Source organism: Novosphingobium pentaromativorans US6-1 (assembly GCF_000767465.1).
Classification (GTDB): Bacteria; Pseudomonadota; Alphaproteobacteria; order Sphingomonadales; family Sphingomonadaceae; genus Novosphingobium; species Novosphingobium pentaromativorans.
On the sequence record NZ_CP009291.1, the window covers coordinates 745,975 to 859,399 of the forward strand.

The window sequence follows — 113,425 nt, forward strand, 5'->3', positions numbered from 1 at the left end:
GATAGATCGGCTGATCGGTGTCGCAGGTGGATGCATCCGCAGTCAACTGGCTGGAGAGGTTGCAGCGAAACCGCTGCTGCAGGGTCACCTCGTTGTCGGCGAGACCGAGCGAGTCCCTGATGACGCTCTTCATCGTGTCCGAGGATGTGCCAGAACCGGCTGCGGCGGCCAGCACGATGCCTTCGGCCTCGCTCGCTGCGCTCTGCAATTCCTGCTGGCGCGAGACGATCCGGCCGACTTCGAAGGTACCGAGCGCCATCAGCACGATAACCGGTGCGACGATGGCGGTTTCAACGGCCATCACGCCTTTCAGGTCGCTAACCATGCGGCGCAGGCCATGACCGATCATGCCACGAGCCTCACGATGGGAGTGGAGGTGCCGAGCAACGAGCTGTCGTCGTAGTCGCACAAGGTGCGAAGGTAGGCGCTGCCGCGAATGTCGAGCGTATAGGCCGAGATCTGGAAGCACAGCTTGCTGGTGGTGCCGGAGTCGCCGTTGATCTGGACGTCACCGTTGGGAAGGTAGAGCACGCCCTCGATGTTCAGGTTGGTGTTGCCGTTGATCTGGTGCGAGGCAGGCTCGGTTTCATCGGTCTTGTCCTCCATGAACAGCATCTGCGAAAGGCGATCCGCATCGGCCGCATAAGGCGTGCTCTGGAAGTCGGCAGCCTGCATCGGCGTCAGCGTTATCGAGCCCGTCGCCCCTTCGCCGCCCAGCTTGATTTGCGCGCCTTTGCGCAGCACGAACAGAACGTTCTTTCCCACGACCGTTGCGTTGGTGGACAGGTCCAAGGTGCCGCCATCGATGAAATAGATGCCCGAGTTGAAAGTCGTGGCGCACTTGGCGGTATAGCCGCCGACATATTTGCCGGGAAAAAGATTGGCGATCGCCTTGTTGCCATTGCCATCGCAGTACTTGGCCTTTGTCTGGTCCGCAGTGCTGGAATCCGGCTCCGGGATGGGAATGTCGGAATAGACGTCGGTGAGGCCAGAAGCATTTTCTGTGACCGTTCCTTGGAGGCTCTCGGGTACGTCCACTGTACCGCATGCTGCAATCGAGGTGGTCTCGACCGTCGCACTGCCGTCGATAGTGATGGCATCGTCGCTGCATGAAAGGGCGCCCAGGCCGCAATTGGCAATGACGTGTGCGTTACCGCCGATCTGGAATGTGGTGCCGTCCTGCTTCAGGGTGATCAGGCAGGCATGGAACTTGTTGCCTTCCTTGAAGCGGGCCTGCGCGCGCGCCATCACGGTTGCCGACTGGTTGAGCAGCAAGCCGGTGAAAGGCAGCTTCTTCGTCGCCGTAGCCGTTACCAGAACGCTGTTCGCCGTGCCGCCATCGAAGTTCGCCAGGCTGATCGTGGGAGCGCTCGCGAAAGAGGCGGTGATCTTCTGATTGGCGTTGAATTCCTGCTTGGCGCGCGTTTCGTAGTCGGCATCGTCGCTGTAGGCCAGCGCCCATGCGCCGCCGATTGCGGCCTGGTCGACCGAGTGTTGCAACTCGCGCTGCCACATGTACCATTGGGCTGTGTCGACGCCATAGCCCATGGCTCCGATGAGGGCGGGCATGCCGAGCGCCACCATCATCATGGCGTTGCCGCTCCTTGCGGAGAGCAGGCTTTTCATCAGGCAGCGGATCCGTCGGAACATCGGAAATATCCTCAAGGCGCCTCAATCGAATATTCACTATCTCGGGCAACGAGATTTGCATTGAATGAAACATTTTAGTTAACCCTTGTTAAATGGTGTTGCATTTGGGCGTACTTGCACAACCGGCCTCGCAGGTTAGAGAGGCGCTGTGTCACAAGATTCCCCCCCGCGACCGATGTCCGCAAACGCCATCGAAGAGAGCTTGCTTGCCAGTTTGCCGCTGAGCCAAAGACTGGCGCTGGCCTATGCCCCAGGCTCGGCGCGCCTGCCCACGCTGGCCCTGTTCGCGCTCGATACGCGTCTGGCCGGGCTGCTGCGCCATTCCAAGGAGCCGATGCTGGCGCAGCTGCGCCTTGCCTGGTGGCGCGAGAACCTCGATCGCGATGCATCCGAATGGCCTGCGGGCGAACCCTTGCTGGCCGCGCTGCGCAGTTGGGACGGCCAGCACAAGGCGCTCTCGGCGCTCGTCGATGGCTGGGAAGCCTTGACCGGGCATGCGCCCTTGCCGCCCGAAGCCTTGGGTCAGATGGTAGAGGGGCGCGGGGCCGCATTCGCGGCGTTGGCCTCCGCGCTCGGCAGGCCGGGCGAAGCGCAGGCTTGCGCCACGATCGGCCGGAAATGGGCGATGGCCGACCTCGCCACGCGCCTGCGCGACAAGAGCGAGACCGAGGCCATACGTGCCATGATCGCAGAGGACGCGACGCGCAGCCCGCGCGTTTCAAGACCGCTGCGGCCGCTACTCGTGCTGCACGGTCTTGCGCAAACTCGGCAGGCCAGGGGCGATGAGAAAGCCGCGCAGTCCCCCGCGGCGCTGCTCAAGGCCATGCGGCTCGGTATTCTGGGCTTTTGACCTGCTGACCAGATTGTAATTTCAAAGGCGGAGACCATCGCACTAGGCATCGCGGGGTGATGCAGAGGCGTTCGTGAACAGACTGGTCCTGGGCGCGCTGGCTGCGCTACTGCTTGTCTCGCTCGGCCTGTTCTGGATGCAGGGCCGCGCCGAAGTGGAGGAGGGCGCCCCGCCGCCTGAGGAAGCTACGGCGCAACCCGACGAATTTCCAAGCGCGGCGATAGAGGATCTGGTCGGCCCGGAACCGCCCGAAGCGACCGAACTCAGCCGCGAGCAACGGCGCTTTGCCCGTTATGACCATGACAGCGACGGACGCATCACCCGCAACGAAATGCTGTCGACCAGGACCGCGGGATTCCGCAGGCTCGACAAGGACGGCAACAACCTGCTCACGTTTGAGGAATGGGCCGTCACGACCGTCGACAAGTTCGACCATGCCGACGTCAACGGCAACGACTGGCTGACGCCGGAGGAGTTCCGCCGCACGGCGCCGCCGCGCCGGTCCGGTCCCAAACCGCGTTGTTCGTGCTGAAGCGCTTCAGGCCGCCGGGGCCAGCGTTTGCAACCAGGCGCCGATGTCTTGCTTGGCCCGCTCGGTATACGCTTCCTTGCGCTGCTTCTTCTTGACCTCGTGAAGCGGCGGAAACAGGCCGAAGTTCACATTCATCGGCTGATAGCTTTCGGCCTCAGCGTCGCCGGTAATGTGCGAGAGCAACGCGCCCATCGCCGTCGTCGGCGGCGGTCCCTGCCACTCGAGCCCACCCAGTTCGGCAGCGGTCATCAGGCCGGCCATCAGACCGACCGCGGCGCTTTCGACATAGCCCTCGCATCCGGTGATCTGCCCGGCAAAGCGAACGTGCGGCGCGCTCTTGAGCCGCAGCTGCCGGTCGAGCAGGACCGGCGAATTGAGGAAGGTGTTGCGGTGCAGGCCGCCCAGGCGAGCGAATTCGGCCTTTTCGAGCCCGGGAATGGTGCGGAACAGGCGGACCTGCTCGGCATGCTTGAGCTTGGTCTGGAAGCCCACCATGTTCCACAGCGTACCCAGCTTGTTGTCCTGGCGCAGTTGGACGACGGCATAGGCCCAGCGCCCGTTGGGATGTTCCTCGGTCGCCCAGTGCGGGTTGTCGAGCCCCACCGGCTTCATCGGCCCGAAGCGCAGGGTGTCGACACCGCGTTCGGCCATGACCTCGATCGGCATGCAACCGTCGAAGTAGGGGGTGTTGGCTTCCCACTCCTTGAACGCGGTCTTTTCGCCATCGAGCAGGGCCTGGTGGAAGGCCAGATACTGGTCCTTGTCCATTGGACAGTTGATGTAGTCCTTGGCTTCCCCGCCGAACTTGGAGGGCTTGTCCCAGCGCGAGGCCTTCCAGCAGATGTCCATGTCGATGGTGTCGTGGTAGACGATCGGAGCGATGGCATCGAAGAAGGCGAGGCTATCCGAGCCGGTCGCCTTGCCGATGCTGCCGGCCAGTGCTTCGGCCGTAAGCGGCCCGGTGGCAACGATGGTCAGGCCGCTATCGGGCAGGGTGTCGATGCGCTCGCGCACGATGTCGAGCGTCGGCAGCGACTGGAGGCGGGCTTCGACTTCGGCGGAGAATACCTCGCGGTCGACTGCCAGCGCCGAACCTGCGGGCACCTGCGCCTTGGCAGCCGCAGCCATGATCACCGAATCGCAGCGGCGCATCTCGTGATGGAGCAGGCCAACCGCGTTCTTCTCGTCGTCGTCCGAACGGAAGGAATTGGAGCAGACCATCTCGGCCAGGCCGTCGGTCTGGTGCGCCGGGCTGCGTTCTCCCGTGCCGCGCATTTCTGACAGGCGCACGCGAAGGCCGCGCCGCGCGAGTTGCCAGGCCGCCTCGCTGCCTGCGAGGCCGCCGCCGATAATGTGAACGTCGTATTCGGGTTGTGCTGTCATGGGCCAAGGCCCCTAGCCGCTCTTTGCGCGCAGCGAAAGGGAATGCAAGTTGGGCGTGCCGGGACGAGGGGGATTGCATGGCAGGCCAAAACCGTGACAAGCGCAGTCGACGAATTCGGCCCCGGACAGGAAGACCCAGCGAATGCCAAGGCGCGCACTCATCGAAAGAAGGCCCTGGCTGCTGGGCAGTGTGCTTGCCGCGCTGGCTTTCATCTGGCTCGAAAACAGCCGGTTTCCGGGCCTTTACCTGCTTGGCCTGAAAGCCGCGCCTCTGCTATTGCTCGCGGTCTATGCCGTCCTGCGCCATCGCGGCAACGACACCCGTATGCTGGCGGGAATGCTGGCATGCGAAGGGGTCGGAACGGCCCTTTACGACTATCTCCCTTACGCCTCGATCGTCCTGATCATCATCGGCTTCGGCCTGGGGATCGGGCTTTTCACCTCGCATCGCCGTGCGCAGTTGACCGGGTCGCAGAAAGCCGCCGTCACCGCGATCCTGCTGATCACGCCGGTGATCGGTTTTCTCCTGGCATCGCCCGAAATGCGGATGACTGCGCTCGTCTTCATGGTTGCCGTTGGCGGCATGGCCGCAAGCGCCTGGGCGAGCACCTTTCCGCGCTACCGGGTGGGGGCAGGGGCTGTGGTCATCATGGCCGCGAACCTGCTTGCCATCGCAGCGGGGGGCCTCATGCAGCGTGAGCTGTGGATGGCGCATTTCGCCTGGCCGCTGTTCTACTTCGGCAACCTGATGCTTTCCACCGGCGTGACCGTGGAACTGCGCTCACGCCGATAAAGGTCAGTCGAGCCCCGGCAGGATGACGCATCCCGAAGTATCGCGCCAAACCGGGCCGTGCGCGGTAACGGCGCTGAGCGGCAATGGTGCGTAAAGGTGCGGGAACAGCGCGCCTCCGCGCGAGACTTCCCACTTGAGCGCGTTGGCGACCGCCGCAAGGTCGACGCAGGCGATATGCAGGTCCTCTTGTCCGGCGAAGTGTTTGTCCAGTGTTCCCTGGACTTGTCCCGCGGCGGACAAATGCACGAAACCATCGGCAAGATCGACCGGCGCCCCTGCAAAACTGCCGTTTTCGAGCAGCTGTGCCATCTGGGCCCCGGTCAGGATCTTGTAGGCCAATGTCTCGGTGGACACCGGCCTTTCGTCCGTCATTCTCCGGCTTCCGGAGCCTCGGGGGCTTCCGGTGCCTCCGGCGCTGCGCCGTCTGCCACGTCAACTGCCTCGCCGAGTACTTCGTCTTCTTCGCTGGCCTCGTCGAGGCGCACGGCACTGACGACGTGCTCGTTGGCCGAGACATTGAACAACCTGACACCGGCGGAATTGCGGCCGATTACACGCATGGTTTCCAGCGGCAGGCGGATCAGCTTGGCCTGATCGGTCACCAGCATGAGCTGCTCGGCCTGGCTGGCCGGGAAGCTTGCCACGACCGGCCCGTTGCGGGCGATATTGTCGATATTGGTGATGCCCTGGCCGCCGCGTCCCGTGCGGCGATATTCGTAGGCCGAGGACATCTTGCCGTAGCCGTTGGCGCAGACAGTCAGGATGAACTGCTCGCGTTCCTGCAATTCGGCGAAGCGCTCGGCCGAGAGATCCGGTTCGCCTTCCTTCTCGCCCTTCCACGGAGCGTACCTGAGGTATTCCTCGCGCTCTTCGGATTCGGTGCCGACGCGGTGGAGGATCGACAGCGAAATGACGCGGTCGTCTCCCTTGAGCGTCATGCCGCGCACGCCGGTGGATGTGCGGCTCGTGAATTCGCGGACCTGATCGCCGGCGAAGCGGATCGCCTTGCCCTGGCGAGTGGCGAGCAGGACATCGTCGGTCGCCTCGAGGAGGGCCACGCCGATCAGGTGATCGTCGGCATCCTCGTCGAACTTCATCGCGAACTTGCCGTTGGTCGGAATGTTCGAGAAGGAGTCCATCGAATTGCGGCGGACATTGCCCTTCGAGGTGGCGAAGACGACGGAGAGCTTGCCCCAATCGGCCTCGTCCTCGGGCAGGGCAAGGACGGTCTGGATCGTCTCGTCCTTGTCGAGTGCCGGAAGCAGGTTGACGATCGGACGGCCGCGCGTGGTCGGACCACCCTCCGGAAGTTTCCAGACCTTCAGGCGGTAGACCTTGCCCGCGGTCGAGAAGAACAGGACCGGGTTGTGGGTCGAGGTGACGAACATGGTCGTCACCGCGTCCTCGTCCTTGGTCGCCATGCCGGCGCGGCCCTTGCCGCCGCGGTTCTGGGCGCGGAACGTCGAGAGCGGCGTGCGCTTGATGTACCCGTCCATGGTGACAGTCACCACCATGTCCTCGCGCTCGATCAGATCTTCGTCCTCGATCCCGTCGAAGGCGGCGGTGATCTCGGAGACACGTGGGGTCGCGTAGGCATCGCGTACTGCCTGAAGTTCCTCACGCATCACGTTGTAAAGCTTGATTCTATCGGCGAGGATCGAGAGGTATTCCTCGATCGCAATGGCAAGCTCCTTGAGCTCGTCGCCGATTTCGTCGCGGCCCAGCGCAGTCAGGCGGTGCAGGCGAAGTTCAAGTATCGCCTTAACTTGCGTCTCGGACAGGCGATAGGACCCGCCATCCTCTTCAGCGCTCGGTTCGATTGCCTCGACGAGACGAATGTAGGGCGCGATATCGCCGATCGGCCATTCCTTGGCCAGCAGCTTCGCGCGGGCATCGGCCGGGTTCGACGAACCGCGGATCATTGCGACGACTTCGTCGAGGTTCGAAACCGCGACGACGAGGCCGAGCAAGATGTGCGCGCGGTCGCGGGCCTTGTTCAGTTCGTACTTGGTGCGGCGGGTGATGACCTGCTCGCGGAACTGGATGAAGGCCTGCAGAATATCGCGCAGCGAGAGGATTTCCGGGCGTCCGCCACGGATCGCCAGCATGTTGGCGGCAAAGTTCGACTGGGCAGGAGTGTTGCGCCAGATCTGGTTGAGCACGACTTCGGGCGAGGCGTCGCGCTTGAGATCGACGACGACGCGCATGCCTTCGCGGCTCGATTCGTCGCGAATGTCGGAAACACCCTCGATCCGCTTGTCCTTGGCAGCCTCGGCGATTTTCTCGACGAGGTTGGACTTGCCGACCTGGTAGGGAATCGAGGTCAGCACGATCGAGCGACGGTCGCCGCGGGCTTCCTCAATCTGGTGGCGGCAACGCATCATGATCGAGCCGCGACCGGTCATCGCAGCGTTGCGCGCGCCGCCCTGGCCGAGGATCAGCGGAGCGGTCGGGAAATCCGGCCCCGGAATGATCTGGAACAGTTCTTCCGAGGTGATGCCCGGATTGTCCATCATCGCGAAGCAGCCGTCGATCACTTCGCCCAGATTGTGCGGAGGGATATTCGTGGCCATGCCGACCGCGATGCCGCCGGCGCCGTTGACCAGCAGGTTCGGATAGCGTGCGGGCAGGACCTGCGGCTCGTTCTCCGCCCCGTCGTAGTTGGGCTGGAAGTCGACCGTATCCTTGTCGATGTCCGCCAGCAGCGCATCGGCCACCTTGGCAAGGCGCGCCTCGGTATAACGCATCGATGCCGGCGGATCGGGGTCCATCGAGCCGAAGTTGCCCTGGCCGTCGATCAACGGCAGGCGCATCGACCAGTCCTGCGTCATGCGCGCCAGCGCGTCGTAGATCGCGGCGTCACCATGGGGGTGATACTTACCCATGGTGTCACCGACGATACGCGCCGACTTGCGGTAGGCCTTGCCGGAAACGAACCCGTTTTCGTGGCTGGTCCACAGGATGCGACGATGCACCGGCTTGAGGCCGTCCCGCACGTCGGGAAGCGCGCGGCTCACGATCACGCTCATCGCGTAATCGAGATAGCTCGTCTTCATTTCATCGACGATGTCGATGCGGGTGTACTCACCCTCGGGGCCGGTATGTTCTAGAGTGTCGATGTCGTCGCTCACGCGCTGTGTCGTTCGTTGCTTCGATGAGAAAGGTGATGTTCGGCACTAGGACATGCGCCAGGCGAATGCCACTGAAACAGCCCGTGCGAAGGCGCTGAGTGCATCTTTTTCCACACTTATGGGTTGAAACGCCCTGAGGACGGTGCGGGCGCGTGGCGGGCCTGCCTTAACGCTTGCGGCGAAACGCATTCAAACAGCGTTCAGCGGCGGCTCTCTAGGTGGAAAGCGAGGTTGCCAAAGGCGCATTTCCCCGTCAGTACCTGCGCCGTGCATTTTCGAGACCCCGCTTGAGGGTGTGGGTCACTGTGTCTGATGACTTGAGAGGAGTTGGCCTTTATGGCTCGCAAGTTCCTGATTTCCCGAGTTGCCCTCGCGATGGCGCTCGCCGGTGGCATGGCTGTCGCTGCTGCCCCGACCACGGTTGCCGCAAAAGAAAAGAAGGCAGCCAAGGCTTCTTTCTCGAAGGAATATGCAGCCGTTGCGGCCGAAATCGACAAGACGGTCACCGAAGCGCAGAACGATCCTGCGGTGAAGGCCGCTTCGGACAAGGCGCGTGCCGCCAAGACCGACGCCGAGATGGCCGCCGCCCGTGCCGAGGTGGACGCCGCGATGGGTGGCATCCTGGCCAAGCTCAAAGCCGCCGATGCAGCCGCGACCGAGCCGCTCGACAAGCTCAAGCAGGGTGAACTCACCCGCAACGTCGGCATCTTCATGAGTGATGTCGGCATGCAGCACCGGGGCCTGGTGATGATGGCCGAAAGCGGCGCGATGAGCCCAGAGAGCGCTGGCCAGGTCCAGTATCTCGCCGGTGTCACGGCCTATCAGGGCCAGCAGTACGCCGAAGCGGCGCGCTGGCTTCAGGCTGCGTACGATGGCGGTTACCGCGATCCGCAGGGCATGCTCCAGGCCGTTCTCGCCGACTCGTACAAGCGTTCCAACAACCCGCAGGCGGCCCTGGCCATCGTGCACAAGGAACTGGAAGCGGCCAAGGCGAGCGGTGCCAAGCCGAACGAGACTTCGATCCGCACCGCGCTGCAGGCTGCCTACGACGCCAAGCAGCTCGCGCCGTCGGCTGACTACGCCGCGATGCTCGGCCAGTACTATCCGCAGCCCGATAGCTGGAACGCCGCGATCTCGGTTGTTCGCCAGCTAGCCTCGCTGCCCGGCAAGGAAAACCTCGACCTGATGCGCCTGATGTATGTGACGGGCGCAATGAAGGACAAGCGCGACTATCTCGAGTACATCGAGAACGTCGATCCGCGCGCCTATCCGGGCGAAGCGCTCAAGATCATGAATGACGGCATTTCTAAGGGCAAGCTCAGCACGGCCGATCTTGCCGGCGAAAAGGCCAACACCGAATCGCGCGTGTCGGCCGACAAGGCCTCGCTCGCCGCTCAGGAGCGCGACGCGATGAAGCCGGGTGCCACCGGGGCCACGCTGGCCGGGACCGGCGACGTCTTCCTCAGCTACGACCAGCCCGCCAAGGCAGAGACTTTCTACACCATGGCGATGGGCAAGCCGGGCGTCGACGCCAATGCAGTCGCGATGCACCTCGGTATGGCGCAGGCGCTGCAGGGCAAGTACGCCGAGGCGCAGGCCAACTTCGCCAAGGTGAGCGGTTCGCGTGCTCCCGTCGCCAAGCTGTGGACGGCCTATGCTGCGAGCAAGACGACCCCGGCGGCCGCTCCGGCGGCTGCAGCGGCACCGCAGTCCTGATCGGATCCGGGCCGCTTCCGGGCGGCCCCTCCATCACGCAAAAAAAGGGGCGCCGGATCGATCGATCCGGCGCCCTTTTTCAGTGGCCCTGTCCGTCTCCTGTCCCCGAGTGGACAACGAATGTCCACCGGGGGCAATGGCGCAATTCTCAGGAAACCGCTTCGAACTTGCCGGTTTCGCCATCCATCAGGTGCAGGATACCGTCGGATATCGCAAAGTAGGCCCCGCGCAGGGTCAATTCGCCGCTCTTCACCTTGCGGCGCACGCACGGGAAGGTCATCAGGTTGTCGAGGCTGACCTTGACGGCAGCTTGTTCCATCTGGCGCTCGGCAGGCCGCCCCTCGGTACCGAACTCGTCGGCGACTGGGCCGCGTGCTTCGTCGAGCAGCGAGATCCAGTTGGCGACGAAACCGCCTTCGCCCGGCTCGTTGCCGTGCAGTTCCTGGGTCAACGCGGCCTTGCAGCCGCCGCACATGCCGTGGCCCATGACCACGACTTCCTTGACCTTGAGCACCTGCACCGCGAATTCGAGTGCTGCCGAAACGCCGTGATGTCCGGGAGTAGTTTCGAACGGAGGCACGAGAGCGGCGACGTTGCGTACGACGAAGATCTCGCCGGGATCGACATCGAAGATCTGCGAGGGATCGACGCGGCTGTCCGAGCAGGCGATGATCATGACTTCCGGCTGCTGGCCTTCGCGCAGGCGTTCCCAGCGTTCGCGATTGGGGGTCCAGCCGGTCTGGCGAAAGCGGCGATAGCCGTCGAGAAGGTGGTCGAGGACATGATCACTGGTTTCGGTCATGGGGAGCTCCTTGTTTACGCCCGCATCCCATAAACGGGATATTCGGGCTGGCAAGGGCGCAAACTTGAGACTATCTGGGCCCCATGAACGATCTTTCTTCTGTTCCGCAGTCCGAACCGAAACCCGAGCGGCAGCGCAAGCCGGATTGGATCCGGGTCAAGGCGCCGACGAGCAAGGGCTACGGCGAAACCCGCCAGCTCATGCGGGATCTCAAGCTCAACACCGTGTGCGAAGAAGCGGCTTGCCCCAATATCGGCGAGTGCTGGACCAAGAAGCATGCGACGGTCATGATCCTGGGCGACACCTGTACGCGCGCCTGCGCGTTCTGCAACGTCAAGACCGGGATGCCCGGCCGGGTCGATGTGGATGAGCCGGCGCACGTCGCCGAGGCGGCTGCCAAGCTGGGTCTGGAACACATCGTCATTACCTCGGTGGACCGCGACGACTTGCCCGACGGCGGTGCCAGCCAGTTCGTCAAGGTGATCGAGGAACTGCGCAAGAACACGCCTTCGACCACCATCGAGATCCTGACCCCGGATTTCCGCGGCAAGATGCGTCCGGCGGTGGAAGCGATCGTGACTGCGCGTCCCGACGTCTACAACCACAACCTCGAAACGGTGCCTAGGCTCTACCCGACGATCCGTCCGGGAGCGCGCTACTACGCCTCGCTTCGCCTGCTCGAGGAAGTGAAGAACCACGACCCCTCGATCTTCACCAAGTCGGGCGTGATGCTCGGCCTGGGTGAGGAGCGCCTCGAAGTGCACCAGGTCATGGACGACATGCGCAGCGCCGACATCGACTTCCTCACCATGGGGCAGTATCTGCGGCCGACGCCCAAGCATGCCGAGGTGAAGGAATTCGTCACGCCGCAGGCCTTTAACGCCTATGGCGCCATCGCGCGGGCAAAGGGCTTCCTGCAGGTAGCCGCGTCGCCGCTGACCCGGTCGAGCTATCACGCTGGTGAGGACTTCGCCGAAATGCGGGCGGCACGCGAAGCAAGGCTGGCCAAGGGCCGCAAGTAATGTCCCGCGCAGACAATGCCATGACGGGCGAGGCCTGAACGTGCCCGGAATCCACGAAGTCCACCGGTTACCTTACAGCGCCGAGCAGATGTTCGATCTGGTCGCCGATGTCGGGCGCTACCAGGAATTCCTGCCCTGGGTGGTCGCCACCCGGGTCAAGTCGGACAACGGCAGCGAAATGGTCGCCGACATGCTGGTCGGCTTCAAGGCCCTGCGCGAGAAGTTCACGTCGCGGGTCGAGAAGCGGCGGGCAGAGGAGATCAAGGTCCACTACGTCGATGGACCGATGCGCGATCTCGACAATGTCTGGCGTTTCCATCCGGTCGATGCGAACAGCTGCGATATCGAGTTCGACGTGCGCTTCTCGTTCCGCAATGCGCTGTTCGAGAAGCTCGCCGGACAGTACTTCGACAAGGCTTTTCGCAAGATGGTCGCGGCTTTCGAGACCCGGGCCCACGAGCTTTACGGCGAGCCCCAGGCATCCTGAGGTTACGAAAAGTAACTTAAGTTACAAAAGGTGATCAATTTGCGTTACCTAAAGTGACTCACTGGCTCCACTGAATAACTTTAGGTAACCGAAATGTCTGCAGGCCGCAGGCATCCGCGGCTTCAGTCGACCTTCGGGAGCAAGAGTTCGAGAGCGACGATGGCCGCCTGATGCCGGATCTCGGCGCGGGTCTTGCCTTCGATCAGCTTCTGTTCGGCGTTGACTTCCTCCTCGCCGCGAATGGCGCAGGCGAAGACGACGGTTCCGACCGGCTTCATGTCAGAGCCACCTTCCGGACCCGCAACGCCGCTGATGGCGACTGCTATATCGGCCCGGCTCTCGCGGATCGCACCTTGTGCCATGGCCCAGGCGGTTGCGGGCGAAACGGCGCCGAAGGTTTCGAGAATGTCGTCCTGGACGCCGAGCAGCTCCTGCTTGGATTCGTTCGAATAGGTCACGAACCCGCGGTCGAGCACTGCGGACGAACCGGGGACTTCGGTCAATGCCGCGCAGACAAGTCCGCCCGTGCAGCTCTCGGCAAGGGCGACCATACGCCCGATCGCCTTGTTCTCGGTTATGACGCGCTCTGCGAGATCGTAGAGGTCTTGCGGAAAAAGTACGTTCTTGCCCATGTCAGCTCTCACAGATGGCAAAGCCGCCAAGGCTTGCCGGCTTGTCGGCGGCCTGCGCGGCGCTTCGGCCCGCTTGCGCGCCGATTTCGACGAACAGCGCTATCAGGCCAGCGGTATTCTCGGGCGGAAGCGGGGACAGCAGGTCCAGCGCAAGATCGATCTTGTCGCACGATTTGAGTTTGATGTTCTGCTCAACCATCCCTTCGACGGCGATATCGACCATCGGCCGCAGCGACTCATCGGGAAGCTTGCGGGTGAGTTCACCGAACTGCGCGTCTTTTGCACTGCTCAGTTTCAGGAAGGCAGCACGCGCATCGGGCCAGTACCGGCTCTTCTGCACGGCGTACCGCGCCTGCAGTTCCGCGCCGTGGGTCCGCAGATAGGAACTGGCGGGCAACTGCGATTGACACCGCTTACCTGTCCCGCTGATGACCTGCGGCAGGGCGTAAGTCAGCAGCGAGCGGGCCTCGGTCTTGCTCAGGCAGACGGGCTGCGCGGCTGCGGCCATGCCCGGAGCAAGGGCCAGCATCGTTGCCATCACGCTCACCGCAGCTTTCGTACCTTTTCTCATGATCGTCCCTTCACATGCGGCACAGGCAGACGGCGGCCTGCGCGGCAATGCCCTCGGAGCGCCCGGTGAACCCGAGCTTCTCCGTCGTAGTGGCCTTGACGGCGATCACGGCGGGATCGACGTTCAGTATGTCGGCGAGGCGGGACCGCATGGCATCGCGGTGCGGTCCGAGCCTCGGTGATTCACATATGATGGTGATGTCAGCATTTCCAAGGCAATAGCCCGCATTGGCTACGAGTTTGCCCGCATGGGTGAGAAATCGGTCCGACGACACCCCGCGCCACTGCGGATCGCTGGGCGGGAAGTGCTGGCCGATGTCGCCCGCACCGATCGCGCCGAGCAGGGCGTCGACGAGGGCGTGGATCGCCACGTCGGCGTCGCTATGACCGGACAGGCCGTGGCTGTGCTCGATCCGGATGCCACAGAGCCAGAGTTCCTCGCCTTCGACGAGGCGGTGGACATCATAGCCCGTCCCGACCCGGACCGGAGGCGCCGAAGGCTGGAAATCGGAGGCGAATGTCAGTTTGTGCAAGGCTTCGTCTCCTTCGACGAGCGCGATCTCGACGCCGTGGGCCCGTGCGACCTGGGCGTCGTCACCGGCATTGGAGGCGGCTGTCCAGTTGCGATGGGCTTCCAGTATCTCGGGAAAATGGAAAGCCTGCGGCGTCTGGACCCGGCGCAGCGCTTCGCGGCGGGCGGGGGCGCCCATCACCGGTCCGGAGGCCCCGTCCTCGCAATGGGCGATGCTGTCCACCACGGACAGCACCGGAATAACGGCCTTCGAAACGTCGAGAGCCTCAAGGATTCTGCCAATGACACCAGGGGACAGTGCGGGGCGCGCTGCATCGTGGATGAGGACCCGGTCAGGCTTGTCGGCAACCAGGACTTCGAGGCCGAGCCGAACCGATTCCTGCCGTGTTTTGCCGCCGACGGCGAGTTGCACGCCTGCGATGCCGGACAGTGCCTGCCGCGCCAGTTCCTCGCCACCGTGCGGGACCATGACGAGGATCGGGGCAAGGCCAGCTTGCGCCAGGGCTTCGACGGAATGGCGCACGACTGGCTTGCCGCGCCAGTTCGCAAACTGCTTGGGAAGGGACTGGCCAGCCCTGATTCCCTGGCCGGCAGCAACGACAATGGCCGCGGCGCGAGGGCCTTGCCCGATGTTAGCGGGAGTGGATGAAGTGTCCTGTGACATCGCGATTGCCGGTAATCGCTTGCCGTGATGAGGGCAATCCACTATGCGCTGCCTGTTTTTTAGGCAGTAGTGCACGTTTTATGACCCAATTGCCCCAGCCCCCGGCGCTCAAGCCCATCAAGGTCGGTCCCGTCACGATCGACTGCCCGGTCGTGCTCGCTCCGATGACGGGCGTTTCCGACCTGCCTTTCAGAAGGATGGTGCGCGGGTTCGGTTCGGGACTCAACGTCACCGAGATGATCGCCAGCCCGGCAGCGATCCGCGAAACGCGGGTCTCGATCCAGAAGGCGATGTGGGACAAGATCGAGGATCCGGTCTCGATGCAGCTCGTCGGCTGCGAACCTGAACAGATGGCCGAAGCGGCGAAGCTGGTCGAAGACCGGGGCGCTGCGATCATCGACATCAACATGGGCTGCCCGGTGCGCAAAGTCGTGAATGGCGATGCCGGCTCGGCGCTGATGCGCGACGTCCCGCTGGCAACCCGGTTGATCGAGGCGACGGTGAAGGCGGTGAGAGTGCCTGTCACCGTCAAGATGCGCATGGGCTGGTGCCATGACAGCCTCAACGCGCCGGAACTGGCCCGGATCGCCGAGGATCTCGGCGCGCAGATGATCACGGTCCACGGCCGCACCCGCAACCAGATGTACAAGGGCGAGGCCGACTGGGCCTTTGTCCGCAGCGTCAAGGACGCGGTTTCGATCCCGGTGATCGTCAACGGCGATATCTGCACCATCGACGATGCCGCGGTGGCCCTTGAGCAGTCCGGCGCCGACGGCCTGATGATCGGGCGCGGATCCTACGGTCGGCCATGGTTTCTCGGACAGGTCATGCAGTGGTGGCGCGGACAGCCTGTCTCGGCCGATCCCAATGTCGCCGGACAATACGAGATCATCCGCAGCCACTACGAGCAGATGCTCGAGCATTACGGCGCTGATACCGGTGTCAAGATGGCCCGCAAGCATCTGGGCTGGTACATCAAGGGCGTGCGCGGATCGGCGGAATTCCGCAACAAGGTGAACTTCATCGCCGATCCGGACGAAGTTCTGCGCGAACTGGCTGAATTCTACGCCCCTTACCGGGAGCGGCAGGCCGCATGAGCCTGCTTTCCCGGACGGTCCTGCCTGAGGCCAACCGGCTGCTGGCTAGCCTTCCTCATGCCGTGATCCTGCTGGAGCCGGGTTTGCGGATCGCCTCGGTCAACCCGGCGGCGGAACAGTTCTTCGGCCAGTCTCTGCGCCGCCTGGTCGGCAGTACTCTTGCTCAAGTCATGTCGTTTTCCGACCCGCGGCTGCTCGAACGGCTCAACGATTTCGAGACGCCGGTTTCCGCGCGCGAAGTCGTTGTGGCGCTGAAAGGGCGCGGCGCCCGCCGGATCGACATCAATGTCGCGCCCGTGGCCGATACGCTCGGGTGGCAGGTGCTGACGATCCACGACAACAGCGCCACCGATGCGCTTGGGGACGATTCCGGCGGGATCGACAATGCCGTCCTGCGCGGGCCGGAAATCATGGCCCACGAAATCAAGAACCCGCTTGCCGGGATTCGCGGCGCCGCGCAGTTGCTTGCCCGCAAGGTCGATGAACGCGACCGGGCCCTGACCGACCTGATCACCTCGGAAGTCGACCGCATCGCCAATCTCATCGACCAGATGCAGAAACTTAGCCGCCGCACGACATCGCCGGTCGAACCCTGCAACCTGCACGAGGCCGCGCGCCGCGCCATCGACGTGATCGATGCAGCCTCTGCAACCCAGCCAAGCCCGGTCCGGCTCATCGAGGAATTCGACCCGTCGCTCCCGGCGGTACTCGGCAGTCCGGACGGGCTTGTCCAGGTCATCATCAATCTCGTTTCCAATGCCATGGAGGCGTGCCGGGAGGTCGATGACCCGAGGGTCACGATCCGAACGCGCTTCGCAAGCGGCCTGCAGTTGCATACGACGGATTCCGGCAAACCGGTGCGTCTGCCGGTAGAACTGCGCATTTCGGACAATGGCCCGGGCATCGACCCTTCAATGCGCGACCACATCTTCGAACCTTTCGTGACGACCAAGAAGTCGGGGCAGGGGCTCGGTCTGCCACTGGTTCGCAAGCTGGTGCGAGACATGAATGGGCGCATCACCCATGAGCGCGACGAAGAGGCGGGGCTGACGCATTTCCGGCTTCACTTGCCGCTCGCCCGCGAGACCCGCAAGAAACTCATGAAGTGGAGGTCCGGCACATGAGCGTGTTGCTCGTCGAAGACGACATGTCGATCGCCATCGTCATCACCGCGGCGCTCGAGGCCGAGGGCTTCGACGTGAAGCACTGCCAGACCATCGAGGAACGCGATCGCCTGCTCTCGCAGCACACGTTTTCCGCCATGGTAACCGATGTCATGCTGCCCGATGGCGATGGCATCGAGACGATCGGCCGGGTGCGTTCGCTGCGGCCCGACATGCCGGTGCTCATTCTCTCCGCGCAAAACACGCTCGATACCGCCGTGCGCGCAACCGATACCGGCGCCTTCGAGTATTTCCCCAAGCCTTTCGACATCGATGAACTCGCCCGCACGGTCAGGCAGGCGGCGGGCAATGGGCAGGGCAGTGTCCACGATGGGGACGAGCCGCTGGGCGACGGCCTCCCCCTGGTGGGGCGCAGCCCGGCCATGCAGTCGGTGTTCCGGATGATCACGCGCGTCCTGCGCAACGATCTTACGGTGCTGATCCTCGGCGAATCCGGCACCGGCAAGGAGCTTGTTGCAGAGGCGATCCATCAGCTGGGTAACCGGCGGACAGGGCCGTTTATCGCGGTCAATACCGCGGCCATTCCGGCGGAGCTGATCGAAAGCGAACTGTTCGGCCACGAAAAGGGAGCCTTCACCGGCGCCGTCGCCCGGCATGAAGGCAAGTTCGAGCAGGCCGCCGGCGGCACTCTGTTCCTCGATGAGATCGGCGACATGCCGATGCAGGCGCAGACCCGTCTGCTTCGCGCGCTGCAATCCGGCACCGTGCGCCGCGTCGGCGGCCGCGAGGAGATCAAGCTCGATGCGCGTATCATAGCCGCGACGAACAAGGACCTGGAGCCGGAAATCGCCGCCGGCCGCTTCCGCGAAGACCTGTACTACCGTCTCAATGTCGTGCCGATCAGCATGCCGCCGCTGCGCGACAGACCCGAGGACATCGAAGTTCTCGCCCGCCACTTCCTCCAGCATGCCGCGAACGAGGGGCTTCCGAAGCGCCAGCTGACGCAGGAGGCGGCAGAACTGCTGCGCAAGCAGTCCTGGCGCGGCAATGTCCGCGAACTCAAGAACTTCATCTATCGCCTCGCCCTGCTGGCGCGAGAAGACGCGATCGACGTCGAGAGCATCGTTCCGCTGCTCGCCGCCGATGGCCAGGGCCCCCAGACAGGCGCGACCGCCGTTGCGGGAGGCGAAGTCGATATCGACACTGCCGTTTCGCAGTGGCTTGCCGCCGAACGGCCTGCCGACGGCTCGATCTATGCATCCGCCATGGCCGCATTCGAGCGTCCGCTCTTCGCGGAAATCCTGAAGGAAACCGGTGGCAATCAATTGCGCGCTGCTCATGCCCTGGGGATCAATCGCAACACCTTGCGCAAGCGCCTGAGCGAACTGGAAATCGATCCGGAGGCGTTTACCCGTCGGCTATAAGTCGAAATCGGTGGAAAGGCTCTTGCGACGCCGCAACAGTAGTGTTGTAACGGCGCAACGATGATCGAGGAATCCGCAAAGAAGCGCGCATGGCCTCGCTGGTGGCGTCGGATGCAAGTCGGGGCGCGCCGGGCGAACTTCTTCGCGATGATGGAGGTGCTCTCCGTCGTTGCGTTCCTGATCATGACCGCCACCACGTGGTTTGCGCTGAACAATGGGGCGGACAAGGGACAGCTCCTGCCTTCGAACATCACCGCATCGCTGCTGATCGGCACACTGGTGCCGGCCATGGCCATATTGGTGCTGCTGGGTCGGCGCATGGCGCTGCGGCGAGCGGCAGACCACATCGGCGGCACGGGCCGCATGCATGTGCGTCTCGTGTTCATTTTCTCGCTGATTTCGGCGATTCCGACGCTTCTGGTCGTGGTCTTCGCGTCCTGGCTGTTCCAGTCAGGCGTCGAGTTCTGGTTTTCCGACAGCTCGCGCGGGCTGCTGGAGAACGCGAACAAGCTGGCTCGCGGCTACTACGAGCAGACCCAGCGCGACGTCGGCTACGAATCCGTGGCGATGGCCGAAGACGCCCGCACGATGCTCAGCGAATACCCCATCGCGAGTCCGGCGTTCCAGGCGTTCTATGCCGATCAGGTCTATCGCCGGAACCTGAGCCTTTCGGCGATCATCCAGGTCGGTGCGGACGGCCGCCAACGCACGCCGATCATCGTCGATCCGGAAGGCAATTCGGAAGACAAGCGGATCGGCGAGGACGTTCTGGAACGGCTTGAGCAGGGCGAGCCGATGGTGGTGACGTCCAATGCCAACAAGATCGTTGCCGTCGTGCCGATTGAGCGCGATTCCGGGGTGTACCTCTACGCAGCGCGAAGCAACGACCTTGTTTCGCTCAGTCAGGGGCAGCACGCAGAGAACATCGTGCAGGCCTACGAGGTCCTCTCCAATCGCGCCCGCGTCCTGCAACTGCGCTTCAACGTGGCGCTTTTCGTTGCCTCGCTTGCGCTTGTCGGACTGGCTGTTTGGTTCGCGCTCAGGTTCGCTGATCGCCAGGTCAAACCGCTTTACGAGCTGGTTGACGCTGCGCGAAGCGTCGGCAGCGGTAATTTCTCGCTGCGAATTGAAGGACGAACGGGCGCTGACGAGATCGGGCTCTTGAACCGCGCGTTCAATCGCATGACCGCCCAGATCGAGAAGCAGACCCAGGCGCTGCTGGGCGTCAATCGACAGCTTCACGAACGACGCGTCTTTATCGAGGCGGTTCTCGAATCCGTTACTTCGGGCATCATATCGCTCGATGAGCAGGATCGGATCCTGCTGATGAACAGCATGGCCCTCAAGCTGCTCACTGATCGCGACAAGGAAGTGCCGGAAGGCATGGCACTGGCGGAACTGGCGCCAAGCCTTGCCGATCTGGTGGAGAAGGGCGGGGCAGCCGGCATCGTGCAATACAATCGCAATGGCGAACTGCTCACCCTTGCCGTGAAGACAAGCCGCGATGCCACCGGCCATGTCATCACTTTCGAGGACATCACGCGCCAGTTGCTCGACCAGCGAACTGCAGCCTGGTCCGATGTCGCCCGCCGGATTGCGCATGAAATCAAGAATCCGCTAACCCCTATACAGTTGGCTACTGAAAGGCTTAGCCGCAGATATCGCAAGCAGATCGTTGATAATCCTGAACTTTTTGAAGACTTGACGCGTACCATAATCCGCCAGGTGGGCGATCTGCGCAAGATGGTGGACGAGTTCTCTTCCTTCGCGCGCCTGCCCAAGCCCGTCTTCCGCGTCGAGGATCCTGTCGCCCTTACGCGCCAGGCGCTCTTCCTGCAGGAAGTCGCGCGTCCCGACATCAGGTTCTCGTTCTCTAGCGACGCAGGGATCGGAACCATCGATTGCGATCGCCACCAATTCGGCCAGGCAATGACCAATGTCCTGAAAAATGCGGTTGAAGCCATTGAATCAAAGTCAAAAGATGCGCCCGAAGATTGGCAGGGCAAAGTCACCGTGGCGGTGACCGCTGACGAGGATTCCATCGTCGTGCGCGTGGCCGACAACGGCATCGGCCTGTCGCAGGATCGCGAACGGATCATCGAGCCCTACGTCACGACCCGCGAGAAAGGCACCGGCCTTGGCCTCGCCATCGTCAACAAGATCATCGAGGAGCACGGCGGGGATATGCAGTTCACGCCGACCGATGGGGGCGGAACCACTGTCACGATGCGGTTCGCTTCCGATCCTCTGGCGCAGAGCCGCAAGCCGGAGGCGGCTGAGTGACACTCGCAATTCATCCATTCAAGTTCATGCAAACAAAGAAGAAAAGATCATGGCTCTCGAAATCCTGATCGTCGACGATGAACGCGACATCCGCGAACTGGTCGCAGGCGTGCTCAGCGACGAAGGGTATGAATGCCGCACGGCCGGCGACAGCGAGTCGGCATTGGCCGCGATCGACGATCGCCGGCCGTCATTGGTGCTGCTCGATGTCTGGCTGCATGGCAGCCCGATGGACGGGCTTGAAGTGCTCGATGCGATCAAGGTCCGCGAACCGGAACTGCCCGTCATCATCTTCTCCGGACACGGCAATATCGATACGGCGGTTGCCGCTATCAGTCGCGGCGCCGTCGATTTCATCGAGAAGCCCTTCGAGGCGGAGAAGCTGCTTCATCTCGTTGGACGCGCTACCGAGACCGAACGACTGCGCCGGGAGAATGCCCAGCTCAAGCAGGACTTCCCGACGGGTGAGGAATTCACCGGTTCGAGCAGCGCGATCAATCAGGTGAGGGCGACCCTCAAGCGCGTGGCCAATACCGGCAGCCGTCTGCTGATCACTGGGCCAGCGGGTTCCGGCAAGGAAGTCGCCGCGCGCCTGCTTCATGCCTGGAGCCCGCGCGCCAGCAACGCCTTTGTCAGCGTCAACTCGGCCCGCATCACGCCCGAGCGGTTCGAACAGGAACTCTTCGGCGAAGAAGCGGAAGGGGCCTTGATCCGCCCTGGCCTTCTCGAAACGGCGGACGGAGGGACGCTCTATCTCGATGAAGTCTCCGACATGCCCCTGTCGACCCAGGCGCGCATCCTTCGCGTCCTGACCGACCAGGCCTTCGTTCGTGTCGGCGGCTCACGTCAGATCCGCGTCGATGTGCGCGTTGTCTCGTCGACGTCGCGCGATCTGGAGAAGGAGATTGCCGAACGCCGTTTCCGCGAGGATCTGTTCTATCGCCTGAACGTCGTGCCGGTCACGATCCCGGCCTTGCGCGAGCGCCGCGACGACGTACCTGCGCTAGTCGATCACTTCTTTGCCCGTTACGCGAACGAACAGGGCGTGGCGCCTCCCAAGGTGAGCGGCGAGGCGATGACGGCGCTGCAGGCTTACGAGTGGCCCGGCAACGTGCGGCAACTGCGTAATGTCGTCGAACGCACCGTCATCATGGCCCCGCGCGAGAAGCTGGAGACGATCGAGGTCGACATGCTGCCGCCGGAAATATTCAATAACCGCTCACAAGGCGATGCCGGCACTTCGGTCATGATGAGCGCGCCCCTGCGCGAGGCGCGCGAGAGCTTCGAAAGGGAGTACCTGAAAGTCCAGATCCGGCGCTTTTCCGGAAACATTTCGAAGACGGCTTCGTTCATCGGCATGGAGCGTTCCGCACTGCACCGTAAGCTCAAATTGCTCGGCATGTCCGAACGGCGAGAGGGCGATACAGATGACGAAATGTAATAGCCTCGACATATTTTTTCGCATTTACTGCACTGCAGCAACTGGGTAGATTTTGATTCGGTAACGGTCGAGGGGGTCCCCCGGCCAGATCGCGGACCGCAGCAGCGGCCGCCAAAAAGATGGAGCAAATACATGGCTGGACGTACGCTTTCTGCGCGACCCAAACCTGCATCGGCAGCAGCTGCCGAACCTGCGAAGCCCCCGGTGAGCGCCGGAAATTCGGCTGGCAAGGGGCAGAATCTTCAGGATCAGTTCCTCAATCTCCTGCGCAAGAACAAGACTCCGGTCACCATGTTCCTGGTCAAGGGCGTCAAGCTCCAGGGCATCGTCACCTGGTTCGACAATTTTTCGATCCTGTTGCGCCGCGATGGTCAATCGCAGCTCGTTTACAAGCATGCGATTTCCACGATCATGCCATCGACTCCGGTCGATGCAGGCCAGTTCGCCAGCGGCAACGAATCGGCAAAGAAGACCCGCGTCCTGCAAGACGTATTCCTTTCCAGCATTCGCACTGCCGGCGTGCAGGTCACGATGTTCCTGATCAATGGCGTCATGCTTCAGGGTCGTGTCGCTGCATATGACCTGTTCTGCATGCTGCTTGAACGCGAAGGTTACGTTCAGTTGGCCTACAAGCATGCCGTTTCGACGATTCAGCCCGTGACTCCGGTTGATCTTCAGGCGCATGAAGAAGAAGCCGAAGATTGAGCGCGAAGCTGAACTGAATTGAACGACGAACTCAAGGGCGAGGTCACGCGCGGGGCGCGTGCCCTCGTCGTCTATCCGCAGATGCGAGGGAAGGGGGATCTCGACCCCGAAGCGCGTCTTGAAGAAGCCAAGGGGCTCGCACTCGCGATTGGCCTCGTCATTGCCGACGCCATCGCCATTCCAATCCGTGAGCCGCGCCCCGGCACGTTGTTTGGTGAAGGCCAGATCCAGAACATCGCTACGGCCTGTGAGTTGAACGAGGCCGAACTGATCATTGTCGACGGCTCGCTGTCGGCGATACAGCAACGAAATCTGGAAGAGAAATTCAAGCGCAAGGTCATCGACCGCACCGGTCTGATCCTGGAAATCTTTGGCGAGCGCGCCGCGACAGCCGAAGGCCGCCTGCAGGTCGAACTCGCACACCTCGATTACCAGGCCGGCCGCCTCGTGCGCAGCTGGACTCACCTCGAGCGCCAGCGCGGCGGCTTCGGCTTCCTTGGCGGCCCCGGCGAAACGCAGATCGAGGCCGACCGCCGCATGATCCGCGACCGGATGGCAAAGATCCGGCGCGAACTAGAGCAAGTGCGCCGCACGCGCGGCCTCCATCGCGACCGGCGCGAGAAGGCTCCTTGGCCGATCGTTGCGCTTGTCGGCTATACTAATGCGGGCAAATCGACGCTGTTCAATCGCCTGACAGGCGCCGAAGTCATGGCGCAGAATCTGCTTTTCGCAACGCTCGACCCGACGATGCGCGCCATCCGCCTGCCGGGTGTTGAAAAGGCGATCCTGTCCGACACGGTGGGATTCATATCCGATCTTCCAACCCAATTGGTTGCGGCATTTCGTGCCACGTTGGAGGAAGTCACGGCGGCGGACCTGATCCTGCACGTGCGCGACATCGCCAATCCGGATACGGACGCCCAGAAGCGGCAGGTCCTCGATGTCCTGGGCGATCTTGGAGTGCTCGGCAGCGAGGTGGACGACGAAGCGGAGGAGGGCGCCGAGCCCGGGATTCCGATCATCGAGCTTTGGAACAAGTGGGACCTCCTCGGTCCCGAACATGCCGAAAAGCTGCGAGAAGCCATTGCGCACCGCGAGGATGAGGCGATTGTGCCCATTTCCGCGGTCATGGGAGAGGGCTGCGAACACCTGATGGAGGTAGTCGGCCACGCCTTGACCGCGGACTCCAAGGTCTATTCCTTCCTGCTTCCCGCTGCCGATGGACAGCGGATTGCCTTCCTTCACGCGCGCGGTGAAGTCATTTCGGAAGAAGACGCGGGCGAGGGGGCAGATGGTCCCCTTTTGCGCCTTCAGGTCCGTCTTGCGGCACGGGAACTAGGTCGATTTCAGGCGCTCTGACGCCTTGACCTTCTGCCAATAGGATTCCTGAGCATCGAGGCCAAGGTCCCTGAAATTTCTACCTTCTTCTGCTGACATTCGTTCCATTGCGCGAAACCGGCGCTCGAACTTGGCGTTGGCGGCGCGCAGGGCTTCCTCGGGCGCAATGCCGCTCAGCCGAACTAGGTTTACGGCAGCGAACAGGAGATCTCCAGCTTCCTCCAGCTTGTGATCGCCGGAAGCCTCCGCCAGTTCTTCCATTTCTTCGCGGACCTTGTCGGCGGCGCCGCTTGGATCGGGCCAATCGAAACCCACGCGGGCCGCGCGCTTCTGGAGCTTTTCTGCGCGCATCAATGCTGGAAGTGACATGGCAACGCCATCGATGGCGCTGTCCGCTCCCTTGGCGGCCCGTTCCTGTGCCTTGAGCTTCTCCCAACGATCGGTCTGGCTTTCACCGGAGGTATCGTCTCCGAAGATGTGCGGGTGGCGTGCTTCGAGCTTGTCGGCAATCGAGGCGGCAACGTCGGGGAAAGCGAAATGGCCATCTTCCTCCGCCATGCGCGAATGGAACACGACCTGGAGCAGCAAGTCGCCAAGTTCGTCACGCAAGGCATCCAGATCCTCGCGATCGATGGCATCGGCGACTTCGTAGGCTTCCTCGATGGTGTACGGCGCGATCGTTGCGAAATTCTGCGCGCGATCCCATTCGCAACCGGTTTGCGGATCGCGCAGGCGGGCCATGATCGAAAGCAGTCGATTGAGGTGGGCGTGTCTGGTCTCGGTCATAATCGGCGCTTCCGGCTGTAGCGATCCATGAAGTTGATAATACATCTTATGTAAAATGTCGTGCGGCTGAATGGACGTCGGCTGCGGTTCACTGCTGGATCCGCAAGCCCGTCACATCAATGATGAGCATCAGTCCAACGATGATCGCGACCCAGATCAGTCCGAGGCGGATCATGCGCCGCGCGCCGAGTTCGCGGAACCGTGCATTGCTCGTCACGAGAATCAAGGCGCCGAGCACGGAAATGATCGAGACGATCATGGCCGTCGTGTTCATGCCGCGATTACCATGCCATCGTATCCCACCTGGACGCCCTCGGGAACTTCGCGCGAAAGTGTCGCATAATCCATGCTCTTGTCGAGATGCGTGAGCACCGTCGAACCGGCGCGGCATGCCTCGGCGAGTTCAAGTGACATCGCAAGATGCGCATGCGTCGGGTGTGGTTCGCGGCGCAGACAGTCCACGATGAGCACATCCGAGCGATAGAAGAGATCGACCATGCCCTTCGTTATCTCACTCAGGTCTGTTGCATAACTAACTGATTTACCATCACATTCAAACCTGAATCCAGTTGATTGCGCTGGACCGTGCGGCATCTGCACGTGATCGATACGAAAACCTTCGCACAGGCGGATGTTGTCGAGATTGTCGAGACTGACAAGCGTCGGGTAACCGTGTTGACCGGCAAAGACATAGCCGAAGCGCTGGCGCATGCGGCGGACGGTTTCTGATGCAGCGAAACCCGGGATTGGACCGGCGCGGCCATATCTTAGCGGCCTGAGATCATCGATGCCGTGGCAGTGATCGGCGTGATCGTGAGTCCAGAATACCGCATCGATACGATGGATGTCGTTGGCAAGGAGCTGGGCGCGCAAGTCGGTCGGCGTATCGATAAGAATGCGTCCGCCGGCATCGCTTTCCAGAAGTACCGAAACCCGCGTGCGCCGATTCTTCGGCTCATCTGGATCGCAAAGGCCCCAGTCCGCACCGTGTTCGCCCCCGAGCCGGGGAACTCCTGTCGACGTTCCGCTGCCGAGGATAATGGCCTTCACGCCGCCGCTTTCTTGAACAGCGTGAAGAAGTTACGGGTGGTTTCTGCGGCAAGCTCATCGAGCGGCGTTTCCCGCAGCTGAGCCACGAAGCGCGCCGTATCTGCAGTGTAGGCAGGTTCGCATTTCCTGCCGCGGTGGGGCACGGGGGCTAGGAAAGGCGAATCCGTTTCAACCAGCAATCGGTCTTGCGGAATGACCTTTGCAAACTCCTGCAAATCCTTGGCATTCTTGAAAGTTACGATTCCCGAAAGCGAGATCGTCAGGCCCAGGTCGAGAACCTTGCGTCCGAAATCGGCCGAGGCAGTGAAACAGTGGATGAGAGCGGGAAAGCCCCCCTTCCCCATTTCCTCGTCGAGGATGCGCACGGTGTCTTCTTCCGCATCTCGCGTATGGATGATGAGCGGCAGGCCGGTCTGCCGCGAAACGGCGATATGGGTGCGAAACAGGGCCTGCTGCACATCGCGGTCGGACTTGTCGTAGTAGTAGTCCAAACCGGTCTCACCGATGGCGACGACCTTGGGATGCGCAGTCGCCTCCAGCAGAGCTCCCTCGCCCAAGTCCGCATGCTGATCGGCTTCATGCGGATGAATGCCGACCGACGCCCAGACGTCATCCTCGCGTGCGGCCGTGGCGACCACCCGATCCCATTCGCGCTGACGGGTCGAGATATTCAGAAAGCCACGAATGCCCGCTTGCCTGGCACGGTCGAGAACGGCCTGCTGATCTTCGACCAGACCTTCGTATTCCAGGTGACAGTGGGAATCGATCAGCATCAGGCGGCGGCTTCCTCAGGCAGTTCGAGCCGCGGGAATACGCCCTGCGGCTTGTCCACCTTGTAACCCGAAGCAGCCAGTGCGGTGAACCAGTCGGCCGCCTCCAGCGCGGCATAGTCGCGCGCATCTGCACCCTGCCCCATCTGGTCGAGCAACTTGTCGATCGCTGTCGGCACCACCGGACGCACGGCGATGGCGAGATCGCGCACGACCTGGAACAGAACCATGAGAACCGCTTCCATCCGTTCGGGATCGGTCTTGCGCAGCGCCCATGGGGCCTGTTCGTCAACGTACTGGTTGCAGGCGAAGACGGCGCGCATCCAGCTTTCGAGACCGTCACTGAAGGCGAGGTCGGTGAAGCTCTTGCGCAGTCCCGCGATGCCTTCCCGGACCGATGCAAAGAGCGCCGCATCGGCTTCGGTTTGCGGTAATCCGGCCTTAACTATGCCATCCATGTTCTTGAAAATCATGGATAGACTGCGTTGGGCAAGGTTGCCGAAGCTGTTCGCGAGCTCAGCATTGCAGCGCGTGACGATAGCCTCGGGCGAGTAGGAACCGTCCTGTCCGAATGCCACCTCACGCATGAGGAAATAGCGCAGCGCATCGACACCGAAGGTTTCGGCAAGGCCGATCGGATCAGTCACATTGCCGAGCGACTTCGATTCCTTCTGTCCGCGGTTTAGCAGGAAGCCGTGCCCGAAGACCTGGCGCGGCAGCGGGACGCCAGCGCTCATCAGGAAGGCGGGCCAGTAAATCGCATGGAAACGAACGATGTCCTTCCCGATCACATGCAGGTTTGCTGGCCAATACTTTGAATAGTCGCCGTTTTCATCGGGAAATCCGAGGCCGGTCAGGTAGTTGGTCAGAGCATCGACCCAGACGTACATGACGTGGTTCTCGCTACCCGGAACCTTGATGCCCCAGTCGAAGCTCGTCCGCGAAACCGAAAGGTCACGCAGGCCACCTTCGACGAAGCGCGTCACTTCGTTGCGGCGGCTTTCCGGCTTGATGAAATCACCGGAGCTGTAGAGTTCGAGCAACTTGTCCTGGTACTTCGACAGGCGGAAGAACCACGATTCCTCGACAGTCCATTCAACCGGCGTGCCTTGCGGGGATAGCTTTTCGCCGCCCTCGCCTGCGACGAGTTCGCTCTCGTCGTAATAGGCTTCGTCGCGGATCGAGTACCAGCCTTCATAGCGGTCGAGGTAAAGGTCGCCGTTGGCTTCCATGCGGCGCCACAATTCCTGTGTCGCCTCGTGGTGACGCGGCTCTGTAGTGCGGATGAAGACATCGTATCCGATGTTCAATGCATCGCACATGTCCCTGAAGTACCGAGACATTTCGTCGCAGAGCGCAGCCGGCGTCACGCCGAGGTCGCGCGCCTTCTGCATCATCTTCAGGCCATGTTCGTCCGTTCCGGTCTGGAATCGGACGTCGAAGCCTTCAGCCTTGCGGTTGCGGGCTATGACATCGGTAGCGATCGCCTCGTAGGCATGGCCGATATGCGGCTTGCCGTTGGGATAGCTGATGGCGGTGGTGACGTAATAGGGCTCGCCCATGCGGCGTCGCACTTTCTCTTCAGGTGTTGCTAGCGAGCCGCTTCTCTAGGCATCGCAGCGGAAGCCAGCAACCCGCCAATTTCCATAATCAGGAGGCCGGCGTCGAAATTGTAGGTGGGAGCCTGCGTCGAGAGCCTGGTCAGCGTCCCGTGTGCGTCGATAATCCGCAACTGGCGATCACGGGGACCGGTGGACAATTCGTTGGCCAGAACGGCGCGAGCCAGCTCGAGGGCGGCCAGCTGTCGTTCGCGCAAGGGGCGTGCGCCCATTTCTTCGGCAAGCGCGCCGCGCAAGTGAAAGTCGGCATCGCCTTCGCGCAGGATGCGCATCATGAGCTGGTGGATGTTGCCAAGGTCCTGCTCGACGAAGTTCAGCGCGACGCCGGGCGACCCGTGCGATGCAAGGATCGCGGCCTGACGCTCCTCGGCATTGGCCTGCGGGACATCGCGGCGAATGACCGCATCGAGTTCCTCCGGTGTCAATGGCGCAAATCTGAGAATTCTGCAGCGCGAGCGGACTGTCGGCAGGAGCCGCCCGGGCTGGTGCGCGACCAGCAGGAAATAGGTGCCGACAGGCGGCTCCTCCAGGCTCTTGAGCAAGGCGTTGACCGCGCTCTTTTCCAGATCGTCCGCCGGATTGATGATGATCGCCCGGCGTTCACCCAAGGTCGGGCGCGTGGTCAGGCGCTGCTGCATCTGCCGGATCTGGTCGATCGTGATGTTGCGCTTGGTCTGGTAAGGCTTGCCCTCGGCCTTCTTCTTGGCCTCGTCGTCGTTCGAGGGCAGGTGCTCGAGAATATGGATGTCCGGATGGGCATCGGCATCGGGCAGCTTCCCGCCCGGTTCACGGACGAGTTCCCCGGCGGCGGCACGAGCAAAGGCACGTTTGCCCAGACCCTTCGCGCCAGTCAGCAGCCAGGCATGGTGCATGCGCTCGGACGAAATTGCCGCGAGCCATTCCTCCCAGGCGGAGTCCTGACCGATAAAGGGCTTGCCCGCCTTCATGTCCGCATGTCCAGCAGCGGGACAATGGCATTCAGGACCATCTGATGCGTATCCTGCGGGCTACCGTCGCCATCGATGCGGGTGAAGCGGGCGGTTTCAGCCTCGGCAAAGGCTGCGAAAGCGGCGGCGACCCGCGCATGGTAAGCGGTGTCACGGCTGCCTATCCGGTCGGTTCCCTCGGTATCACGCAAGGAAAGCCGGGCACTCGCCACACTGGGCGACACTTCGATGAGCACGGTAAGATCGGGAAGGAGGCCGCCGCTGCCGATGCGATGCAATTCGCGAATGTCCGCATCGGACAATCCGCCGCCGCCGCCCTGGTACGCCCTGCTGGAGTCCAGGAACCGGTCGCATACGACCCAGGCGCCGCGCTCCACGGCAGGTCGGATCAGCTTCTCTACGTGATCGGAGCGCGCCGCCGCAAAGAGCAGTGCTTCGGCGCGCGGGTTCCACCCGTCGCCGTCACCGTGGAGGAGCAGTTCGCGGATCGCCTCTGCACCGGGCGTCCCACCCGGCTCACGCGTGGTGACGACTTCAAGCCCGCGTTCGCGCAAGGCCTCAGCCAGCAGGCGGGCCTGCGTGGACTTGCCGGCCCCTTCTCCGCCCTCGAGTGCAATGAAACGTCCAGCTGTCATGAGAAGATGTTGATAATCCCGTTCACCAGCCTGTCCAGCGCCCCGGCCTTTCCGACGTCGCGTCCTGCATAGAGCGGGATCCTGCCGGGAGCGAGATCGCCCACCTTGATTTCCAGTTCGCCGACCTGCTCTCCCTTGCGCAAGGGCGCCTGCAACGGCCCGCGATAGTGGACTGACAGCGATATCGGCTGGTTGCCCTCGCCATTGGGCAGCGTTGCATGGACTTCGCGGTTGGCGACGAGGGGCACTTCGCGGGCATCGCCGTCCTGAACCTTGGCCTCGATGACCGTCTGGCCCTGTTCGAACAGATGCCGCGCGTGCCATTGGGAAAAGCCCCATTCGAGCAGGTCGCGCGCGGCCTTGTCCCTGACCGTGTGAGTTGGCGAACCGGCCAGTACCATGACAAGGCGGCGTCCGTCGCGCTGGGCGGTCCCGAGGAAATTGTAGCCGGCCTCGCGGGTATAGCCGGTCTTGATGCCGTCCGCGCCCGGCACGACGCCAACCGTCGGATCGTGGCTGCGCATCGAGACATCGCGCCAGAAGTAGTGCTTGCGCCCTGAGAACTCCCGATAGAGCTGCGGGTGGCGCGTGATCATCGCATCGGCCAGCTTCACCAGGTCGCTGGCGGTGACGTAAGTGTGGCCTTCGTCCATCCAGCCGTTGGGCGTATTGTAGTGGCTGCGGCTCATGCCCAGGCTCTTCGCCGCCGCGTTCATCCGGGCAGTCCACTTGGCAACGCTGCCCGCATAGCCCTGTGCAAGTACGATCGAGGCATCATTGGCCGAAGCGGTCATGATCCCGTGGAGGAGATCCTTGGTTGTCGGATGATCGTCTGGTGTCAGGTACATGGTCGTACCTTTTGCGAACCATTCCCGGCTCGTTTCGGGCTGGACCTGGAACTTTCGGTTCAGGGCAAGACGCCCGGCATCGATCTCTTCGAAAGCCACGAAAGCGGTCATGACCTTGGTTACGGAAGCCGGAAGAAATGGAACATCGGGTCGGCGCTGGACGAGCACTTGGCCCGAACCGATGTCGACCAGCAGACTAACGGGGATCGAGTTAAGCTCGGCCGGCGGAGCGGGCGCGCGGGCCGCCGCCGGGGCGGTAAGAAGAGATGCGCCGACAAGAGATGAGACGGCAAACTTCAGAAACGACTTCAAGACCAGTATTCTCCCGCGCGGCCATCGGGGCACTCGGCGCGCGAAGCTGGTTCATTCGGTCAGTCCGCGCGCTGGATTCGTGCGTCGCTATAGCCTGCCGTCCGGGCCTTCTCCAGCGCTGCGGCAGCTTGTGCACGGTTTGCGAAAGGGCCCATGCGCACGCAGGAAAACTTGCCGCAGGCGGCCACGTGGCCTTTGAGCTTGCTGGCAACCGCCCTCGCACTTGCCGCCACGGAGAATGCGGCAACCTGCACCACATGATCTCCCTTTGCGACTTGGCCTGACTTGAGTTCTGCCTTCGGTTCGGGAACGGGCTGGGTCCGCGCAATCGGCTCGGACGGTGGAACCGAAACCGCCATGACGGAGGGGACCTGGCTTCCCGACTTCGCAGTGTCCGGTGCGGCACCGGGAGGCATCGGCGGCGGCGTAAGCAGCGGCGATTGATCCGCAAGCTTGCGGCGAAGTACCTTGAGCAGCGCTTCGGGCGTTGCCATCCGCTCCGGTACCTGCTCGCCCTGACGCAGCAGAGCCCGGTCGGATTCCGGCGGATTTGTCCGGCGCAAGCGCACGGCAACGCGTTGCCCCGCCGTCATGCCCAGTTCGGAGGCTGCATCGCGGGACAGTTCGACGAGGGTATCGTTCACCATAGGGCCGCGGCGTTCGACCCGCACGAGGATTGTCTTGCCGGTTTCGAGCGAGGTGACTTCCGCATAGCTGGGAAGCGGCAATGTCTTGTGGGCGGCGGTGACACCGACGACGCCTTCGCCCGCAACGCCGGCATAGCCCACCGCGTCGTAATTCATCTGGTCCGTCGGGGTCCAGGTCGTATCGCCTATGGTGAACGGCTCCCCGACGACGACCGGATAGTCGGCGGCGGGGCCATTCGCGGGTGTCGCGGAAACCGGTATCGGCCTGTCGCCGCCAGCCGTCATGCAACCGCCAAGCAGGATCAGCGCCGCAAGCGGCAGGGCATGGTTAACGGGCAATCTCATCTGCAAGCAACCCCACGGACAATGCGTAGTAGTTCGAGCAGTTGTACTGGAGGATGACCCGATAATTCCCGGTTAACAGATAGGCAGGAGTTCCGGGACCATCGGGCTGGAACAGCGATGCCAGGACGTCGCTGCCGATCGGCGATAGCGGGGCGACGCCTAGCGCACGCCACTCCGACACTGTCTTCCACTGAGAGTGGCGCTCATGCACGCGCTCGCATGTCGGGGCGGCAAGCTTGCTGGCGTAGGCGCCGACATTGAAGCCGCTGGGTACCGAAGCGCGCACGCCCCAGGGCTGCCCTTTCCGCCATCCGGCATCGCGGAAATAATTGGCGATCGAGGCGATGGTGTCGGCCGGGCTGGAGAAAATGTCGCGGTCGCCATCGCCATCGCCATCGACGGCGAGTCGCAGGTACACGCTCGGCAGGAACTGCGGATAGCCGAAGGCGCCGGCCCAACTGCCCTTCAGTTTGTAGCTGGGTACGCCCTGGTCGATCATCTTGAGCAATGCGATCAGTTCGCCCTCGAACAGGTCACGCCTGCGGCCTTCCCAGGCGAGCGTTGCCAGCGAGCGCGCAAGGTCGAAATCCCCGACGTAGCTGCCATAGTTGGTTTCGTGGCCCCAGATGGCGAACAGTACCGGAGCAGGAACGCCGTAACGCGCCTCGATCGCGGGGAGGATGCCGGAGAGCTGCGCATAGCGAGAGCGCCCGCGCGAAACGATGCTCGAGCCTACGTGCCGCGCAATATAGGGGGCCATGGGCGGCGGGCTCGACTGACGGCCGGGCTGCGCAGTATCCAGCTCGATGACCCGCTGGTTGGGTGTAAGCCCACTCAGCGTTCGCGTGATCGTCGCCTCGCTTACCCCCTGCTTCCGGGCGTGGGCGGCAACCGTCTGAAGGTATGCCGAAAAACTCTCGCCCTGCACCTGTGCGTGCAGCGGCGCCGGTGCCATGACAGGCAGCGCGGCGATTGCGCCGGCAAGGCATTTGGACAGGAACGATTTTGTAAGCGATGGGCGTTTCATCTTCTTGAAACTCGCACAAACATGGCCGGTTGCAAATGGCGTCCGTCACGATCCGGTGGACAGTAACCGCAAGCCAAATTCCATTCGGCGCCATGCAAGGTCTTGCAAGCCCCGGACATTGCTCTATGCGCGTTTGCCGACGGACAGGTGGCCGAGTGGTTTAAGGCAGCGGTCTTGAAAACCGCCGTGGGTGCAAGCTCACCGTGGGTTCGAATCCCACCCTGTCCGCCACTTTCTCCCAGCTGGCGGCGTGCATGGCGCAAGTTGCACCTGACAAGGGTGGATCGACCGGCTAGGACTTCTGCAGGGAGTTGGGTCCGGAGGTCCGGTTGGGTCGCGTGGCAATTGCTGAAGCTGCACTCGCTGAAGCCTCAGGGGCGCAGGGCCTGCGCGCATGAGCCTGGCTTCATCGGCCTTTGCCGCCCTTGCTCTCATCCTCGTCCTGTTTGCCGTGGCCGCCCTGGTCGAGGCGCGCGGCGCCCTGTTCTCACGCCGTCCCGCCTTGCGCCACCACGCCTATACGCTGGCACTGGGCGTCTATTGTTCGAGCTGGACTTTCTATGGCGCGGTCGGCAGCGCGGTTCGCAGCGGGTGGGCCTATGTGCCGATCTACCTCGGCCCAGCGCTCCTGCTGCTGCTTGCCCCCGGCTTCCTCTCGCGCCTTTCGGCGGCGGTCAGGGAAGAACGCGCTGCGACAGTGTCGGACTTCATCGCTGCGCGCTTCGGTCACGATGCAGGCGTCGCGCGGATGGTCACGCTCATCGCCTTGCTGGGAAGCATTCCCTATCTGGCACTGCAACTGCGATCCATCGGTAGTGCCCTTTCCATCGTTTCCGGACGCGACATCATGGTGCCAACGATGATCGTGGCCTCGGGCCTGCTCACCTTGTTCGCACTACTCTTCGGCACCCGCCGGTTCGAGCTTGCAGGCCGCAGCGAGGGCCTGCTCTACGCGATCGGGCTGGATTCGATCATCAAGATCGTCGCCCTGTTTGCGGTGGCCGCGCTTGCACTGGTGCTGCTCTCCGGCGCCGAAGCGGCATCGTTCACCCATGCAGTCGAGACGCTGGGAGAGCGCTTTGCCCCCACCCACCTCACCTTCGAGATCGCGCTGATCGCGCTGGTTTCCACTTTCGCGATCATCGCCCTGCCGCGCCAGTTCTACATGGGGCTGGTGGAGGCGCGCGATGAGCGCGATCTCGTGCGGGCACGCTTCGGTCTCGCGGCATACCTATTGGGCATGGCCGTCCTGATCGTGCCGATTGCGCTGGCAGGGATTGCACTGCTCCCGCAGGATATCGACGCCGACCTCTACGTTTTGCAATTGCCCGCTTCGGCGGGATCGGAACTGATTCTCGCCGCGGCGCTGCTGGGCGGGATCGGCGCTGCCAGTTCGATGGCGATCGTCGATACGACTGCTCTGGCAACGATGGTCTCGAACGACCTGTTCGCAGGCGCCGTGATCGGTTCGGGCAAGGATCGTCCGGCCGGGGCCATCGGCGCGCGAATGCTGGGGATGCGCCGCATCTCCGTTGCAGGGATCATGCTTCTCGCAATGGCATTCGCGCTGCTGATTTCGCGCGGCCAGTCGCTGGCGTCGATGGGCCTGACGGCCTTTGCCGCAATGGCGCTGTTCTCGCCGCATCTGATCCTCGGTACGCTGGGCAAGGGGCGCGATCCTGTCGCCGCCCGGGCAAGCCTCGGGATCGGCCTGGTGCTGTGGGCCTACACCCTGGCCCTGCCCCCGATCATGCCGCAGCCCTGGCTCGACGCCCTTTCCGGGACCGTCATCGACCCGCATCGGCTTTTCGGAATTGGCCGGGCGAGTGCTTTCGTCCACGGGGTAGTCTGGAGCCTTGGCGTCGACGTCGCCGTCTATGCCCTGATCGCCGCGCGCAAGATCCCGGCACCAGGTCTGCCCCGCATTTTCGCCACGCCGGGCCGTGTCTCCAACGTCGGCGAACTGGCGCGGTTCGTGGCCAGTTTCGTGGGCGAAGAGCGGGCGGAGCGGGAGTTTTCCGGCTCCGATCCGCAAGATCAGGTGACGCCAAGGAATGCCCGCAAGGCCCAGGACCTGATTGCCCGCGTGGTCGGCGCGTCTTCGGCGCGGGCACTGGTTGCATCGGCGCTGGCCAGCGGACGCATGGATCTGTCCGACGTCACCCGCCTGCTCGATGAAGGCGGGCAATCCTTGCGTTTCTCGCGCCAATTGCTGGCTGCCACTTTCGAGAACGTCGACGCCGGTATCAGCGTGGTCGACGGCGAACTCAACCTGATTGCGTGGAATTCGGGTTACGAGGAGATCTTCGACTATCCTGCGGGCATGGTCCGCGTCGGCGCACCTATCGAGGAACTGATCCGGCACAATGCCATGCGCGGCCATTTCGGCGAGGGCGATATCGACACCTTGGTCGAACGCCGGCTAGAGCCGCTTCGACAAGGCCGGGCGCACAGCTTCGAGCGGCGGGGCAGCGATGGCAGGGTCATCAAGACGGTGGGCGGCCCGATGCCGGGCGGGGGATACGTCATGTCCTTCACCGACGTCACCGAGGAAGCTCGCATCCGCGACGAACTGGAGCAGACCCTCGAACAGCTCGAAGAGCGGGTCGAAGCGCGCACGCGCGAATTGAGCGAGGCGAATCGCCTGCTTGCCCGGGCCACCCGAGACAAGACGCGGTTTCTCGCCGCCGCCAGTCACGACCTGCTGCAACCGCTCCATGCTGCCCGCCTGTTTACAGCCGCGCTTGGCAGGTCGGTGCCCGACAAGGAAAAGCCGCTCGTCGGTCGAGTCGATGGCGCGATCGTCGCTGCCGAAGAACTGCTGCGCGCGCTGCTCGACATCTCCCGCCTCGATGCCGGTGGGGTCACGCCCGAGACCGAGCCGGTCGCCCTTGGCCCGTTCCTCGATGATCTGGTTGCGAGTTTTCAGCCTTCGGCCGAAGCCAAGGGCCTCACGCTCAGGACGGGGCCCCTATTCGGGCATGTCGAGACCGATCCGGGCCTGCTGCGCTCGGTGATGCAGAACTTCCTGTCCAACGCCCTGCGCTACACCCAGCGCGGCGGCGTGCTCGTCGGGGTGCGCAGGCGGGGCGACATGCTGCGCATCGATGTGATTGACAGCGGCGTGGGCTTCGAGCCGGAGCAGTCGGACGTGATATTCCGTGAGTTCACCCGCCTGGGCACGACGGATGTCGAAGGGTTGGGATTGGGGCTCGCGCTCGTCGAACGCATCGTCAGGGTCCTGGGGGGGCGCATCGAAGTGGATGCCCGGCCCGGGCATGGCAGCCGCTTCAGCCTTCTGCTTACAGCACGCGAGGCTGGCGATCCCCCGCTCCAGGAACCGAAGGATACCGCCCCTGCAACCGCGCCCGGTCATGGACTGACGGTTCTTGTCGTCGACAACGACAGCCGCATTGTCGAGGCATCCGTGGAACTGGTCGAGAGCCTTGGGCACCGCGCAATCGGAGTGCGGGACATCGCCGGGGCATTGGCCCATGTCGACGAGGTCGACGCGGTTCTGGCCGACTATCGGCTGGACAACGGCGAGGACGGCCTGAGCCTGATCATGCAACTGCGCTCCTTGCGCAAGGGCCTGCCTGCCGCGATCTTCACGGCTGAAGCGGGCAGTTCGATCCGGGCCAAGGCAGAAGCATCCGGCGTGCCGGTCCATGCAAAGCCAGTCGCGCCCGAAGTGATCGAGGCCTTCCTCGCCCGTGCGGCGATCATGTCGGTGGGATCAGTGTTGCAGATGCAATCCGAGCGAGCGCGCCACTAAGGCGGCCTGCGTGCGATTGCGAACGTCGAGCTTCTTCATGATCGCGGTCATGTGCGCCTTTACGGTCGCTTCGGTGATGCCGAGGCCATAGGCGATCTGCTTGTTGAGCTGCCCATCGAGAACCGCCAGCAGCACCTTGAGCTGCATGGGGGTGAGGCCCGCCACTTCATTGCGGATAGGTTCGAGTTCGGCGTCGCCCCGCGGCGTGCTGCTGCCTGCGGGCGCATGACCTCCCAGCGCCTTGGCAACGGCCTCTTCGATTTTCACGAGATCGCTGTCCTTGCGCAGGAAGCCGATGGCCCCGAAGGCGCGGGCTTCTTCGGCCGCGGATTCCCCTTCGGCGCTCGACACGACGAGGATCGGGACCTCGGGCTTTTCGGCGTGGATCAGGGCAATGCCCGAGAAGCCAACCGCTCCGGGCATCTTGAGATCGAGCAGCACCAGCGCAAGGTCATCGAGTTCGCAGGCCAGGCGCGATGCTGCCGGCAGCGTTCCTGCCTCGACGATCCGGGCATCGGGAGCCACCTGCCCCACCGCCAGGGTCAACGCCTGGCGGAAGAGCGGGTGGTCGTCGGCAATGAGAACGCTGCGGCCCACCCCTCGATGCTTCCGGATGCGTCAGGCCGTTGCCGGTTGCGGCCGGTTGGCGATCAGATTGTCGACTACCGATGGATCGGCCAGCGTCGAAGTATCGCCGAGGTTGGAGAAATCGTTCTCGCCGATCTTGCGCAGGATCCGGCGCATGATCTTGCCCGAGCGGGTCTTGGGCAGGCCCGGCGCGAACTGGATCACATCCGGCGTGGCGATCGGTCCGATTTCCTGGCGGACCCACTGCACGAGTTCCTTGCGCAGTGCCTCGTCCGGCTCGACTTCGGAGTTGCAGGTGACGAAGGCGTAGATGCCCTGCCCCTTGATCTCGTGCGGCATGCCGACAACCGCCGCTTCGGCGACCTTGGCGTGAGCGACGAGCGCGGACTCGATCTCGGCGGTGCCCATGCGATGGCCCGAGACGTTGATGACGTCATCGATGCGGCCGGTGATCCAGTAGTACCCGTCCTCGTCACGGCGGCAGCCGTCGCCGGTGAAGTAGTAACCCTTGAAGGTCGAGAAATAGGTCTGGAAGAAACGCTCGTGATCGCCCCAGACAGTGCGCATCTGTCCGGGCCAGGAATCGGTCAGGACAAGGCAACCGTCTCCGGCGCCGGTAATCTCGTTTCCTTCGTTGTCGACCAGCATCGGCTTCACGCCGAACATCGGACGCGTGGCCGAACCCGGCTTGAGCGCGGTGGCGCCGGGCAGCGGACTGATCATGACGCCGCCGGTCTCGGTCTGCCACCAGGTATCGACGATCGGGCAACGGTCTTCGCCGACGACGCGGTGATACCATTCCCAGGCTTCGGGATTGATCGGCTCACCGACCGACCCCAGCAGGCGCAGCGACTTGCGGCTGGTCTTCTTCACCCACTCGTCGCCTTCACGCATCAACGCACGCAGGGCCGTCGGGGCGCCGTAGAAGATCTCGACGTCGAACTTGTCGACGACCTGCCAGAAGCGCGAGGCATCGGGATAGTTCGGTACGCCTTCGAACATGACCGTGGTCGCGCCGTTCATCAGCGGTCCGTAAACGACATAGGAGTGGCCGGTGACCCAGCCGATGTCCGCTGCGCACCAGTAGATCTGGCCGGGGCGGTAGTCGAAGACGTACTCATGCGTCATCGAAGCCCAGACGGAGTATCCGCCGGTGGTGTGCAGCACGCCCTTCGGCTTGCCCGTCGATCCGGAGGTGTAGAGGATGAACAGCGGATCCTCCGCGTTCATTTCCTCGGGCGGGCAATCGCCCGACTGAGCTGAGACGCCGGTGGCCCAGTCGATGTCCCGGCCCTCGGTCATCGGCACGTCCGCGCCGGTATGCCTGAGGACGATCACGGTATCGACGCTGGTGCAATGGGCCAGCGCGGCATCGACATTCGCCTTGAGCGGGACCTTCTTGCCCCCGCGCAGGCCTTCGTCCGAGGTCAGGACGATGCGGCTGTCGCAATCGGTTATGCGGCCTGCCAGTGCGTCGGGAGAGAAGCCGGCGAAGACGATTGAGTGGATCGCGCCGATGCGCGCGCAGGCGAGCATGGCGACTGCCGCTTCGGGAACCATCGGCAGGTAGATGGTGACGCGCTCGCCGCGCTTGACCCCGCGCGACTTCAGCAGGTTGGCGAACCGGCAGACCTGATCATGCAGTTCGCGATAGGTGATGCGGCGTTCCGGCTTGTTCGGATCGTCCGGCTCCCACAGGATCGCGATGGCATCGCCGCGATCGGCAAGGTGACGGTCGAGGCAGTTTGCCGAGAGGTTGAGAGTGCCGTCGGTGAACCACGAAATACCGAAGTCGGTCTCGTGGAAGCTGGTCTGCTTGACGGTGCTGAACGGCTTGATCCAGTCGATCCGCTGCGCTTCCTGGCGCCAGAAACCTTCCGGGTCCTCCACCGAACGACGGTACATTTCCTGGTAGCGGGTGTCGTCGATCAGGGCGTTCCGGGCCCATTCGGCGGGGACGGGATAGACGGTCTCTGCCATGTCTTTCTTTCTCCTCTCCGTGGAGTTTGTCCGGCAAACCCGGCATTCCACGAACCTGTAGCACATAGACCCCTGCGCGGGGACATTAGACCTTGGTCGTAACCGTTAGACCATGGTCAGGATGGTTCAAGCACCCTCCCTGCCCGATCCTGCGAAGGTTCCGGAACATCTCCTGAAAAGTGGAGAGGCCGGGCTCGGGAAGGAGAGGATCATGAACCACGCCAAAAGTGGGACTTCCAAATCGCGATTGCTAGTTAGCATATTGCTTGCAGGCAGTTTTCTGGTGGCGCCTGGCGCGGCCCATGCCGCATCTACTGCCGCAATACCTGCCGCAATACCTGCCGCAACCGGCCGCGAGGCGTTGCTCGAAGACCGGCTTGAACGGCTGGAGGCGGAAATGGCGCAATTGCGCGCCGACCTCGCGCAGGCCCATGCGCAGCAGGCCGAGAGCCAGGCGACAGCGCAGCAGGCGATTGCCGCAGCCACTGCCAGAAGCGAGGAAGCCGCCGCCAAGGTTGCAGCCCTTGAGAGCAAGCCACAGGCCGATGGTTTCAAGTCGGGCGACACGACGATCAAGCTGGGCGGCTACATCAAGATGATCGCCTCGACGAGCCGCTTCAGCGAAGGCGAAGTGGCCACGAATTCGCTGGGCCGCGACTTCTACCTGCCCCAGGCGATTCCCACCGGAAGCGGGCCCTCGCAGAGGGTCGAGGACTTCACTGCCAAGCAGTCGCGCTTCTGGCTGAACCTTGCAACCGACGTGGGCGGCCACAGCGTGAAGGGCCTTGTCGAAGTCGATTTCCAGACCGCGCCGGGCACCCAAGGGTCGCAGCGCACAACCAATGGCTACAACCTTGCCCTTCGCCGGGCCTGGATGCAGGTCGGCAGGATCACCATCGGTCAGGACTGGTCGACGTTCCAGTACACGGGCGCCTTGCCCGAAAGCACCGACTTCGTCGGCACGACCGAAGGTACGGTCTTCGTGCGCCAGCCGCTCGTGCGCTACAGTGCACCGGTCGGCAAGGGTCTGACCCTGCATGCCTCCATCGAGGAGCCGGAATCGGGCACGGCGACGCTGGGCTCTCCTGCCCTTACGGAGAACGGCGACGACAGGATCCCCGATTTCGCAGCCCGTCTCGCATGGACCGGCAAGCGCGGGGAAGCCTCGTTTGCAGGCCTCGTGCGGCAGGTCCGCGTCGCCAGCGCGGGGACTGCGGCAGATGCGATGGGTTGGGGCATCAGCGCCGGCGGCAAGCTCTGGCTCGGTCAGAGCAAATCTAGCGACCTGCGCGCGCTGGTGACCTATGGGCACAACGCCAGCCGCTACATCGGCCTGAATTTCGCTCCCGACGCCGTGTACGATCCGGCGACGAACGACCTTGCGAACGTCAACGTCCTGGCCGCCATGGTTGCCGCGCGCATCGCGATTGCCCCCAAGGTCCGCATCAACCTGATCGGCAGCTATCAGGACGTAGATTATGCAGACAGCCTCCCGCTCGCCAGCATCGCCAGCTTCAACAAGCGGGCGTGGAGCGGCGCAGCCAACCTCTTCTATTCGCCGATCAAGAACATCGACCTTGGTCTCGAGTACCGCCACGGCGAGCGCAAGCTGGTCAACGGCAATGACGGCGCCCTCGACCGCGTCGAATTCGCAGCGAAGTACAGCTTCTGAGGATATACCTTGCCCGCCGGACAAAAGCGGTCGGGCCCATTTGGGAGAGTGAGCAATGGCTACGACTTATGACGCCTTGCCGAAGCATCACAAGGCGACGGGCCGCGAAAAGCTCGTCATCACGGCATCGTCGCTCGGCACCGTGTTCGAGTGGTACGACTTCTATCTCTACGGGCTGCTTGCCAGCTTCATTTCCAAGGTCTTTTTTTCAGGCGTCAACGAAACGACCGGGTTCATCCTGGCGTTGGGCGCCTTTGCCGCCGGTTTCGCAGTGCGTCCGTTCGGTGCGCTGGTGTTCGGCCGGGTCGGCGACCTAGTCGGGCGAAAGTACACGTTCCTCGTAACGATGGGCCTTATGGGCCTTTCCACATTCGCGGTCGGCCTGCTGCCGGGTTACGATACCATCGGCATCGCCTCTCCCATCATCCTCGTCACTTTGCGCATCATCCAGGGCCTGGCGCTGGGCGGTGAGTACGGCGGCGCGGCGACTTACGTGGCCGAGCACGCACCCGACAACAAGCGCGGCCTCTACACCAGTTTCATCCAGATCACGGCGACTTTCGGACTGTTCGCCGCCCTTCTCATCGTGCTGGGCGTGCGCACCGGCATGGGCGAGGAAAGCTTCACGGGTTGGGGCTGGCGCGTGCCGTTCCTGCTTTCGGCGATCCTCCTCGTCGTCTCGATGTATATTCGCCTGCAGCTCAGCGAGAGCCCCGTCTACCAGAAGATGAAGGATGAAGGCACCACATCCAAGGCCCCGATCACGGAAGCCTTCGGCCAGTGGGGCAATCTCAAGTTCGTGCTCATCGCCCTGTTCGGCGCCGTCGCCGGTCAGGCAGTCGTCTGGTACACCGGGCAATTCTACGCGATGTTCTACCTTGAAAAGATCCTCAAGGTGGACGGCGCCACAACCAACTACCTGATCGCCATCGCCCTTGCGCTGGGCACGCCGTTCTTCGTCTTCTTCGGCTGGCTCTCCGACCGGATCGGCCGCAAGTACATCATCCTGGGCGGCTGTGCGCTGGCTGCGGTGACCTACTTCCCGGCCTTTCACGCGCTTTCGGATGCCGCCAACCCCGCCCTTGCCGCTGCAAGCCGCAATGCTCCGGTGGTCGTCACCGCCAACGACGCGGAATGTTCTTTCCAGTTCGACCCGGTCGGCAAGAACAAGTTCGACTCCTCGAGCTGCGACATCGCCAAGGCCTTCCTTGCCAAGAGCGGCATCAACTACACCAACAAGGCCGCCCCTGCGGGCACGGTGGCTTCGGTCGCGATCGGCAATACCGTGATGCTGGCCCCCAACCCGGCCGATGTGCAGGGTGAAGACCGCGCCGCCGCGATCGCCGCTTATCAGGACCGGCTAAAGGCCGGTCTTGCCGACGCGGGCTACCCTGCGGCAGCGGATCCGGAGCAGATGGACAAGGTCACGGTCGTCGCGATCCTGTTCTACCTCGTCCTGCTGGTGACCATGGTCTATGGCCCGATCGCCGCCATGCTGGTGGAACTGTTCCCGAGCCGGATCCGATACACCTCGATGTCGCTGCCCTATCACCTGGGCAACGGCTGGTTCGGCGGCTTCCTGCCGACCACGGCCTTCGCGATGGTCGCCGCGACCGGCGATATCTACTACGGCCTGTGGTATCCTGTGGTGGTCGCCGTTGCGACTCTGCTGATCGGACTGTTCTTCCTGCCGGAGACGTTCCGCCGGAATATCGACTGATCCGATGAAAGTAGCGCCCGCGCCTGACCGGGATTGCTCTCGATCAAGGTGCGGGCGTCGACGACGACATATGAGATTGCCGCCCCCCACCTCCAGACGGAGTCTGTCTCAATGTCTCTCCACGATTGCGTAAAGCTTGAAACCCGTTCCGGTATCGAACTGGAAGTGCGCCCCGTAACCGAAGCCGATGAAGCCGATCTTGAAGCCTTCTTCGAACGCGTCACCGACGAGGACCGCCGTTTCCGCTTCATGTCGGGTGCCCGCCAGATCGGTCGCGGACAGCTTGAACCGCTGGTGCACCCGGATCACTTCCGGACCGAATCCTGGATCGCCTGCAATCTGGCGAGCAGACAGATTGTCGCCTCGGGCCTCATGGCCTGTGACGGGCCCCTCGATACGGCAGAAATCGCAATTTCGGTCTGCGCCAGCCATCGCGGAAAGGGCATCGGCTGGGCCATGCTCGATTTCCTTGCCGATCAGGCCGCAGCAAGGGGCTGCCGCCGCGCCATTTCCATCGAGGACAGGGCCAATCACGCCGCCATCGAACTCGAACGCGAAAAGGGCTTCGTCCCCGAGCCATTCGCCGGAGATCCCAGCCTGATAATCCTGTCCAAGACCTTCAGATAGCCTACGGAAAAACAAGTGAGAGGCCAATGAGCGAAGCCTACCGGCAAACCTGGCAAGCCAGCATCGACGATCCCGAGACCTTCTGGTCAAAGGCAGCCGAAAAGATCGACTGGGACAGGCAGCCGACACGCGCGTACGATCCCGAACAGGGCTGGTTTCCCGGGGGCTCGCTCAATACCTGTTACAATGCCGTCGATCGCCACGTGGCGGCAGGCCGCGGCGATGCCACGGCCCTGATCTACGACAGCCCGGTCACCGGCGCGGTCCGCAGTTGGACGTACGGCGAGCTTCTTGAGGAAGTCGGACGGGTCGCTGCCATGCTTGCAAGCCGCGGCGTCACCAAGGGTGATCGCGTCGTCATCTATATGCCGATGGTGCCCGAAACGGCCTTCGCAATGCTCGCCTGCGCACGCCTCGGGGCGATCCATTCGGTCGTGTTCGGCGGCTTTGCGGCGCACGAGCTGGCCAAGCGCATCGACGATGCCACGCCCAAAGTCGTGTTGACCGCCTCGTGCGGGATCGAGGGCAAGCGGATCATCGCCTACAAACCCCTGGTCGACGATGCACTCGCCAGCGCCGCCCACCAGGTCGAGTGCGTGATCGTCCTGCAGCGCGATCTTCTGACTACCGAGCTGCGCCGTAACCGGGACTTCGACTGGGCGGAGCTGCGCGCCGCGACGGCAGACGCAGCGATCCCCGATTGCGTTCCGGTGGCATCGGACGATCCGCTCTACATCCTCTATACCTCCGGCACGACCGGCACCCCAAAGGGCGTCGTGCGCGAGAATGGCGGCCATGCCGTCAACCTCGCCTGGACGATGGAGGCGATCTACGCGATCGGGCCGGGAGAAGTCTTCTGGGCCGCATCCGATGTGGGCTGGGTCGTTGGCCACAGCTACATCGTCTATGGTCCGCTGCTGGTTGGCGCGACCACCGTTCTGTTCGAGGGCAAGCCGGTCGGCACTCCCGATCCGGGCACGTTCTGGCGCACGATCGTGCGGCATGACGTCAAGACGTTCTTCACTGCACCCACCGCCATCCGGGCGATCCGCAAGGAAGATCCAGCTGCGGCATTCCTCAAGGACATCGGCACCGGAGCGCTTCAAGCCATCTTCCTCGCCGGTGAACGCGCCGATCCCGAGACCATCGGCTGGGCCGAAACGCATACCGGACTGCCCGTCATCGACCACTGGTGGCAAACCGAGCTCGGCGCGCCCGCCATCGCCAGTTGCTTCGGCCTCGGCGATAAGCGGCGCAAACGCGGCAGCGCCGGCTTTCCGGTGCCCGGCTACGCCTTCGCCATTCTCGACGAAGAGGGGAGCCCGGTTCCGGACGGCCAGAGCGGCGCAGTCGCCATGCGCGAGCCGCTTGCGCCTTGCGCGTTCCGGACGCTTTGGAACAACAGGCCAGGCTACGAGAAGAACTTCGCCACGTTCCCCGGCTATTACGAAACCGGCGATGCAGGGCACTTCGATGATGAGGGGTTCCTCCATATCATGGGCCGGACGGACGACATCATCAACGTGGCCGGACACCGGCTCTCCACCGGTCAGATGGAGCAGATCGTTGCGACAGTCGAAGGGGTGGCCGAATGCGCGGTGATCGGTGCGGACGATGCGCTCAAGGGGATGATCCCGATCGCTTTCGTCGTGGCCCGAGCGGGCGCCGAGAACGACGAAACCATCCCTGCGCGAGTCATCGCCGCGGTGCGATCCGAACTGGGCGCGGTGGCTGCACTCAAGACCGCATATCTGGTGCCGCAATTGCCCAAGACCCGGTCCGGCAAGATCCTTCGCAATGTCCTGCGCAAGATCGTAAACGGGGAGAGCTTCGAAACCCCGGCGACGATCGAGGATGCAGGCGTGCCGGATGCGATCCGCGAAGCGGTCAAGGCCAAGGTGCTCACCTGATTTCGAATACTTGTGGCGGGGTTCTCAGGTCGAACCGCAAGTGGCGAGCTGATTGCCTTACAGCATTTTAAGCACGATCCCGGCGCTGCCCGGTAACCATGCTAACCTGATAGTAACCTCATGAGATGCAATGGTTTCCGCCAGGACAGGAGGCCAGATTGCACCACGAAAGGATCACCGGCTCGAAACGGCCGCACGCTCAGCGTTCCGAGCGGGTGGGCGTCACGATCCTGTGCGAGGTGCGGCAAGGCACGCGGCCTTGGAAAATGGCCCGGCTCGAAGACCTTTCTCCGGGCGGCTTTCGCATTGCATGGTTTCCCGAGGCCCGGCCGGAGCTGCCCTTGCGCATCCGCATTCCCGGAATGCAGCTACTGACCGCGCGCATCTGCTGGGAACGCGATGCGGTCATCGGTTGCGAGTTCGAAGCACCGCTCCACATCGCGGTCTTCGAACACATCGTCCAGTCCACCCAGACGGCCTGAGGCCCAAAGGAAAAGGGGCGCGTCCCGCAGGACCGCCCCTTCCCTGTCATCCTGGTCTTTCGCGCAAACGCGATCAGATGTGGAGCGCGCGCCCGTAAGCGGCCAGTGTTGCCTCGTGCATCATTTCCGACAGCGTCGGGTGCGGGAACACGGTGTTCATCAGCTCGGCCTCGGTGGTCTCGAGGGTCTTGCCGACAACATAGCCCTGGATCAACTCGGTCACTTCCGCACCGATCATGTGTGCGCCGAGCAGTTCACCGGTCTTGGCATCGAAGACGGTCTTGATGAAGCCTTCCGGCTCGCCCAGCGCAATCGCCTTGCCGTTGCCGATGAAGGGGAAGTTGCCGACCTTCACTTCGTAGCCCGCTTCCTTGGCCTTGGCCTCGGTCATGCCGACGGACGCGATCTGAGGGTGGCAGTAAGTGCAGCCCGGGATGTTGTTGCGGTCGAGCGGATGGGGATGGACGTCCTTGTTGCCCAGTTCCTTGGCAATCGCCTCGGCAGCGGTAACGCCTTCATGGCTCGCCTTGTGGGCCAGCCACGGTCCGGGCGTGCAGTCGCCGATGGCCCAGATGCCGGCCACGCCGGTGCGGCCGTAATCGTCGATCTGGATGAAACCGCGATCGAGCTTCACGCCCACGCCTTCAAGGCCGATCTCTTCGGTGTTCGGCACGATGCCGACGGCCGAGATGACATGGCTGAATTCGTGCTCGGTGACCTTGCCGTCCTTGCCCTTGATCTTGGCCTTCACGCCCTTGTCGCTGGCGGTGATCGCCTCGACGCCGGCGCCGGTCATGATCGTCATGCCCTGCTTGGTCAGCGCCTTTTCGAGGAAGGTGGAAACGTCAGCGTCTTCGACCGGCACGATCCTGTCGAGCATTTCGACTACGGTCACGTCGGCGCCCATATCATTGAAGAAGCTGGCGAACTCGATACCGATCGCGCCAGAGCCCATGACCAGCAGCTTGGTCGGCATTTCCGAAGGCGTCATCGCATGGCGGTAGGTCCAGATGCGCTTGCCGTCGGCCTTGGCGAAAGGCAGCTCGCGTGCCCGCGCGCCGGTGGCAACGATGATGTGCCTTGCCTGCAGCTCGGTCGTCTTGCCGTCAGCATCGGTCACCGCCAGCTTGCCCTTGGCAACGACCTTGCCGGTGCCGGTGTGGACGGCGATCTTGTTCTTCTTCATCAGGTGCGTCACGCCCTTGTTGAGCTGCGAGGCAACTCCGCGCGAACGCTTGACCACTGCGTTGAGATCGGCGCTGATGTTTTCTGCCGCCAGGCCATAGGCCTTGGCGTGCTTCATCTGGTGGAACACTTCGGCCGAGCGCAGCAGTGCCTTGGTCGGAATGCATCCCCAGTTGAGGCAGATCCCGCCCAGCAGTTCACGCTCGACGATGGCCGTCTTCAGACCCAGCTGCGCGCAGCGGATCGCCGAGACATAGCCACCGGGGCCGGAACCGAGAACGATGACGTCGTAAGAATCTGCCACTGCTTCAAATCTCCTGCTCATTGCGGCCCGGCTCAATCGTCCTGGGCTTGCCGCTGTTGTCCACCGCAACGAAGGTGAACACGGCTTGGGTAACCTTAACTTCTTCTTCCTCGTGGCGGTGGCGCCGCCAGGCCTCGATCCCGATGGTCATCGAGGATCGGCCCACGCGGCGCAGCTCGCCATAGACGGAGACTTCGTCACCCACCTTGACCGGCAAGTGAAACTGCATCCCGTCCATCGCCACCGTCACGGCCCTGCCATGGGAATGCCGCGCCGCGATCAGGCCCGCCCCCATATCCATCAGGCTCATCAGCCAGCCGCCGAAGATATCGCCATAGGCATTGGCATCGGCGGGCATCGCCGTCACACGGATAACCGGATCGCGCCGGGGTTCCATGCGATCAGGCGACCATGCTCAACGGGTTTTCGACATAGGCCTTGAACGCCGCCATCAAACGCGCGCCGTCGGCGCCGTCGACGGCCCTGTGATCGAAACTTCCGGTGGCATTCATGACAGTCGCCACTCCCAGGGAGCCGTCTGCCATGACCCAGGGACGCTTTTCACCTGCCCCAATGGCGAGGATCGTCGACTGCGGAGGATTGATAACGGCCGAGAACTGCGTAATTCCCATCATGCCCATGTTGGAGATCGACGCGGTACCGCCGGTGAACTCTTCGGGCTTGAGCTTGCCTTCCTTGGCGCGCGCACCAAGGTCCTTGGTCGCCTGCGCGATCTGCGAGAAGGTCTTGCCATTGGCATCGGGCACGATCGGGGTGATGAGGCCACCGGGGATCGAGACCGCGACCGAAATGTCGGCGCGCCCGTACTTGATCAGTTCGTTCCCGGCGAAGGTCACGTTGCACTCGGGCACTTCGACCAGCGCCATGGCCAGCGCCTTGACCAGCATGTCGTTGACCGAGACCTTGATGCCGCGCTTGCCGAGCATCTCGTTGATCTCGCCGCGAAGGGCGATCAGCTTGTCGAGCACGATCTCGACCGAGAGGTAGATGTGCGGCGCTTCCTGCTTCGACTGGGTCAGGCGGCGCGCGATCGTCTTGCGCATGCTCGAGAGCTTCTCGACGCTGTGCGGCACGCGCGCGTCGAGCAGAGCGCGGGTTTCGTCGGCCATCTCGACCGTGGGAGCAGTTGCAGCCTCACCGGCGGGCGCTGCGGCAGCGGCGGCCTTCGGCTTGGAAGCTCCAGCCTGCGCGGCCTCGACGTCGGCCTTGACGATGCGGCCCTTGGGTCCCGATCCGCTCACCGCATCGAGGTCGATGCCCTTTGCATCGGCCAGACGGCGGGCAAGCGGCGAAGCGAGAACGCGGCCTTCCTTCGATGCGGCAGGAGCAGCGCTGGCCTTGGCGGCAGCAGGAGCCGGGGCCGCGGTCTTGGCTTCTTCAGCGGCCTTTGGCGCTTCCTGCTTGGGCGCGGACGGTGCCGGAGCGGATTCAACGGACGAGATGTCTTCGTCCTCAACGGCAAGCATGGCGATCACGGTACCGACCTTCACGCCTTCGCTGCCTTCAGCCACGAGGATCTTGCCGACAGTGCCTTCATCGACGGCTTCGAATTCCATTGTCGCCTTGTCCGTCTCGATCTCGGCCATGATGTCGCCGGAGCTGACGGTATCACCTTCCTTTACCAACCATTTGGCGAGTTTCCCCTCTTCCATGGTGGGGGACAGAGCGGGCATCTTGATCTCGATGGGCATGGAGGCGTTTGAGTCCCTTGTTTATCCTGGGGAGGTCAGTTTCTGGATCGATCTTTCCTTGGACAAGTTGCCGCGTCCATACAAGCGCCTTTGCGAAGCTAATTCGAATTCCTGATGACTTGCACCGACAATCGAATGGCCCGATAAGCTCGGGAAAGAGGGGAATAAGATGCGGGTCTATCTGGTAATCGTCGATGAAACCGATGAGGCGCTTGTCGCCCTGCAGTTCGCAGCCCGGCGCGCAGCCAAGACCGATGGCGCGCTCCATCTTCTCGCCCTCGTTCCCCCGCAGCCCTTCAATGCCTTCGGCGGCGTCCAGGCCACCATCGAGGAAGAAGCGCGTGCACGCGCCGAAACGCTGGTGACCGCCGCAGCGGGCAACCTGCTTTCGCAAGGTGCGAAGATGCCGGTGATCGCCGTGCGTATGGGCGAGGACATCAAAGTCGTGCGCGAATACCTGAAGGAACATCCCGAGGTATCCGCGCTGGTCCTTGGCGCCGCGAAGGAAGGCGGCCCGGGCCCGCTCGTGGCGCACTTCACCGGTGCCGGGATCGGGCAGATGACCTGCCCGGTCTTCGTCGTTCCCGGTACGCTAGGCGAGGCCGAAATCGAGCGCCTCAGCTAGGGGTTGCGGCGTCCGCTCCTCCTAGCGCTTCTTGCGTCCCTGATGCCGGATATTGTTCGGGCGGCCGCGTTTTCCCGCGAAATGTTTTCCCCGCTTTTTCAGCGGCATCGGCCTCCCACGCTGTTCGATCTGGCCTGATCCACCCTCTTCCAGCTCGAACTTGAGAGCACCGGTCAGCGGGTTCGCCTCGGCCAGGCGCAGGCGCAGGATCTGGCCCATCGCATAGCTCGTTCCGGTCTGCTCGCCTTCCAGCACCTGCGATTTCTCGTCGTAGGCGAAACGCTCGTCGCCCAGCGTCGATACGGGCACCAGTCCGTCGCCGCCCAAACCGATGATCGTCGCGAAGAAGCCGAACTTCTGGACGCCGGTAATGCGCGTGTCGAAAACGTCCCCGACGCGCGAGGACAGCCATGCCGCGACATACCGGTCGATCGTGTCGCGCTCGGCCTCCATCGCGCGGCGTTCGGCCGCGGAAATGACCTCGGTGATCCGGCCCAGGTCCTCCCGGTCGCGCTCGGACAGGCCGGAAGTCGCCGGGATATCGCCCTGGGGCTTGGGCTGCTCAAGGCCGTAGGCATCGACCAGCGCGCGGTGGACAAGCAGGTCGGCATAGCGCCGGATCGGGGAAGTGAAGTGCGCATAGGACCCGAGCGCCAGACCGAAGTGGCCTTCGTTGCGCGGCCCGTAATAGGCCTGGGTTTGGCTGCGCAGGACAGCTTCCATGATCAGCGCCTTTTCGGCCTCGTCGGAAATGTCCTTCAGCATGCGGTTGAACAGGCCCGGGGTAATGACCTGCCCCAGCGCCAGTTTCTTGCCGAAAGTCGCAAGGTAGTCCTTGAGCGCGACGAGCTTTTCTCGGCTCGGGGTTTCGTGAACGCGATAGACCACCGGGGCGACCTTGGCTTCCAGTGCCTTGGCCGCGGCCACGTTGGCCGCAATCATGAAGTCCTCGACGACGCGGTGCGCATCCAGCCTTTCGCGCACGGCGATCTCGGTGATCCGGCCCTGCTCGTCGAGCTTGACCCGGCGTTCGGGCAGTTCGAGTTCGAGTGGATCGCGCTTGTGGCGCGCTTCGGCGAGGGCCTTCCAGCATTCCCACAAGTGCTTGAGGTTGTCGGCAGCGCTGCCCTCGTCGATCCGCGCCTGCGCATCTTCGTAAGCGATGACTTCGTCGATCCGCACGATAGCGCGGGTGAAGCGCCATTCGACGACCCGGCCTGCCCCGTCGATGTGCATGTGGCAGGCCATCGCCGCCCGGTCCTCGCCAGAACGCAGGGAGCAGACGTCGGCCGAGAGGATCTCCGGCAGCATCGGCACGACGCGGTCGGGGAAATAGACCGAGTTGCCGCGGCGACGCGCCTCGCGGTCTATTTCACCGCCGGGACGCACATAGAACGAGACGTCGGCGATCGCGACGAGGGCACGGAAGCCCCCTTCCCCGTCCGGCTCGGCCCAGATCGCATCGTCATGGTCGCGTGCATCGGACGGGTCGATAGCGACGATCGGCAGGTGACGCAGGTCCTCGCGCTTGTCCAGGCTGAGCGGAATCTTCGCGACGCGCTCCGCCTCGTCCAGCGTTTCCTGCGTGAAATGGTTGGGAATGCCGTGCTTGTGAATCGCGATGAGGCTGAAGGCCTTGGGCGCAAGCGGCTCGCCCAGCACCTGTGTGACCTTGACCGAAGCGCGGGCCGATCTTCCCACTGGCTCGGCAAGCACGAGTTCGCCCTTCTCCGCCCCGCCCAGGTCCGAAATCGGGGAGGAATGACGGATGCGCTTGTCGACCGGGGCCAGCCAGGGCTTGCCGCCGCCATCGATCTCGACCACGCCAAGCATCTGCTCCGAACGCAGCGCCAGCTTCTTCATCGGCCACGCGCGCCAGCCCGTGTTGGTCTCTTCGGTGCGCGACAGCACCCGGTCGCCCATCTTGAGCGCGCTGCGGCCCTTCTCGACCAGGCGAATGCGCGGCGGCGGTGTTGCATCCTCGGGCTGCCACGTATCCGGCACGGCAATCGCCTCGCCCTCGTCGATATCGACGATGCGCAGGACGGTGACCTTGGGCAACCCGCCCATCTTGTGGAAGGCCGTGCGCTTGCCGTCGATCAGGCCCTCTTCGGCCATGTCCTTGAGCAGCGCCTTGAGCTGGATCTTCTCCTGCCCCTTCAGCCCGAATTCGCGCGCGATCTCACGCTTGCCCGCGGGGACGGGCGAATTGGCGATGAAGTCGAGGATCTGCTTGCGCGTCGGCAGGCCCGGCGCGGACCGTGTCTTGGGAGCCATTTCCTTGCCATGGCCCCGATGCCTCCGGATTACAATGGCGCCGGCCTCACTCTTGGCTTTCAAGCGGTTCATAACCGCCGCCCGGCACCGCGCGCTTGCGACCGGACGAGACCTGTGGCTGTTCTGCCAAGGCAGGAACCCAATGGCCTAGCGCGGTAGTGAAAGCGGGCGGAAAAACGATCTTGCGCATGCGCGCAATCTTTCGCCATCCCGCCCGCTTCGCAAGTGTCGGTCGGAGGCCGGTTCTGCGCCATGGCGGCTCGGGCCGCAGGTCGATGGCCAGACGCCGAAACCGTTTCAGTAAGCCCTTGCGACGTATATCCTTTCCACGGCCGGACGTCCCGTGAAAATGCAGTTACCCGTCACCGGCTCGGCATCGAGCGGGGTGTTGCGCATCGTCAGCTTGAGTTCCTTGAGGCGCTTGATCACGTCCTCCAGTTCCTCGCCGGTCGGACGTGCCCATTCGACCTCGACCCATCCCGGGTAGCGCTTGTCCTCGGAGAAGAAGGCAACGACTTCATCGAAGCTGGAAACGCGCGTGATGTTGGCATCGCGCTTCGCGCGCGCCTCTGCATAAAGCGACGACTGGATGTCCTCGATTTCCGAGGCGGCACGCGCGATGAAATCATCCTTTGCCAGACCGATGAAGTTGGCCTTGGCCTTGTCGTTCCACAGACGGTCGCGGCGCAGCATGGAGACCTGCCCGCCCGCGGCATCGCGTCCACCGATTTCGAGGATCAGGGGAGCGCCTTTCTTGACCCAGGCCCAGCGCTTCTGGGTGGCCTTGCCCGGACGCTTGTCGAGCAGCACGCGCACCGGCTCGCCGAGCGCCGACTGCGAGGCAAGTGCGCCGCGCAGCTCCTCGCAATAGGCCAGAAGCGCTTCATCCTCGTCGTTTTCGCGCAGCATCGGCAGGATGACGATCTGGTGCGGTGCGACCATCGGCGGCACGCGCAGGCCGTCATCGTCGCCGTGCGTCATGATCAGGCCGCCGATCATGCGGGTCGAAGTACCCCAGCTCGTCGTATGGGCGTACTGCTGGGTGCCTTCCTTGTCCTGATACTGGATACCCGCCGCCTTGGCGAAACCGGTGCCAAGGTAGTGCGAGGTGCCCGCCTGGAGCGCCTTGCCATCCTGCATCATCGCTTCGATGGAGTAGGTCGCGACAGCGCCGGGGAAGCGTTCGTTTTCGGGCTTTTCGCCGGCAATCACCGGCATGGCCAGCGGTCCTTCGGCGAAGGTGCGATACATCTCCAGCGCGCGCAGCGTCTCCACCATCGCGTCGTCACGATCGGCGTGGGCGGTGTGGCCTTCCTGCCAGAGAAACTCGCTGGTGCGCAGGAACATGCGGGTGCGCATTTCCCAGCGCACGACGTTGGCCCACTGGTTGGTAAGCAGCGGCAGGTCGCGCCACGACTGGATCCAGCGCGCCATCGCGGCGCCGATCACTGTTTCCGAAGTCGGCCGCACGATGAGCGGCTCTTCGAGCTTCGCTTCCGGGTCCGGCACGAGGCCGCCCTTGCCGTCCGCGACAAGACGGTGATGCGTAACCACCGCCATTTCCTTCGCGAAGCCTTCGACGTGCTCGGCTTCCTTGGCGAAATAGGACAGCGGAATGAACAGCGGGAAGTAGCAGTTCTGGACGCCGGCCGCCTTGATCATGTCGTCCATGAGGCGCTGGATGCGTTCCCAGATGCCGTAGCCCCAGGGCTTGATGACCATGCAGCCGCGGACGCCGGACTCCTCGGCCATTTCAGCCTCGGAAATGACTTCCTGGTACCACTGGGCGAAATCGTCCTCGCGCTTGGTCGAGAGGGCGTGGCGAATGGCGGACACGGGTGCGTTCTTCCTGACTTGCTGCAATGCGACAGACCATCCGTCGCATGAATCGGGGCCGGCCGCGGGATACCCAGAGGCCGGAACGCACCCCGCTGGCCTTTATTTGCCCAGCGCGTCAAGCCTCTTCTGAATTTCCGCCATCTGATCGCGCAGCGCGGAAAGGTCGTCGCCCTCTGCCGGAGCGGCGGGCTTGCTCTCGTTCTTCTCGCCGCCGGGCATGAATGCCGCCGCTGCCGCCTTGAACATCGCCATGTTCTGCTCGGCCAGCTTGGCGAGCGGATTGTTGCCAAGACTATCCTCGAAAGCCTTGTGCAGCTTCGTCTGGTTGGCGCGGAAATTTTCCATCGATGCTTCGAGATAGTGCGGAATCAGCGACTGCATCGAGTTGCCGTACATGCTGATCAGTTCACGCAGGAAGTTCACCGGGAGCATCTGCTCACCGTTGGATTCTTCCTCCATGATGATCTGCGTGAGGATCGTGTGCGTTATGTCGGTGCCGCTCTTCGCATCGAGCACTTTGTAGTCAACGCCTTCGCGCGTCATCTTCGCGAGATGATCGAGCGTGATGTAGCTTGACGATTGCGTGTTGTAGAGCCGTCGGTTTGCGTATTTTTTGATTATAACAGTCTTGTCGTCGTGCGACGCCGCTTCAGCCATGACCAATCCCCGTCCAGACAGTGGCTTATGGTATCACCGCGCATTGTCGCGATGCAACACAAATTGCTGCGCAGCAAAAGGTTCTCGGCAAAGCGCTTAACGCCGGAAACGACGCCCCAGGATAGTGAGCAATTCGTACTGGGTCAGTCCCGATGCGGCAGCGGCTCCGGGGAGATCGTAGGCGGCAGCGACCCAGTCGCCCTCACCGATATCGTTTGCATCGGTCAGGTCGATCACCGTCATGTCCATGCTGACGAGGCCGAGGACCGGCAGTTCTGCGCCATTTGCCTCAAAGATGCCCTTGTTGGACCAGCAACGCAGGTAACCGTCGGCATAACCTGTGGAGACGGTGCCGACGCGCATCGGTGCCTTTGCCGTGAAAGTCGCATTATAGCCGACGGTCTCCCCCGCCGCGACATGGCGCACTTGCATGATCATCGCTTCGGGACGAACGACCTGCCGGATCAGCCGTCCCATATCGGGACGAGGGATTCCGCCGTAAAGGGAAATGCCGGGCCGTGTAAGATCTCCATGAAAATCAGGACCAAGCGCGATACCTGCCGAGTTCGCAAGGCTTGCGCGGCAGTGCGTTAAAGCCTTGCGCGCCTCAAGCCATCTGCTGCACTGCAAGGCGTTGAGGGCGGATTCCTCCTCGGCCGAAACGAGATGGGAAAGCAGGACATCGACATCGAGACGGGCGAGAACCTCGCTGCCGATCTCGTCCATCGGCACACCGAGGCGGTTCATGCCTGTATCGATCATGAGATCGCAAAGGCCTCCGCCGGCATCGAGCCAGCGCTGCGCCTGCGAGAGCGAATTGATGACCGGCTTGGCTCCGATCGCCTGGCCATAGGCGCAATCTGCGGCCGATTGCGGACCGTGCAGGACCGAAATCGAGCCGGGATCGACGATATCGAGCAAGTCGGCGGCTTCCGCCCAGTGCGCGACAAAGAAATCGCGGCACCCCACTTCGAGCAGCGTTGCCGTGGCCTTGCGAGCGCCAAGACCGTAGCCGTCGGCCTTTACCGCAGCACCAGCCCGGGCCTTGCCCGAGAGGCGGTCAAGGGCCTGCCAATTGGCTTTAAGGGCATTCCAGTCGAGATTCAGCCGCAGCGGCGGCTCGGGCAGTTCAGGCAGCATCATCACCGTAATCGCGCGGGGGACCGCCCCGCAAACCCCAGATTGCGACCACCAGGGCAATCGCGACGATGCCCCAGGTGTACCACAGACCCTGGTATGGATTCCCGCTGGTCGCGACCATGTAGCTCGAAATCAGCGGCAGGAAGCCGCCGAAGTAGCCGGTTCCGATGTGATAGGGAATGGACATCGAGCTGTAACGGATACGCGGCGGGAACATTTCCGACAGAAGTGCGGCGACCGGCCCGTATGTTGCGCCGGACAGCGCCATGAAAACCAGCAGCATGACACTTATCACGAGGGCATCCATGACCGTCGGCTTGACCACACCGAGATCGTATCCCGCATCGGAAAGCCAGCCCTTCAACTCGGCGTTGCGCGCCTCCTTGTCATCCCAGGGATAGGCCGCGAGAGGGAGTGTATCGCCACCGATACGCAGTTCGAGATCAGAACTGCTTGTCAGGTCATAAGTGATACCCGCTGCCGTCAGGTCTTCCAGCAGCTTGCCGCAATCGCTTTCCTGCACGGAAGCGAAAGGATTGTAATTGCAGTCCGGCCCCGACACTGCGACCGGCGAATCCGCACTCGCCTTCGCGAGACCGGGGTTGGCGTGGGCTCCGATCGTCCAGAACAGCGGAAACATCAGCGCAAGCGTGGCGACATAGCCCCATACGATCGGCTTCTTGCGTCCCACCTTGTCGGAAAGAGCGCCGAACAGGACGAAGAAGACCATGCCCAGGCCCGCGGAAATGCCGATGATGATCTCCGCCGTCGTCGCATCCATGCGCATCGCGCCCTTGAGGAAGCTGAGAGCGGAAAACATCGCCGTGTACCAGATCACGGTCAGGCCAGCAGCGAGGCCGAACAGGGCGATGAAGATGCGCTTCTTGTTACCCGGATAGGTGAAGCTCTCGATGAAGGGGTTGCCCGCAATCTCTCCCTCTTCGCGCATCGCCTTGAAGACCGGGCTTTCCGACAGCTTGAGGCGCATCCACAGAGATACTGCGAGCAGGATCATGCTGAGCAGGAAGGGAACGCGCCACCCCCAGGCGTTCCACAATTCGTCGCTCATCAATCCCTTGCAAGTGAGGACCACGATCAGGCTCAGCACGAAGCCGCCAACAACGCTTGCCTGGATGAAGCCAGTGAAGAAACCGCGGCGGTTGGGCGGCGAATGCTCGGAGACATAAATCGCCGCGCCGCCATATTCGCCGCCAAGCGCCAGTCCCTGCAGGACGCGCAGGAGGAGGATGATCGCAGGGGCAGCAAGGCCGATGGTTTCCGCCGAAGGGATGAAACCCACGCCGGCCGTGGCAATGCCCATCAGCGTGACGGTGACAAGGAACGTGTACTTGCGTCCCAGCCTGTCCCCGAGAAAACCGAAAAGCACTGCGCCAAGCGGACGGAAGCCGAAGCCTACCGCAAAGCCGGCCCAGACCAGCAGCGTCTCGAGCGTTGCGTTGCCCGAAGGGAAGAAGGTCTTGCCGATGATGCCGGCCAGCGTTCCGTAGATGAAGAAGTCGTACCACTCGAACACGGTACCCATCGAGGAAGCCGCAATGACGAGTTTGATGTCCGAAGCACTCGGTTCGGGTGCATGTGGATGCTGCTGTACGTCAGCCATTGTACTGAATCTTCCCCCTCGTCGGCGTTATCGGGCCCCGACAGGCGTTTAAACCGCCGATCAGGCGGAGGGAAGCACCTGCATGGCTGCATTCCACGGCAACATTACCGCGCCGTGTCGCCCCGGATAGTCCCGGGCAGCGGCAATGCGTTCGAGTCCCGGCCAGTCCGGCAGGTCAACCTTTCCGGCCAGCCAGTCCTCCACGGCCCTTCCGGCCTCATGTACCTCGATCCCGGTCATGCCGACGACAGCTTCTGCGAAGATCGCCGCCGCGGCCTGTCCAATGGCACAGGCCTGGCTGCGCACGCCGACCTCGGTGACTGTACTGCGCTCATCGACCGCGAGGCCCAGCGCAATCGTGCTGCCGCACGAACGTGAGCGGGCCTCTCCCTGCAGCGGAAAATCCTCGCGCCAGGGAAAGCGCGCAAGCGCGACCGCCAGCGAAAGGACCTCGGGGGTGTAAAGGACAGTGGTCGACACAGGGGTGGCTCTTGCTTCGATTGGGGCTACTCGGCCGCGACCGCAGCATCCTCCTCGTTGAGCTGCTGGCGCCGCTCGTTGATCATCTTCACCATGGCTTCGCTACTGGCATTGACGAAGGGATAGGAGCGCGCGGTCACGATCCAATCGGGCCGGCCGGCAACGCCCCATACGGTATCATATCCAAGAACCAGCACCGAGAAGGCCAGCACGACGATGATGACGCCCTTCACCGCGCCGAACCCGAAACCCAGGACCCGGTCGATCGGCCCCAGCAGCGAACCGCGGCTCTTGCTGCCGGCCCAGCGGGCAACAAGCCTCACGGCCACGTAAGGCCCCAGCAACAGCAGCGCAAAGGCAAGGATCGCCGATCCCGAACCCTCTCCGATGTAGGGGACGAGCACTTCGGTGACGGGTGTATGGAACATGCGAATTGCGAAAATTGCGAATATCCACGCCGCCAGCGTGAGAATTTCCTGCACGAATCCGCGGAAGAAGCCGGTCAGGGCCCCGATCCCCACGAACAGCAGGACAACGATATCGAAGCCACTCATAGTAAACTGCAATTAAGCATCCGAAAGAATGCGGTCAACGAGGTTGGGAAGCATTGTCAGACCGGAAAACCGGATGCCCTTGTCGGGCGGCGGTCCACCGGCAGGTCCAATAGCCTTGCCGAAACCGAGTTTCGCCGATTCGCGCTGTCGGATCGATGAATGGGCCACGGGCCGAATTTCACCGGCGAGCGAAACTTCGCCGAACCAGACAGCGTCCGTCGGCAGAGGCTTGTCACCAAGGGCCGAGACGAGCGCAGCGGCCACGGCAAGGTCGGCCGCCGGATCGGCAAGGCGATAACCGCCAGCGACGTTGAGATAGACTTCTGCACTGGAGAAATTAAGGCCGCAGCGCGCCTCGAGCACGGCGAGCAGCATGGCCATGCGGCCATTGTCCCACCCGACGACGGCACGGCGCGGCGTCGCCCCGCTCTGCAGGCGCACGATAAGCGCCTGTATTTCCACGAGGACTGGCCGGGTCCCTTCCATCGCCGGGAAGACCGCGCTGCCCGCCATCGGTTCCTCGCGGCCAGAAAGGAACAGCATCGAGGGATTGCCGACTTCGGCAAGTCCGTCGCCCTCCATGGCGAAGACGCCGATCTCGTCGACCGGACCGAAACGGTTCTTGAGCGAGCGCAGGATGCGGTACTGGTGACTGCGTTCCCCCTCGAAGCTCATCACCACGTCGACCATGTGCTCCAGCACGCGCGGACCGGCGATATTGCCGTCCTTGGTGACGTGACCGACGAGGATGAGGGTGACGCTGTTTTCCTTGGCGTAGCGGATCAGTTCGAAGGCGCACCCGCGCACCTGGCTGACCGACCCGGGCGCCCCCTCGATCTGGTCCGAGTGCATCGTCTGGATCGAATCGATGACCAGGAGCGACGGCGGCTCATCCATCCCCAGCGTCGTGAGAATGTCCCGAACCGATGTTGCGGAGGCCAGGCGAATCGGACACTTCGACAGGCCGAGGCGTTCAGCGCGCAGCCGAACCTGACCGGACGCTTCCTCGCCGCTGACATAGACGACGTCACGCCCGGCCCTGGCGATGTGCGCCGAGGCCTGCAGCAGCAGCGTCGATTTGCCGATACCCGGATCCCCCCCCATGAGGATCGCCGATCCGGGGACCAGGCCGCCACCCAGGGCGCGGTCGAACTCGGCAAGGCCGCTGGCCTGCCTCTGGGGAATCTCGCCGGGCTGGTCGAGCGGGGTGAACTGTATCGGGCGACCGCCGGAAGAGAGATCGTGCTTGGAGGAAAAGACCGTCTGCGGTGCTTCCTCGACAAGCGAGTTCCATTCACCGCAGTCCGCGCACTGCCCCTGCCACCGGGTCGCGACGCTTCCGCAATTCTGACAGACGTAACGACGTTTGGGCTTTGCCATAGGCTGCGCCTATCCGGAACGGAATGAGAACGCAATTGCCTTTCTCCTTGATCCGGGCCAAGTATGCGGAATGCGGCAGAAAGAACTGCGGATCACGCTCGTCTGCTATGGGGGCATCTCTCTTGCCGTCTACATGCATGGCGTGACCAAGGAGCTGTGGAAGGTCCTTCGGGCAAGCCGGGCGTTCTGGGCCGACGAAGGCATCCTTGAGAGCAGCGAGGCCGTTTATGCACGGCTGCTGCGCAGGCTGGAACAGGGCAGCAACCTGAAACTGCGGGTTCTTTCCGACATCGTCGCCGGGGCGAGCGCGGGCGGGATCAACAGCATCTTCCTCGCGCAGGCGATCCACACCGGCCAGTCGCTCGAACCCTTGACCGAACTGTGGCTCGAATGCGCTGACGTCGACGTCCTGCTCGATCCCGATGCCAAGCCCTGGTCGCGTGCCGCCAAGTTCTGGGCAAGTCCGATCGTCTATTACCTCCTCCACCGCCCCGGCAATGCGGTGAGCGCTTCGGTCGCCCCTGAGACCCGCACCGAAGTGCGCGACAAGCTCTCGCGCCTGATCCGCTCGCGCTGGTTCGAGCCGCCCTTCAGCGGCATCGGCTTCTCGCGCCTCATCAACCGGGCGATGATGGCGATGGCAGAGGCGCCCGAGGGCAAGCCCCTGCTTCCGGCGCGGCACCCGCTCGACCTGTTCGTGACGGCGACCGACTTCAAGGGGCACCTTGAAACCCTGCGGCTCCACTCGCCCGAACTGGTGCTGGAGAGCGAGCATCGCCTGACCATCGATTTTCACGTCAAGTCGCGGGGCAAGGGCGAGGATCTCGCATCGATTCCGGCGCTGGTCCTCGCTGCGCGTTCGACGGCGAGCTTCCCCGGGGCCTTTCCGCCGCTGCAGATTGCGGAAATCGACAAGCTCGTGGGCGAAACCGCCAGCAAGTGGCCCGACCGCGATGCCTTCCTGCGCCGTGTCATGCCGGAACATTTCAGTCGCAAGGACATAGACAGTGTCTCGCTCATCGACGGCTCCGTCCTCGTCAATGCGCCGTTTGCCGATGCCATGACCGTGCTGCGCGACCGCCCTGCCGCGCGGGAAGTCGACCGGCGCTTCGTCTATATCGATCCGACCCCCGATCACATTGGCCCCAGAATGCGGCGCGACACCAGAATACCCGGCTTCTTCCCGGTGATCTTCGGTTCGCTATCATCGATCCCGCGCGAGCAGCCGATCCGCGACAACCTCGAGGCACTCGATCGCGATTCGCGCGAGATGCGCACGATGCGCGACATCGTGCTGGCCCTGCGCCCCGAGATCGAAGAGACCGTCGACAAACTGTTCGGGCGCACCCTGTTCCTCGACCGCCCCACTCCCAAGCGGCTTGCGGCATGGCGTAACAAGGCGCAGGAGGCCGCATTCCAGCAGGCCGGCTTTGCCTATCACGGGTACGCCCAGGTCAAGTTCAGCGGCATTCTGGCGATGCTCGGCCGCATGGTCGATGAAGGCGTTCCGGAACAGGAGCTGTCCTCGACCGAGCCGATAGTACAACGGTTAATCGGCTATCTTGCCGATAACGGCCTCGACCGCATGCAGGCCCTGCGCGAAGGCACGTCTGCACCGATGATCGACTTCTTCCGTGCACACGACCTGGCTTTCCGGATCCGGCGGCTGCGCTTCCTGGCGCGGCGCGTGACGCAGGACTGGGAGGGCGATCCCAGCGTGACAGAACAGGACCGCGACGATGCCCGGGCCGCGATCTACGAGGCCCTTGCGCTCTACATCGAGCGGGAGCCGCTGCACTATCTGGGAGAGGACTTCCCGCCCGCAGCCCGCAATTTCTTCAACGATCCCGGGGCCGTACTCGATCATATTGCGGCAAGGCGCTCATTGCCCGAGGTCGATGCGCAGGTCGATGAGATGCTCGCCGAAGTACTCGCAGCGATGCCTCCGACCCTGCGGCGCAGGGTCCTGCTCGCCTACCTGGGCTTCCCGTTCTACGACACGGTCACCCTGCCGCTGCTGCGCGGCGAAGGCCTGACCGAATTCGATCCGATCCTGGTCGACAGGATTTCGCCCGAAGATTGCCATGCCATCCGCAAGGGCGGCATGGCCGATACCCTGCGCGGGACAGAGTTCTACAACTTCGGCGCCTTTTTCAGCCGTGCCTATCGCGAGAACGACTACCTGTGGGGTCGCCTGCACGGGGCCGAGCGCATGATCGACCTGATCGCCTCCACGCTGGAGAAGGGACAGGCGATCCCTCAAGGTGAACTGGCTGCCTTCAAGAAGGACGCTTTTCTGGCGATCCTGAACGAAGAGCAGGACCGGCTGCTGGCCGATCCTGCTCTGATCAGGACGATCAGGAAGGAAGTCGAGGCGCTTTGATCGAGCGCCTGCGGACCTCCGCTTCGCCTATTCGGTCAGGTCGCTCCACACGTCCTTGATCCGGTCGAAGAAGCCTTTCGACTGTGGGCATTCGTCACCGGTCTCGGTTGCCTGCAACTCGCGCAGGAGTTCCTTCTGGCGCGCAGAGAGCTTGGTCGGCGTTTCGACCGTGATCTCTATCACCAGATCCCCGCGGCCGCGGCCCTGCAGAACAGGCATGCCCGCGCCGCGCTTGCGGAGCTGCTTGCCGGACTGGATACCTGCCGGAATATCGAGCGCGATCTTCGCCCCGTCGATTCCCGGGATTTCGATCGATCCGCCCAGCGCAGCTGTGGTGAAGGTGATCGGCACCTGCGTGAGAAGAGTCGTCCCCTCGCGTTCGAAGACGCGGTGGCGCTTCACATGCAGGAAGATGTAGAGATCGCCCGGAGGCGCTCCGTAAGGCCCGGCCTCGCCCTTGCCCGATAGTCGGATCCTCGTGCCGGAATCGACGCCGGCGGGAATTTCCACTTCCAGCGTCTGCGGCATGTCGACGCGCCCCTCGCCGCGGCAGGCACGGCAGGGAGACTCGATCACCTCGCCGCGACCGTGACAGGTCGGACAGGTGCGTTCGACGACGAAGAAGCCCTGCTGCGCGCGCACCTTGCCGTGACCGGCGCACATGTTGCAGGTGCGCTTGCCGGTGCCCGGTTCGGCGCCCGAGCCACTGCAAGGCTCGCACGATTGCGAGACTTCGATGGTGATTTCGCTCTGCTTGCCGTGGAACGCCTCTTCAAGGCTCACTTCCATGTCATAGCGCAAATCGGCGCCGCGACGGGCCTGCTGACGGGCACCGCCACCGAAGGCGCTGCCAAAAATCGATTCGAAGATATCGCCGATATCGCCGAACTCGGCGCCCATTCCGCCGCCGCCGCCACCGCCCATGCCCTGCTGGAACGCGGCGTGACCATAGCGGTCGTAAGCGGCGCGCTTCTGCGGGTCCTTGAGACAGTCGTAAGCCTGACTGATGGCCTTGAAGCGGGATTCGGCTTCGGCATCCCCCGGGTTCTTGTCCGGGTGATATCGCATGGCGAGGCGACGGTAGGCCGACTTGATGGACTTGTCGTCGGCAGTCCGCTCGACCTCGAGCAGTTCGTAGTAGTCTATTTCGGTAGCTGACACGTATCTAACCCCCGCAGATAACCCGGGCGTCACCGGCGCGCATTGCACCGGTGACGCCCACGGTTTTCATCAGGACGTTCAGCCCTTGTTTTCGTCGACTTCCGAGAACTCGGCGTCGACCACGTCCTCGTCACCCGAAGGCGCGGCCTCCGGCGAGGCAGCAGCGGACTGCTCCTTCTCGTAGATCGCCTGACCCATCTTCATGGCGACTTCGGTCAGCGCCTGGGCCTTGGCCGTGATCTCGGCGGTGTCGCCGCTTTCGAGAGCCGTCTTGGCTTCGGCGATGGCGGTCTCGACTTCCGACTTCAGGCCGGCGTCGATCTTGTCACCGTTTTCGGCAAGCTGCTGCTCGGTCGCGTGGACGAGGCTGTCCGCGTTGTTCTTGGCTTCCGCCGATTCACGACGCTTCTTGTCCTCTTCGGCGAACTTCTCGGCATCCTTGACCATCTGGTCGATGTCGGCGTCGGACAGACCGCCCGAAGCCTGGATGCGGATCTGCTGTTCCTTGCCGGTGCCCTTGTCCTTGGCGGACACGTTGACGATGCCGTTCGCGTCGATGTCGAAAGTGACTTCGATCTGCGGCACGCCCCGGCGAGCCGGCGGGATGCCGACGAGGTCGAACTGGCCGAGGAGCTTGTTGTCCTGCGCCATTTCGCGTTCGCCCTGGAACACGCGGATCGTCACCGCCTGCTGGTTGTCCTCGGCAGTCGAGTAGACCTGGCTCTTCTTCGTCGGGATCGTCGTGTTGCGGTCGATCATCTTGGTCATGATGCCGCCCAGCGTCTCGATGCCCAGCGAAAGCGGGGTCACGTCGAGCAGCAGCACGTCCTTGACGTCGCCCTGGAGGACGCCGGCCTGGATCGCCGCGCCCATGGCGACGACTTCGTCCGGGTTCACGCCGGTGTGCGGTTCCTTGCCGAAGAATTCCTTCACGACTTCGCGTACCTTGGGCATGCGGGTCATGCCGCCCACGAGCACGACGTCATCGACTTCCGCAGCCGAGATGCCGGCATCGGCCAGCGCCTTGCGGCACGGCTCGATGGTGCGCTTGATGAGGTCGGCGACCATCTTCTCGAGGTCGGCGCGGGTAACCGTTTCGACCAGGTGAAGCGGGGTCGTCGCGCCGCCTTCCATGCGCGCGGTGATGAAGGGCAGGTTGATCTCGGTCGTCGCAGCCGACGACAGCTCGATCTTCGCCTTTTCGGCCGCTTCCTTCAGGCGCTGCAGAGCGAGCTTGTCGGTCCGCAGGTCCATGTTTTCCTTGGCCTTGAACTTGTCGGCCAGCCATTCGACGAGCTTGGTGTCGAAATCTTCACCGCCCAGGAACGTGTCGCCGTTGGTCGACTTCACCTCGAACACGCCGTCGCCGATCTCGAGGATCGAGACGTCGAAGGTGCCGCCGCCAAGGTCGTAGACCGCGATGGTCTTGCCGTCCTGCTTGTCGAGGCCATAGGCGAGCGCGGCCGCGGTCGGCTCGTTGATGATGCGCAGCACTTCGAGACCCGCAATCTGGCCGGCATCCTTGGTCGCCTGGCGCTGCGCGTCGTTGAAGTATGCGGGCACGGTGATGACGGCCTGCGTGACGGTCTCGCCCAGATAGCTCTCGGCGGTTTCCTTCATCTTCTGCAGGGTGAAGGCCGAGATCTGCGACGGGCTGTAGTCCTCGCCGCCAGCCTGGACCCACGCGTCACCGTTCTTGCCCTTGACGATGTGGTACGGAACCAGCTCGGTGTCCTTCTTGGTCACCGGATCGTCGAAGCGGCGGCCGATGAGGCGCTTCACTGCGAAAATCGTGTTGTCACCGTTCGTGACAGCCTGGCGCTTGGCCGGCTGACCGATCAGGCGTTCGCCGTCCTTGGTGAAGGCGACGATCGAAGGCGTCGTGCGCGCACCTTCGGAGTTTTCAATGACCTTGGGCTTGCCACCGTCCATGACGGCGACACAGCTGTTGGTGGTGCCAAGGTCGATACCAATTACTTTTCCCATTATCCCCATTCCTCACGTCAGTGGATGACACCGCACGGATCGCCTCCCTGACTAGAGGCAAGGCGGCTTGCGCGGCTCGATGACGTTCAATGTCGTCGGGGGGCGATATAGGAGCGGTTTTTCTTGGAACAAGACCGCCACAATGGCATTACCCCCGCTAATTTTTCGAGGGTTTCCAGGAAGGATGTGTCTCAGGTGAAAATCTTTCGTTCCGTGGCAGTTGCTTCGGCGCTGGCCGTGGCCGCATCGCTGGCGGGATGCCAGCAGTCCGAAGCCCCTGCCGGCAATGCGACCGAAACCGCCGATTCAGGCAATCCGGACGCGAAGCCGGGCATTTCCGGCAGCGACGGCCGCATGATCCTGCCGGTCGTTGCAGATCGCCCGGGCGCAGTCTACTTCAGTATCCGCAACGAAGGACCGCAGCCGGCTACCCTGGTCGGCGTCCATGTCGCGGGAGCGGGAAAAGTGCAGATGCACAAGACCGAAGGCGGCAAGATGTCTTCGGTGGACTCGCTCGAGATCGCGCCCGGCGGCGTGCTGGATTTCGCTCCCGGCGGGTATCACGTCATGGCCTTCGACATCGACGATACGCTCAAGACCGGTGAGAGCACCGAGCTGACGCTGACTTTCGCCGACGGGGACAAGCTGTCGATGCCGCTGCAAATCGAGACTATGGGCGGCGGCATGCAAAGCGGCATGACCGGCGGCATGGACCATTCCGGAATGGAGGGCGGCTCCATGCAGGACGGCGACATGGCGGGAATGCACCACTGATCGACCTTGCCGAAGCCGGTCCTTGCGCGCCGGGCGGCGAACGCCGCCTGACGCCGGGCGAGATTGCCCTCGCAGGATCGGTCTTCGGCGACGCCATCGACCTTGCGGCGGTGAAGATCCGGCGTCGACGCTGGTTCCCCCTTCAGCCGGTCGACACGGTGATGGCCCCTTGCGGACACATCCATTTCCACCCGCGCTCGACGCTATACCTCGCAGATTTCTCCTGCGCGTCGACGACGCTGCAGGGCCTCTTCATTCACGAGATGACGCACGTGTGGCAGGCGCAGCGCCAAGGGCGCTGGTACCTGCCGCTCATGCGCCATCCGCTTTGCCGCTATGACTATGCGCTGAGACCGGGCTGGAGGCTCGATCGTTACGGCATCGAACAGCAGGCCGAAATCGTCCGGCATGTCTTCCTGCTGCGCCGGGGACACGCCGTTCCGGGAGCGCCCCCACTGGAGTCCTACACTGGGATTCTGCCGTTCGACGGCACACCGGCATAGAAACCGGCAAGAAAAAAGGGCGCAAGATCGGCTCTTGCACCCTTGTTTCCGGTAATCCTATGCCGTGGGATCAGCAGTCGCGGTCCCAGTAGCGACGGCCATCGCGGTCATAGCGATAGCAACCCTTGTCCTTGTCGACCTGCGAGCCGACCGCCGCGCCCGCGGCCGCGCCGATCGCAGCGCCGGTCCCGACGTCACCCCCAGTCACGGCGCCGACACCGGCCCCGAGAGCTGCACCGCCGAGCGCACCTTCGCCGGCATAGTTGCTGGCACAGCCAGCGAGGCCAAGAGCCCCGGCAGCAATAACGGGGAGGATGAACTTGCGCATGGAACGTCTCCGAAAATCAGCGTGGGTCTATCTGATCAACGGAGGGGAAGCCCCTTGGTTCCTGATTTGTGCCACGGACTGTCGCCGCCCTGCCCCCGGTTATCCCCATGGCAGGGCGGCGAAACGCGTATCAGTCGGGCTTCTTGGCCACTGCGACCATGGCCGGACGCAGCAGGCGGTCCTTGATCATGTAACCGGCCTGCAGTTCCTGCACGACCGTTCCCGGCTCCGCATCGGCGGACGGCACTTCGATCATGGCCTGGTGCTGGTTGGGATCGAGCGGCATGCCCATGGCTGCAATGCGGGTGATGCCATGGGTACCGAAGACCTTCTCGATCTCGCGGCTGGTGGCCTCGATACCGGCGATGAAGGTCTTTACCTTCTCGTCCTCGCGCAGATCGGCGGGAATCGCCGACAGCGCACGGGAAAGGTTGTCGGCTACCGAGAGAATGTCGCGAGCGAAACCGGTCGCAGCATAATTGCGGGTATCGGCAATGTCCTTTTCAAGCCGGCGGCGCACGTTCTGCGTCTCGGCGCGGGCGTAAAGCACGTCCTGCTTGGCGACTTCGAGCTCTTCGCGCAGCTTCGCGAGCTCGTCTTCGGCGACGTCGTTGTCTGCGCCCTTGTCTACCATATGTTCCGGCACACCCTTCAGTTCTTCGGCCACCGCGGGATCTGCAGCCTGATCCTGTGACGGCTGAGTCTTGTCTTCAGTCATTATTCTAAGGTTCCAGCTATCCGATGAGCTTGCCCAGGCTCTGGGCGGTGAAGTCCACCATGGGGACGACTCGTGCATAATTCAACCGCGTCGGGCCGATAACCCCCACAACTCCGACAACGCGGCCATCCCGGTCGCGATAGGGCGATGCGATCACCGAAGACCCGGAAAGCGCGAAAAGCCGGTTTTCCGAGCCGATGAAAATGCGCGTCGATTCAGCCTCTCGCGCCATTTCGAGAAGATCGGCAACCGACTGCTTGTTTTCAAGGTCGTCGAGCAGCGAACGCACCCGTTCGAGATCCGACAAAGCGCCCTCATCGAGCAGGTTCGCCTGGCCTCGCACGATCAGCACCGGCCGCTGCATCACGTCTTCGCTCCACACGGCAAGGCCGCGTTCGACCAGATCGCGGCTTGCCGCATCGAGAGCCGACTGGCCCGAGGCGATCTCGGAGCGCATCAACCGCACCGCCTCGCCCAGCGTCCGGCCTGTCAGCCGGGCCGAGATATAGTTCGACGCTTCCTCCAGCGCGCCCATGGGCAGCGAGGCCGGCAGATCGACGATGCGATTCTCGACCGCGCCGTCATCGCCGACCAGAACGGCAAGCGCCCTTCCCGGCGCGAGCGGGACGAGTTGCAGGTGCTGGAGGCGCGGCTCGCGCTTGGGCACCATGACCACCCCGGCGCTCGACGTCAGGCTGGACAGCATCGTGCTGGCCGCCTCGAGCGCGGCTTCGATGGGCCCCGGCTGCGAGATCCGCCGTTCGATGACCGCGCGTTCCTCTGCCGTGGATTCAGCCACCTGCATGATCCCGTCGACGAAGAGGCGCAGGCCCGCCTCGGTCGGCAACCGCCCCGCGCTCGTATGCGGCGCGGCCAGCAGGCCCAGCGATTCGAGATCGGCCAGAACCGAGCGAATCGAGGCCGATGACAGGTTCACGCCCGTATTGCCGGACAGGGCCTTGGACCCCACCGGAGTACCGGTCGCGATGTAACCTTCGACGACAAGGCGGAAGATCTCGCGCGCCCTCGTGGTCAATTCGGTGATGGGTGGTGTCGTCATGCGCTGCAATTTAGGCATTGGGCTTGCAGCCTCAAGCTTAATACGCCTAGGGCCGCTGCAATCTTAGCTACGAGGACAGTACATGCGACCTTCCGGCCGTGCGCCCGACGAAATGCGCGCTATCGACATCCAGACCGGTTTCACCAAGCATGCCGAAGGCTCGGTGCTGATCTCCTTCGGCGATACCCGCGTGCTCGTCACCGCCTCGGTCGAGGAAAGGGTTCCCCCGTTCCTGCGCGGCAAGGGCGAAGGCTGGGTCACGGCAGAGTACTCGATGCTCCCGCGCGCCACGCACACGCGCGGTTCTCGCGAAGCGGCCAAGGGCAAGCAGTCGGGCCGCACACAGGAAATCCAGCGCCTGATCGGCCGCAGCCTGCGCTCGGTCGTCGACATGAAGAAGCTGGGCGAACGCCAGATCGTCCTCGACTGCGACGTCCTGCAGGCCGATGGCGGCACCCGCACGGCTTCGATCTCTGGCGCCTGGGTCGCCCTGCGCCTGGCCGTCGACAAGCTGATGGCCGAGGGCAAGATCCTCCAGGACCCGATCGAAGCGCGCGTTGCCGCGATTTCCTGCGGCATCTGCGAGGGCACCCCGGTTCTCGACCTCGACTACATCGAAGACAGCTCGGCCGGTGCCGATGCCAATTTCGTGCTGATCGAGGGTGGCAAGATCGCCGAGGCTCAGGCCACCGCGGAAGGCGATACCTATGACGAGGAAGGCCTGCTGCGCCTCCTGCGCCTTGCCCGCATTGGCTGCGAACGCATCTTCGCCGCTCAGGCCAAGGCGGTAGGGCGCTAAGGCTTCGTCTGGAGTGGCCGTCGCCTCCGCGCAGTCGGGCCCCGCTTTCCTTCAGGCCAGACCGAAGGGAGCGGGAACCCGTCATGGGCCGGAGGTGACGGGAAACATGGTGCCGACAGGATAGTGACATGACCCGAAAGCTCGACAGCAAACGCCTCGTCATTGCCACGCACAATGCGGGCAAGCTGAAGGAAATCGGCGCGCTGCTGGCGCCTTACGGCATGGAATGCCTCTCGGCAGGACAACTGGGCCTGCCCGAACCGGCCGAAACCGGAAAGACCTTCATCGAGAATGCGCTGATCAAGGCACGGGCCGCGGCGCAGGCCTCGCAGCTTCCTGCGCTTGCCGATGACAGCGGGCTTTCGGTGGCGGCATTGGGCGGACGCCCCGGGGTCTACACCGCCGACTGGGCCGAGCGTCAGTGGTTCGAAGGAGAACCCGGGCGCGACTGGTACATGGCGATGGGCAAGGTCGAGGGCCTGCTGTGCGAGCAGGGTCCCGAAGTCGATCGCTCCTGCTGGTTCAGCTGCGTGCTCGCCATCGCCTGGCCCGACGGTGACAGCGTGGTCTACGAGGGTCGGGTGAACGGCACTTTTTCGTGGCCGCCGCGCGGAACGATGGGCTTCGGCTACGACCCGGTCTTCGTGCCGAACGGCCGCGACACGACCTTCGCGCAGCTCGACCCCGAGGAAAAGCACAAGATCAGCCACCGCGCCGATGCTTTCGCCAAGCTGGTCGCGGAGCAGTTCGGCGGCTAACATCGGCTGATGGCCCGCGCGCTCTACATCCACTGGCCGTTCTGCCTCGCAAAATGTCCTTATTGCGACTTCAACAGCCATGTCCGCGAACGCGTCGACCACCAGCACTGGCAGGACGCGCTGCTTGCAGACATGCGCCACGAACATGCGCTGGCGGGCGGAGAGCCTCTCGATTCGATCTTCTTCGGCGGCGGCACGCCCTCGCTCATGCCGCCGGCGCTGGTCGCAAGGCTGCTTGAGGAAGCCGAGCGGCTCTGGGGCTTTGCACCGGGCATCGAGATCACGCTGGAGGGCAATCCGTCCTCGGTGGAAGCGGCCAACTACGCGGCACTGGCCTCGGCCGGGGTAAACCGGGTGTCGCTCGGGCTGCAGGCGCTCGACGATGAGACACTGCGCTTCCTCGGCCGACTCCACGATGCACGCGAAGGGCTGGACGCGCTGGAAGTCGCGCAGCGCCGGTTCGACCGGGTGTCCTTCGACCTCATCTATGCCCGCCCCGGACAGAACGTCGAGCAATGGCAGGCTGAACTGCAGCGCGCCCTGTCGTTCGGCACCGGCCATCTCTCGCTCTACCAGCTCACCATCGAGCCCGGCACGCGTTTTGCCACGATGGTGCGCCAGCACACGTTCGAACCGCTCGACGAGGATGCCTGCGCCGACATGTTCGCGCTGACCCGCGAGTTGACCGCCGGCGCCGGACTTCCCGCCTACGAGATCAGCAACCACGCCCGCCCCGGCGAAGAGAGCCGTCACAACCTCACCTACTGGCGTTACGGCGACTATTGCGGGATCGGTCCCGGCGCCCACGGGCGGCGCGGCGGCATGGCAACGGTGCGGCATCGCAAGCCGGAGAACTGGCTCGCAGCGATCGCCGAACAGGGCCACGGCACCAGCGAAGAACGTCCGCTCGGGCAAAGGGAACAGGCTTCCGAAGCCATGCTGATGGGCCTGCGCCTGCGCGAAGGTGTGGATCTTGAGGTCATGGCGTCACGCTTTGCCCTGCCCCAGGAAGCGCTTTGCAATGCAGACAAGGCTGCCTTCTACGAAGGTCAGGGCCTCGTCTGGCGGCAGGACTCGCGGCTTGGTGTCGCCGAAAACGGTATGCCATTGCTCGATGCCTTGCTCGGCGAACTGGTGCCCGAAGAACTCGTCGAACCGTGACGGCCAAGGCGGACCTCCTCGAAGCCTGGGGCACCCATCTTGCACAGGGACGCAGGCGCAGTCCGCACACCGTCCGCGCCTATGTCGCCACGGCTTCGCGCCTGCTCGACACGCTTGGCGAAACCGACTGGCCGCAACTGGCCAGCCTCGATGCCGCGGCCTTGCGCCGCCAACTGGCAGCCCGGCGACAGGAGGGGATCGGCAATGTTTCAGCCGCGCGCGAGCTTTCGGCGCTCAAGGCCTTCCTGATCTTTGCCCGCGAAAAAGCCGGCATGACCGACGCGATGCCTCCGCGCCTGCGCGGACCACGCATCAAGAAGGGCATTCCGCGTCCGGTTACGCCGGACGAAGCGGTCAATCTCGCCGTGGCCGTCGATGAAGACGCGCGGGAGGAATGGATCGGCGCGCGCGACCGGGCGGTCCTGCTCCTGCTCTACGGAGCCGGGATGCGCATTGCCGAGGCCCTGTCCCTGACGGCTTCGGTCCTTCCGCTAAGGGATACGCTGGTCGTCACCGGCAAGGGTGCAAAGCAGCGGGTCGTGCCCCTGCTCCCGATCATTCGAGATGCGGTGGACGACTATGTCGCCAAGTGCCCGTGGCCCGTCACGCACGAGAACGACCGGAAGGATCCCCTGTTCAGGGGGGCGAAGGGAGGTCCCCTGTCGCAAGGCATGGTGCAGAAGGCCGTAGCCCGCGCCCGCGTCAGCCTGGGATTGCCGCCGAGCGCGACGCCGCACGCCTTGCGCCACAGCTTCGCGACGCACCTGCTCGGGGCCGGGGCGGACCTGCGTTCGCTGCAGGAACTCCTGGGTCACGCTAGCCTCGGCTCGACGCAGATCTACACCAGGGTCGATGCAGCGACCCTGCTAGACGTCTATCGCAACGCCCATCCGCGCGAACGGGAGTAGTCCGGGCGGGCTTCCCGCAGGAGCTTACATCGCCGCGTGACGGCGCTCGATCGCCTCCCAGATCAACGCCGAGGTGTCGGTACCGTTAAATCGGTCGATTGCGACGATCCCGGTCGGCGAGGTCACGTTGATCTCGGTCAGCCACTTGCCGCCGATGACATCGATACCGACGAAAACGAGGCCGCGCGCCTTGAGTTCCGGTGCAAGCGCCGCGCAGATTTCCTCTTCGGTCGGGCTCAGGGTGGTCGCTTCGGCCGAGCCGCCCACCGCGAGGTTCGAGCGGAACTCCCCTTCGCCGGGCTTGCGGTTGATCGCGCCCGCAAACTCGCCGTCGACAAGGACGATGCGCTTGTCGCCTTCGGAAACATCGGGAAGGAACGGCTGCACCATGAACGGCTCGACCCAGGCATTCTGGAACATCTCGACCAGGGCGCCCAGGTTGCTCCCGTCGGCCGGGACCCGGAACACCGCCTTGCCGCCATTGCCGTGCAGCGGCTTGACCACGAGGTCGCCGCCAAGACCGGAAGCGACCTGCCGCTGCTGGAACAGGCGTACGTCCTCGATGCGGCGGGCAATGAAAGTCGGCGGCATGAAGCGCGCGTAGTCCAGAACGAAGACCTTCTCCGGCGCATTGCGGACCGAAGCGGGATCGTTGACGACGAGCGTTCGGCCTTCAAGCCGCTCAAGCAAGTGCGTCGCCGTGATATAGCCGAGGTCGAACGGGGGATCCTGCCGCATCAGCACGACATCGATGTCCGCGACGAGATCGATCAGGCGGTACTCACCGAGCGTATAATGCGCACCTTCGACGCGCTGCACCGTCACCGGCGCGCCCCAACAGGTCAACCTTCCGGCGGCACCTTCGGATGCGTCGTAAGCCAGTGTGCGCACATCGTAATGATAAAGCGTGTGGCCGCGGTCCTGCGCAGAGAGCATCAGGGCGAAGGAAGAGTCGCCTGCAATGTTGATGCTTTCGATCGGGTCCATCTGAACGGCGATGCGTAACGTCATGGAAAATCGGGTCCTTGGGTTGCTGCCGTGGTCCGCTTAATCCCAAATTCGCCCGCGTGCGACCTGTTTCCGGTTCCACGCCGCAAATCAGAACTACCGCCCGGGTTGCCAGGCATTGACGATCCGGCGAGGCCATGTGCGCGGTGCCATGAGCAGAACGTCGATGCGGATATCGTCGCCGTCTCTGGCGAAGCGCGGGGCCAATGCTTGCGCGCTTGCGGCCACGCGGCGCAGGCGGTGCGCGTCGATGGCGCTGTCCAGATCCTGCGCCCGGGCGCGCCACTTCACCTCGACGAAGCACAGGACCCTTCCCCGACGCGCCACCAGATCGACTTCACCGCGCGGCGTGCGCGCGCGGCTCGCGAGCACCCGCCAGCCCGATAGCCGCAGGTACCAGGCAGCCAGTGTCTCGCCGCGCCGACCGCGCCGTTCGGCCCGGGCCCTGCGGTTCATCGCGGAACCGTCACTTGAGTTCGAGCGCCCGCGCATAGAGCTCCTTGCGATCCATGCCGGTCGCCTTGGCGACCTTGGCCGCGGCCTGCGATGCCTTGGAATTGGCCAGCTCCGCCAGCAGCATAGCATCGACATCGACTTCGCCGACGGGATCGTCCGATGGCGGCGCGATCATGAGGACGATCTCTCCCTTGGGCGGATGCGCGGCGTAATGGGCAATGATGTCCTCGGGCGTGCCGGTCCTGCATTCCTCGAACTTCTTGGTCAGCTCGCGCGCCACGGCGACTTCGCGGCCCGGCAGGGTGGCGGCGATGGCCTGGAGAGAGGCTTCGAGCCGCGGCGCGGTCTCGTAGAAGATCAGGGTGGCGGGAACGCCCGACAGTTCCTGCAGCACGCTTTCGCGCGCCCTGGCCTTGTTCGGCAGGAACCCGGCGAAAAGGAAGCGATCGTTGGCAAGGCCCGACAGGGTCATGCCGACAATCGCCGCATTGGGCCCGGGCAGGCTGGTAACGGCAATCCCCCGCTCACGGGCCGTGCGCACGAGACGATAGCCCGGGTCGGATATCAGCGGCGTTCCGGCATCGCTGACAAGCGCGACCGGCTCTGCCTCCATCAGGGCCAGGAGCCGCTCGCGATCCCCCTCCCCGGCGTGGTCGTCATAGCGGATCATCCGCTTCTTTATTCCAAGGTGATGCAGCAATTTACCCGTTACCCGGGTATCCTCGCAGGCGACGGCACCGACTCCCCGCAATACCTCGATTGCACGGAGCGTTATGTCGCTCAGGTTGCCAATGGGGGTTGCCACTATATAGAGGCCCGGCGAAAGACTGTGTTCCATCGCGAGACTCATGGCCCAAGGACTACGGGAGCGGCAAGCAATGTTCGACAAACGCCTGAACAGGCGCAATCTTCTCGCCGCGGTAGCGATGGCGGGACTGAGCGCCTGCAGCATCGTTCCCAAGACGACAGCGCCAACGCCCACGCCCACTGCATCGCCCAGCGAAAGCGTGATCCAGGAGGACAACGACCGTCATCGGATCGCCCTGCTTGTCCCGATTTCAGGCCCCAACGGCGCTGTCGGCCAGTCGATCGCGAATGCGGCCAACATGGCGCTGCTCGACACCAATGCCGGAAACCTGCGCGTGACGACTTACGACACGGCCAGCAATCCGGGCGAAGCCGCCAAGCGCGCCGTCGCCGATGGCAACCGGCTGATTCTCGGGCCGCTGCTGTCTGACAACATCCCGGCCGTCGCCAACTTCGCGCGGCCGGCCAAGGTGCCGCTGATCTCGTTCTCCAATGACGAGGAAGCCGCATCCAAGGATGTTTTCATCATGGGCAACCTGCCGGGCCAGTCGGTCGCGCGCACGGTGCGCTATGCCAGTTCGCGCGGCATCACCAGCTTTGCCGCCCTGATCCCGCGGGGCGAATATGGCGACCGCGCCAGCACCGCCCTCCTTGCCGCCGTGCGCGATACAGGCGGCGCAGTGATCGCCATGGAGCCCTATGACCGGACCGCTGCGTCGATCTCCTCCGCCGCCCAGCGCATCCATGCCAAGGACGGCTATGGCGCGCTTTTGATCGCCGATGGCGGCAACATGTCGGCCCGCGCGGCGACGCAGTTCCGGACCGGAGGAACCAAACCCCAGGTCCGGATCCTCGGCACGGAACTGTGGAGCGGCGAACGCGCCGTCTCGACCACGCCCGCCCTTGCCGGCGCGTGGTTCGCCACCGTGTCCGACCAGCGCTTCGGCCAGTTCTCCAAGAGCTACCGCACCCGCTTCGGCAGCCAGCCCGCGCGCATCGCCACCCTTGGCTACGACGCGGTCCTGCTTACCCTTCGCGTCGCGCGCGACTGGAAGGTGGGCAAGCCGTTCCCGACTTCGCAGATGCTGGAGAGCGGCGGCTTCCTCGGTCTCGACGGTCCATTCCGCTTCACTCGCGGCGGCACCATCGAACGCGCGCTCGAAGTGCGCGAGATCGAAAAGGCCGGCGTCAAGGTCGTCAGCCCCGCGCCCACGCATTTCGGCGACTGAGGATAAGAACACGGCCATGCTTGATCGGGGATTTCACTGTCCCGTATAGGATCACGCATGGCCGATGACCTCTTCGACAAGCTGCCGTCTGCGGGCGGAGAATCCTACGACGGTTCCGCGATCGAAGTTCTGGAGGGTCTCGAACCCGTCCGGCGACGCCCCGGCATGTACATCGGCGGCACCGATGAACGCGCGCTTCATCACCTCGCGGCCGAAGTCCTCGACAACGCGATGGACGAGGCCGTCGCCGGCCACGCCAACCGCATCGAAGTCCTGCTGGAGGAAGAACCGGGAACGGCCGGTCGCCTGACGATCACCGACAACGGACGCGGCATCCCGGTCGACGAACACCCTAAGTATCCGGGCAAGTCGGCGCTCGAGGTCATTCTTTCGACCCTGCACTCGGGCGGCAAGTTCTCCGGCAAGGCCTATGCCACTTCCGGCGGCCTCCACGGTGTCGGCATCTCGGTGGTCAATGCCCTTTCGGTGAAGACACGCGTCGAAGTGGCCCGCAACAAGGAACTCTTCGCGCAGGAGTTCTCGCGAGGGGCGACGCTCGGCCCGCTGCAGAAGGTCGGCGCCGCGCCCAACCGCCGCGGCACGTCCGTCACCTTCACACCCGATACCGAGATCTTCGGCGACCAGAAGTTCAAGCCGAACCGCCTGTTCAAGCTGGTTCGTTCCAAGGCCTACCTCTTCGCCGGGGTCGAGATCCGCTGGAAGTGCTCGCCCTCGCTCGCCAGCGACGACGTTCCGGCCGAAGCGACGTTCCAGTTTCCCGGCGGCCTTGCCGACCACCTTGCCGAGCAGATCGGCAGCCGCGAATGCGTGACTGCGCAGTTCTTCTCCGGTTCGCAGGAATTCCCGGAAAACGATCAGGGCCTCGAACTGGGCCGCGTCGAATGGGCAATCGCCTGGCCGCTCTACTCGGACGGCGCCTATTCCTGGTACTGCAATACCATCCCGACACCCGATGGCGGCACGCACGAGCAGGGCCTGCGCGCTGCGCTGACCAAGGGCATCCGCGCCTTCGGCGATCTCGTCGGGCAGAAGAAGGCCAAGGACATCACCCCTGACGACATCGTCGTCGGTTCGGAAACGATGCTCTCGGTCTTCATCCGCGATCCCCAGTTCCAGAGCCAGACGAAGGACCGGCTCACCAGTCCGGAAGCCGCCCGCCTCGTCGAGAACGCGATCCGCGACCATTTCGACCACTTTCTTTCGGACAACCTCGATCGCGGCAAGGCCCTGCTCGGTGCGGTCATGGAGCGCATGGACGATCGCCTGCGCCGCAAGGCCGAACGCGACGTCAAGCGCAAGACGGCAACCAATGCCAAGAAGCTGCGCCTGCCCGGCAAGCTCACCGACTGTTCGGGCGAAGGCAATGGCGAGACCGAGCTGTTCATCGTCGAGGGCGATTCGGCAGGCGGTTCGGCCAAGCAGGCACGTGACCGCAAGACGCAGGCGATCCTGCCGATCCGCGGCAAGATCCTCAACGTCGCCAGCGCCACCTCGGACAAGATCCGCGGCAACCAGGAAATCGCCGACCTCAACCTCGCACTCGGCTGCGGGTCGCGCAAGGACTGCAACGCGGACAACCTGCGTTACGACCGCATCATCATCATGACCGACGCCGACGTCGACGGCGCGCATATCGCGACGCTGCTGATGACGTTCTTCTTCCAGGAAATGCCGGACATCGTGAAGCGCGGCCACCTGTACCTTGCCCAGCCGCCGCTCTATCGCCTGACTGCGGGCTCTACCTCGGCCTATGCCCGTGACGATGCCCACCGCGCCGAACTCGAAGCGACGAAGTTCAAGGGCAAGAAGGTAGAAGTCGGCCGCTTCAAGGGTCTCGGCGAAATGAACCCGCAGCAGCTGCGCGAGACGACGATGAGCCCGGATTCCCGCTCGCTCATCCGCATCACCTTACCGCCCGAGTATGAAGACCGGGCCGCGGTAAAGGATCTCGTCGATCGCCTGATGGGCCGCAACCCCGAGCACCGTTTCCAGTTCATCCAGAACCGCGCCGGCGAAATCGACCGCGACCTGATCGACGCCTGATCGTCAGTCTGGCGCAGCCTTACCGCACGCGTTTGACGAACAGCCCGCTATCGCGCTTTTCGGTCGTGAAATTGGGCAGGGATTGCACCAGTTCGGAGAGGCGGGAAAAGCCGTAGCTGCGGGCATCGAAGGATGACCGGTTGGCGACGCGCTGGCCGACTTCGGAGAGGCTGGCAAATCCGTCGTCGTCGCGCTTGCTGGCTTTCCAGGCATCGCCCAGAAGCTTGACCAGTTCCTTGTCGACTTCGGGCTTGGCCGTCTCTTCGCCCTGCTCTGTGCGTTCGTCGTCCTCGACCATGGCGTCCAGGTCGATGAAGCGGGTGCACGCCTCGCGAAAAGCCTCAGGCGTGCGAGTGGAACCGAAGCCGTAGACAGGGGTACCGTTCTGCCGAATCCGGATGGCGAGCGGCATGAAGTCGCTGTCGCTCGACATGATGCCGAATCCATCGACATGACCGCCGTACAGCAGGTCCATCGCATCGATGGTCATCTTCATGTCGGTGGCATTCTTGCCCTTGGTGAGGTCGAACTGCTGCTGCGGTTCAAGTGCATGGCGATGCACCAGCTGCGACCAGCCCTTGAGTGCCGTCTTGCTCCAGTTCCCATAGACCCGACGGACATTGACGGTCCCGAGATCGCCGAGGATCGTCAGCGCGGCATCGAGCGTTGCCGGCGATGCATTGTCGGCATCGATGAGCAAGGCGATGTTGCGGTTCTGACGTTGCTTGCGGTCGGCCAATTGCGGCTCCTCTCGGTTCATTTCACAGGTTCCTGCATAGCCCAAAACACCGGGCGGGCTAGGGTTGCAAGGCAATCGGCGCGCGGGGGTGAGCTTCGGCGGAATAGCGGCGAAGCAGGACCCAGAACAGGAACCCCAGGATCAACGGCATGATCGGTATGCCAAGGTGAAGGCCAATGGGCCGCGCGAAGACCGGCGCAATGAAGGCAAGTGCGAGGGCCAGCTTCTCCCAATCGCGGAAGCCATCTGCGATCCCGCGGCTGGTCAGCCAGAGCAGCGGAAAGGCGAGCAACACCATGTCGTAATCGAGGACGAAAGGCGTCACCAGCGGCGCAGCTGCGAGCATGAGCGCGCCCAGTGCCGGCGAATAAGGTCTTGCCCGGAAGGCCCGGATCAGAAGGATGATCGTCGCAAGGCCCACCGCCGCCTGCGCACCATAAGCCAGGCCGGGCGTGAGCCCGATCAGTCGCGCCCCTGCGAACACGCTCGTCATCTTGCCGAAGCCTACTGCGCCTTCGACCATGGCCACCTGCGCTCGCCCGCTTGCCGCATACCAGCCCGCGAAGGTGTCAGCCCCGAAGGCCAGCGCGGATAGCAGGGCCAAAGCGAAAGCGGTGACGGCGGCCGAAGCGATCACCTTCCACTCGCGGGTCAGCAGCAGGACCAGCGGGACGAGGATGCCGAACTGCGGCTTGATCGTAGCCAGCCCGAAAAGAATTCCGGCAATCACGGGCCTGCCGGGCACCAGCAGCGCCCCCAGTCCCAAAAGCGCCGCAACCATGAAGGAAGTCTGCCCGTGGGTGATGACGATGGGCACGGCCGGGAAGGCAAGAACCAGCAGCCAGAGCGGAAAGTCGAACCGCAACGCGGCCTGCCAGCGACGCACTGCGATGACGTATATCCCGCTCGTTGCCAGCAGCCAGCTGACCAGGGCCGGAAAGTAGGAAAGAAATCCGAGGGGCCAGCAGAACGGCAGAAATGTGGGTGGATAGAAAAAGGCCGTGTAGCCTCCGGACGAGGCAAAGAACTTTCGCTGAGCGGCGATATGCGCTGCACCGTCATACACGTTGCCATGGTCCTGCAGCATGTGGCCGACGGTCCAGAAACTGACGAAGTCGCTGCCCAGCAGGAAGCCGTTGGCATCCACGCCGTCCTGCGATGTGGCGACGAGAAGCACCAGCGATGCAACATTCAGAAATGCGATGATCCGCAAGTAGGCCACTGCCCTGTCACGGCCCAACCAGTCCATCTTGCGCAGAAAATCGGCCCCCATGGGCAAACTTGTGCAATGGGCAGAAGGCGATGTCCATGCCCCGCGCGCGGTTTGCCTCCCTGCAATGAGACTTGCCATGCTGCGGCGCACCAAATAGGGTTTAATCGAACATTTAAAATTTCGGGAAGTTTCGATGCAGCGTTTTGAAGGCACCAGCAGTTATGTCGCCACCGATGACCTCAAGGTCGCGGTGAACGCCGCCGTGCTTCTGCGCCGGCCTCTCCTGGTCAAGGGCGAGCCGGGCACCGGCAAGACCGTGCTGGCCGAGCAGATCGCAGCGGCGCTCGGCGCACCGCTCATCACCTGGAACGTCAAGTCGACGACCAAGGCGCACCAGGGCCTTTACGAGTACGATGCGGTCGCCCGTCTGCGCGACGGCCAGCTGGGCGACGAACGCGTCCACGACATCCGCAACTACATCCGCAAGGGCAAGCTGTGGGAAGCCTTCACCTCGGAGAAGCTGCCCGTCCTGCTGATCGACGAGATCGACAAGGCCGATATCGAGTTCCCGAACGACCTTCTCGCCGAACTCGATCGCATGGCTTTCGACGTCTATGAGACCGGGGAGCACATCGCAGCGCAGGATCGCCCGATCGTCGTGATCACCTCGAACAACGAGAAGGACCTGCCCGACGCCTTCCTGCGCCGCTGCTTCTTCCACTACATCAAGTTCCCGGACCGCGAGACGATGCAGGCGATCGTCGACGTCCACTTCCCCGGCATCCAGAAGACTCTCCTCACCAAGGCGATGGAGATCTTCTACGAACTGCGCGACGTGCCCGGCCTCAAGAAGAAGCCGTCCACCAGCGAGCTGCTGGATTGGCTCAAGCTCCTGCTCAACGAGGACATGCCGCTCGACGTCCTGCAGAACCAGGACCCGAGCAAGGCAATCCCGCCGCTCCATGGCGCGCTGCTGAAGAACGAACAGGACGTGATGCTGTTCGAACGCCTTGCGTTCATGTCGCGCCGGGGCGCCTGAAATGAGCGCACCCCATAACGGACGCTGCAACTGCGGCGCCGTTACCGCGACGGTCAGCGGCGAACCGCTCTGGGTGCGCCAGTGCTGGTGCCGGCAGTGCCAGAAATCGGCTGCAGGCAGCGCAACCACCAATGCCCTGTTCATGACCGATGCCATCGCGATGGACGGTGAACTCTCCTGGTTCTGCTATACGGCGGCCAGCGGCAACACCATCGAGCAGGGCTTTTGCGGCAAGTGCGGAACGGCGATCATGGGCCGCAACTCCTCGCGGCCGAAAGCCTGCGTGCTTCGCGTCGGCTTCCTCGAGGAGAGCGACCGGCTCGCTCCCACTTCCGCAATCTGGATCGAGGATGCGCCTGAATGGGCCGTGATCGATCCCAGGCTCGAACAGTTCCCGCGCCAGCCCCCGGTTCCGCCGAAGAGCTGATCGCCATGCTGCTGAACTTCATCGACGAGCTGCGGGCGGCCGGCATCCCGGCATCGCTCAAGGAGCATCTCGTCCTGCTCGAGGCGCTGGACCGCGATGTCATCGAGCAGACGCCCGAAGCGTTCTACTACCTCAGCCGCGCGACTTTCGTGAAGGACGAGGGCCTGCTCGACCGCTTCGACCAGGTGTTCCAGAAAGTCTTCAAGGGCGTGTTCACGGACTACGGCCAGCAGCCGGTCGACATCCCTGAAGAATGGCTCAAGCGCATCGCCGAACGGTACTTCTCCGAGGAGGAAATGGAGAAGATCAAGGCGCTAGGCTCCTGGGACGAGATCATGGACACGCTCAAGAAGCGGCTCGAGGAGCAGCAGGGGCGTCACCAGGGCGGCAACAAGTGGATCGGCACGGGCGGAACCTCGCCCTTCGGCAATTCCGGATACAACCCCGAAGGTATCCGCATCGGCGGGGACAGCCGCAACAAGCGCGCAATCAAGGTCTGGGAAAAGCGCGAGTTCGCCAATCTCGACAACACCAGGGAACTTGGCACACGCAACATCAAGGTGGCGCTGCGCCGCCTGCGCCGCTTTGCCCGCGAAGGCGCGACCGAGGAACTCGATCTCGAGGAAACGATCCGCGGCACGGCCAAGCAGGGCTGGCTCGACCTGCACATGCGCCCCGAGCGGCACAACGCCGTCAAGGTCCTGCTTTTCCTGGACGTCGGCGGTTCGATGGATCCGTTCATCAAGGTGATGGAAGAGCTGTTCAGCGCGGCAACCAGCGAATTCAAGAACATGGAGTTCTTCTACTTCCACAATTGCCTTTATGAGGGCGTGTGGAAGGACAATCGTCGCCGCTGGTCTCAGCGCACGCCGACTTGGGACATCCTCCACAAGTACGGACACGACTACAAGGTCATCTTCGTCGGCGACGCGGCGATGAGCCCCTACGAGATCAGCCACCCGGGTGGCTCCGTCGAACACATGAACGAGGAGCCGGGCGCAGTCTGGCTGCAGCGCGTGATGCAGACCTATCCCGCGACGGTCTGGCTCAATCCCACGCCGGAAAGGCAATGGGACTATTCGGGCAGCACCCGACTGATCCGCGAGATCCTGGGCAACGCGATGTTCCCGATGACACTGGAAGGGCTCGATGCGGCCATGCGCGAACTGTCCCGCAAGAAGCACTGAGCCCGGCAGCCCTCCCCGCCCGTCAGGCCGGGGAAAGGACCGCTCGGCAATGGCCCTCCAGGTGGATCTCAGGTCTTCGGCGGGTAGTCCAGATGCTCGTGGATCGACTGCCAGTTCCCGTCGGGCTGCTTCTGGAAGACCTCGCTGTAGCGCACGTCGCCTTCCTTCGTCTTGCCATCAGTACCGGTGAAGTGCGCGGTGCCCGAAGCGATGAACAAGTCCGGGCCAAGGATCTGGAACTTGGGTTCGGGCATCTCGACATGGTTGAACTTCATGTCGACATACTGCGCATTCATGACGTGGAGCGCCACTTTACCGCCGATGCGCTCTGGCTTGCCCGGATCGAACGCAACGACGTCGGCGGCGTACATTTCGTCGATCTTCTGCAGATCCATCGACGACAGTGCCTTGGCGAAATTGTCGAGCACGGCTTGTGCATCGGCTTGCGTCAAGGGCTGGGCCGCCTGTGCAGCAGGTTGCTGGCTGCAGCCGGCCAGAGAAAGCGCGACCAGACCCAGGGCGAATGAAACAACTCGCATATTGTCCCCTCCATTCATCGCGGCAGCTTTGCGCTGCTCGTGAGGGGGAAGGTACGCCCCTGAGGGGGTGAGGCAACCCGGTTATCCCCCGTAAAGCAGCAGGCTTCGCGTGGTTTCCAGCCATGCCGCCTCGTCGCGCCCTGCCAGGGCGTCGAGGTCGCCGGGTTGCGAACCTGCATCATCCACCCATTCGCGCAGCGCCGGGCCGCCGTTGATCACATCGATGGCAAGCCGGTCGAATTCGTATTCGTACGGGAAGTCGCGCCAGAGCGGATAGTCTGGGTAGAGGTTGCGGATCGCCTTGAACGCCAGCGCCTGCAGGCGCCAGGGGCGGAACGCGTGGTGATCGTAGAACCCGCCCTCGGCATGGATCATAAGCGCGCTGCACAGCTTGCCGTGGTGCTTGTGGAAGGTCGGTTCGAACCAGCACTCACGAAGGGCGCAGCCGCCGAGCCAGTGGGGCGCCACCCGTTCCATTTCGGCAAGGACCGCCTTGGCATCCACGTCAGGCGCGCCGAACAGCACTTCGAGCGGGCGCGTCGTACCGCGGCCTTCCGAAAGCGTCGTGCCTTCGAGCATGACCGTGCCGGCATAGGCCCGGGCCATGTTGAGGTTGGCCGCGTTGGGACTGGGATTGATCCAGATCCGACTGTCCGGCCACCCGAACCCCGAAGCCTGCGACGGCGCCCAGCCTTCCATCGCGATGACCCGGTAATCGACGTCCAGCCCGAACTGGCGAACGAACCAGTGCCCCATTTCGCCCAGGGTCAGACCGTGGCGCATCGGCATGGGCCCGGCGCCGACGAAACTTTCCTGGCCTGCCAGCAGGGTGGTGCCCTCAACCGGACGGCCAGCGGGATTGGGACGGTCCAGAACCCACACGCTCTTGCCCTGCGCCGCCGCGGCCTCAAGCATGTAGAGCAGCGTCGTCACGAACGTGTAGATGCGGCAGCCCAGGTCCTGCAGGTCGAACAGGAAGACATCGGCCGTGTCCATCATTGCCGCGCTGGGGCGGCGCACTTCACCGTAGAGGCTGAACACCGGTATATCGTAAAGCGGATCGCGCTCGTCCGCGGTCTCGACCATATTGTCCTGCTTGTCGCCCTTGAGGCCGTGCTGCGGGCCGAAGGCGGCCGTCAGGGCTATGTCGGGACAGGCCGCCAGCGCGTCCAGCGAATGGACGAGACGATCGGTGACCGAGGCCGGGTGAGCGATAAGCGCGACGCGGCGGCCGGCCAGCGGCTTGCGCAGTTCAGGGTCCGCCAGCAGGCGGTCAATACCGAATTTCATGCCACGCTCGGTGCCGCAACCTCGAACGTGAAGCAAGCCGGATCGTGGAAGTCCGGCGCAGCCGGGTTGGCATGGGACAGGGCCCAAAGGGATTTGATGCCACCTTCTTCCTCTAGGACGGCGGTGATACCGCAACGCCAGGGGCGCGCCGGCAGCCCGGCCGCCGGAATTGCCGCATCGAAGATGGCCATGTCCGTGCCCTTGCGCATGGTGCATTCCGGCTCGCGCGGCATCGGCCGCTCCGCCATGCCTTCGCGACGCCCTTCGAAATCGTAGGCGTTCCAGCGTTCCGACGGCGAGAGGTTCAGCTCGACATAGGCCTTGTCGCCGGGCGTCTGCAGGAACAGCTCGAAACAGGTCGTGTTCCACAGCCCATCGTCCCTCCCCTTGCCCGCGAAAGGCGGAACGACAAGCCTTGCCGCACCGAGGATTTTCCAGCGAACCCGGACCCATTCGTGATCGAAGCCGATGAAGCGCGTCTCCACGCTTCGGATATGGGCGGGCGGATGAGCGGGATGATATGTAAGGTCTGTCATGGTCGCTTTGACTAGGGCCGAACTCCCGGCAAATTGCAATCGGCTTCGCCACCGATCCCGAGTTTCCAGCGATCATGCGCCTTGGCGGTGCGACATGTGCGCCTGTGTGCTTTGTTTCAGGCTCGCCGCGTGCTAGGCGCCCCGCTCCAAACAAGAGACATCCATCCAGACAGCAAGGCCATGACCTACAACTCTTCCCTGCTCCGCCTGCTCGACGAGCGCGGCTACATCCACCAGATGACCGACGCCGAGGGCCTCGATGCCCTTGCCTCCAAGCAGGTCGTGCCGGGCTATGTAGGCTTCGACGCGACGGCATCCTCGCTCCATGTCGGCAACCTTGTCTCGATCATGCTGCTGCGCCGCCTGCAGCAGGCCGGCCACAAGCCAGTCGTCCTCATGGGCGGCGGCACCACGCGCATCGGCGATCCGACCGGCAAGGACGAAGTGCGCAAGATGCTCTCGGATGAAGCCATCGAAGCGAACATCGCCTCGATCCGTACGGCCTTCGAACGCTTCCTTACTTTCGGCGACGGCCCGACCGACGCGGTCATGGTCAACAATCACGACTGGCTGGGCCAGATCGGCTACATCGAGATGCTGCAGAAGGTCGGCACGCATTTCACCGTCAACCGCATGCTCAGCTTCGATTCGGTCAAGCTTCGCCTCGAGCGTGAACAGCCGATGACGTTCCTCGAATTCAACTACATGATCCTGCAGGGCTATGACTTCCGGCACCTGAGCGACACGATGGGCGTGCGCCTGCAGATGGGCGGATCGGACCAGTGGGGCAACATCGTCAATGGCGTGGAACTGGCACGGCGCATGGACGGCAAGGAGGTCTTCGGATTGACGACCCCGCTCATCACCAAGGCCGATGGCTCGAAGATGGGCAAGTCGGTCTCGGGCGCGGTCTGGCTCAACGAGGACGCCCTCTCCTCTTACGATTACTGGCAGTTCTGGCGCAATTGCGACGACCGCGACGTCGGCAAGTTCCTGCGCCTGTTCACCGACCTGCCGCTTGACGAGATTGCCCGACTGGAAGCGCTCGAAGGCGGCGCGATCAACGATGCCAAGGTAATTCTCGCAAACGAGGCGACCAGGCTGTGCCGCGGCGAAGAGGCTGCCAGGGCCGCCGAAGCGACCGCCGCGCAGACTTTCGCAGGCGGCGGCCTGGGCGAAGACCTTCCGACGGTCGAAGTGAGCGCCGAAGGAATCCGGCTCGGCGCGGCCTGCACGGCGCTGGGATTCACCGCCTCCAACGGCGAGGCCAAGCGCAAGATCGGCGAAGGTGCGGTCAAGCTGGACGATGCCCTCATGGACGATCCTGGAATGCTCATCACGGTCCCTGCCGGAGAGACGCGCAAGCTCAGCCTGGGCAAGAAAAAGCACGGTATCCTTAAAGGCGCGTAAATCCTGACATCGCGCTGTAGACCCGGCAAAATCTTGCCGGGTTTACGGATTGTTTGCCAATTGCATGCATCATGTCTGCCTCGACAACGACATGAGGCAAATCGACGATGAGTGCCGGAGCACAGCTCAGCGTAACAGACAAGCGCCGCGCGGCACGACATCCGGTGGACCATTCGGTCATCGGCGAACATCGCCAGTTGGGCGACGTTCATCTGCATATCGTCAATGTCTCGGCCCAAGGCTTCATGGCCGATGGCGACCTCGCTCTTGAACGCGGTGAACGCGTCGTCATTCGCCTGCCTGTAATCGGTCGCATCGAGGCGCACCTGATCTGGGCCCATGAGGGCCGTGCCGGTTTCCAGTTCGAGCGGATCATCCGCGTGGATGACTTCCTGAAGCTTGTCGATGCGATCCAGCCCAATCCTCGGCTGCGTCCCCGCCGCTGAATTCTTGCCGTAACGCGGTACGCGTCTCAAAGCACAATCGCTTCTGTCCCGATCCGAAGCGCATGCTGCCGATCGGGTGCTCCGCGTCGGATCCGCACATTTCGCCGCGTGGCCGCAGGTAGCTGCGTCCCAGCAGGCGGCAACTTCCTGCGCAACCCGCCAATTTTACGGCTTCGACCGCAATCCTTCATTGATATAGTATAACATCACAAGTAAGCGAAGAGGATGAGCAACCACTCCTCCCCCCGAATCGCCAGGCTGATTCATGCCAGCTTCCTTGCCACCGCGGCCCTTCCCGTCATCGCAGCTCCCGCCATTGCCGAAACTGCAGCTCCCCGTTCGGTCAGCCCCGCCGACGACAGTACTCACGCCAGCGAAAGCGGCCCGGATATCATTGTCACCGGTCGTGTGATTTCCGGCAATACCGATCCGATCTCCGCACCGGTCGTGCTTCAGGGCGAGACGCTCACCCGCAATCTTGCGCCGCAGATCGGACAGATGCTGGCAAGCCTTCCCGGTGTGTCCAGCAGCGGTTTCGCGCCCGGCGTATCGCGCCCGATCCTGCGCGGCTTCGACGGTCCGCGCGTCCAGGTACTGCTCGACGGGCTCGGTTCGCTCGACGCATCCTCCGTTTCGGCGGACCATGCCGTCTCGCTCGACACGCTTAACGTCGACAGGGTAGAAGTCCTCCACGGCCCGCGCGTCCTGCTTTATGCCAGCGATCCGGCTGGCGGCGCTGTCAACGCCACCGACAAGCGCATTCCCCGCAGGGTCCCGGACAAGCTCATCGCCCTCGATGCGCTGGGCTCCTACGGCACTGCAGCCGATGCAGTGAACGGCGGCATAGCGGCGGATATCCGGCTCGATCGCCGCCTTGTCGCCCACTTCGACGCATCGTACAATCACGCCAACGATCTTCGCGTAGGCGGCTACGTCCTCTCCCCGGAGCTGCGTGCGCAAACGCTGGCGCAGGCCGGCGACCTGGCGGCAGATAGCGAAGCCGACGGCGCAGCCAGCCTGACGGCGCAGGCCAACCGCAAGGGACGTATCCCCAACAGCTGGGCCAAGGGCTGGACGCTGGGATCGGGCATCGCCTTCATAGACGAGGGCGGGGACATCGGCGTCTCGGTCGAACGACTGGCCACGGACTACGGCATTCCGCCGCGTCCCTCCACCGATCCGGGAGAGACCTCCATTTCCCTGCGCCAGACCCGCGTCGACCTTCGCGCCGGGCTGAACCTTGACGGTTTCCTCAAGCGTCTCGAACTTCGCGGGGCCTATGGTGACTATGAGCACGCCGAAGTCGAGGACGGCAATATCGGCACTCAGTTCCACAGCAAGGGGCTGGAAGTACGCGCGCAGGCCGACCAGGCGCGGCGCGGCATCTGGAGCGGCAGCAGCGGCGTACAATACTCGTCCAAACGGCTCGACATCAGCGGCGACGAACTTCTCCTGCCGGACAACCAGACCGATCGCTTCGCCGTCTTCACCCTGCAGCACATCGAACTGGGTGCTTTCGACCTGGAAGGCGCACTGCGCTACGAGAACACGCGCATCCGCACCATTCCGACGAACGAGAAGCGCAACTTTTCACAATACTCGGGTGTTGCGGGCATCGCCTGGCACCCGATCGAGAACATGACCGTCTCGGTCAATTACGCGCACGGCGAACGCGCTCCGTCTGCCGAGGAGCTTTTCGTCGACGGCATGCACGATGCCACCCAGTCCTTTGAACGGGGCAATCCCGGCTTCACCGTCGAGCGCAGCGACGGCATCGAGGCGGGGGTTCGCTACAGCGGCGGCGATTTCAACGCTTCGGTCACGGCCTTCGGCACGAACTTCGCCAACTTCATCACTGCCGTCCCGACAGGCGAGATCATCGAGGATTTCCCGGTCTATCAGTACCTGCAGGCCCCTGCCCGGTTCCGCGGCGTCGAGGCCGAGGGTGAAGTGACTTTCCTGCGTTGGGGCGAGGACAATTCGCTGAAGCTGGACACCGGGGTGGACTACACTCACGCGCGCCTTGTCGATGCCGGACCGGTTACCCGCATTCCGCCGCTGCGCCTGCGCGGGGGCCTGGAGTTCGGCTCGCCCGTTCTTTCCTTGCGCGGGGAGGTCGAATGGAACGCCAAGCAGGACCGCGTTACCGAGAATGAAAACCCGACGAGCGCATTCACTCTCGTCAATGCCAGCGCCACCTGGCGGCCGTTGGGCGAGGATGGACGGGTCTCGCTGATCCTCTCGGCGGACAACCTGTTCGACGTCACCGGACGGCTCGCGGCATCGGAGACGCGCGACTTCGTTCCCATCGCCGGCAGGGACATTCGCCTGACGGCAAAATTCTCGCTTTGAGAGACATTTAAAGGAGCGGCTTGGCAAGGGACGGCGGCAGTGCCACAGGTGCCCACGTGAGTACTCCGTCGTCCCCCCTTCGCATCGCTGACTACCGCAAGTTCTGGTTCGCCCGGTTCATGGCCGTTGTCGCCACGACCGGCATGGTCGTGATCATCGGCTACCAACTCTACGATGTCGCCCGAGCCGAATATGGCATGTCGATCTCGCAGGCATCGCTGCAGCTCGGCATCCTCGGCCTCGTCCAGTTCGTCCCGCTGTTCCTGCTGACCCCGGTGGCAGGCGTGGTGGCCGACATGTTCGACCGGCGCAAGGTCGCTGCAGCGGCGATGTGCGTCGACATGTTCATCGCCGCGGGCCTTGCCGTGACAACCATGTTCGAGATTCACAGCCTGCCGCTGCTGTTCTTCTTCGCGGCCCTGCACGGCAGCGCTCGCGTCTTCGTCGGCCCCGCGATGAGCGCCATCGCGCCCAACGTCGTGCCTGCCGAGCTGATCCCGAAGGCGATTGCGCTCAATTCCATCGCCTGGCAGGCCGGCACCGTCGTCGGCCCGGCGTCCTACGGGTTTCTCTTCGCGCATGAGCGCGACCTGCCTTACTGGATCTCGCTGGTGCTCATGGTCATGGCCAGCGCCAGCATCATGCTGATCCGCACGCTGCCGCCGCCATCATCGGAAGCCCGCAATGCGCATCCCGTTCGCCAGATCGTGCGGGGGTTCCACTTCGTGTGGCACGAACGCTTTCTGCTCGGCTGCATTACGCTGGACCTCTTCGCCGTCCTCCTCGGCGGGGCTACCGCGCTGCTGCCGGTCTTTGCCCGTGACATCCTGCAAGTGGGACCGGAAGGTCTCGGCCCCATGCGTGCCGCGCCTGCCTTCGGCGCAGCCATCGTCGCGCTATTGCTGTCATTCCGGCCCTTCAACACCAATGTCGGTGTGAAGATGCTGCTTGCGGTAGGCGCCTACGGCGCGGCAACCGTGGCGTTCGGTCTCTCGTGGAACTACTGGCTGTCGCTGGGCTTTCTGGCCGTGCTGGGTGCGGCGGACATGATCTCGGTCTTCATTCGCAATTCGCTGATCCAGCTCAACACGCCCGACGAGATGCGGGGCCGCGTCTCGGCCATTTCCGGCGTCGCCGTTTCCGCTTCCAATGAGCTGGGCGAAATGCAGTCCGGCGTGGCTGCCGCGCTGCTCGGCGCCAGTGGGGCTGTTGTTTTCGGCGGCGGCGCTGCCATAGTCATTACCGCAATCTGGGCATGGATCTTCCCCGAGATCCGCAATGCCCGCACATTCGAGCCACAATATCGCCAGAGGGAGCATGAGCATGAAGGCTGACAGCATTCTCGCCACTATCGGCAATACGCCGCATATCCGGCTCTCGCGCCTGTTCCCGGACCATGAAGTCTGGGTGAAGGCGGAGCGCGCAAATCCCGGAGGATCGATCAAGGACCGCATCGGCCTTGCAATGATCGAGGCTGCAGAGGCCGACGGCAGTCTCAAGCCGGGTGGGACCATCATCGAGCCGACTTCGGGCAACACCGGCATCGGCCTGGCCATGGTTGCCGCGGTCAAGGGCTACAAGCTGGTCCTCGTCATGCCCGAATCGATGTCGATCGAACGCCGCCGGCTGATGCTGGCCTATGGCGCCACTTTCGATCTCACGCCCAAGGAAAAGGGCATGAAAGGCGCGATCGAACGCGCGAAGGAGCTGGTCGAGAGCACGCCGGGCGCGTGGATGCCCCAGCAGTTCGACAACCCGGCCAACGTCGACGTCCATGTCCGCACGACGGCCCAGGAAATCCTGGCCGACTTCGCCGACACCCCCGTCGACATACTCATCACCGGCGTAGGCACCGGCGGCCACCTCACCGGCTGCGCCGAAACGCTCAAGGCCAAGTGGCCCGACATGAAGGCCTATGCAGTCGAACCGACCCTTTCGCCGGTCATTTCCGGTGGACAGCCCGGCCCGCACCCGATCCAGGGCATCGGCGCGGGCTTCATCCCGTCGAACCTGCACACCCAGTCGATCGATGGCGCGATCCAGGTCGATCCTGCCGACGCCAAGGACATGGCGCGCCGCTGCGCCACGACCGAGGGTATGCTGGTGGGCATCAGTTCGGGGGCGACGCTGGCCGCGATCGCCCAGAAGCTGAAGGACCTTCCTGCCGGCAGCCGTGTGCTCGGCTTCAATTACGACACAGGCGAGCGATACCTGTCTGTTCCGGAGTTTCTTCCCGAATGAGTGACCTGCAATCCGTCTCCTACTCGCACGCCGGCGTCAATCTCACCGGGTGGCTTGCCCGCCCAAAGGGGACGCCGCGCGCTGCGGTGCTCGTCTTCCCGACGATCGCCAACCACAATGAAGGCACGGCCCATCGCGCGCAGATGCTCGCAGAACTGGGCTATCTGGCCATCGTTGCCGACTTTTACGGCGAACCGGTCGCGAGCTTCGAGGCCTCGTTTCCGCTCGCCAAGGCGCTGCGCGAAGACAATGCCTATTACCGCGCGCGCTGCGCCGCCGCGATCTCTGCGCTGCGCGGTCTTCCCGAAGCCCGCGGCCTGACCGTGTTCGCCATCGGTTATTGCATGGGGGGCCAGGCTGCGCTTGAAACCGCCCGTGACGGACAGGACCTCGCGGCCGTCGTCAGCTTTCACGGCACACTGGGAGCGAGCGTCCCCACCGCGCCGGGCGCGATCAAGGCACGTATTCTGGTGTGCCACGGCGATGCCGACCCGATGGTTCCGCGCGATCAGGTCATGGGCTTCTGGGAAGAAATGGATGCGGCCGGCGCCAACTGGCACTTCCATGCCTACAGCGGCGTCAAGCACGGCTTTACCGAGCCGGCGAGCGATTCCCGGGGCATGGACGCGCTGGGCTACGATGCCAGCGCCGATCGCCAGAGCTGGGCCGCGATGGTCAACCTCTTCGACGAGATCCTTGGCTGACGAGATCTTCCGGGAAGGGCCGTAACAGGATCGGCCCTTCCCGGAAAACCGGTATCATTCGGCAATGCGGCGCAGTTCGTCGCCTTCCAGTTGGCGGTAGAAGCAGCTGCGCGCGCCCGTATGGCAAGCCGGGCCCTCCGGCTTGACCACCAGCATGAGCGCATCCTGATCGCAATCGACCCGCATTTCCTGCACCCGCAGGAAGTGTCCGGAAGTCTCTCCCTTGAGCCAAAGCTTGCCGCGTGAGCGCGAATGGAAGTGCGCAAGGCCCGTTTCGCGGGTCTTGGCCAGCGCTTCCTCGTCCATGTACGCAACCATGAGTATCTCGCGGCTGACCGAGTCGACGGCAATGGCAATCAGCAGTCCATGCGCATCGAACTTCGGCAGGAAAGCGGTTCCCAGTTCGCGTTCGGCGCTTGAGACGTCTGACATGCGGTAGATTTCCTTTTCGACCTGTTCAACGCAGTGAATGTTGCACGATAACCACAGATGATGGTCAAAATCCACGTATTGCCGGAAATGCACTTTCCAAGATCGGCGTTTCGTAGGAATTTGAGATCCGCATCTGGGGGGCTGCTTCTGACCCAAAGGTCGCTGACAGACAAGCGCCACGGTTCAGGGAACCAAGTTGAGGGATCGGACCAAGCGGCGTGCAGGGGCGCCGCTGAACCGGATAACGGGGTCCACGAGTTTCGTCACGAGGGCGCCCGGAGCTGACCGCTCCGGGCGTTTTCGTATGGTCCCGCTGCTGGTCAGGTCAAGTCCAGCGCTTCATCCAGGACCCGCGCGAAGCAGGCGATCACCACTTTTCCGGCTCCGGCGCGCTTGAGCGTGGAGACGCAGGCATCACTTGTCGCCCCGCTGGTCATGACGTCGTCAACCAGAACGATCTTCGCCCCCTTCACCACAGCTTTGCGGCGCGGGTTCAAGCCAATCGCACCTGTCAGCACACGTTTGCGGGCGCTGCGGCCCAGGCCGCCAAGCGAAGGCGTCGCCTTTCTGCGCTCCAGCAGATCCACGCAATGGCTTGCTTTCGTCGCTTTGCCTATCTCGCGCGCCAGCTCTGCCGATTGGTTGTAACCGCGCTTCCACAATCGCCAGCGATGCAGCGGCACGGGCGCGATCAGCCAGCTATCGTCCATGAACGGCAGTTTCGGCAGCATCAATCCGGCCATCATCGGCGCAAGCGAGATGCGATTGCCATGCTTGAGCGACAGCACCAACTTGCGCGAGACATCGTTGTAGAGCGTGGCCGCAGCGATCCCGTCATGGCGCGGGGGCTCGGCAAGGCACGGCGCGCAGACAGAGCCCTCACCCACGCCATCGGCGAACGGTCGCGAACAGGTGGCGCAGGAGGGTTCGCCGGGAATCGCAAGCTCGGACCAGCACCGTGAACACAGGCCCGTCTGCGCAGCAATGCCCTCGCCGCAGAGCGGGCAGCGTGGTGGAAAGACCAAATCGACCAGCGGCGCGAGAGCTTGGGAAAGCGGCATCGGCTCATGCTAACCGATCGGTCCGGCGCGACAACCGGTTGCGTGCAGGCCGAACACGCGGCAGGGGGCGCAGATGGCTAACAAAGGTCCCCCCCGCATTTTCTCCCCGGCCCGGCGCCGCATGGCCCGCCGCCGCATGCTCGCTCTGCAGAACCGGCCCGATGCACCGCGTTACCTGATCGAGGACATGGTCGAAGACGTCATCGAGCGGCTCGACTTCCTGCGCTTCGAACCGGCGAGCGCCCTCGTCATCGGGGACTGGACGGGCGAGCTAGCCCGAAACCTTGCAGCACGCGGGGTCAAGGTCACCGCGGTTGAGCCGGCCGAGGGCTTCGAAGAAGAACAGCCATTCCCCTTCGACGGCTTCGACCTGATCGCGAGCCTCGGCACGCTCGACACCCTCAACGACCTGCCCGGCGCCCTCATCCACATCCGCAAGGCGCTGGCGCCCGGCGGCATGATGATTGCGAGTTTCCTTTCGGCGGGCTGCCTGCCGACCTTGCGGGACGTAATGCTTTCGGCAGACGGCGATCAGCCGGCGGCGCGCATGCACCCCGCCGTCGATGTGCGATCGGGGGGACAACTGCTCCAACGTACGCTTTTCGCCGATCCGGTCATCGACCAGCGCCCGCTCCGGGTATCGTTCCGCAGCCTTGACAGGCTCGTAGGCGATCTGCGGGCGCAAGGCTGCGGCAATGTCCTGGCCGATCACGCTCCGGCGCTCGGCAAGCAGGCACTGGAAAGGGCGCGAGAGGCTTTCGCCGCCGCCGGCGAGGACGGGCGCACGGTCGAAAAGTTCGAAATCCTGACGTTATCGGGCTGGAAGCGCTGACTTCCAGCCCGATAACGTGACAGATCAGGCCAGCGCCGCCTGCGCTGCGGCCAGTCGCGCGATCGGCACGCGATAGGGTGAAGCGCTGACGTAATCGAGGCCGGTCTTCTCGCAGAACGCGATCGAGGCCGGGTCACCGCCGTGTTCGCCGCAAATGCCGAGCTTGAGATCGGCGCGCGTGGCACGTCCGCGCTCGGCGCCCATGGTCACGAGCTGGCCGACGCCCTCGATGTCGAGGCTGACGAACGGATCGCGCGGATAGATGCCCTTTTCAACGTAGGGGCTGAGGAAACGCGCGGCATCGTCGCGGCTGACGCCCAGCGTCGTCTGCGTGAGGTCGTTGGTGCCGAACGAGAAGAACTTGGCCTCCTCGGCGATCTCGGCGGCCATCAGCGCTGCGCGCGGCAGTTCGATCATGGTGCCGACCATGTAGTCGAGCGTGCGCCCCTTCTCGGCGAAGACCTTGGCGGCAGTATCGTCGACGACCTTCTTGAGGATCTGCAGCTCGCGCCTGGTGGCGACGAGCGGGATCATCACTTCGGGCACAGGCGCATCGCCCGAGGCATCGGCGACGTCGCAGGCAGCCTCGAAGATGGCGCGGGCCTGCATCTCGTAGATCTCGGGGAAGGTGATGCCGAGACGGCAACCACGGTGGCCGAGCATCGGGTTGAACTCGTGCAGTTCATCGGCCCGGCGCTTGAGCGTCGCCACGCCGATGCCGATGGCCTCGGACAGCTCGGCGAATTCCTCTTCGCCGTGCGGCAGGAACTCGTGGAGCGGCGGGTCGAGCAGGCGGATGGTGACCGGAAGACCGGCCATCACATCGAAGATCGCGTGGAAGTCGGCGCGCTGTTCGGGCAGCAGCTTTTCCAGCGCGGCGCGGCGACCGGCTTCGTCTTCGGCCAGGATCATCTGGCGCACGGACGAAATGCGTTCGGCATCGAAGAACATGTGCTCGGTGCGGCAAAGGCCGATGCCCTCGGCGCCGAACTGGCGGGCCATCTTGCAGTCGGCCGGGGTCTCGGCATTGGTGCGCACCTTCATGCGGCGGTGCTTGTCGGCCCACTCCATCAGGGTAGCGAAGTCGCCCGCAAGTTCGGGTTCGATAGTCGGCACTTCGCCGGCCATGATGTCGCCGCTGGCGCCGTCGAGCGTCAGGATGTCGCCTTCCTTCAGCTCACGGTTGCCCATGCGCAGGGTGCGGGTCTTCATGTCGATCGACAGGCCCGAAGCGCCAGAGACGCAGGGACGGCCCATGCCGCGCGCGACGACCGCCGCGTGGCTGGTCATGCCGCCGCGTGCGGTGAGGATGCCCTTGGCCGCGTGCATGCCGTGAATGTCCTCAGGCGAGGTCTCGACACGCACGAGGATGACCGCCTCGCCCATTTCCGCGCGCTTCTCGGCCGTATCGGCATCGAGGACGATCGAACCCGAAGCGGCGCCCGGCGAGGCGGGGAGGCCCCTGCCCAGCAGGTCGCGGGGAGCCTTGGGATCGAGCGTGGGGTGCAGCAGCTGGTCGAGCGCCATCGGATCGACGCGCTTGATCGCGGTCGGCTCGTCGATCAGGCCCTCGCCGACCATGTCGACCGCCATCTTCAGCGCAGCCTTGGCAGTGCGCTTGCCCGAACGCGTCTGGAGCATCCACAGCTTGCCGCGCTCGACGGTGAACTCGATGTCCTGCATGTCGCGGTAGTGCTTTTCGAGCAGCTCGAAGACCGCGGCGAGCTCGCCGTAGGCTTCGGGCATCGCCTCTTCCATCGACAGCGGCTTGGCCCCGGCGCGCTCACGGGCGGCCTTGGTCAGGTACTGCGGTGTGCGGATGCCGGCGACGACGTCCTCACCCTGCGCATTGACCAGCCATTCGCCGTAGTAGGCCTTCTCGCCGGTCGCCGGGTCGCGGGTGAAGGCAACGCCGGTGGCCGACGTTTCGCCCATGTTGCCGAAGACCATGGCCTGGACGTTGACCGCCGTGCCCCAGTCGCCGGGAATGTCGTTGAGGCGGCGATAGACCTTGGCGCGGTCCGAATCCCAGGAATCGAACACGGCGCGGATGGCGCCCCAGAGCTGCTCGTTGACGTCCTGCGGGAAGGCGTGGCCAAGCTCGCTCTCGACGATGCCCTTGTACTGCCTGACGATGGCGCGCCAGTTGTCGGCGGTCATCTCGACGTCGTTGAGGTAGCCGTTGTCTTCCTTGGCGATCTCGAGCGCTTCTTCGAAGAGGTGATGCTCGACGCCCAGAACGACGTCGGAATACATCTGGATGAAGCGGCGGTAGCTGTCCCAGGCGAAGCGTTCGTCGCCCGAAGTGGCGGACAGGCCCTCCACCGTGTCATCGTTGAGGCCGAGGTTGAGGACCGTGTCCATCATGCCGGGCATCGACACGCGGGCGCCGGAACGGACCGAAACGAGCAGCGGATCGGCAGCCGAGCCGAAGTCCTTGCCCACCGTCTTCTCGATATGGGTCAGGGCCTCGGCAACGTCGGCGCGCAGGGCGTCGGAGAAATCGCCGCCTTCGGCCAGATACTTGACGCATTCCTCGGTCGTGATCGTGAAACCGGGAGGCACCGGCAGGCCGATGCCGGCCATTTCCGCAAGGTTCGCACCCTTGCCGCCGGTGATGACCTTGTCGCGCGAACGCGGGTCATCGTGCTTCACGCCACCACCGAAGGTATAGACCTGCCTGCTCATCTGTCCCCTGACTTTCCTGCTTTGGTTTACACAGTTTACACGGTCAAAACGGGTAAGAACGACTACCCCTCGACCTTCGAGAAATCCGCCACGTTGTGCACTGCAGCACGGAAACGATCAAGCAGCGCGAGACGTGCCGTTCTCTTGCTGGGTTCGGGATCGTTCACTGTCACCTCATCGAAGAATGCATCGATCGGCTGGCGCAAGGAGGCCAGCGCCGCCATGGCGCTTGCGAAATCTTCCGCGGCAACCGCAGCCGCCGCTTTCGGCTCGGCGTTGTCGAGCGCGTCGATCAGCGCTTTTTCCGCCTTTTCGGGTGTGTAGGAAAGCCCCTTGTGCGCCGCCTGCTCGGCAAGTTCGGCCGCATAGACAGCCTGCATGTCGGGATCGTCGACATTTTCAAGCGGGTCTTCATCGCCGGTATGCTCGATCCCGTCGTCCTGTCCGCTCCAATCCTCCTTCTTGAGGATGTTGGCCGCACGCTTGTACCCGGCGAGCAGGTTGGTGCCGTCCTCGGTCTCGACGAATGCCTGCAGGGCGTGCACGCGGGCGAGCAGGCGGACGAGATCGTCCTCGCCGCCCAGCGCAAAGACCGCGTCGATCAGGTCGTGACGGACGCCCGCTTCCTTCTGCTGGACCTTGAGACGGTCGGCGAAGAAGTCGAGAATTTCCGCAACGGTCGGCCTAATTCGACCAATAATCAGCTTCTCTTTCGCCTCATTAGACAGCACTTTATTCAGTGCCGCATTCTTCGCATCTTCAATCGCTTGTTCTGAAACAGGCAATCCAACTGCGTCCATTGCATCTATATATTCTACAATTGACTTCGCAGAATGCCGACCGAGCAACTTACCCAAGTGCGCAATTGAGACCGTGCTGGCTAATTTCAGGGGAACTCGGACGCCATTCACTTGCAAAAGTGCGATTACACCTAAAGCAGCACGACGCAATGCAAACGGATCGCGCGATCCAGTGGGGGGCATACCTTCAAAAAAGAAGCCGCTTATCGTATCGAGCTTGTCGGCCAGCGCCAGCGCCACGGTCACCGGGGCAGTCGGCACGTCGTCACCGGCACCCACGGGCTTGTAGTGATCGCGGATGGCATCGGCCACGGCGTCGGGCAGCCCCTCGGCGCGGGCATAGTATCCGCCCATGAGGCCCTGAAGCTCAGGGAATTCACCGACCATTTCGGTGACGAGGTCGGCCTTGCACAGTTCGGCCGCCTGACGCGCCTGTGCAGGATCGCACCCGGGAACGATACCTTCGCTCGCCAACCATTGCGCCAGCTTGGCGACGCGCTCGACCTTGTCGGCGACAGTGCCCAGCTTTTCGTGGAACGTAATGCGTTCCAGCTTCTTCGCGTGCTGCGACAACGGCGTCTTGCGGTCCTGCTCCCAGAAGAAGCGGGCGTCGGACAGGCGCGCGGCAAGGACCTTGCGGTTACCCGCAACGATGCCCTCACCGCCGTCGCTGGCGACGATGTTGGCCGTGCAGACGAAGGCATCGGCAAGCTGGCCGTCCTTCTCGCACACGAAGTACTTCTGGTTGACGCGCGCGGTGAGCTGGATGGTCTCGGGCGGAACCTCGAGGAAATCCTCGTCGAAACGGCCGAGCAGCGGCACCGGCCATTCGGTGAGCCCGGCATTCTCGATCACCAGGCCTTCGTCCTCGACCAGCGTCAGGCCGGCAACTTCGGCCGCTTCGCGCGCCTTGGTACGCACGAGGTCCTGGCGTTCCTCATGGTCGACGATGACGTGGCAGGCGCGCAGCTTGTCGGCGTAGTCGTTGGCGCCGCCGATGGTGATCTCGTCAGGGTGGTGGAACCGGTGGCCCTTGGTCGTATAGGCCGAGCGGATACCGCCCACCTCGCATTCGACAAGGTCTTCTCCCAGGATCGCCACGATGCCCGAGAGCGGACGCACCCAGCGCAGGGATTCGGTCGAGATCGAGGCCGCGCCCCAGCGCTGCGACTTGGGCCAGGGGAATGCACGCACGATGGCCGGAATGGCCTCGGCCAGAACCACGCTGACCGCGCGGCCCGGCTTTTCGACGACCGCAAAGTACGTGTCCTTGCCCTTGACGTCGCGGACTTCGAGCTGGTCCCTGGTCAGCCCGGTCTTGCGCAGGAAGCCTTCCAGCGCCTGCTCGGGCGCAGTGGCGGCCGGACCCTTGGTCTCTTCACGCACCGCTTCGGTAGCAAGCGGCAGGTCGCGCGCGATCAGCGCGAGGCGGCGGGGCGTCGACCAGACGGTAACTGCGCCCACGGCAACACCGGCAGCCTGCATTTCCTTGCGGAACAGCTTTTCGAGATCGGCCCGCGCACCCGCCTGCATGCGGGCAGGAATTTCCTCGGAGCGCAGTTCGAGAAGAAAGTCGGTCATACGGTCCACCCGGGGAACTTGGCTTCCCACTCGTCCTTGTTCTTTTCGATCCAGGCCTGGCACGAGCCCTTGGCGAGATCGCGCACGCGGCCGATATAGCTGGCGCGTTCCTGCACCGAGATGACGCCGCGCGCCTGCAACAGGTTGAACAGGTGCGAAGCCTCGATCGCCTGGTCGTAGGCCGCGAGCGGGATCTGCGCGTCGATGCAGCGCATGCATTCCGCCTCGGCCGCCTTGAAACCTGCGAACAGCGCATCGGTATCGGCGATCTCGAAGTTGTACTTCGACAGCTGCTGCTCATTGGCAAGGAAGACGTCGCCGTAGCTTACGCCCTCGTTGTTGAAGCGCAGATCATAGACGCGGTCGACGCCCTGGATGTACATCGCAAGGCGCTCGAGGCCATAAGTAAGCTCACCGGCGACCGGCTTGCAGTCGAACCCGCCGACCTGCTGGAAATACGTGAACTGCGTCACTTCCATGCCGTCGCACCAGACTTCCCAGCCCAGGCCCCAGGCGCCCAGCGTCGGGCTTTCCCAGTCGTCCTCGACGAAACGGATGTCGTGCGCTAGCGGATCGACGCCGATTGCCGCGAGGCTGGCAAGATAGAGTTCCTGCAGGTTCTCGGGGTTCGGCTTCAGGATGACCTGATACTGATAGTAGTGCTGCAGCCGGTTCGGGTTCTCGCCATAGCGACCGTCGGTCGGGCGGCGCGAGGGCTGCACGTAGGCGGCCTTCCACGGCTCCGGCCCGAGTGCGCGCAGCGTCGTGGCAGGGTGAAAGGTGCCCGCGCCCATGCGCATGTCGTAGGGCTGGAGGATCAGGCAGCCCTGCGCGCTCCAGAAATTATGAAGCGTCAGGATCATGTCCTGGAAGCTGAGCGGCTGTTCGGCGGCGGTTGGCATGCAGATTCCGTCAATTTCTTGGCTGCGCGGCCTTTGGCGGATCGGGAATGCCAAATCAACAGGCCATGATGTGCGAAATGCCCACCATGTGCATTGAAACACTGTTGAAGGAACTGGAAAGGCCGCTTGCGTTAATCGCACGTTTGTCCATTGTCGGTCACTGTCATGCCCATGATCATCAGCAGAACCAAAGCCCGACTGGGCATTTCCGCCTGCATTCTCACACTGTTCGGCGCGACTTCGCTGCTCGCGCGCGAAGCGCCGGCAACGCCCGGCGAAGGTTCTGCGAATGCCCCGGTCGCCGCCGCTGCGACGAGCCCGCAGGCCCCGGTCGCGGTGAAGCCGGTACCCGCGACGCCGGGCCTGTGGAAGATCGCGGACGATGACACGACGATCTACCTCTTCGGGACGATCCACATTCTGCCCGAAGCTACCGACTGGTACAGCGGCCCGGTCGCCAAGGCGTTCAATTCGTCCAAGCTGCTGGTGACCGAAGCGATCATCGATTCGCCCGCCGATCTGCAGAAAGAATTTCTCACCAAGGCCGTGCGCACCGATGGCAAGACGCTGCGCGAAGCCCTGCCGGAGAAAGAGCGCAGCGCCTATGAGAAGGCGATGACCGATCTTGGCGTACCGGTGAATGCCTTCGACCGCTTCGAACCCTGGTACGCCGCCCTGCTGCTCTCGTCGCTGCCGATGCAGAAGGCGGGATACAAGTCCGAAAACGGCGTCGAATCCCAGATCGAGGCGCTGGCGAAAGAGCACGGCCTTGCCCGCGAGGCGCTTGAGACGGCCGCGTATCAGATCGACCTGTTCGACAGCCTGCCCGCCGACGCGCAGGAGAACTATCTCGGCGAAGTGCTCGACCAGTTGCCGACCATGCGCGACGATTTGGCCAGGCTGATCGCAGCATGGAAGGCAGGCCGCGCCGAGGAACTGGCCGAGATTCTCAATGCGGGCGAGACCGACAAGCGCGTGCGGCAGGTCCTGCTGACCAACCGCAATGCGGCCTGGGCCAAGTGGCTCAAGGCCCGCCTCGATGAGCCGGGCACCGTCTTCGTGGCGGTCGGCGCGGGTCACCTTGCCGGAGAGGACAGCGTACAGGAACAGCTCGCCGCCCAGGGCGTCCCTTCGACCCGGCTGCAGTAAGCCGCCTTGCGCCCGCTGCTTGCCCTGCTTACGACGCTGGCGCTGCTGGCCTGTTCGCCCCAGCCACAGAAGGCCGATCCTGCCCTGTGGAAGGTCGAAGGCTCCTCGGGCGAGACGGCGTGGCTCTTCGGGACGATCCATAGCGCCGAGAGGCCGCTGGCGTGGCGCACGCCTGCCGTGGGCCGCGCGCTCGATACTGCCGACACGGTCATGGTCGAAGTTGCCAACCTTGCCGACGAAGCCGACGTTGCCGCCACTTTTGCCCGCCTTGCCAGAAGCGAAGGCCAGCCTCCGCTCTCCAGCAGGATTGCGGCCCCGCAGCGCCCTGCCCTTGCCGCCCTGCTCAAGTCCACCGGCTATGGCGACGGCGATTTCGCGGCGATGGACACCTGGGCGGCTGCCCTTACCCTGGCGCGCAGCGGCGCGGACGACGATGCGGCGCGCAACGGGGTGGATCGCGCGGTGATCGCCGCGGCCGGGGAACGACCGGTGGTGGAGCTGGAAGGCGCGAAAGAACAGCTCGGCCTTTTCGACACCTTGCCGGAGAGCGAACAGCGCGACCTGCTCGCCGCCGTGGTCAAGGAAGCCGCAAGTTCGGACACCGACCTTGCCGATAGCTGGCGCAAGGGCGACATGGCCGCAATCGAGAAGGAAACGCGAAAGGGCCTTCTTGCGGACCCGGAGCTGCGCGAAGTGCTGTTCACCGGACGCAACCGGCGCTGGACCGGCCGGATCGTCGAGGCCATGAAGGCCGGGAACATGCCTTTCGTAGCGGTAGGCGCGGCCCATATGGCCGGACCGCAGGGACTGCCCGCGATGCTGGCCGCGCGCGGATACACCGTAACCCGGGTCGAATAGCCGCCGGAAAACCGCGATACGGCTTGCAAATGCGCCCCTTTACGGATAAGGGGCCGCCCTCCTGTCATGGTCATCCCTGGAGGCGTGACGGGACGGCGCGGGTCGATGGTCGATCCGATTGCCGCGATCTATCCAGTTTTCGAAAGGCAAGTCCTCATGAGCGATACGCTTAACCTGCCGGCCGAGACGCGTGAACGGGCTGGCAAGGGAGCCTCCCGTGCCCTGCGTCGCGATGGCCGTGTCCCTGCCGTTGTCTATGGTGGCAATGAAGAACCTCTGGCCATCCACGTCGAGGCTAAGGAGCTGGTTCGTCAGCTCGGCACCGGTCACTTCTTCAACTCGATCGTCGAAGTTGAAGTCGGCGGCAAGAAGCTGCGCACCCTGCCCAAGGACGTTGCCTTCCACCCGGTCTCCGACCGTCCGCTCCACGTTGACTTCCTGCGCCTTGCCAAGGGCGCGAGCGTCCACGTCAACGTGCCGGTTTCGTTCGTCAACGAAGAAAAGGCCCCGGGCCTCAAGCGCGGCGGCGTTCTCAACGTCGTTCGTCACGAGCTCGAGCTGGTCTGCGCCGCCGACAAGATCCCGGAAGAGATCGCGATCGACGTCACCGGCTTCGACGTGGGCGAATCGATCCACATCAGCCACGTGAAGCTCCCGGCCGGTTCGGAAAGCGCGATCACCGACCGCGACTTCACCATCGCGACGATCGTTGCGCCCTCGGCTCTGAAGAGCGAAGAAGGCGACACGACCAAGACCGAAGGCGAGGCGGAAGCCGAAGCCGAGTAATCCACGGATTACCGGGCCTCTCCCGCGCCGCGAATTCGCGATGCGCGGGAGAGGCCTTTTTCGTTTCCGCCGTGTGCATTTCCGCTGTCGGGAGTTAGACGATGCAGCTTTGGGTCGGCCTCGGGAACCCCGGACCGCAATATGCCATGCAGCGGCACAACGTCGGCTTCATGGCCGTCGACACGATCGCCGACGTCCACGGCTTCGGCCCGGTCCAGAAGAAGTTCCTGGGCTGGCTGCAGGAAGGCCGCATCGGCAGCGAAAAGATCCTCCTGCTCAAGCCCGCCACCTTCATGAACGAAAGCGGCCGCTCCGTCGGCGAGGCGATGCGCTTCTACAAGCTCGACCTGTCCGACCTTACCGTCTTTCACGATGAGCTCGACATCGCACCCTTCAAGGTCAAGGTGAAGCAAGGCGGCGGCCATGCCGGGCACAACGGCCTGCGCTCCATCGCCCAGCACCTCGGCCCCGATTTTCGCCGCGTGCGCCTTGGCATCGGCCACCCCGGCCACAAGGACCGCGTCACCGGTTATGTCCTGGGCAACTACGCCAAGGCCGAGATCGACCCGCTTTCCGACATGCTGGGCGCCGTTGCCGCAGAAGCCGACCGGCTTGCCGCGGGCGACGACACGCGCTTCATGAACGATGTCGCGCTGCGCCTGCAGGACTGACCGAGCCCCCGTTAGCTTACAGAGGCATGCCCGGCGCGGACGACCTGCCCGGCCGCCTGCCCGAACAGCCGCGTCCCTCGCGCGGCGAACTAAACACCTGAAATCGATTGATAGTGTCGAGTTAGCTTACAGGCGCGACCGCCCTTTGCGGCCATTAACTATCGAAAATCCCTGTTTTCCGTATTTGGCACGGCCATTGCTTAGTTAGGCAACAAGTCAAACTGCAATACGGGAAATCCTGACATGATCCGCAAGACCCTGCTCGCCGCAACCATCGCAGCCGGCGCCCTGCTGACCATCAGCACCCCGGCAATGGCCGGCGGTTGGAGGCACAGCCACTATTGCGGCTGCGGCCACTCCACCTGCGAATCCAGCTCTGGCGGTTCGACTTCGACCTCGGGTGGTTCCACCTCGTCGGGCGGTTCGGAAGTACCGGAACCCGGCATGGTCGGCATCCTTGGCCTCGGCCTCATTGGCATGGCCTATGCGCGCCGCCGCCGCGTCTATCGCTAAGTCCATCCTGTCGGCGGGGAATACTCGATGCCCACAATGAAGCAGACGCTTACCGGCCTGGCAGCATTGGCCAGCCTGACACTTGCCGCACCGGCCTGGGCCGACGCGATCACACTCGATTCGAATAGCATCGGAGATTCCTTCACGGTCAACTTCGACGGCTTTTCCGGCGGCACGACAATCGACGGGCTGACATCCTCGGCGACCTTCACGCTGACCGGCATCACCTCGACCGGCTACGTCTTCGACTACAGCGTCAGCAACACGACGAGCGGAGGCCTCGATTCGCGCGTTTCGAGCTTCGCTTTCGACGTCGATCCCGGCATTGTCGATGCCAGCAGCACCGGCGCCTTTTCCTACTCGGTGCTCAGCAGCAATTACCCGAACGGGATCGGCACCGTCGACGTCTGCTTCAAGGGTGGTGACAGCAATTCTTGCGCCGGCAACTCGGGCGGCGTCCTCACCGGCGACACCGGCACCGGTTCGCTGACCCTCGGCTTCGATGCAGCCCCGGAATCGATCACGCTCTCGGACTTCTTCGCGCGCTATCAGTCGATCTCTGGCGCAGGCAACATCACGTCGGCCAGCGGTTCGGGCACCATCAGCAGCAGCTCGAGCTCCTCGGGCGGTACGCCGGTCCCCGAACCCGGCACAATCGGAATTCTCGGTCTTGGACTCGCCGGTCTTGCGTTCGCACGCAGGCGCCCGCGCCGTGGCAAAGCCCATCTCGCCACGGCCTGACAGGCAGGTCCAGCCAACCTCGGTCTAGCTCCCCGAGGTGTTCCGACAAGGCTCCTTCCGCAAACCGCGGGAGGGGCCTTGTCTGCGTTCAACTCTTGCGAACCTGCGCCAGATGACCGGCAATGGTGGCGTTGTCCGGCGCCTTGCGGGCAGCCTGCTCGATAAGGGCCAGTCCGCGCTTGCGGTCCTTGCCCGTGCTGTGCAGCAACCATCCCGCCGTATCCATGACCGAGGCATTGTCCGGTGCCAGCTTGAGCGCCCTTTCCGCGAAGGTCAGGGCTTTGGCCTCAGCGCCGACTTGGCTGTAGGCGAAGGCGAGGTTGTTGAGCACGAGAACGTTGTTACCGTCGGTCTGGCGCAGGATCGTCTCGTAATCGCCAATGGCAGTCTGCCAATCCTTGTTGCGCATTGCCTTGTCCGCCGAGGCCAGCCGCGACACAATCCGGGCCCCGGCCGCTTCGCGCGCCTTTTGCACCATGGCTGCCGCATCGGACCGGCCGGCCGCCTTGTAGGCCTTGGCAAGCGATGAGAGTTCCTCGTTCGTCGCATCCGTCAGGCCGGCGAAAGGCTCGAGCGTCTCCACCGCATCGGATGCATCGCCCAGCGCAAGCTCCGCCTGGCCTAGCAGCAGGCGGACCTGCCGGTTGTCCGGCTCGCGCAGCAACTGCGAAGTCAGCCGCGCCCTCGCCTGCTCGCCCTGTCCCAGTTCGAGCAGCGCCTTGGCGTAGAGCGCATTGGCCTGCGGTTGCTGCTCAAGCACGCTCTCGCGCGGCTGCAGCTTGTCCCGAACCGAACGCCACTTGCCGGCGAGCGCATCGAGCCGGGCATCGAAGTAGGCAAGGTCGAGATCGCCAGGGTTGTCGGCCAGCGCCTTGGCGACAAGCGGCCTGACCGCCTCGTTCTTGCCCAGCGCATCGAGCACCCTGATCTTGCCGAGCAGGGCCGCGCGGCTTTCGGGATAGGCCTTGAGCCCGGCTTCGAAGACGGCGAGTGCCTTGTCGAGGTTATTGTCGGTCGCGAGCAGGTCGGCGCTGGTGAGGTAGGAATTGAGCGGGCGCGGCTTTTCCAGCGCAGCAAGAGCGGCAAGCCGCCGCGCCTCTGCCTCATTGCCGCTGTCGAGCTGGAAGCTGGCGTAGTCGGCCAGCAGGCGCCCCTTGCTTCCCGGCGCCTTCTCTCCGGCCGCGAAAGCCTGGGCAGCCTTGGCGGTATCGCCGGCCCCGATATGCGCAAGCGCCCTCACCCTGTAGGCCTGCGCCGAACCGTCGCCGTCGACTGCGGCAAGTGCCTTGTCGTAATGGCCCAGCATCAGGTCGACATTGCCCTGCAGTACCCCTGCATCGGCGGGCAGCTTGCCCAGCCTGCCCAGACGTTCGAGCATGCTGCCGGCAGACACCGGGTCCGCCAGGTCAATGTAGGTACGTGCCAGCAATTCCAGCGCCCTGGCGTTTTCCGGCGCTTCCTGGATGACACTGGCGAGATCGACGCGCGCGGCGGAATAGTTGTGCGCGGAATAAGCCTGCTCGGCCCGGGTCAGGCGCTCTTCCGGGCTTGCACCGCAACCGGCGAGGAGGAGGGCGGCGGCCAGCGGCAGGGTCAGACGGATCGCATGTTTCATGCCCGGCAGCGATAGTCGCGGGGGGTGAAGATTAGGTGAAACTGGTCAAGACCGATCCTGACCGCTATGGGCGGCGAAATTTTCATTCGGAGTAAAACATGGGTTTCCGTTGCGGGATCGTGGGCCTGCCCAATGTCGGCAAGTCGACCTTGTTCAATGCGCTCACAGAGACGCAGGCCGCTCAGGCAGCCAATTATCCCTTCTGCACCATCGAGCCCAATGTCGGCCAGGTCGGCGTGCCCGACCCGCGCCTCGACAAGCTGGCCGCGATTGCCGGTTCGGCCAAGATCATCCCGACCCAGCTTTCCTTCGTCGACATTGCCGGGCTCGTGCGCGGCGCATCAAAGGGTGAAGGCCTCGGCAACCAGTTCCTCGGCAACATCCGCGAAGTCGACGCGATCATCCATGTCCTGCGCTGTTTCGAGAACGACGACATCCAGCACGTCGACAACAAGGTCGATCCGCTGGCCGATGCCGAAACTGTCGAAACCGAACTCCTGCTTTCCGATCTCGAGAGCCTCGAGAAGCGCGTTCCTGCCGCACAAAAGCGCGCCACCGGCGGCGACAAGGAATCGAAGATTGCCGCTTCGGTTCTCGGCCAGGCGCTCGAACTGCTGCGCGAAGGCAAGCCTGCGCGCCTCACCCAGCCCAAGGACGACGAGGAAGCCCGCGTCTTCCGGCAGGCCCAATTGCTGACCGCAAAGCCCGTCCTTTACGTCTGCAACGTCGAAGAGGAATCGGCAGCCGAAGGCAACGCGTTCTCGCAGCGCGTCTTCGAGAAAGCCGCCGCCGAGAATGCCACCGCGGTCATCGTCTCTGCCGCCATCGAGGCCGAACTCGTGGGCATGGAAGTGGACGAGCGCATGGTCTTCCTCGAGGAAATGGGCCTGCACGAAACCGGCCTCGCGCGCATCATCCGCGCCGGCTACGAACTGCTCGACCTGCTCACCTTCTTCACCGTCGGCCCCAAGGAAGCGCGCGCATGGACCGTGCACAAGGGCGCCAAGGCTCCCGAGGCCGCGGGCGAGATCCACTCCGACATGCAGCGCGGCTTCATCCGCGCCGAAACCATCGCCTATGACGACTACGTCGCATGCAATGGTGAAAGCGGCGCCAAGGAATCCGGAAAACTGCGCCAGGAAGGCAAGGAATACGTCGTGCATGACGGCGACGTAATGCACTTCAAGTTCAACGTCTGAGCACGGTTCGCCCCGCAAAGGGGCACCATTGTCCATACGGTGCGTTGCTGTTGCGAGGGCGACAGGAGCGCACCGGGAATGGTCGACAAATCTGAAAAACTCGTCTGGCTGGCAAGGCTGGGCTACTTTGCGCGGGGGCTGGTCTATGCCCTGCTCGGCTATCTCGCCATATCCTCGGCGGGCTCTTCGGCCGTAAAGCAGGGCCAGGCCGGGGCGATGGAATATATCCACGAGATCCCCGGCGGCACTGCCGTCCTGTTCATCTCCGCCCTCGGCCTTATCGGCTATGCCCTTTTCCGGCTTTCGACCGCGGTACTCGACACCGAACGCCATGGTAGCGATGCGAAGGGCATTGCCGTGCGCATCGGCCACATGTGCAGCTTCGCGATCTACCTCGGCCTGTCGTGGACCGCGCTCCGCTTCGCGATGGGAAGCAAGGCCCACGCGGACAGCCGCACACAGGACATGGCCGCGACCGCCCTCACTTACGACCTTGGCAGCGTGGCCCTTGGAGTGGTCGGCGTTGGCCTGGTCGCGGCGGCACTGTTCCAGATCAAGGAAGCTATTACCCTCGGCTTCATGAAACGGGTATCGGCCCGCGCGCCGGGCTACACCTGCTGGCTGGGCCGTGCCGGCTATTTCACCCGAGGTCTCGTCTTCCTTGTCATGGGCTGGTCGCTGATCCGCTCGGGCTGGCTGGAAAGCAGCCGCGAGGCGCTATCGCTCGGCGATGCCATAACCGACCTGCGCGACATTGCGCCGCTTTACCTTGCGGTGGCCGCCGGCCTGATCCTTTTCGGCGTGTTCAGCATGATCGTCGCGCGGTACCGCATCATCCCCGACCCGGGACGCCGTTTCGAGGCCGCAAAAGCCAGGTTCACCTGAAATTCCAGACGAAACTGCACAGCCATGATCGATCCCAACAAGTCCGCCGTTCTCTATCGCATGGTGATGGAGAAGCACATCTGCCCCTTCGGGCTGAAGTCCAAGCATCTGCTCGAAAGACATGGCTACCGGATCGACGACCGATGGCTCGAGACGCGCGAGCAAACCGATGCGTTCAAGGCCCGGCATGAGGTCGAGACGACGCCGCAGACTTTTATCGCCGGGCAACGCATCGGCGGCTACCAGGAGCTGCGCAAGTTCTTCGGGGAAAAGGTCCGCGATCCCGACGAAAAGAGCTACAAGCCGGTCATCGCGATCTTTGCCACGGCCGCCGTGCTGGCACTTGCTGCGAGCTGGGCCTCGCTCGGAACGGTCCTGGCAGTCCTGCCGATGGAATGGTTCGTTTCGATCTCGATGATGCTGCTGGCCATGCTCAAGCTGCAGGATGTCGAGCAATTCTCGACGATGTTCCTGGGCTATGACCTGCTGGCGCGGCGCTGGATCCCCTATGCCTATGCCTACCCCGTGCTCGAATGGGTGGCAGGCGCACTGATGACGGCGCACGTGCTGCCGTGGATTTCCATTCCCATCGCCCTGTTCATCGGCTCGGTTGGCGCAGCCTCGGTCTATTACGCGGTCTATGTCCAGAAGCGCGAACTCAAGTGCGCGTGCGTCGGCGGTTCGGGCAATGTCCCGCTCGGCTTCGTTTCGCTCACAGAGAACCTGTTCATGATCGGGATGGGCCTTTGGATGTTCGCAAAAGCCGTGTCTTCGGGGATCTGATCCCCGCCGCGGCGCCGGGAAAACCGCGCGGTCAGGCGCTGCAGTCGACCGTGCCGTCTGCCATGAAGGCCACCCGTTCCTGCGAATCGTGCAGGATCAGGCGGGCCGGCCAGACATTCCCGTCCGCTCCGGTTCCCGAGTCGGGCAGCCGGACGATGTCCAGCCAGCTCGACAACCCGATGTACGTCGCGCGCGCACCGCCGGGCAGTTCCGCACTCTGCGTCTTGGCCGCAAAGCGCTTGAGATCGCCCTTGATGCGCAGGAAACCGTCGACGCTGTCACCGAAGAAGATCGGATCCGGCCTGTCGCCAGCGCTGCCTGCGCTCCCGACTTTCTCAGTCTTGCGGAAGAAACAGCCCGGTCGATCGAGGCCATAGCGATCGATATCGACCGAGGTAATCGCATCGGGAACGATGGGCTTGAACGGCTCGCGGCTCATGCGCTCGACCATGGCGATGTCCTTGGCGTCCTGCGCGGCTTCCTCTTGTGGATCCTTCTCCTCGCAACCGGCGAGGAGCGAGAGGAAAACCAGAACAGCCAATGTCTTGCGCATCATTTTCGTCCGAACAGCTTCTCGATATCCTGATGAGCAAGCTTAACCCACGTAGGGCGTCCATGGTTGCATTGGCCCGAGCGCGGCGTGCGTTCCATCTCGCGCAGCAGGGCGTTCATTTCCGCGACCGTCAGCGAACGGCCCGCGCGGACCGAACCGTGGCAGGCCATCGTCGCCAGCACGAGATCGAGCTTTTCGCCCAGCAGCAGCGCATCGCCGTTCTTTGCAAGGTCGTCGGCCAGATCGCGCAGCAGGCCCTGGACGTCGGTCTTGCCAAGCACCGAGGGGACTGCGCGCACCAGCATGGCCGCCGGGCCGAATCGCTCCAGCACAAGGCCGAAGCGGGCCATGTCGTCGATCCTGTCCTCCAGCGCATCGCAGGCGACTTCTTCCAGTTCGACGACTTCGGGAAGCAACAGCGCCTGGCTGCGCACCATGGCATCCTCCGCCCCTGCCGCCTTGAGCCGCTCCAGCACCAGTCGTTCATGCGCGGCGTGCTGGTCGACGATGACCAGCCCGTCTTGCGCCTCGGCCACGATGTAGGTCCCGGAAACTTGTCCGCGTGCCACGCCGAGCGGATAGTGCAGCGCCTCGTCGGGCTCATCGCCGGCCTGCTCGGCGCGGGCGGCAGGCGGTGCCATGACCTCGGCCTCGTAGGATTTCCAGGCCGTGCCCGCCTCGGACAGGCGCGATCCGGAAAAGCCGGTGCGCGGCGCGGAATATTGCCGGGCAAAGAGCGAGCCGAGAGCGGGAGCCGGCTCCGGAACTACGGGTGCGGCCGGCTCGACCTGCCAGTTGCCCATTGCCGATGCCGATGGCGGCTGCGCGCTCTTTTGTCCCGCCCCCTCAAGCGCATGGCGCAGGGCCCCCACGAGGAAACCGCGCACGAAGGCGGGATCACGAAAACGCACTTCGGTCTTGGCGGGATGGACGTTGACGTCGACCTCCTCGGGCGGAATCTCGAGGAACAGGGCGAGTACCGCGTGACGGTCGCGCGCCAGCATGTCCGAATAGGCGCCGCGTACCGCGCCGACCAGCAGGCGGTCCTTCACCGGCCTGCCATTGACGAAAAGGTACTGGTGATCGGCAACGCCGCGATTGAAGGTGGGCAGCCCGGCGACCCCGGTAAGCCTGGCGGTTCCGCGCTCGGCCTCGATCACCACGCCGTCATCGGCCAGTTCACGGGCGACCAGGCGGGCGACGCGCGAAGCCAGTTCCTCGCGAGGCTGCACCGCGACCACGCGCCTGCCGTCATGCTCCATCACGAAGCCGACATCTGGCCGGGCCATCGCCAGGCGGCGCACGACGTCCTGACAGGCGGCATATTCCGAACGCGGGGTGCGCAGGAACTTGCGGCGCGCGGGAACCTTGCCGAAGAGGTTTTCCACCCTGATCCGGGTACCGGGCGGCAGCGCGGCCGGGCCGTCGGCGGCGACTTCGCCGTGATCGACGATTCGCTTCCAGCCCTCGGCGGCGTCGCGCGGGCGACTCTCTATCGTCAGCCGGGCAACCGATCCGATCGAGGGAAGCGCCTCGCCGCGAAATCCCAGAGTCGAAACCTGCTCGATATGCTCGTCCGGCAATTTCGAGGTCGCGTGGCGTTCGAGCGCCAGGGCGATTTCGTCGGGCCGCATCCCGCAGCCGTCATCGGTGACTTCGATCATGTCGAGCCCGCCCGACGCGATCCGCACGGTCACCTGACTGGCCCCGGCATCTATAGCATTTTCAACGAGTTCCTTGAGCGCAGAGGCCGGTCGTTCGACAACTTCACCCGCCGCAATCCGGTTGACGAGATGTTCGGGCAGGCGGCGAATTGTGGGCATGGGCCATTTCTAGCGGTGAAACGCCGTCAATTCGAGACGGACGCCCAAAGAATCCCACTACAATTCGACACAAAATTTTGGCGTTTCCCGAATCGATGGGTTAAGGGACCACCTTCCATGCCAACAAGCCTGTCATCCGATCCCAGCAGTGATCGACAAATGACTGGAAAAACGACGGATAACTGATGGCCTCGCCCTTCTCGCGATTCTTCAAACTCGGCTCCCAGAATATGGCGATCGACCTCGGGACCGCCAATACGCTCGTCTACGTACAGGACCGTGGAATCGTGCTGAACGAACCGTCGGTCGTGGCCATCGAGACGCTCAACGGCGTCAAGAAGGTCAAGGCCGTGGGCGATGACGCCAAGATGATGATGGGCAAGACTCCCGACAACATCGAGGCCATCCGTCCCTTGCGCGACGGCGTCATCGCCGACATCGAAATCGCGGAAGAGATGATCAAGCACTTCATCCGCAAGGTGCATGGCAAGAAGAACCTGTTCCGCTATCCGGAAATCGTGATCTGCGTTCCCTCGGGCTCGACCTCGGTCGAACGCCGCGCGATTCGCGACGCGGCCTCGAATGCCGGCGCCAGCCAGGTCTACCTGATTCTCGAACCGATGGCCGCAGCCATCGGCGCCGACATGCCGGTGACCGAGCCGGTCGGCTCGATGGTCGTCGACATTGGCGGCGGCACCACCGAAGTCGCCGTCCTTTCGCTGCGCGGCCTCGCCTACACCACTTCGGTGCGCGTCGGCGGCGACAAGATGGACGAATCGATCGTCTCCTATGTGCGCCGTCACCATAACCTGCTGATCGGCGACGCCACGGCAGAGCGCATCAAGAAGGATTACGGCATCGCCATCACGCCCGAAGACGGCATCGGCGAAACCATCCACATCAAGGGCCGCGACCTCGTCAACGGCGTGCCCAAGGAAATCACGATCAGCCAGGCCAACGTGGCCGAAGCGCTGGCCGAACCGATCGGTGCGATCATCGAGGGCGTGCGCATCGCGCTTGAGAATACCGCCCCCGAACTGGCAGCCGACATCGTCGATCAGGGCATCGTCCTGACCGGCGGCGGCGCGCTGATCCAGGGACTCGACGACTACCTTCGCGAGGAAACCGGCCTGCCTGTCAGCGTCGCCGAGGATCCGCTGTCCTGCGTCGCACTCGGCACCGGCCGCGCGATGGAAGACCCGATCTACCGCGGCGTACTGATGTCCGCCTGATCTGTCGCAAGCGGGCGGCCCCGGCGCACGATGCGGGGCCGTTCGATGAAGGAGTGCAAGGCGCATGGCGCCGCCAGCAAACCGGCGCTCCGGCTTTTCCCGCAGAGCGCAATACTCGACGTTCCTCAGCTACATCGCAGGTGCGATCGGCGCCGTGGTGGGATTGGGACTCGTCGTCATCTCCATCGCCAATCCCGGCGCTTTCTCGGGCCTGCGCGGTGCGGCTGCAGACGTCACCGAACCGGCGGCGAAGGCAACGGCTGCGGGACGCACGGTATCGAAGACCGTCTTCAGCGATATTGCCGGCTTCTTCAAGTTCGGCAGTGAGCATGCTCGTCTCGAACGCGAGCTGGCCGAGGCCAAGGTGCGCCTTGTCGAGGCCGATGCCATCCGCGCCGAGAACAG

General features: G+C 63.7%; 104 protein-coding genes and 1 tRNA gene (2 of these 105 running past the window's edge). 51 read left to right on the forward strand and 54 right to left on the reverse strand.

Going from position 1 to position 113,425, the window contains the following annotated elements; all coding sequences use genetic code 11:
• On the reverse strand, positions 1-349 hold the 5' portion of the coding sequence (locus JI59_RS03370) for a TadE/TadG family type IV pilus assembly protein (protein ID WP_007015207.1). The gene continues 107 nt to the left of window position 1, outside the view; the window shows 349 of its 456 coding nt (coding positions 1-349); the start codon lies at positions 347-349; its stop codon lies beyond the left edge, outside the window.
• Positions 346-1,650, reverse strand: a complete 1,305-nt coding sequence (locus JI59_RS03375) for a pilus assembly protein TadG-related protein (RefSeq protein WP_007015208.1) — start codon at positions 1,648-1,650, stop codon at positions 346-348. Before JI59_RS03375 ends, JI59_RS03370 begins: the two co-directional genes overlap by 4 nt.
• A 175-nt stretch (positions 1,651-1,825) precedes the next feature.
• Here JI59_RS03375 and JI59_RS03380 point away from each other — a divergent pair, with 175 nt between their 5' ends.
• Entirely contained in the window at positions 1,826-2,500 is a 675-nt protein-coding gene (locus JI59_RS03380; RefSeq protein ID WP_007015209.1) for a hypothetical protein, read from the forward strand.
• Positions 2,501-2,573: 73 nt separating this feature from the next.
• On the forward strand, positions 2,574-3,032 hold the full coding sequence (locus tag JI59_RS03385) for an EF-hand domain-containing protein (RefSeq protein WP_007015210.1): 459 nt from the start codon (positions 2,574-2,576) through the stop codon (positions 3,030-3,032).
• 6 nt (positions 3,033-3,038) lie between these two features.
• On the opposite strand, the gene trmFO is transcribed toward JI59_RS03385, so the two are convergent.
• Entirely contained in the window at positions 3,039-4,415 is a 1,377-nt protein-coding gene (gene trmFO, locus JI59_RS03390) for a methylenetetrahydrofolate--tRNA-(uracil(54)-C(5))-methyltransferase (FADH(2)-oxidizing) TrmFO (RefSeq protein WP_007015211.1), read from the reverse strand.
• Positions 4,416-4,557: 142 nt separating this feature from the next.
• Here trmFO and JI59_RS03395 point away from each other — a divergent pair, with 142 nt between their 5' ends.
• Complete coding sequence (locus JI59_RS03395; protein ID WP_038575458.1) at positions 4,558-5,208, forward strand: lysoplasmalogenase family protein; 651 nt, start codon at positions 4,558-4,560, stop codon at positions 5,206-5,208.
• Positions 5,209-5,211: 3 nt separating this feature from the next.
• Here the strand turns inward: JI59_RS03395 and JI59_RS03400 are convergent, their stop codons facing one another.
• Positions 5,212-5,580, reverse strand: a complete 369-nt coding sequence (locus JI59_RS03400; protein WP_007015214.1) for a DUF952 domain-containing protein — start codon at positions 5,578-5,580, stop codon at positions 5,212-5,214.
• Positions 5,577-8,339 carry a DNA gyrase subunit A gene (gene gyrA, locus JI59_RS03405; protein WP_007015215.1) on the reverse strand — a complete coding sequence of 921 codons (2,763 nt, stop codon included), beginning with the start codon at positions 8,337-8,339 and terminating at the stop codon, positions 5,577-5,579. Before gyrA ends, JI59_RS03400 begins: the two co-directional genes overlap by 4 nt.
• Positions 8,340-8,675: 336 nt before the next feature.
• Between gyrA and JI59_RS03410 the strand changes: the two genes are divergently transcribed.
• Positions 8,676-10,055: a hypothetical protein gene (locus tag JI59_RS03410; protein WP_007015216.1), complete on the forward strand. Its 1,380-nt coding sequence runs from the start codon at positions 8,676-8,678 to the stop codon at positions 10,053-10,055.
• A 148-nt stretch (positions 10,056-10,203) separates the two neighbouring features.
• Here the strand turns inward: JI59_RS03410 and JI59_RS03415 are convergent, their stop codons facing one another.
• Positions 10,204-10,857, reverse strand: coding sequence for a carbonic anhydrase (locus tag JI59_RS03415; RefSeq protein ID WP_007015217.1), 654 nt, complete (start codon positions 10,855-10,857; stop codon positions 10,204-10,206).
• A gap of 83 nt (positions 10,858-10,940) precedes the next feature.
• Here JI59_RS03415 and lipA point away from each other — a divergent pair, with 83 nt between their 5' ends.
• On the forward strand, positions 10,941-11,879 hold the full coding sequence (gene lipA, locus JI59_RS03420) for a lipoyl synthase (RefSeq protein ID WP_007015218.1): 939 nt from the start codon (positions 10,941-10,943) through the stop codon (positions 11,877-11,879).
• 40 nt (positions 11,880-11,919) lie between these two features.
• On the forward strand, positions 11,920-12,366 hold the full coding sequence (locus tag JI59_RS03425) for a type II toxin-antitoxin system RatA family toxin (protein ID WP_038575460.1): 447 nt from the start codon (positions 11,920-11,922) through the stop codon (positions 12,364-12,366).
• A gap of 122 nt (positions 12,367-12,488) precedes the next feature.
• Here JI59_RS03425 and JI59_RS03430 read toward each other — a convergent pair whose 3' ends face one another.
• From JI59_RS03430 to JI59_RS03440, 3 genes are read right to left on the reverse strand one after another with little or no spacing between them, the layout of a single operon-like run.
• Positions 12,489-12,998 (reverse strand): CinA family protein, encoded by a 510-nt coding sequence (locus JI59_RS03430; protein WP_007015220.1) that lies wholly within the window; start codon positions 12,996-12,998, stop codon positions 12,489-12,491.
• Position 12,999: 1 nt separating this feature from the next.
• Entirely contained in the window at positions 13,000-13,569 is a 570-nt protein-coding gene (locus JI59_RS03435; protein ID WP_007015221.1) for a hypothetical protein, read from the reverse strand.
• A gap of 10 nt (positions 13,570-13,579) precedes the next feature.
• The gene (locus JI59_RS03440) at positions 13,580-14,764 is read right to left on the reverse strand and encodes a bifunctional 2-C-methyl-D-erythritol 4-phosphate cytidylyltransferase/2-C-methyl-D-erythritol 2,4-cyclodiphosphate synthase (RefSeq protein WP_052117825.1); all 1,185 of its coding nucleotides are present in this window, start codon (positions 14,762-14,764) and stop codon (positions 13,580-13,582) included.
• A gap of 80 nt (positions 14,765-14,844) precedes the next feature.
• Between JI59_RS03440 and dusB the strand changes: the two genes are divergently transcribed.
• From dusB to hflX, 7 genes are all read left to right on the forward strand, one after another.
• A complete protein-coding gene (dusB, locus tag JI59_RS03445; protein ID WP_007015223.1) occupies positions 14,845-15,861 on the forward strand; it encodes a tRNA dihydrouridine synthase DusB in 1,017 nt (338 codons plus the stop codon).
• Complete coding sequence (locus JI59_RS03450) at positions 15,858-16,985, forward strand: two-component system sensor histidine kinase NtrB (RefSeq protein WP_007015224.1); 1,128 nt, start codon at positions 15,858-15,860, stop codon at positions 16,983-16,985. The genes dusB and JI59_RS03450 overlap by 4 nt, the downstream gene beginning before the upstream one ends.
• Positions 16,982-18,409: a sigma-54-dependent transcriptional regulator gene (locus JI59_RS03455; protein ID WP_038576884.1), complete on the forward strand. Its 1,428-nt coding sequence runs from the start codon at positions 16,982-16,984 to the stop codon at positions 18,407-18,409. Before JI59_RS03450 ends, JI59_RS03455 begins: the two co-directional genes overlap by 4 nt.
• Positions 18,410-18,520: 111 nt before the next feature.
• Complete coding sequence (locus JI59_RS03460; protein WP_038576887.1) at positions 18,521-20,692, forward strand: HAMP domain-containing histidine kinase; 2,172 nt, start codon at positions 18,521-18,523, stop codon at positions 20,690-20,692.
• A 49-nt stretch (positions 20,693-20,741) separates the two neighbouring features.
• Positions 20,742-22,133, forward strand: a complete 1,392-nt coding sequence (gene ntrX / locus JI59_RS03465; protein ID WP_007015227.1) for a nitrogen assimilation response regulator NtrX — start codon at positions 20,742-20,744, stop codon at positions 22,131-22,133.
• A gap of 132 nt (positions 22,134-22,265) precedes the next feature.
• Positions 22,266-22,838: an RNA chaperone Hfq gene (gene hfq / locus JI59_RS03470; RefSeq protein ID WP_038575462.1), complete on the forward strand. Its 573-nt coding sequence runs from the start codon at positions 22,266-22,268 to the stop codon at positions 22,836-22,838.
• A gap of 18 nt (positions 22,839-22,856) precedes the next feature.
• Positions 22,857-24,197 carry a GTPase HflX gene (gene hflX, locus JI59_RS03475; protein WP_007015229.1) on the forward strand — a complete coding sequence of 447 codons (1,341 nt, stop codon included), beginning with the start codon at positions 22,857-22,859 and terminating at the stop codon, positions 24,195-24,197.
• Here the strand turns inward: hflX and mazG are convergent.
• The 10 genes from mazG to JI59_RS03525 all read right to left on the reverse strand — a co-directional run bounded on the left by mazG (position 24,174) and on the right by JI59_RS03525 (position 33,162).
• Entirely contained in the window at positions 24,174-24,962 is a 789-nt protein-coding gene (gene mazG, locus JI59_RS03480; RefSeq protein WP_038576890.1) for a nucleoside triphosphate pyrophosphohydrolase, read from the reverse strand. The two genes, hflX and mazG, sit on opposite strands and share 24 nt — an antisense overlap.
• Before the next feature lie 88 nt (positions 24,963-25,050).
• Positions 25,051-25,236: a hypothetical protein gene (locus JI59_RS03485; protein ID WP_007015231.1), complete on the reverse strand. Its 186-nt coding sequence runs from the start codon at positions 25,234-25,236 to the stop codon at positions 25,051-25,053.
• On the reverse strand, positions 25,233-26,012 hold the full coding sequence (locus JI59_RS03490; RefSeq protein ID WP_007015232.1) for an MBL fold metallo-hydrolase: 780 nt from the start codon (positions 26,010-26,012) through the stop codon (positions 25,233-25,235). Before JI59_RS03490 ends, JI59_RS03485 begins: the two co-directional genes overlap by 4 nt.
• The gene (locus JI59_RS03495; RefSeq protein ID WP_007015233.1) at positions 26,009-26,785 is read right to left on the reverse strand and encodes a TatD family hydrolase; all 777 of its coding nucleotides are present in this window, start codon (positions 26,783-26,785) and stop codon (positions 26,009-26,011) included. The genes JI59_RS03490 and JI59_RS03495 overlap by 4 nt, the downstream gene beginning before the upstream one ends.
• Complete coding sequence (gene metG, locus JI59_RS03500) at positions 26,785-28,344, reverse strand: methionine--tRNA ligase (protein WP_007015234.1); 1,560 nt, start codon at positions 28,342-28,344, stop codon at positions 26,785-26,787. The genes JI59_RS03495 and metG overlap by 1 nt, the downstream gene beginning before the upstream one ends.
• A 29-nt stretch (positions 28,345-28,373) precedes the next feature.
• Positions 28,374-29,348: a DNA polymerase III subunit delta' gene (locus JI59_RS03505; RefSeq protein ID WP_007015235.1), complete on the reverse strand. Its 975-nt coding sequence runs from the start codon at positions 29,346-29,348 to the stop codon at positions 28,374-28,376.
• Positions 29,345-29,983 carry a dTMP kinase gene (gene tmk, locus JI59_RS03510; RefSeq protein ID WP_007015236.1) on the reverse strand — a complete coding sequence of 213 codons (639 nt, stop codon included), beginning with the start codon at positions 29,981-29,983 and terminating at the stop codon, positions 29,345-29,347. The genes JI59_RS03505 and tmk overlap by 4 nt, the downstream gene beginning before the upstream one ends.
• The gene (locus tag JI59_RS03515) at positions 29,980-31,143 is read right to left on the reverse strand and encodes a D-alanyl-D-alanine carboxypeptidase family protein (RefSeq protein ID WP_007015237.1); all 1,164 of its coding nucleotides are present in this window, start codon (positions 31,141-31,143) and stop codon (positions 29,980-29,982) included. Before JI59_RS03515 ends, tmk begins: the two co-directional genes overlap by 4 nt.
• 59 nt (positions 31,144-31,202) lie before the next feature.
• Positions 31,203-32,135, reverse strand: coding sequence for a septal ring lytic transglycosylase RlpA family protein (locus tag JI59_RS03520; RefSeq protein ID WP_038575464.1), 933 nt, complete (start codon positions 32,133-32,135; stop codon positions 31,203-31,205).
• The gene (locus JI59_RS03525) at positions 32,119-33,162 is read right to left on the reverse strand and encodes a lytic murein transglycosylase (protein ID WP_007015239.1); all 1,044 of its coding nucleotides are present in this window, start codon (positions 33,160-33,162) and stop codon (positions 32,119-32,121) included. Before JI59_RS03525 ends, JI59_RS03520 begins: the two co-directional genes overlap by 17 nt.
• A 141-nt stretch (positions 33,163-33,303) precedes the next feature.
• On the opposite strand from JI59_RS03525, the gene JI59_RS03530 reads away from it, so the two are divergent.
• Positions 33,304-33,393: transfer RNA gene (locus tag JI59_RS03530), tRNA-Ser, on the forward strand.
• A gap of 163 nt (positions 33,394-33,556) precedes the next feature.
• Positions 33,557-36,937 (forward strand): hybrid sensor histidine kinase/response regulator, encoded by a 3,381-nt coding sequence (locus JI59_RS03535; protein WP_007015240.1) that lies wholly within the window; start codon positions 33,557-33,559, stop codon positions 36,935-36,937.
• Here the strand turns inward: JI59_RS03535 and JI59_RS03540 are convergent.
• Together JI59_RS03540 and acs are read right to left on the reverse strand one after the other, a co-directional pair.
• Positions 36,899-37,534 (reverse strand): response regulator transcription factor, encoded by a 636-nt coding sequence (locus JI59_RS03540; RefSeq protein ID WP_007015241.1) that lies wholly within the window; start codon positions 37,532-37,534, stop codon positions 36,899-36,901. The genes JI59_RS03535 and JI59_RS03540 overlap by 39 nt on opposite strands.
• A 21-nt stretch (positions 37,535-37,555) precedes the next feature.
• A complete protein-coding gene (acs, locus tag JI59_RS03545; protein WP_007015242.1) occupies positions 37,556-39,505 on the reverse strand; it encodes an acetate--CoA ligase in 1,950 nt (649 codons plus the stop codon).
• 283 nt (positions 39,506-39,788) lie between these two features.
• Between acs and JI59_RS03550 the strand changes: the two genes are divergently transcribed.
• The 5 genes from JI59_RS03550 to JI59_RS03570 all read left to right on the forward strand — a co-directional run bounded on the left by JI59_RS03550 (position 39,789) and on the right by JI59_RS03570 (position 45,916).
• Positions 39,789-41,177 carry a DcaP family trimeric outer membrane transporter gene (locus JI59_RS03550; RefSeq protein ID WP_239000588.1) on the forward strand — a complete coding sequence of 463 codons (1,389 nt, stop codon included), beginning with the start codon at positions 39,789-39,791 and terminating at the stop codon, positions 41,175-41,177.
• 55 nt (positions 41,178-41,232) lie between these two features.
• Complete coding sequence (locus JI59_RS03555) at positions 41,233-42,897, forward strand: MFS transporter (RefSeq protein WP_007015244.1); 1,665 nt, start codon at positions 41,233-41,235, stop codon at positions 42,895-42,897.
• Between the two features lie 111 nt (positions 42,898-43,008).
• Complete coding sequence (locus JI59_RS03560) at positions 43,009-43,524, forward strand: GNAT family N-acetyltransferase (RefSeq protein ID WP_007015245.1); 516 nt, start codon at positions 43,009-43,011, stop codon at positions 43,522-43,524.
• A gap of 26 nt (positions 43,525-43,550) precedes the next feature.
• Positions 43,551-45,434 carry an AMP-binding protein gene (locus tag JI59_RS03565; RefSeq protein WP_007015246.1) on the forward strand — a complete coding sequence of 628 codons (1,884 nt, stop codon included), beginning with the start codon at positions 43,551-43,553 and terminating at the stop codon, positions 45,432-45,434.
• Positions 45,435-45,592: 158 nt separating this feature from the next.
• Positions 45,593-45,916 carry a PilZ domain-containing protein gene (locus JI59_RS03570; protein ID WP_238532635.1) on the forward strand — a complete coding sequence of 108 codons (324 nt, stop codon included), beginning with the start codon at positions 45,593-45,595 and terminating at the stop codon, positions 45,914-45,916.
• Between the two features lie 73 nt (positions 45,917-45,989).
• Here the strand turns inward: JI59_RS03570 and lpdA are convergent, their stop codons facing one another.
• Genes lpdA through JI59_RS03585 form a run of 3 tightly spaced genes read right to left on the reverse strand, consistent with a single transcriptional unit; the run spans position 45,990 to position 49,117 of the window.
• Positions 45,990-47,405 (reverse strand): dihydrolipoyl dehydrogenase, encoded by a 1,416-nt coding sequence (lpdA, locus tag JI59_RS03575; RefSeq protein WP_007015248.1) that lies wholly within the window; start codon positions 47,403-47,405, stop codon positions 45,990-45,992.
• 4 nt (positions 47,406-47,409) lie between these two features.
• Positions 47,410-47,802, reverse strand: coding sequence for an acyl-CoA thioesterase (locus JI59_RS03580; protein WP_007015249.1), 393 nt, complete (start codon positions 47,800-47,802; stop codon positions 47,410-47,412).
• A gap of 4 nt (positions 47,803-47,806) precedes the next feature.
• Positions 47,807-49,117: a pyruvate dehydrogenase complex dihydrolipoamide acetyltransferase gene (locus JI59_RS03585; protein ID WP_007015250.1), complete on the reverse strand. Its 1,311-nt coding sequence runs from the start codon at positions 49,115-49,117 to the stop codon at positions 47,807-47,809.
• Between the two features lie 169 nt (positions 49,118-49,286).
• On the opposite strand from JI59_RS03585, the gene JI59_RS03590 reads away from it, so the two are divergent.
• A complete protein-coding gene (locus JI59_RS03590) occupies positions 49,287-49,742 on the forward strand; it encodes a universal stress protein (protein ID WP_007015251.1) in 456 nt (151 codons plus the stop codon).
• Between the two features lie 21 nt (positions 49,743-49,763).
• Here JI59_RS03590 and rnr read toward each other — a convergent pair whose 3' ends face one another.
• From rnr to radA, 9 genes are all read right to left on the reverse strand, one after another.
• A complete protein-coding gene (rnr, locus tag JI59_RS03595) occupies positions 49,764-52,019 on the reverse strand; it encodes a ribonuclease R (RefSeq protein ID WP_174888147.1) in 2,256 nt (751 codons plus the stop codon).
• 46 nt (positions 52,020-52,065) lie between these two features.
• The gene (locus tag JI59_RS27010) at positions 52,066-52,209 is read right to left on the reverse strand and encodes a hypothetical protein (protein ID WP_007015253.1); all 144 of its coding nucleotides are present in this window, start codon (positions 52,207-52,209) and stop codon (positions 52,066-52,068) included.
• A gap of 107 nt (positions 52,210-52,316) precedes the next feature.
• Positions 52,317-53,855 carry a proline--tRNA ligase gene (proS, locus tag JI59_RS03600; RefSeq protein WP_007015254.1) on the reverse strand — a complete coding sequence of 513 codons (1,539 nt, stop codon included), beginning with the start codon at positions 53,853-53,855 and terminating at the stop codon, positions 52,317-52,319.
• Between the two features lie 102 nt (positions 53,856-53,957).
• Complete coding sequence (phaR, locus tag JI59_RS03605) at positions 53,958-54,515, reverse strand: polyhydroxyalkanoate synthesis repressor PhaR (protein ID WP_038576895.1); 558 nt, start codon at positions 54,513-54,515, stop codon at positions 53,958-53,960.
• Positions 54,516-54,611: 96 nt separating this feature from the next.
• Positions 54,612-55,655 (reverse strand): alanine racemase, encoded by a 1,044-nt coding sequence (gene alr, locus JI59_RS03610; protein ID WP_007015256.1) that lies wholly within the window; start codon positions 55,653-55,655, stop codon positions 54,612-54,614.
• Positions 55,645-57,276, reverse strand: a complete 1,632-nt coding sequence (locus JI59_RS03615) for an MFS transporter (RefSeq protein WP_007015257.1) — start codon at positions 57,274-57,276, stop codon at positions 55,645-55,647. Before JI59_RS03615 ends, alr begins: the two co-directional genes overlap by 11 nt.
• 60 nt (positions 57,277-57,336) lie before the next feature.
• A complete protein-coding gene (locus JI59_RS03620) occupies positions 57,337-57,756 on the reverse strand; it encodes an iron-sulfur cluster assembly scaffold protein (RefSeq protein ID WP_007015258.1) in 420 nt (139 codons plus the stop codon).
• Between the two features lie 26 nt (positions 57,757-57,782).
• Positions 57,783-58,310: a CvpA family protein gene (locus JI59_RS03625; protein WP_007015259.1), complete on the reverse strand. Its 528-nt coding sequence runs from the start codon at positions 58,308-58,310 to the stop codon at positions 57,783-57,785.
• A 12-nt stretch (positions 58,311-58,322) separates the two neighbouring features.
• Positions 58,323-59,690, reverse strand: a complete 1,368-nt coding sequence (radA, locus tag JI59_RS03630) for a DNA repair protein RadA (RefSeq protein WP_007015260.1) — start codon at positions 59,688-59,690, stop codon at positions 58,323-58,325.
• Positions 59,691-59,760: 70 nt separating this feature from the next.
• On the opposite strand from radA, the gene JI59_RS03635 reads away from it, so the two are divergent.
• Positions 59,761-62,073: a patatin-like protein gene (locus JI59_RS03635; protein ID WP_007015261.1), complete on the forward strand. Its 2,313-nt coding sequence runs from the start codon at positions 59,761-59,763 to the stop codon at positions 62,071-62,073.
• Positions 62,074-62,100: 27 nt separating this feature from the next.
• Here the strand turns inward: JI59_RS03635 and dnaJ are convergent, their stop codons facing one another.
• Positions 62,101-63,234: a molecular chaperone DnaJ gene (gene dnaJ / locus JI59_RS03640; RefSeq protein ID WP_007015262.1), complete on the reverse strand. Its 1,134-nt coding sequence runs from the start codon at positions 63,232-63,234 to the stop codon at positions 62,101-62,103.
• Positions 63,235-63,312: 78 nt separating this feature from the next.
• On the reverse strand, positions 63,313-65,220 hold the full coding sequence (gene dnaK / locus JI59_RS03645) for a molecular chaperone DnaK (RefSeq protein ID WP_007015263.1): 1,908 nt from the start codon (positions 65,218-65,220) through the stop codon (positions 63,313-63,315).
• Positions 65,221-65,415: 195 nt separating this feature from the next.
• Between dnaK and JI59_RS03650 the strand changes: the two genes are divergently transcribed.
• Together JI59_RS03650 and JI59_RS03655 are read left to right on the forward strand one after the other, a co-directional pair.
• On the forward strand, positions 65,416-65,994 hold the full coding sequence (locus JI59_RS03650; protein WP_238532636.1) for a copper chaperone PCu(A)C: 579 nt from the start codon (positions 65,416-65,418) through the stop codon (positions 65,992-65,994).
• Positions 65,994-66,497, forward strand: coding sequence for a hypothetical protein (locus JI59_RS03655; RefSeq protein WP_052117826.1), 504 nt, complete (start codon positions 65,994-65,996; stop codon positions 66,495-66,497). Before JI59_RS03650 ends, JI59_RS03655 begins: the two co-directional genes overlap by 1 nt.
• A gap of 70 nt (positions 66,498-66,567) precedes the next feature.
• Here JI59_RS03655 and JI59_RS03660 read toward each other — a convergent pair whose 3' ends face one another.
• From JI59_RS03660 to hrcA, 3 genes are all read right to left on the reverse strand, one after another.
• On the reverse strand, positions 66,568-66,825 hold the full coding sequence (locus tag JI59_RS03660) for a YgdI/YgdR family lipoprotein (protein WP_007015266.1): 258 nt from the start codon (positions 66,823-66,825) through the stop codon (positions 66,568-66,570).
• Positions 66,826-66,955: 130 nt separating this feature from the next.
• Positions 66,956-67,543 carry a nucleotide exchange factor GrpE gene (gene grpE, locus JI59_RS03665; protein WP_007015267.1) on the reverse strand — a complete coding sequence of 196 codons (588 nt, stop codon included), beginning with the start codon at positions 67,541-67,543 and terminating at the stop codon, positions 66,956-66,958.
• Positions 67,544-67,559: 16 nt separating this feature from the next.
• Positions 67,560-68,603 carry a heat-inducible transcriptional repressor HrcA gene (gene hrcA, locus JI59_RS03670; RefSeq protein WP_038575469.1) on the reverse strand — a complete coding sequence of 348 codons (1,044 nt, stop codon included), beginning with the start codon at positions 68,601-68,603 and terminating at the stop codon, positions 67,560-67,562.
• A gap of 82 nt (positions 68,604-68,685) precedes the next feature.
• Here hrcA and rph point away from each other — a divergent pair, with 82 nt between their 5' ends.
• The 4 genes from rph to JI59_RS03690 all read left to right on the forward strand — a co-directional run bounded on the left by rph (position 68,686) and on the right by JI59_RS03690 (position 72,229).
• Positions 68,686-69,402, forward strand: a complete 717-nt coding sequence (gene rph / locus JI59_RS03675; RefSeq protein ID WP_007015269.1) for a ribonuclease PH — start codon at positions 68,686-68,688, stop codon at positions 69,400-69,402.
• Between the two features lie 128 nt (positions 69,403-69,530).
• Positions 69,531-70,160 (forward strand): RdgB/HAM1 family non-canonical purine NTP pyrophosphatase, encoded by a 630-nt coding sequence (rdgB, locus tag JI59_RS03680; protein WP_007015270.1) that lies wholly within the window; start codon positions 69,531-69,533, stop codon positions 70,158-70,160.
• A gap of 9 nt (positions 70,161-70,169) precedes the next feature.
• Positions 70,170-71,321, forward strand: a complete 1,152-nt coding sequence (gene hemW, locus JI59_RS03685) for a radical SAM family heme chaperone HemW (protein ID WP_007015271.1) — start codon at positions 70,170-70,172, stop codon at positions 71,319-71,321.
• Positions 71,318-72,229: a tyrosine recombinase XerC gene (locus tag JI59_RS03690; protein WP_007015272.1), complete on the forward strand. Its 912-nt coding sequence runs from the start codon at positions 71,318-71,320 to the stop codon at positions 72,227-72,229. The genes hemW and JI59_RS03690 overlap by 4 nt, the downstream gene beginning before the upstream one ends.
• A gap of 24 nt (positions 72,230-72,253) precedes the next feature.
• Here JI59_RS03690 and gshB read toward each other — a convergent pair whose 3' ends face one another.
• The 3 genes from gshB to rsmI all read right to left on the reverse strand — a co-directional run bounded on the left by gshB (position 72,254) and on the right by rsmI (position 74,531).
• Positions 72,254-73,240, reverse strand: coding sequence for a glutathione synthase (gene gshB / locus JI59_RS03695; protein WP_007015273.1), 987 nt, complete (start codon positions 73,238-73,240; stop codon positions 72,254-72,256).
• Between the two features lie 93 nt (positions 73,241-73,333).
• Positions 73,334-73,693, reverse strand: coding sequence for a YraN family protein (locus JI59_RS03700; RefSeq protein WP_007015274.1), 360 nt, complete (start codon positions 73,691-73,693; stop codon positions 73,334-73,336).
• A gap of 10 nt (positions 73,694-73,703) precedes the next feature.
• Positions 73,704-74,531 carry a 16S rRNA (cytidine(1402)-2'-O)-methyltransferase gene (gene rsmI, locus JI59_RS03705; RefSeq protein WP_038576898.1) on the reverse strand — a complete coding sequence of 276 codons (828 nt, stop codon included), beginning with the start codon at positions 74,529-74,531 and terminating at the stop codon, positions 73,704-73,706.
• Between the two features lie 40 nt (positions 74,532-74,571).
• Here rsmI and JI59_RS03710 point away from each other — a divergent pair, with 40 nt between their 5' ends.
• Positions 74,572-75,729: a penicillin-binding protein activator gene (locus JI59_RS03710; RefSeq protein WP_007015276.1), complete on the forward strand. Its 1,158-nt coding sequence runs from the start codon at positions 74,572-74,574 to the stop codon at positions 75,727-75,729.
• Between the two features lie 57 nt (positions 75,730-75,786).
• The gene (gene parE, locus JI59_RS03715) at positions 75,787-77,793 is read left to right on the forward strand and encodes a DNA topoisomerase IV subunit B (protein WP_007015277.1); all 2,007 of its coding nucleotides are present in this window, start codon (positions 75,787-75,789) and stop codon (positions 77,791-77,793) included.
• Between the two features lie 19 nt (positions 77,794-77,812).
• Here parE and JI59_RS03720 read toward each other — a convergent pair whose 3' ends face one another.
• Both JI59_RS03720 and JI59_RS03725 read right to left on the reverse strand, forming a co-directional pair.
• Entirely contained in the window at positions 77,813-78,553 is a 741-nt protein-coding gene (locus tag JI59_RS03720) for an NYN domain-containing protein (protein WP_007015278.1), read from the reverse strand.
• A gap of 37 nt (positions 78,554-78,590) precedes the next feature.
• Positions 78,591-79,805 (reverse strand): glycosyltransferase family 87 protein, encoded by a 1,215-nt coding sequence (locus JI59_RS03725; RefSeq protein ID WP_007015279.1) that lies wholly within the window; start codon positions 79,803-79,805, stop codon positions 78,591-78,593.
• A gap of 133 nt (positions 79,806-79,938) precedes the next feature.
• On the opposite strand from JI59_RS03725, the gene JI59_RS03730 reads away from it, so the two are divergent.
• From JI59_RS03730 to JI59_RS03740, 3 genes are read left to right on the forward strand one after another with little or no spacing between them, the layout of a single operon-like run.
• Entirely contained in the window at positions 79,939-80,784 is an 846-nt protein-coding gene (locus JI59_RS03730) for an AAA family ATPase (RefSeq protein ID WP_007015280.1), read from the forward strand.
• 1 nt (position 80,785) lies between these two features.
• The gene (locus tag JI59_RS03735; RefSeq protein WP_007015281.1) at positions 80,786-81,211 is read left to right on the forward strand and encodes a GFA family protein; all 426 of its coding nucleotides are present in this window, start codon (positions 80,786-80,788) and stop codon (positions 81,209-81,211) included.
• Positions 81,212-81,216: 5 nt separating this feature from the next.
• A complete protein-coding gene (locus tag JI59_RS03740) occupies positions 81,217-82,398 on the forward strand; it encodes a vWA domain-containing protein (protein ID WP_007015282.1) in 1,182 nt (393 codons plus the stop codon).
• A gap of 68 nt (positions 82,399-82,466) precedes the next feature.
• On the opposite strand, the gene JI59_RS03745 is transcribed toward JI59_RS03740, so the two are convergent.
• The 3 genes from JI59_RS03745 to JI59_RS03755 all read right to left on the reverse strand — a co-directional run bounded on the left by JI59_RS03745 (position 82,467) and on the right by JI59_RS03755 (position 84,763).
• Positions 82,467-82,937, reverse strand: a complete 471-nt coding sequence (locus tag JI59_RS03745) for a YybH family protein (RefSeq protein WP_007015283.1) — start codon at positions 82,935-82,937, stop codon at positions 82,467-82,469.
• 81 nt (positions 82,938-83,018) lie between these two features.
• A complete protein-coding gene (locus JI59_RS03750) occupies positions 83,019-84,227 on the reverse strand; it encodes an exo-beta-N-acetylmuramidase NamZ family protein (protein ID WP_007015285.1) in 1,209 nt (402 codons plus the stop codon).
• Positions 84,224-84,763, reverse strand: coding sequence for a DOMON-like domain-containing protein (locus JI59_RS03755; RefSeq protein ID WP_038575471.1), 540 nt, complete (start codon positions 84,761-84,763; stop codon positions 84,224-84,226). The genes JI59_RS03750 and JI59_RS03755 overlap by 4 nt, the downstream gene beginning before the upstream one ends.
• Positions 84,764-84,943: 180 nt before the next feature.
• On the opposite strand from JI59_RS03755, the gene tyrS reads away from it, so the two are divergent.
• The 6 genes from tyrS to JI59_RS03785 all read left to right on the forward strand — a co-directional run bounded on the left by tyrS (position 84,944) and on the right by JI59_RS03785 (position 91,916).
• Positions 84,944-86,173, forward strand: a complete 1,230-nt coding sequence (gene tyrS / locus JI59_RS03760) for a tyrosine--tRNA ligase (RefSeq protein WP_007015286.1) — start codon at positions 84,944-84,946, stop codon at positions 86,171-86,173.
• A gap of 107 nt (positions 86,174-86,280) precedes the next feature.
• On the forward strand, positions 86,281-86,619 hold the full coding sequence (locus JI59_RS03765; RefSeq protein ID WP_038575473.1) for a pilus assembly protein PilZ: 339 nt from the start codon (positions 86,281-86,283) through the stop codon (positions 86,617-86,619).
• Between the two features lie 225 nt (positions 86,620-86,844).
• Positions 86,845-88,971, forward strand: a complete 2,127-nt coding sequence (locus JI59_RS03770; RefSeq protein WP_038575474.1) for a TonB-dependent receptor — start codon at positions 86,845-86,847, stop codon at positions 88,969-88,971.
• A 56-nt stretch (positions 88,972-89,027) separates the two neighbouring features.
• Positions 89,028-90,305, forward strand: coding sequence for an MFS transporter (locus tag JI59_RS03775; RefSeq protein WP_038576901.1), 1,278 nt, complete (start codon positions 89,028-89,030; stop codon positions 90,303-90,305).
• Positions 90,295-91,212 (forward strand): cysteine synthase A, encoded by a 918-nt coding sequence (gene cysK / locus JI59_RS03780; RefSeq protein WP_007015291.1) that lies wholly within the window; start codon positions 90,295-90,297, stop codon positions 91,210-91,212. The genes JI59_RS03775 and cysK overlap by 11 nt, the downstream gene beginning before the upstream one ends.
• Positions 91,209-91,916 carry a dienelactone hydrolase family protein gene (locus JI59_RS03785; protein ID WP_007015292.1) on the forward strand — a complete coding sequence of 236 codons (708 nt, stop codon included), beginning with the start codon at positions 91,209-91,211 and terminating at the stop codon, positions 91,914-91,916. The genes cysK and JI59_RS03785 overlap by 4 nt, the downstream gene beginning before the upstream one ends.
• Positions 91,917-91,970: 54 nt before the next feature.
• Here the strand turns inward: JI59_RS03785 and hisI are convergent, their stop codons facing one another.
• Positions 91,971-92,348: a phosphoribosyl-AMP cyclohydrolase gene (gene hisI / locus JI59_RS03790; RefSeq protein WP_013833599.1), complete on the reverse strand. Its 378-nt coding sequence runs from the start codon at positions 92,346-92,348 to the stop codon at positions 91,971-91,973.
• A 320-nt stretch (positions 92,349-92,668) separates the two neighbouring features.
• Positions 92,669-93,409 carry a ComF family protein gene (locus tag JI59_RS03795; RefSeq protein WP_007015294.1) on the reverse strand — a complete coding sequence of 247 codons (741 nt, stop codon included), beginning with the start codon at positions 93,407-93,409 and terminating at the stop codon, positions 92,669-92,671.
• A gap of 73 nt (positions 93,410-93,482) precedes the next feature.
• On the opposite strand from JI59_RS03795, the gene JI59_RS03800 reads away from it, so the two are divergent.
• Entirely contained in the window at positions 93,483-94,241 is a 759-nt protein-coding gene (locus tag JI59_RS03800; protein ID WP_038575476.1) for a class I SAM-dependent methyltransferase, read from the forward strand.
• A gap of 24 nt (positions 94,242-94,265) precedes the next feature.
• On the opposite strand, the gene ppdK is transcribed toward JI59_RS03800, so the two are convergent.
• From ppdK to JI59_RS03815, 3 genes are all read right to left on the reverse strand, one after another.
• The gene (gene ppdK / locus JI59_RS03805; RefSeq protein WP_007015296.1) at positions 94,266-96,929 is read right to left on the reverse strand and encodes a pyruvate, phosphate dikinase; all 2,664 of its coding nucleotides are present in this window, start codon (positions 96,927-96,929) and stop codon (positions 94,266-94,268) included.
• A 62-nt stretch (positions 96,930-96,991) separates the two neighbouring features.
• Positions 96,992-99,310 (reverse strand): glycine--tRNA ligase subunit beta, encoded by a 2,319-nt coding sequence (glyS, locus tag JI59_RS03810; protein ID WP_007015297.1) that lies wholly within the window; start codon positions 99,308-99,310, stop codon positions 96,992-96,994.
• The gene (locus tag JI59_RS03815) at positions 99,307-100,212 is read right to left on the reverse strand and encodes a glycine--tRNA ligase subunit alpha (protein ID WP_007015300.1); all 906 of its coding nucleotides are present in this window, start codon (positions 100,210-100,212) and stop codon (positions 99,307-99,309) included. The genes glyS and JI59_RS03815 overlap by 4 nt, the downstream gene beginning before the upstream one ends.
• 171 nt (positions 100,213-100,383) lie before the next feature.
• On the opposite strand from JI59_RS03815, the gene JI59_RS03820 reads away from it, so the two are divergent.
• From JI59_RS03820 to JI59_RS03845, 6 genes are all read left to right on the forward strand, one after another.
• On the forward strand, positions 100,384-101,361 hold the full coding sequence (locus tag JI59_RS03820; protein ID WP_038575478.1) for a TraB/GumN family protein: 978 nt from the start codon (positions 100,384-100,386) through the stop codon (positions 101,359-101,361).
• Between the two features lie 6 nt (positions 101,362-101,367).
• A complete protein-coding gene (locus JI59_RS03825) occupies positions 101,368-102,219 on the forward strand; it encodes a TraB/GumN family protein (protein WP_007015299.1) in 852 nt (283 codons plus the stop codon).
• Positions 102,220-102,375: 156 nt separating this feature from the next.
• Positions 102,376-103,005 (forward strand): 50S ribosomal protein L25/general stress protein Ctc, encoded by a 630-nt coding sequence (locus JI59_RS03830; RefSeq protein ID WP_038576904.1) that lies wholly within the window; start codon positions 102,376-102,378, stop codon positions 103,003-103,005.
• 101 nt (positions 103,006-103,106) lie between these two features.
• A complete protein-coding gene (gene pth / locus JI59_RS03835) occupies positions 103,107-103,676 on the forward strand; it encodes an aminoacyl-tRNA hydrolase (RefSeq protein WP_007015302.1) in 570 nt (189 codons plus the stop codon).
• Positions 103,677-103,919: 243 nt separating this feature from the next.
• A complete protein-coding gene (locus tag JI59_RS03840) occupies positions 103,920-104,189 on the forward strand; it encodes a PEP-CTERM sorting domain-containing protein (RefSeq protein WP_007015303.1) in 270 nt (89 codons plus the stop codon).
• Between the two features lie 27 nt (positions 104,190-104,216).
• Positions 104,217-104,930, forward strand: coding sequence for a cistern family PEP-CTERM protein (locus tag JI59_RS03845; RefSeq protein WP_138921539.1), 714 nt, complete (start codon positions 104,217-104,219; stop codon positions 104,928-104,930).
• 88 nt (positions 104,931-105,018) lie between these two features.
• Here the strand turns inward: JI59_RS03845 and JI59_RS03850 are convergent, their stop codons facing one another.
• Positions 105,019-106,545, reverse strand: a complete 1,527-nt coding sequence (locus JI59_RS03850) for a tetratricopeptide repeat protein (protein WP_007015305.1) — start codon at positions 106,543-106,545, stop codon at positions 105,019-105,021.
• Between the two features lie 98 nt (positions 106,546-106,643).
• On the opposite strand from JI59_RS03850, the gene ychF reads away from it, so the two are divergent.
• From ychF to JI59_RS03865, 3 genes are all read left to right on the forward strand, one after another.
• On the forward strand, positions 106,644-107,744 hold the full coding sequence (ychF, locus tag JI59_RS03855) for a redox-regulated ATPase YchF (RefSeq protein ID WP_007015306.1): 1,101 nt from the start codon (positions 106,644-106,646) through the stop codon (positions 107,742-107,744).
• Positions 107,745-107,822: 78 nt separating this feature from the next.
• Positions 107,823-108,629, forward strand: coding sequence for a DUF1206 domain-containing protein (locus tag JI59_RS03860; RefSeq protein WP_007015307.1), 807 nt, complete (start codon positions 107,823-107,825; stop codon positions 108,627-108,629).
• 24 nt (positions 108,630-108,653) lie between these two features.
• Positions 108,654-109,412 (forward strand): MauE/DoxX family redox-associated membrane protein, encoded by a 759-nt coding sequence (locus tag JI59_RS03865; protein WP_007015308.1) that lies wholly within the window; start codon positions 108,654-108,656, stop codon positions 109,410-109,412.
• 31 nt (positions 109,413-109,443) lie between these two features.
• Here JI59_RS03865 and JI59_RS03870 read toward each other — a convergent pair whose 3' ends face one another.
• Together JI59_RS03870 and mutL are read right to left on the reverse strand one after the other, a co-directional pair.
• On the reverse strand, positions 109,444-109,968 hold the full coding sequence (locus tag JI59_RS03870; protein WP_007015309.1) for a hypothetical protein: 525 nt from the start codon (positions 109,966-109,968) through the stop codon (positions 109,444-109,446).
• On the reverse strand, positions 109,965-111,788 hold the full coding sequence (gene mutL / locus JI59_RS03875; protein ID WP_007015310.1) for a DNA mismatch repair endonuclease MutL: 1,824 nt from the start codon (positions 111,786-111,788) through the stop codon (positions 109,965-109,967). Before mutL ends, JI59_RS03870 begins: the two co-directional genes overlap by 4 nt.
• Before the next feature lie 185 nt (positions 111,789-111,973).
• Between mutL and JI59_RS03880 the strand changes: the two genes are divergently transcribed.
• Both JI59_RS03880 and JI59_RS03885 read left to right on the forward strand, forming a co-directional pair.
• Complete coding sequence (locus JI59_RS03880) at positions 111,974-113,020, forward strand: rod shape-determining protein (RefSeq protein WP_007015312.1); 1,047 nt, start codon at positions 111,974-111,976, stop codon at positions 113,018-113,020.
• A 64-nt stretch (positions 113,021-113,084) separates the two neighbouring features.
• Positions 113,085-113,425, forward strand: the 5' end (the start) of a protein-coding gene (locus JI59_RS03885; protein WP_007015313.1) for a rod shape-determining protein MreC. It continues 547 nt past the right edge of the window; 341 of the gene's 888 nt are visible here — the first part of the coding sequence; its start codon is at positions 113,085-113,087; its stop codon lies beyond the right edge, outside the window.

What these genes read in the sequence shown, in the direction of transcription:
- pth (WP_007015302.1), top strand. Translation starts at nt 103,107, where the DNA reads ATGCAGCTTTGGGTCGGCCTCGGGAACCCCGGACCGCAATATGCCATG.
- JI59_RS03615 (WP_007015257.1), bottom strand. Translation starts at nt 57,276, where the DNA reads ATGGCTGACGTACAGCAGCATCCACATGCACCCGAACCGAGTGCTTCG.
- JI59_RS03560 (WP_007015245.1), top strand. Translation starts at nt 43,009, where the DNA reads ATGTCTCTCCACGATTGCGTAAAGCTTGAAACCCGTTCCGGTATCGAA.
- rnr (WP_174888147.1), bottom strand. Translation starts at nt 52,019, where the DNA reads ATGGCTCCCAAGACACGGTCCGCGCCGGGCCTGCCGACGCGCAAGCAG.
- JI59_RS03580 (WP_007015249.1), bottom strand. Translation starts at nt 47,802, where the DNA reads ATGGAACCCCGGCGCGATCCGGTTATCCGTGTGACGGCGATGCCCGCC.
- cysK (WP_007015291.1), top strand. Translation starts at nt 90,295, where the DNA reads ATGAAGGCTGACAGCATTCTCGCCACTATCGGCAATACGCCGCATATC.
- JI59_RS03765 (WP_038575473.1), top strand. Translation starts at nt 86,281, where the DNA reads ATGAGTGCCGGAGCACAGCTCAGCGTAACAGACAAGCGCCGCGCGGCA.
- JI59_RS03740 (WP_007015282.1), top strand. Translation starts at nt 81,217, where the DNA reads ATGCTGCTGAACTTCATCGACGAGCTGCGGGCGGCCGGCATCCCGGCA.
- ppdK (WP_007015296.1), bottom strand. Translation starts at nt 96,929, where the DNA reads ATGAGCAGGCAGGTCTATACCTTCGGTGGTGGCGTGAAGCACGATGAC.
- JI59_RS03750 (WP_007015285.1), bottom strand. Translation starts at nt 84,227, where the DNA reads ATGAAATTCGGTATTGACCGCCTGCTGGCGGACCCTGAACTGCGCAAG.
- JI59_RS03460 (WP_038576887.1), top strand. Translation starts at nt 18,521, where the DNA reads ATGCAAGTCGGGGCGCGCCGGGCGAACTTCTTCGCGATGATGGAGGTG.
- hfq (WP_038575462.1), top strand. Translation starts at nt 22,266, where the DNA reads ATGGCTGGACGTACGCTTTCTGCGCGACCCAAACCTGCATCGGCAGCA.
- radA (WP_007015260.1), bottom strand. Translation starts at nt 59,690, where the DNA reads ATGGCAAAGCCCAAACGTCGTTACGTCTGTCAGAATTGCGGAAGCGTC.
- JI59_RS03880 (WP_007015312.1), top strand. Translation starts at nt 111,974, where the DNA reads ATGGCCTCGCCCTTCTCGCGATTCTTCAAACTCGGCTCCCAGAATATG.
- JI59_RS03710 (WP_007015276.1), top strand. Translation starts at nt 74,572, where the DNA reads ATGTTCGACAAACGCCTGAACAGGCGCAATCTTCTCGCCGCGGTAGCG.
- JI59_RS03845 (WP_138921539.1), top strand. Translation starts at nt 104,217, where the DNA reads ATGCCCACAATGAAGCAGACGCTTACCGGCCTGGCAGCATTGGCCAGC.
- JI59_RS03820 (WP_038575478.1), top strand. Translation starts at nt 100,384, where the DNA reads ATGATCATCAGCAGAACCAAAGCCCGACTGGGCATTTCCGCCTGCATT.
- JI59_RS03535 (WP_007015240.1), top strand. Translation starts at nt 33,557, where the DNA reads ATGAGCCTGGCTTCATCGGCCTTTGCCGCCCTTGCTCTCATCCTCGTC.
- parE (WP_007015277.1), top strand. Translation starts at nt 75,787, where the DNA reads ATGGCCGATGACCTCTTCGACAAGCTGCCGTCTGCGGGCGGAGAATCC.
- gshB (WP_007015273.1), bottom strand. Translation starts at nt 73,240, where the DNA reads ATGACGTTACGCATCGCCGTTCAGATGGACCCGATCGAAAGCATCAAC.
- JI59_RS03410 (WP_007015216.1), top strand. Translation starts at nt 8,676, where the DNA reads ATGGCTCGCAAGTTCCTGATTTCCCGAGTTGCCCTCGCGATGGCGCTC.
- JI59_RS03830 (WP_038576904.1), top strand. Translation starts at nt 102,376, where the DNA reads ATGAGCGATACGCTTAACCTGCCGGCCGAGACGCGTGAACGGGCTGGC.
- JI59_RS03865 (WP_007015308.1), top strand. Translation starts at nt 108,654, where the DNA reads ATGATCGATCCCAACAAGTCCGCCGTTCTCTATCGCATGGTGATGGAG.
- JI59_RS03840 (WP_007015303.1), top strand. Translation starts at nt 103,920, where the DNA reads ATGATCCGCAAGACCCTGCTCGCCGCAACCATCGCAGCCGGCGCCCTG.
- metG (WP_007015234.1), bottom strand. Translation starts at nt 28,344, where the DNA reads ATGGGCGAGCCCTATTACGTCACCACCGCCATCAGCTATCCCAACGGC.
- JI59_RS03720 (WP_007015278.1), bottom strand. Translation starts at nt 78,553, where the DNA reads ATGAACCGAGAGGAGCCGCAATTGGCCGACCGCAAGCAACGTCAGAAC.
- ntrX (WP_007015227.1), top strand. Translation starts at nt 20,742, where the DNA reads ATGGCTCTCGAAATCCTGATCGTCGACGATGAACGCGACATCCGCGAA.
- tmk (WP_007015236.1), bottom strand. Translation starts at nt 29,983, where the DNA reads ATGACAGCTGGACGTTTCATTGCACTCGAGGGCGGAGAAGGGGCCGGC.
- JI59_RS03525 (WP_007015239.1), bottom strand. Translation starts at nt 33,162, where the DNA reads ATGAAACGCCCATCGCTTACAAAATCGTTCCTGTCCAAATGCCTTGCC.
- dusB (WP_007015223.1), top strand. Translation starts at nt 14,845, where the DNA reads ATGACCCAATTGCCCCAGCCCCCGGCGCTCAAGCCCATCAAGGTCGGT.
- JI59_RS03725 (WP_007015279.1), bottom strand. Translation starts at nt 79,805, where the DNA reads ATGGGGGCCGATTTTCTGCGCAAGATGGACTGGTTGGGCCGTGACAGG.
- JI59_RS03380 (WP_007015209.1), top strand. Translation starts at nt 1,826, where the DNA reads ATGTCCGCAAACGCCATCGAAGAGAGCTTGCTTGCCAGTTTGCCGCTG.
- lipA (WP_007015218.1), top strand. Translation starts at nt 10,941, where the DNA reads ATGAACGATCTTTCTTCTGTTCCGCAGTCCGAACCGAAACCCGAGCGG.
- JI59_RS03400 (WP_007015214.1), bottom strand. Translation starts at nt 5,580, where the DNA reads ATGACGGACGAAAGGCCGGTGTCCACCGAGACATTGGCCTACAAGATC.
- JI59_RS03730 (WP_007015280.1), top strand. Translation starts at nt 79,939, where the DNA reads ATGCAGCGTTTTGAAGGCACCAGCAGTTATGTCGCCACCGATGACCTC.
- hrcA (WP_038575469.1), bottom strand. Translation starts at nt 68,603, where the DNA reads ATGACGACACCACCCATCACCGAATTGACCACGAGGGCGCGCGAGATC.
- JI59_RS03435 (WP_007015221.1), bottom strand. Translation starts at nt 13,569, where the DNA reads ATGAGAAAAGGTACGAAAGCTGCGGTGAGCGTGATGGCAACGATGCTG.
- alr (WP_007015256.1), bottom strand. Translation starts at nt 55,655, where the DNA reads ATGCTGCCTGAACTGCCCGAGCCGCCGCTGCGGCTGAATCTCGACTGG.
- JI59_RS03455 (WP_038576884.1), top strand. Translation starts at nt 16,982, where the DNA reads ATGAGCGTGTTGCTCGTCGAAGACGACATGTCGATCGCCATCGTCATC.
- JI59_RS03450 (WP_007015224.1), top strand. Translation starts at nt 15,858, where the DNA reads ATGAGCCTGCTTTCCCGGACGGTCCTGCCTGAGGCCAACCGGCTGCTG.
- JI59_RS03660 (WP_007015266.1), bottom strand. Translation starts at nt 66,825, where the DNA reads ATGCGCAAGTTCATCCTCCCCGTTATTGCTGCCGGGGCTCTTGGCCTC.
- JI59_RS03800 (WP_038575476.1), top strand. Translation starts at nt 93,483, where the DNA reads ATGGCTAACAAAGGTCCCCCCCGCATTTTCTCCCCGGCCCGGCGCCGC.
- dnaK (WP_007015263.1), bottom strand. Translation starts at nt 65,220, where the DNA reads ATGGGAAAAGTAATTGGTATCGACCTTGGCACCACCAACAGCTGTGTC.
- JI59_RS03700 (WP_007015274.1), bottom strand. Translation starts at nt 73,693, where the DNA reads ATGAACCGCAGGGCCCGGGCCGAACGGCGCGGTCGGCGCGGCGAGACA.
- phaR (WP_038576895.1), bottom strand. Translation starts at nt 54,515, where the DNA reads ATGGCTGAAGCGGCGTCGCACGACGACAAGACTGTTATAATCAAAAAA.
- mazG (WP_038576890.1), bottom strand. Translation starts at nt 24,962, where the DNA reads ATGACCGAGACCAGACACGCCCACCTCAATCGACTGCTTTCGATCATG.
- rdgB (WP_007015270.1), top strand. Translation starts at nt 69,531, where the DNA reads ATGACCCGAAAGCTCGACAGCAAACGCCTCGTCATTGCCACGCACAAT.
- JI59_RS03770 (WP_038575474.1), top strand. Translation starts at nt 86,845, where the DNA reads ATGAGCAACCACTCCTCCCCCCGAATCGCCAGGCTGATTCATGCCAGC.
- JI59_RS03395 (WP_038575458.1), top strand. Translation starts at nt 4,558, where the DNA reads ATGCCAAGGCGCGCACTCATCGAAAGAAGGCCCTGGCTGCTGGGCAGT.
- JI59_RS03850 (WP_007015305.1), bottom strand. Translation starts at nt 106,545, where the DNA reads ATGAAACATGCGATCCGTCTGACCCTGCCGCTGGCCGCCGCCCTCCTC.
- JI59_RS03755 (WP_038575471.1), bottom strand. Translation starts at nt 84,763, where the DNA reads ATGACAGACCTTACATATCATCCCGCTCATCCGCCCGCCCATATCCGA.
- acs (WP_007015242.1), bottom strand. Translation starts at nt 39,505, where the DNA reads ATGGCAGAGACCGTCTATCCCGTCCCCGCCGAATGGGCCCGGAACGCC.
- JI59_RS03590 (WP_007015251.1), top strand. Translation starts at nt 49,287, where the DNA reads ATGCGGGTCTATCTGGTAATCGTCGATGAAACCGATGAGGCGCTTGTC.
- JI59_RS03520 (WP_038575464.1), bottom strand. Translation starts at nt 32,135, where the DNA reads ATGAGATTGCCCGTTAACCATGCCCTGCCGCTTGCGGCGCTGATCCTG.
- JI59_RS03375 (WP_007015208.1), bottom strand. Translation starts at nt 1,650, where the DNA reads ATGTTCCGACGGATCCGCTGCCTGATGAAAAGCCTGCTCTCCGCAAGG.
- grpE (WP_007015267.1), bottom strand. Translation starts at nt 67,543, where the DNA reads ATGACTGAAGACAAGACTCAGCCGTCACAGGATCAGGCTGCAGATCCC.
- JI59_RS03735 (WP_007015281.1), top strand. Translation starts at nt 80,786, where the DNA reads ATGAGCGCACCCCATAACGGACGCTGCAACTGCGGCGCCGTTACCGCG.
- JI59_RS03785 (WP_007015292.1), top strand. Translation starts at nt 91,209, where the DNA reads ATGAGTGACCTGCAATCCGTCTCCTACTCGCACGCCGGCGTCAATCTC.
- mutL (WP_007015310.1), bottom strand. Translation starts at nt 111,788, where the DNA reads ATGCCCACAATTCGCCGCCTGCCCGAACATCTCGTCAACCGGATTGCG.
- JI59_RS03415 (WP_007015217.1), bottom strand. Translation starts at nt 10,857, where the DNA reads ATGACCGAAACCAGTGATCATGTCCTCGACCACCTTCTCGACGGCTAT.
- JI59_RS03555 (WP_007015244.1), top strand. Translation starts at nt 41,233, where the DNA reads ATGGCTACGACTTATGACGCCTTGCCGAAGCATCACAAGGCGACGGGC.
- ychF (WP_007015306.1), top strand. Translation starts at nt 106,644, where the DNA reads ATGGGTTTCCGTTGCGGGATCGTGGGCCTGCCCAATGTCGGCAAGTCG.
- JI59_RS03505 (WP_007015235.1), bottom strand. Translation starts at nt 29,348, where the DNA reads ATGAAGGCGGGCAAGCCCTTTATCGGTCAGGACTCCGCCTGGGAGGAA.
- rsmI (WP_038576898.1), bottom strand. Translation starts at nt 74,531, where the DNA reads ATGGAACACAGTCTTTCGCCGGGCCTCTATATAGTGGCAACCCCCATT.
- hisI (WP_013833599.1), bottom strand. Translation starts at nt 92,348, where the DNA reads ATGTCAGACGTCTCAAGCGCCGAACGCGAACTGGGAACCGCTTTCCTG.
- hemW (WP_007015271.1), top strand. Translation starts at nt 70,170, where the DNA reads ATGGCCCGCGCGCTCTACATCCACTGGCCGTTCTGCCTCGCAAAATGT.
- rph (WP_007015269.1), top strand. Translation starts at nt 68,686, where the DNA reads ATGCGACCTTCCGGCCGTGCGCCCGACGAAATGCGCGCTATCGACATC.
- JI59_RS03635 (WP_007015261.1), top strand. Translation starts at nt 59,761, where the DNA reads ATGCGGCAGAAAGAACTGCGGATCACGCTCGTCTGCTATGGGGGCATC.
- JI59_RS03795 (WP_007015294.1), bottom strand. Translation starts at nt 93,409, where the DNA reads ATGCCGCTTTCCCAAGCTCTCGCGCCGCTGGTCGATTTGGTCTTTCCA.
- JI59_RS03430 (WP_007015220.1), bottom strand. Translation starts at nt 12,998, where the DNA reads ATGGGCAAGAACGTACTTTTTCCGCAAGACCTCTACGATCTCGCAGAG.
- JI59_RS03565 (WP_007015246.1), top strand. Translation starts at nt 43,551, where the DNA reads ATGAGCGAAGCCTACCGGCAAACCTGGCAAGCCAGCATCGACGATCCC.
- JI59_RS03745 (WP_007015283.1), bottom strand. Translation starts at nt 82,937, where the DNA reads ATGCGAGTTGTTTCATTCGCCCTGGGTCTGGTCGCGCTTTCTCTGGCC.
- JI59_RS03860 (WP_007015307.1), top strand. Translation starts at nt 107,823, where the DNA reads ATGGTCGACAAATCTGAAAAACTCGTCTGGCTGGCAAGGCTGGGCTAC.
- trmFO (WP_007015211.1), bottom strand. Translation starts at nt 4,415, where the DNA reads ATGACAGCACAACCCGAATACGACGTTCACATTATCGGCGGCGGCCTC.
- glyS (WP_007015297.1), bottom strand. Translation starts at nt 99,310, where the DNA reads ATGACCGACTTTCTTCTCGAACTGCGCTCCGAGGAAATTCCTGCCCGC.
- JI59_RS03495 (WP_007015233.1), bottom strand. Translation starts at nt 26,785, where the DNA reads ATGCTGATCGATTCCCACTGTCACCTGGAATACGAAGGTCTGGTCGAA.
- JI59_RS03485 (WP_007015231.1), bottom strand. Translation starts at nt 25,236, where the DNA reads ATGAACACGACGGCCATGATCGTCTCGATCATTTCCGTGCTCGGCGCC.
- JI59_RS03870 (WP_007015309.1), bottom strand. Translation starts at nt 109,968, where the DNA reads ATGATGCGCAAGACATTGGCTGTTCTGGTTTTCCTCTCGCTCCTCGCC.
- JI59_RS03585 (WP_007015250.1), bottom strand. Translation starts at nt 49,117, where the DNA reads ATGCCCATCGAGATCAAGATGCCCGCTCTGTCCCCCACCATGGAAGAG.
- tyrS (WP_007015286.1), top strand. Translation starts at nt 84,944, where the DNA reads ATGACCTACAACTCTTCCCTGCTCCGCCTGCTCGACGAGCGCGGCTAC.
- JI59_RS03440 (WP_052117825.1), bottom strand. Translation starts at nt 14,764, where the DNA reads ATGTCACAGGACACTTCATCCACTCCCGCTAACATCGGGCAAGGCCCT.
- JI59_RS03815 (WP_007015300.1), bottom strand. Translation starts at nt 100,212, where the DNA reads ATGCCAACCGCCGCCGAACAGCCGCTCAGCTTCCAGGACATGATCCTG.
- JI59_RS27010 (WP_007015253.1), bottom strand. Translation starts at nt 52,209, where the DNA reads ATGCGCAAGATCGTTTTTCCGCCCGCTTTCACTACCGCGCTAGGCCAT.
- JI59_RS03625 (WP_007015259.1), bottom strand. Translation starts at nt 58,310, where the DNA reads ATGAGTGGCTTCGATATCGTTGTCCTGCTGTTCGTGGGGATCGGGGCC.